We start from the raw sequence: 92,693 nt of genomic DNA, 5'->3' as shown, positions 1-92,693 counted from the left end.
GACACCGCCGCGTGCCACCCGGTGCACATGACGTCCGACAGCGCGAGCAGGCTCGGGATCAGGTCGTCGGGTGGCGACTCGGGGGTCGCGATCAGCGTGCCGTCGGCCATCGGGATGCGGATCTGCTCGGCCTGCGCGCCGTCGTAGTGCGATCCGTGCTGACAGTTGGCGGTGGCGCCCTTGCGGCACAGCGGGCAGGTGTTGTCGGAGGGATTGAATCCGCCGACCACGAAGTCGCCCGGTTTCACGGTGGTGACGCCATCGCCGATCGCGGTGACCACCCCGCAGAACTCGTGACCGATCGGCATGGGCTTGGGCACGGGTGTGATTCCGCGGTATCGCCACAGGTCGGACCCGCAGACGCAGGCCGCGACCGTGCGGACAACCGCATCCGACGGTTCGACGATGGTGGGGTCGGATCGTTCCTCGAAGCGGACGTCCCGTGGCGCATGCAATACGGCTCCGTACATGCTTTCCACTCAACTCCACTTCGCCCGCGCATGGGAGGCATTGCCGTTACCCCTAACGTGCGACCCGCCGCTTCCAGAGCACAGGAAGCGGCGGGAGCGACGCAGGTACAGGTCAGACGGGTGAGCCCGCCACCGCGCGGGAGTGGTCGATCTCCAGTGGGATGTTCTCCTCGGCTGCTTCGACGGCCGGCGGTTCCTGCCCGGGGCCGAAGTGCGCGAACTGCTCGATGTGCTGATCGAGCGTGAGTGGACTGGGGGTTCCGTAGGTGAAGTAGGTCTCCCAGGGGAGTTTCGCCCCACCAATGGCCAGGCCGGTGTCGATGTCGGCCATGTTCCAGGTCTTGGTCTGTGCATCCGGATCCATGTGCAGATAGCCCGCTTCGCCGAACAGTTCGACGCGGTTGCCGCCGGGCTCGAACACATAGAGGAACTGTCCTTGCGTGATGCCGTGCACGTCCGGTCCGGCCTCGATCTGAATGTCGTAGTCGCGGAACATCTCTGCCGCGTCGATGTTGTGCTGGCCGTTACCGTAGTAGAACGCGAGGTGGTGGAGTTTACCTGCGCCGCCGGTCATGTCGCGCATGCAGGCGATCTCGTGGCCCAACAGATTCGAACTCATCCATGCGCCGATTTCGACCTCACCATCTACGACGCGTTCGGTGGTACGGAATCCGAGGTGCCGCTCGAACTCGTTCTTCACCGCAGTCACGTCCGACGCCATCAGGTTCAGGTGGTCGATGCGCTTCACGGGAATGCCCTGCAACGGCTTCTTCGACGGACGCGAGAGAATCTTGCTCTGCAATTCCGTTGGGGCGACGTACTTCTCGGCCTCCCATAAGAGGGCAAAGTTGTGGCCGTCGGCGGTCTTGTAGGACAGGGTCTTGCCGTAGCCGAACTCGTCTTCGTGCCACTTGCTGTCGATGTTGCCGTCCTTGAGCGACGACGCCCGGCGCTCGAGAGCCTCCGGTGAGCTGGTGCGCATTGCTGCGTGACCCATGCCGGGCTGGTCGGACTCGGTGATCTTGAGGCTCCACTGATAGGGGTCCTCGTAACCACGGAGAAACACCGACTGACCTTCGCGCTTGGTCACGTACATCCCGAGAAAACGGGTGAAGAAGTCCTCGGTTTCCTGCGGCTTGGGGCTGAAGAGTTCGCAGCGCGCCAGGTGCGCGACATCGAAACGGGCGGGGTTCTCGCTCATCGGTTCTCCTGTGGTCAATCGTGCGGGCACCGCGTCTGCGGGGACCTTCCATCTACTGGATGCTCACAGCATGGCCGTGTTTGTGACCCCAGTCACCCACGTTCGGCATTGCCGAACAACCGCCGATTGTCGTCGCCGTTGATCCGGGTACGTCGTCGACCGGCCCGCTCGCCGGGACCAAGTACCTACCGTCGTCGGTATCGCACCGCGAGTAGAGGAGAACACCATGAGTCGGTTGACCGCCGCGATAGTCGGATCGGGCAACATCGGGACGGACCTGATGTACAAGCTGCTGCGTTCGGAGAACGTGGAACCCAAGTACATGATCGGCATCGACCCGAAGAGTGAAGGCATTGCCCGCGCCCGCGCGGAAGGACTGGAAACCTCCGCCGAGGGTGTCGATTGGCTCCTCGCACAGCCCGAGCGGCCCGACCTCATCTTCGAGGCCACCTCGGCCAAGATCCACGCTGCGGCGGCACCCCGCTACGCCGAGGCGGGCATCACGGCCATCGATCTGACCCCGTCGTCGGTCGGTCCCTACGTCGTGCCTGCGGTCAACCTGCACGAACATCTCAGGGCACCCAACGTCAACATGGTGAGTTGCGCCGGGCAGGCGACCATCCCGATCCTGTATGCGATCAACGAGGTGGCCGACGCCTCCTACGGCGAGATCGTCGCCGCGATCGCGTCGAAGAGCGCCGGCCCGGGCACCCGGCAGAACCTCAGTGAGTTCAGTGAGAAGACGGGCCGCGCGCTCGCGACGGTGGCCGGCGCCGACCGCGCCAAGGCCATCTCGGTGATCAATCCGGCCGAGCCGCCGATGAACATGCGCGACACCGTCTACGCCAAGGTGCGCAACCCCGACGCCGTCGCCATCGAGCGGGCCGTCATCGACATGGTCGCCGAAGTCCAGAAGTACGTGCCCGGATACACCCTCAAGCTCGTCGACGTCGACGGTGATCTCGTCACCGTCATGCTCGAAGTGGTTGGCGCAGGCGATTTCCTGCCCACCTACGCCGGCAACCTCGACATCATCACCGCAGCCGCCGTGCGCGTCGCCGACGTCATGGCCTCCGAGAACCTCGTGACAGGAGCAGCTCAATGAGCACCGACGGAACCGCAGCCGACCGCAAGGTCACCCTCGTCGACACCACCCTCCGCGATGGGATGTCGAGTGTGTCGCATCAGTTCACCACCGACAACGTCGCCGCCATCGCCGCCGGACTCGACCGGGCCGGAATCTCCACGATCGAGGTCGCGCACGGCATTGGGCTGGGGGCGTCGTCGATCCAGTACGGATTCGCCGCGGCCACCGACCCCGACTATGTGCGGGCCGCCGTCGGCGCGGTCGACAACGCCGACATCGCCGTGCTCTACGTCCCGGGCATCGCCACGTTGAACGAGTTGCAGGGAGCCATCGACGCCGGGATCAAGACCGTGCGCGTCGCCGTGCACTGCACCGAGGCCGATTGCGGTCAGCAGCCTGTCGAGTGGGCAAAAGACAAGGGCCTCAACGTCATGTGCTTCCTGATGATGAGCCACAAGCTCGAGGCAGAGCCACTGGCCGAACAGGCCGCCAAGCTCGACTCGTACGGCGCCGACGTCGTCTACGTGGTGGACTCCGCCGGCGCGATGGTGCCGCAGCAGGCCGGCGAGCGGGTGGCCGCGCTGCGCACGGCGATCTCGGCCGACATCGGCTTCCACGCCCACAACAACCTCGGAGTGGGAATTGCCAACGCGCTCACGGCCGCCGAGAACGGTGCCACCTACATCGACGGATCGCTGCGAGGGCTCGGCGCCAGCGCAGGCAACGCACAGACCGAGGTGCTTGCAGCCGCCTTCGAGCGCGCAGGCTGGGACACCGGCGTCGACCTCTTCCCGCTCATCGACACCGCCGAACATGTTGTCGCGCCGTTGATGAAGGAACCGCAGATCGTGGACGAGACCGCCCTGGTGCTCGGCTATGCGGGCGTCTACTCGACGTTCTTCCACCCCACCAAGCGTGCGGCAAAGAAGTTCGGCATCTCGACTCGGGAAATCCTTCTGGAACTCGGTCGTCGTGGTGTGATCGGAGGACAAGAGGACATGATCATCGACGTCGCGTCGGAGCTGGCGGGACGCACCTATGAGACCCCGGAGGTGGCCACGGTATGACCGCGATCAACGCCCCGATCGAGATACGCCATCTCATCGGCGACGAGTGGAAGACGGCGTCGGACGGATCCACCTTCGAGTCTCGTGATCCGCACGACGGGAGTCTGCTGGCCACCGTCGCCCGTGGCACCGCCGACGACGGCAGTGCGGCCATCTCGGTGGCTCGCAAGGCGTTCGACGACGGCCCGTGGCCGCAGATGTCACCGAAAGAACGCGCCAAGGTTCTCCACGCTGTCGCCGACGCCGTAGACGATCACCGAGAAGAACTTGCGCAGTTGGAAACCCGTGACGGCGGCAAGACCATCACGCAGTCGCTGCACGCGGAAATCCCGCGAGTGGCACACAACCTGCGGTTCTTCGCCGACTACGTGGCGATGGCGGCGAATGAGGCCTATCCCGACGGAGATCTGCTGTCGTACGTGCTGTATCCGCCGGCCGGTGTGGTGTCCGCGATCAGCCCGTGGAATGCGCCGCTGATGCTGGCGACCTGGAAAATCGCTCCCGCATTGGCTTTTGGCAACACCGTTGTCCTCAAGCCGGCGCCGCAGACTCCGTTGACCGCCAACCGATTCGCCGAGATCGCCTTGGAGGCCGGACTTCCGGCCGGTGTTCTCAACGTGGTGCACGGCTTCGGTGGCGAGGCGGTCGCCGGACCACTGACGTCCGATCCGCGAGTCGACCGGATAACCTTCACCGGCTCGAGCGCCACCGGCGTCAAGATCTTGCAGGCGGCTGCGCTCAATCACACGCCGGTGTCGGCGGAGATGGGTGGGAAGTCGGCGAACATCGTCTTCGCCGACGCGGATCTCGATGTGGCCGTGCCGATGTCGATTCGCGCCATCTTCGGCGGCAATGGTCAGGTCTGTCTGTCGGGGTCGCGTCTCCTGGTACAGAACTCGATCCGGGAAGAGTTCCTGGAGCGGTTCGCCGAGGAGGCCCGCACACTCACGGTCGGTGATCCGAAGGAAGCGTCGACGTTCATGGGGCCGTTGATCGAGCAGCGCCACCTCGAGAAGGTGGCGGGTTACGTCGAACTTGCGCAGGAGGAAGGCGGCAAGATCGTCACCGGCGGTGAACGTCTCACCGATGAGGCCCACGCCGGGGGATTCTATTTCCCGCCGACCGTCATCACGGGTTTGACCAACGAATCCCGCACCGCGCGTGAGGAGATCTTCGGTCCTGTCGAGACGGTGATCGGTTTCGACACCGAAGAGGAAGCTCTGCGGATCACCAACGATTCACCCTACGGGCTCGCCGGAATCCTGTTCACCCAGAACCTCGATCGTGCCCACCGTCTCGCTGCGCGATGGAAGGCCGGCACCGTGTGGATCAACACATTCTTCGAACGCGATCTGCGCCTCCCGTTCGGCGGGGAGGGCATCAGCGGCCTCGGCCGCGAGGGAGGTCAGTACTCACGTGAGTTCTTCACCGAACCGCGCGCTGTCACGATCCGGTTGCGCGGCTGAGCACCATGTCAGTCGACGAAACCTGCGTGGTGGTCGGTGCGACCGGCGCCATGGGGGCGATCTTCACCGAACGTCTGGCGGCGAAGGGCTACCAGGTAGTCGCGGTGGCGCGTTCGGCGGACGAGCTGGAGAAGCTTGCCGCAATCAGTGATCTGGTCGTCTGCTGCGCGGCGGACATCGCGAGTGACGAGTCTGTGGATCAGATCAAGGGATCCTTGGACGGACCGGTCCGCATGGCCGTGTTCGCGGCCGGCCTTCCGGTCAAGGGATCGGCCGACTCGATCGAGCCGTCGGCGCTGGCAACCGCGGCCAACATCAAGGTTGCGGGGCCGGTACGCCTCCTGCAGGGGGTCCGCGATCGCCTCGTCGAGGGGTCTCGCTTTGTGGCGATCGCCGGGTCACTGGGCTTGGAGCCGGGGCCGCTGGACGCCGGCCCGGGCACGGCGAACGCCGCTTTGCTCAACCTCATGCGACAGATCAGTGCGCTCTACGGACCGAAGGGCGTCACGACGCACACCATCGCTCCGGGTCCGATCGACACACCTCGCCTCCGACGCTTCATCGAGACGGAGTCCGCCGAGACCGGTCAGCCGATCGAGCAGATCTGGGATCGGTACCGGAACAAGACCACGCTCGGTCGATTGCCGACTCTCGACGAGATCGCCTGGCTTGTCGAGACACTGCTCGCCCCGCAAGCGTCCGTCCTGCACGGTTGTGTCCTGACCGCCGACGGTGGCGTGCGACGCGGAATCCAATGACATGTAGGAGTTTCCATGCCCGTAGCCCATTTTCACCTACCCACAGGACTTGCGACGGCGGAGCAGGAGCGGTCGTTGCTGATCGAGTCCAGCACGCTCTACTCGCAGATCCTTGACTCACCGATCGAGCGGGTCCGGACCTTCGTCGTGCACTACGAGCCGACGCAACTTGCCGTCGCGGGTGAGATCGTGGCCGAGGGTGGTTCTGCTGCACCGTATTTCACCGCGATCGTGCTCGCTGGGCGCCCAGCTGCACAGCGACAGGAACTAATGGCCGCCTTCACGACTCTGATCGTCGATGTCCTCGGCGTCGAGCGCGGACTCGTGCGTGGCCAGATCATTGAAGTGGCGCCGGAAAACTGGGGGATCGGCGGCAAGGCCGCCAGTGCCGTGCGTTCGAAAGAGGTCGCGGACCGCGCGAGAGTAGAGAGCGGAGACTGGCGGTAGGCGAGGATAAGTGTAGGAATTGGCCCGGCGATCACGGATCGCCGGGCCTTTTCGTGTGACTCACCGCTGCGGTGCGCATTGCGCCACGAATTGGTGCGCATGACGACATGGGCATGCATCCGGGCTTGCCATAGTGTTGTGGATCACACCACCAGAATGTTCTGAATCATTGTTCAGCACAGCCTATTTCACACACCCGGAAGGAACTGACATGAGCGATGTGCATGTCCGGTCAGATATCTCGATCGCAACCGTGAACGGCGTGGAGATCACAGCCGACCTCCATCGACCGTCGGCGGAGCTGCCGCCCGTCGTCGTCTACCTGCACGGGGGTGGGTGGCAGCTCGGCGACAAGGCGGACGGTGCCGACGATCGCCTCTCGCGGCTTGCGTCGTACGGCGTCGCAGTGCTGTCGGTGAACTATCGGCTCGGACAGCATGGAGCCTTCCCGAACCCGATCCATGATGTGAAGGGTGCTGTGCGCTGGTTGCGTGCCAACGGAGACAGCTTGCAGGTTGCCACCGAACGCGTCGGTGTGTGGGGCGCGTCCGCAGGTGCGTACCTCGCGACCATGGTCGGCCTGACCGCGGGAGACTCTGCGCTCGAGGGCGACGTGGGCGGGAACCTGCAGGAGTCCAGCCGCGTCGATGCGGTGGTGCACTGGTTCGGTCCGTCGGATCTTGCTGCAAACACGCATCGCAGTGCTGTGGAATCCTTTTTGCTGCCTCCGCCGTTCGAGGCGACCCTGATCGGAGATGCCGAAGTCGATACACCCACCGAGGTGTCCTGGCAGGCGAGCCCGCTCTCCCGGGTCGCGCCCTCGGCGCCGCCATTCCTCATCTCCCACGGTGACCGCGACAGGATCACTCCGCCGGCCCAGAGTCGACTGCTGCACGACTCGCTCGTCGGGGTCGGCGCGGAATCCACATTGGTGGTTCTCGGAGGCGCCGGCCACGAGGGAGCGGAGTTCGACTCGCCCGGCAACCTGGCGATCACCGCAGGATTCCTTTCGGCCCAACTCAATTCGTGACACGCGGCCGAACCCACAGCCCGTTTCGATAAAAGGAGAGCTTCCATGACACACGAATCAACCCTGACCCCAACCACTCCCGATCCGGTTGGTGTACCTGCGTTCGACGTCAACCTGCACGTAGACGAGATCCTGACCAACCCGTACCCGACCTATGCCGAATTGCGAGAGGCCGGTCCGGTCGTCTGGCTGCGCCACTACGGATACTACGCACTGCCGAGGTATACGGAAGTCGCCGAGACCCTGGCTGATTGGGAAACCTTTACCAGCGGTGAGGGAGTCGGTTTCAACGACATGTTCAACTCGATACGGGAAACAAGTCTCATGAACGAAGGAGACTTCCACGACCAGATCCGTCAGGTGGAGGGCTGTCCGATCAAGAAGGGGCCACTCGAGGAACTCAAGCCGCGGCTGGCCGCTTTCACTGACGACCTGATCGCCGAGCTGAGGAGCAAGGGCGAGGGAGCAACGCTGGACGGCGTGGCCGACATCGCAATGCGGATGCCGATCGACGTGGTCACCGATCTCGTCGGTATCGCGGAGGCTGGTCGCGCACAGTTCTTCGAATGGGGCAAAGCGGGTTTCGACAGCATCGGTCCGCTCGATGCGCCGCGAACGATGCCCGCACTGCAGACGATGGCGGGCTACATGCAGTACGCCGAAGAAGACTTTCCCGCCAACATTCGCGACGGTGGCTGGGCCGATCAATTGTTCAAGAACGGTGCCGAGGCCGGATGGGACGAGGCCCTCTGTCGCGGCGTCATGAACGATTACGTGTATCCGAGCATCGACAGCACGATCAGTGCCATCGGGATCGGCTTGTTGCTGTTCGCCCAGCATCCGGATCAATGGGATCTGCTGCGCGGTGACCGAAGGTTGCTGCAGAGTGCGATACCGGAGATCGTCCGGTTGGCCTCGCCGCTCCAATTCTTCACGCGTGTCGCCACCCGCGATGCTGACATCGCCGGCACCCGGATCCCCGAGGGCTCGCGGCTGATCGTGATGTATGGCTCCGCGAATCGCGACGAACGCCAGTTCCCCGATCCCGACGGCTTCGACATCACCAGGAACCCGGCGCAGCATCTGGGGTGGGGGCGCGGTAAGCACTCCTGTCTCGGCAAACCGTTGGCGCGGCTGGAGATGATCACGCTGTTCAACGCCTTGGCCGATCATGTCGAGCGCTTCGAGGCAGGCGCATACCGGTACGAGCCCAACAACATCATCCGCAGTCTCGGCGAACTTGAGCTGTCGATCAGGTGGGCCGACTGATGAAGATCTCTGTCGATTACGACATGTGCGACGGACACGGCGAGTGCGTCATCGCGGCTCCGGAGGTGTTCGATCTCAATGACGACGGTGACACCGTGCTTCTGCTGAACGACGATCCCGGTGAAGAACTGCGGCCGAAGGTGGCCGCCGCCGTGAAACTTTGCCCGGTGGCGGTGTTGCGGATCGAGGACCCCCGATGACGACCGTGGTCGTCGGTGCCGGGTTGGGCGGGCTTCGTGCTGGGCAGCGGATCCGTGAGCTGTCGGGCGATGAGGTGGTGATCGTGGGCGATGAGGCTTACCGGCCGTACAACCGACCGCCTGTCTCAAAGGAGCTTCTGGCCGGCACGATGTCGGCCGAGGAATGCATCTTCCCCGACGCCGACGACGGCTTTCGCTGGGAACTGGGCAATCCCGCGGTCGGTCTGGATCTCGAGCACAACGAGGTTGCGCTCCGACACGATTCGATCGCTTTCGACCGACTCGTCATTGCCACCGGACGTCGTGCGCGGTTGCCGTCCAACATTCCTGACCTGCAGGGTATCCACGTGCTTCGCGGCATCGATGACGCGCGGCGATTCGGCAAAGCGGTCTCGTCGACGTCCAACGTCGTGATCATGGGTGGCGGATTCATCGGGTGCGAGGTTGCCGCGGTGCTCCGTGCTGCCGGGGTCGGGTCGGTGACGATCGTGGAGATGTCCGAAACCGTAATGCCGGTGCTGGGACCGACGATCGGTGCATTCGCGCAGCGTGTCCATGGCCGGCACGGCGTAGACGTTCGCTGCCGCACCGGTGTCGTCGCGATTCATGGGGCCACCTGTGTCGAAGAGATCGAACTCTCCACTGGGGAACGGCTCGCGGCCGACGTGGTGCTGGTCGCGATCGGGTCGCAGCCCAACACGGAATGGCTCACCGGATCCGGTGTCGACCTCGACGGAGGGAATGTCGTGTGCGATGAGTTCTGTTTTGCCGCAAACCGTCCAGACGTTGTCGCAGTGGGAGATGTCGCGCAGTGGACGCACGTCGGTGTCGGCGGCGTGATCAGGGTGGAACACTGGTCGAATGCAGCGGACATGGGCCTGCATGCGGCGGAGAATCTAGTCAACCCGAGCAGCGCCAAGCCATACGCGCCGATCCCGACATTCTGGTCGGATCAGTATGACTTGCACATCAAAGCGGCAGGCTTCCTCGGTCGGGTGGTCGAATTCCAACCCGTCGAGACGGCGCCCGGAAAGTACAGCTGGGATGGTCTCGACAGCAGCGGTGATCTGATCGCGGGCGTCACAGTGAACGACAACAAGTCCTTCATCGGATATCGACGGCGAGTCGCCGCAGGCTTGACCGTCGAGGCATGATGTCCGAGCCGCCGACGGCCACGTTGATGTTCTCGCCGGCGCGAACCGCACGACGGAATCGGCCCGGGCTCATGCCGAAACGGGCCGAGAAGGCCCTGCTGAAGTGGGAACTCTCCCGGAATCCCACCGACTGACTCAGTTCCGCGACCGTGTGGCTGCCGGACAGGAGAAGGGTCCTGGCGCGCTCGAGACGTATCCATGTCAACCACTCCCGAGGCGCGGTCCCTGCTGTGGCGAAGATCTTCTGCAGGTATCTCACCGACATACCGAGGTCGGCCGCAGCCGAAGAGATGGTGAGGGTCTCGTCGCCGAGCCGTGCGCGGAACAAGGTCTGGGCGCGGAGCAGGTCGTCGCGGTGTGCCGCATCAGTCGCGGATTCGGTCGGCCGTCCGGCGGTGAGGGCTACGAGCATCATGTCGATTGCGGCGGCGGACAATGCGGTCGCGATGCCCGAGTCGACCGGCATGCGGTCCGAGGCAAGTTGTTGCACGAGCCGACTGACCACCGCGCCGGCGCCGGTGTCGGCACCCAAGCGGCGCATTATCAGCGAATCGAGGTCGTCTGCGTCGGCACTGGCGATCAACCGCTGTCGGGGTATCCGGACCACGGTCTGGGTGAAGGACTGCGGAAAGTCGAACCGGTAGGGCAGTGCGGAGTCGATCACGGTGAAATCGCCATGGTCGAGCACCACCGCCTCACCTTTCTGTTCGACGGTGCCCGGGCCCGCGGTGACCGCGCAGAGAAACAAGTCGTGCTCGACCGCTCCGCTGATCATCGCTGGTGTGCGTATTACGGAATGGCCATCTGCGTGGACATTTGTCATCTGCAGATCGCCGAAGTCGTAGGTGGACAACTCGGCGGTGAAGCGCGAGCCACGATCAGACCACTGGGGGTCCATCTCGCAATACACGGTCGCAAGTGTGTTCGTCCACCAGTCGCGACCGCCTGCGGACTCGGTGGTCTCATTGATGTGCCGCTCGGGCCGTCGGGAAATGGTCGCTGCCATTGAGAACACCTCCAAGATCAGTGTCCCACCTGCACCGAACAGGTGGTATCACCCCGTGATATCTCGTCCGAAGATCTGCCGCGCGAGCACCCAGCGCTGGATCTCGTTGGCGCCTTCGTAGATCTCGCCGATCTTCGCGTCCCGATAGATGGCTTCCACCGGGCTCGAGGAATCGTCGTCACCGAGCTCACGAGTGAATCCGAAGCCGCCGAACGCTTGAATGGCGTCGCGGGCCATCTGGACCGAGATCTCGGTGCCGCGGAGCTTTGCCATTGCCGCCTCGGGCTCCGGGAATGCGGTTCCCGAATCCAGACGCAGAGCCGCCTTGAGATACAGATCGCGTGCGATGGCGATCTCGGTGGCGCGATCGGCCATCAAGAACTGCCAGTGCTGTTTGGCAGCGAGGGGTTCGCCGAATGCGTGGCGACTCTTCAAATGCGCTGCGGTGTGATCGAAGGCCGCTTGGGCCATGCCGACTCCGGCAGCGGCGATTCCGATCCGACCATAGGTGAGTGTCTGTAGTGCCACCTTGAGGCCACCGCCTTCCTCGCCGAGAAGTGTGGCCGCCCCGAGCTCGACGTCGTCGAGAATAACGTCGGCGGTGATCTGCCCGTTGTTGCCGAGCTTGCGGTCCGGAACGCCGATGCGGACACCTGGTGTATCGGTCGGAACGATGAAGGTGCTCAGTCGATCTCCGGTCCGGGCCAGCACCACCACGAACGCCGCTACCGCGGAGTTGGTGATCCACCGTTTGCGGCCGTTCAGAATCCAGCCGTCGGCGCGACGCTCGGCAACCGTGGACACGGCGGACGGCGAGAGGTCGCTGGACGCGGCCGGCTCACTGGTCGCGAACGAACCGACGATGTCACCCTTCACCACCGGCGCGAGCCACCGCTGCCGCTGCTCGTCGGTGCCCTGGTTGACTGCGTTACCGGCCAGAATGCAGTGCACGTCGAAGATCGCGGCCACGCTGTTGGAATGGTAGGCGAGTTCCTCGACCGCAGTTGCTGTTGCGGTTGCCGGATGCCGCAGATCGTCACCACCAACATCTCCGGGGAACGGGATCCGGAACACGCCGTTGACGGCAAGTGCGTCGAATGCGTCACGCGGGAACCCGTCGATTCGTTCATCACCGTGCGAGATTCGCTGTGCCAGAGGGGAGATGAACTCGTGCGCCACAGTCCGCACGCGAGAACGGACGTCGCTGACCTCTGCTGGGGACAGGAGATCGTGATACATGGTGTCCGCCAACCGTGCCGGCGGTGCGGCGGGGTTGGCGGGTGGGGTGCTGATCGTCGACGTCATCTGGCGCTCCCAAAGCTTCTGTGCGGATGGATACCTCGGGTCTAGTCCCGATTCGAATTCGGCTCAACACCGAGTCGGTTATCTCGACTGCGCGTCGCTTCGCGGCGCAAGTTGTTCGGTTTTGTCAGGGCGACGGCGTGGTGCCCGCCTCCCGTTCGGCCACCGTCACGTCCCCGGCCGACCAGTGGGTCTTCGGCACCTCGCGCACACAGACCCGGATGTTCGCGACGGGCGCACCGATGGCGCGGTGGGTGGCCTCTGTCAATTCATGCATCAGCGCTCGGATCTCCTCCGGCGTGCGACCGTGCGCGATGGTGACTTCAATGAACGGCATGGATCATCCTCCTGCAACGGTGACGGAGCCAAGTGAGGTGAAGTGTGCGGCCACTCGACTCCCGGGTTCGACGGCTACGGCGTCGGTCATGCCGCCGGTCAACACCACCCAGCCCGGTTCCAGAGTTACTCCACGGGCACCGAAGGTGTTGGCGGCAAAGGCCAACGCCTCCGCGGGGTGACCGAGGACCGCAGATCCGGTTGCGCTGTCGACGATGTCGCCGTCCACCTCGAGCAGGCACGCTTCCAGCGAGAGATCGATCTCGGAGACGTTCCGCGTGATGGGTCCGGTGAGGTAGACGCCCGAGGAGTTGTTGTCGGCGACGGCGTCGGCCAGGGTGAACTTGAACCCTGAATACCGGCTGTCGATGATCTCGATCGCACCCATCACGTGGTCGACCGCCGCAAGGGCCTGTGCGGCAGTCACTCCCGGCCCGGACAACGGCCGGCCGAGGACGAACGCGATCTCCGGTTCGGCGCGCGGGTGGATGAGCCGCTCGCGCGGGACCGGCAGTCCCGCAGGAAGTGCCATGGCATCGGTCAGCCATGCGACCGATGGTTCGTCGACACCCATCTGCTTCTGTTTGGCCCGAGAGGTGAGTCCCAACTTGATGCCGGTCACCACCTCGCCGCGAGATCGACGGTCCGCCAGCGCGATGTCCTGCGCCGCGTAGGCGACGTCGAGGGTGAGGCCGGGCCACTCGTGTGCGATCGAGGTACGGGCGGTGCGGGAGCGTTCGGCGGTGAGGAGGGTGTCGGCGACCCGGGCGGCATTCCACTGCGCGTCGGTGTTGCTGTTGCTCATCGGTTTTCCCCTTCCATGACGGCGGTGACGGTGCCGAGGCCGGCGATGCTCGCGACAATGGTGTCCCCGGCCCCGATGGGCACCGCCTTGGTCATGGAACCGGGGAGCACCACATGCCCGGGTTCCAGCGTGACGCCCAGTGGCCCGACGGTGTTGGCCAGCCACACGAGCGCGTTGATCGGTGATCCGAGGACGGCGCCGCCTCCGCCGGTGGCGATGAGTTCGCCGTTGACGTGGAGGTTGCAGCCGGCCAACCGGAGGTCGACGTCGGAGAGCTTCGACGGTCGGCTTCCGAGAATGACGCCGCCGGATGACGCGTTGTCGGCGATGGTGTCGAAGATGCCGATCTTCCAGTCGCGGATACGGGAGTCGACGATCTCCAGTGCGGGGAGCACGAAGTCGACCGCGGCGACGGCCTCGGCGACGGTGACACCCGGCCCGGTCAGCGGCTTGCCCAGAACGAACGCAACCTCGGGCTCGATCCGCGGTTGAATGAACGTGCCCGCCGGGATCGGTGCGTGTTCGAGGTGGAACATGCTCGCGGTGAGATGACCGAAGTCGGGTTGGTCGACGCCCATCTGGCGCTGGATCGCCCGCGACGCGAGGCCCACCTTGTGGCCTTTGACGGTGTCCCCGTTCTTCTCCCAGTCCTGAACTTGCGCGAGCGCGATCTCGTAGGCCGCGGACAGTGGGGCGTCCGCGAAATGGGGCGTGAGGGGATCGATGGGTTCCATCGATCGGTATGCGCCGAGAAGGGATTCGGCGGCGACCTGGATGTCATCGGCCATGGGTGGCACGTGCTTTCTGCTCGGGCATCGCGGAACATGACTGCAATGCATTGCTTTCGGTGATGGGGGTGCGGCACGATGGGAAACCGTGCATGGTGAACGGAGTGCGGAACTCGGTTCGATTGCGCGCGCGGTCAGGGTGCTCGATGCCGTCGGCGCTGCCGAACTCGGCATGGGTGTTTCGGAGATCGCCCGCCAGACCGGGATCTCCAAATCGAGTGCCCAGCGGATCGCGGTCGAACTGGTGGAGAACGGGCTGCTCGAACGCGATGGGACGCGGTACCGGTTGGGGCTGCACCTCTTTGAACTCGGTCAGCGGGTTCCGCGGCGTCGAGATCTGCGCGATGCCGCGGCGCCGTTCATGCACGATCTGCGTGAGGCAACCGGTCACTCGGTGCATCTGGCGGTGCTCGACGGTACGTCGGTCGTCTACCTGGATGTGCTGCGCAGTCCCTCGGCCCCACCGCTGCCTACGCGCGCCGGTGGACGGTGGCCGGCGCACGGAACCGGTATCGGCAAGGCGATCCTGGCATTTTCGTCGGCCGACGTCGTCGACCGGGTTGTGGCAGGCGGCCTCCGGCGACTCAGCGAACGCACCATCACCAATCCTGGCCTGTTCGCTGCCGAACTCGCGCGCATCCGGGAACGCGGTGTCAGCTACGACCTCGAGGAGTCTCGCGCCGGAGTGGCCTGCGTGGCCAGCCCCGTCGTCGGCAGCGATGGCCAGGTGGTGGCCGGCATCTCGGTGTCGGGATGGCACAACCGCATCAACCTCGATCACTCGGCCGCTGCGGTACGTACTGCAGCTCTTGGTCTTTCGCGTCAGTTGTCGGGTCCCTGATCGTCGGGCCATGAGCATCACCCTGCGACGGCGTGCAGAGTCAGGTTGTCGAGTTCCGTGGGCAGAGGGGTCGGCATCGGCGTGCTCAGCGCGCGCGACACCTCGGCGGACGCGGCGATCACCGCGCGTCGGAACTCCTGTTGTGCCGGTATGAATCGGCTCGCGGGTGCGGTGATGGACATCGCAGCGACCACAACACCCATGTCGTCGCGAATCGGTGCCGCCACACAGTGGACCTCGGCGACGGCCTCCCCGTTGTCGAAGGCGCAGCCTTGGCGCAGTACCGATCTCAACTCGCGGCTCAGTTCGGCGGGATCGGTGATCGTCGACGGTGTGAGCCGCCGCAACGGCTGATGGGTCACGTTGCGTTCGATCTCACCTGGGTCACATTGTGCCAGTAACGCTTTGCCGACAGCGCTGCAGTGTGCGTCGAGGTGCGCGCCGATCCGCGCGCCGTTCACCGTGATCACGTGATTGCCGAGGACCTTGTCGACGTACATCACCCGATAGCGTTCCATGATCGCGAGGTGGGTGGTCTCGCCATACTTCTCGGACAACGATTGCAGGATCGGCGCTGCGCACGTCCGCACATCGACGGTGCCCTGGAGTGTTTGATTGAGTTCCACCACCCGCCACCCGATGCGGTAGCGTCCGCGCGCGCGGCACTGCAGGAGTCCTATGTCGACCAGTGAGGCGAGGAGCGCATGCGCGCTCGACCGGGGAACACCTATCGCGGAGGCCACCTCCGACACGCCCCACTCGGGGCGAGCCACGGTGAACAGATCCAGAACCGGACCGATCTTCTGAACCGTCTGCAGTGCTGCCATGATCAACCTTCCTTGATTCCGTGGAGCGTGAATCGGCTGCCACTATGTGCTTGTTCGGGGGTGCTGTCCACCAACTTGTGCCGCTCAGCGGCACATGAAGCGCAGGACGTGCAGCCAGTTCGTGACTGCACGCCCGCGGTCTATCGGGGCTTGTCAGAAGCCCCACGTACCCGTGTCGCCCTGGAGTTCGAGCGCTCGGAAACTGCCTGTGTAGAAGAGCAGTGGCCGCCCGTCGTCGTACCAGAGTTCCTCGACTCGACCGACGTGCAAAGTGTGGTCGCCGGCGACGTGCGAGTCGGTGACCGAACACGAGAGGTGAACGAGGGCACCGTCGAGCAGTGGGACGCCCTTGCGCCAGGTGAACCGAACGAGATCGGGCTCGTTCGCGGCTCCGGCGAAATGGAGCGACAACGGCTCTTGATCGTTCGCGAGGATGGACACGCCGTAGCGCCCGGTTTCGCTGATCTTGGCGTTCATCTTGGCTCGGTTCGCGATCGACACCAGAACCAAAGGCGGGTCCAGGGAGACCGACGTGAACGCGTTGGCCGTCATCCCGTGCACCGATCCCTCGTCCTCGCTCTCGGCTGTGGTCACGATGGTGACGCCACTGGCGAAGCGGCCCAACGCCTTACGCATGCGGAGGGGAGTGGGCTCCAGGTCGGTGCCCTCCTGCGGCTGAGTCACGGTACTCACCGCGCGGTCCGTAGGATCTGCAGGTCGTCGTTGTTGATCAGATCCGGCCGGGTCCAACCGTTGATGTCGTACTCGGACATGCACTGTTCGGCGAAGCCCTTGAGCGCGACATCCTGCCCTGTGCCCTGATAGGCGAACAAGGTCTGGAAGCGCACGGCCTCGTGGTCGCCGCCGTAGTTGCGTTCGTAGAGTTCGTGGCGGCCACCGAATTCGGAGCCGACGGCATCCCACAGCAACTTCAGGAGCTGCACGCGGTCGATGGCGGCGATGCCGTTGGACCCGCGCACGTACTGATTGAGGTAGGGCTCGATATCCGGGTTCTTCCAGTCGTCGGCGTGCGAGTTCAGGTAGATCAGGCCGCTGCCGAGGACCTGCTGGATGATCTCCTTGATGCGTGGGTAACCGACGCCCATGAATGTGCGGTAGGCGAGTCCGTAGTTGAGATTCGGCTGGACGGCCCCGTTGACCCACTCGTCGGGCGACTTGGCCATCGCGTCGGACAGGCCCCAGAACATGTCTCGCCAGTTGAGGATCTCGCCGATCTGCATCTGCACACCACGGAAGCCTGCCGAACCGGTCATCTCCACGCCCTTCATCACACAGCCGGCGATGAAGTCGAGCTTGACGGCGAGACGTGCACAACCATGGAACATGAAGCGGTTCAGGAAGCCTGATCGCATGACGAAGTTGTTGGTGGTCTCGGCATCGTAGGCGAAGACGTTCTCCCACGGAACGAGGACCTTGTCGAACACCATGATCGCGTCGTTCTCGTCAAAGCGGCTCGACAGCGGGTAGTCGAAGGGGGTGCCCATAACGGCGGCGTTCATCTCATAGGAGGTGCGGCACAACAGCTTCAGCCCGGGTGAATCCATCGGGACCGTGAAGATCAGGCCGAACTCCTTCTTGCGCAATGGGAGTCCGTAGTGCGCGATGAAGTTGGCGTTGGTGATCGCCGACCCGGTGGCCACCACCTTGGCGCCGGAGACGACGAGTCCGGCGTCGGTCTCGTCGACGACGTGCACGCAGACGTCTGCTGTCTCATCGGCGGGCTTGTCGCGGTCGATGGGCGGGTTGACGATCGCGTGATTCAGGTACAGCACCCGTTCCTGGGACTTCTTGTACCAGTTGAGGGCGTTCTGCTTGTACTCGCCGTAGAAGTCGGCGTTGGCCCCCAGGGTGCCCAGGAACGACGCCTTGTAGTCGGGTGAACGGCCGAGCCAGCCGTACACCTCCCGTTGCCATTCGACGATGGCGTTGCGGGCGGTGAGGAGGTCGTCGGCACTGTGTGCGGTCTTGAAGAACGGGTGGGTGAAGCCTCCGTTTCCGGTGTCGGTGGGCACGGAGAGTACGCCTTTGGCGTCCGGCTGGTGCAGGGCGTCGTACATCCGGGCCACCGAGCGCGCGGAATTCCGGAATGCCGGATGAGTCGTGACGTCGTCGACTCGTTCGCCGCGGAAGTAGATCTCGCGGCCGTCGCGCAGGGAGTCGAGATACTCGGCCCCGGTCATCGGCCGCACGTCGTTGGCGGTGCTTGTACTGGGCGCAATGGCGGTGATGGTCATGGCGTTCATCCTCCGGATCTACTGCCAAACTTGATGATTCGATTGGTGGTCGCCAGGGAGGGGGACTCCGGTATATCGTGACGAGGCCACGTCCCTGTGACGTAGAACACTAGAAGGGTCAGGTGTGGCAAGACATGTCCGAGAGCGAACAATCGGATGACTCTGCGCGACCGGAGTCCGATGACGTGGTCGCCCTGTGGACCTCCGAACTCGACGGCTCCGAGGGCCGCGACGAATGGCAGCACACGCTCGGTCACCTGTACGCAGAGATGGATGTCGACTGGCCGGACCGTCCTGGCGGGTTGGACGCCGAGTGGGGTGGTCGGCCGCTGGGGCGATTGCATTTCAGCAGCATCCGATGCGACGAGCAGACTGTCGTCCGCAGCCCGACAATGATCCAATCGGATTCGTGCACCGACTACCTGGTGTGTCTGGTGACCGACGGCCATGTCGAGGTGACTCAATCGGATCGAACGGCAGTCCTCGAGAGTGGCGCGTTCGCGATCCTGGATCTGGGTTCTCCCTTTGTCTTTCATTCCCCGGCCACCTTTCGGCAGGTTGTTGTCCGTGTTCCGCACGAAGCCATGGCGTCGCGACTGCCCGAGAACGCCGCACGGCTCTCGACCGGGCGATCCTTTGATCCCCATGCCGGGTCGGTGGGGGTCATCGGCCGGCTGATCGTCGACCTGGCGACCACCGAGATGTCGACGACGATCGCGGAGTCGTTCTCGTCGTCGGCGCTGGAGATGCTCTCTGCCGCAATCATCGAAGACACCCCTACCGCGACGCCGGGCGAGCTGCTCCGCCTGCAGGATCTGGCACACATCCGGCAGGTGATCGACGACAACCTTCACGATCCGGAGTTCACGCTGACCGACGTTGCACACGTCGCGGGGATGTCGTTGCGCAATGTGCAGAAGCTCGTGCGCACGACGGGGACGACGCCCGGAGCCCTGCTGTACGACGCCCGGGTGGAACGCGCAAAGATGTTGTTGCTCAACACTCAAGCTCCGCTGACCGACATCAGTCTCAGTGTGGGGTTCCGTGACGTCTCCCATTTCAGCCGAGTGTTCCGTAAGCAGGCCGGTAACTCGCCGGGGCGCTATCGAAACTCGGAATCGGCTATGGGCCAATGAGGTTCACGAGATCAGGAATCGCCGGAGAACAGCATGGTGGCACCACCTGTGGCGAAGTTGGCGACGTCGGCGGCCGCGGCCTGGCCGGCCGGTGAGCCGAGAGCCCGGAGCGCGTCGTCCTTGGAGTCGAAACGCAACTGCGCCAGCGCGTAGGCTGCCGGTGGGTTCTCATCCAGCGATTCGCATTTGTTCATCGTGAAAGCTCGAACGCCGGTGATCGCATCGACCAACGGAACGTGCTTGGTCGCGTAGTAGTCGTCGAACGCGGCGCTGTCATTCGGCTGGCTGTAGATGATGGTGACGTCATACATGGTAGTTCTCCATTCGTGAGTGTTGTTGTGATGATCAACTATTCGACTTCGGGCGTGGCTGCGGGGGTGAACTCCTCGCGGAAGATGAGACGAGGAGCCATCCGGCGCCGTTTCAGCGCCTTCACCGACGCCTCGATCATGGCGGGCGGCCCGCATAGGTAGGCGCTCATTCCCTTGCAGGACGAGAAGTCCTCGAGGACGACGTCGGTCACCAATCCGTTGGCGCCCGACCAGGTCTCCTCACTCAGGGCCGGCCGATAGTGCAGGTTGGCGTTGTCTTCTGACAATGCGGTGAAGTACTCGAAGTCGTAGAGGTCTTCGCGGCGACGCCCACCGTGGTAGAGATAGATCTCCGGCACGAGTTGGTGTGCAAGGCTGTGCTGCACAATTGATTTCAAGGGTGCCAACCCTGTTCCGCCGCCAATCAGGATCGCCGGCTGGGGTTGCTCGGCTACGAGATTGAATTGCCCCAGTGGTCCACGCAACGAGATCGGGTCGCCGACGGACAGTGACGAGAAGATCCAGCCATCGGTCGCCAGGCCGCCTGGGGTCAGCTTGACATGAAACTCGAGACGTCGTGATTCGCTCGGCGGATTGGCCATCGAATACTGTCGGCCGACGCCGGTGCCCGGCACGATCAGCTCGCTGTATTGCCCGGCGTTGAACGTCATCTCCGTGTCGAGTTCGACGACCAGGCGGCGGGTGTTGGCCGCGATGTCGTCGAGTTGAATGACCGTGCCGGTGTAGTCCCGCAGCGGGTGATGGGGCACCCCGTCGTCAACGGCACCGATTGGTTCGACCGTGACGTCGGTCCGCGGAGTTGCCATGCAGGCCAACGCCAGTCCGCTCGATCGGTCCTCGGCGGTCAAGGTGTAGTCGGGTGAACCGTGATGGTCGACCTCACCGCACAGAACCTTCAGTTTGCATGTACCGCAGGTGCCCTGAGTGCACGAGTGAGGAATCCAGGCGTTGGCGCGTAACGCGGCATCGAGGATCGGTTGATCCTGTGCCACCGAGAGATCGGTGTCGGTGCCGGCAATCCTGACCCGGTGTGTCTGATCCATGGGCCTCTCCGTGATGTCCGATTCCGGGATCGTCGCGGTCACCTCACACCTCCCAGGCGACGTGCAGTTCCTTGGGGCCCCGGAATCCCCAGCCCCAGAAGTCGACGTCATGGTTGGGGTCGAGTTCGATGTTGGGAATCGTCTCGAAGAGCTCCTCGAGGGCAATCCGCACCACCGCACTGGCGAAATACGTTCCGGCGCAGGCGTGATCACCGCCGCCGAAGGTCATGTTCGGGATGACCGCGCGATCGAGGTCATAGGATGTCGGTGCGTCGTAGGCATTCTCGTCGTTGTTGGCCGAGCCGTAGGACAGCATGACCAGCGAGCCCTCCGGCAGTGTGACGCCGCCGACAGTTACCTCACTGGTCGAGACCTTCACGGCCGCCGACCAGATCGGAGCGACCCAGCGCATCCCCTCGTTGACTGCACGCGGGATCAGTGTCGGGTCGTCGATGACCCGCTCCAGCTGTTCCGGACGACTGAACAGTCCGGCCAGCGTGGTGCCCATGGCGTGGCCCGGTTCCTGCATGGCGCCGAGGAGGAACACGTACAGATTCGGATAGACGACGTCGCGACTGCGGGTCTGGCCCTCGGGCATCCCGTCGTGCAGCCAGTGTGAGATGGCCGTGCGGTCGGGATGCTCGATCCAATGGTCGATCTTCGGGTCGACGTGCGCGATGATCTCGGCCTTCGCCTCGTCGCCGGGGATGAACCCGTCGGGATTGGCGAACTCACCGTCGGCCGTCATGTCGGCGTTGGTGAACGAGACGCTCAGTTTGTGGAACCATTCGCGCAACTTGTCGGTCGACACGTCGTCGAGGCCCAACAGATCGCCGAGTGCTCGCACACTGACGGGTTCGAAGTACTCGGCGACGATGTCCGCGGCGCCGTTGTCCTCGATGGTGGCGAGTCGCTCGCGGGCGAACGGTCGAACGAGTGGATCGATGTACTTGTCCACCTCGGAGGGTTGCAAGTGGGGTTCCACCATGTCGCGCAGGTCGCGGTGCTCTGGGCCGTTGGAGTTGAGGATGGCCCCGTGCCCGAAGGTGCGGCCGCCGGCCGGCGAGATCACTGCAGGCCAGTTGGCCGAATCCTTGGCGATCTCCATGCACAGTTCTCGGGTTGAGACGATGTGCAGGCCCAGCTGCGGAAAGTAGGCGACCGGCGCCTCCCTCCGGAGACGTTCGTACACCGAGTGAGGGTCGGCCTCGAGGTCGGCCATCGTCACTTCCGTGATCCAGCTGGGGGTGAGCGCCTGCGTCGTGGTCATGGGTTCCTCCGTCGGGATAGCGGGATGGAAGGGAGTGGTGGTGAGCGATTGTTCGGCTATGACGCCGCGGGCTGGCCATTCCCTGTGACTTGGAACACTATGAGTCCAGGAGGCGCGAAAGAATGACCGAGACTGCACGGATCCTTGATCCGGAGTGCACAGGGTCGGCCGGCACAGTTGCCCTCAGCACGCGCCGGCTCGCCTCGACCGAAGGGCGCGCGATCTGGGCCGAGACCTTGGATTCCACCTACTGCGAAATGGCGGTCGACTGGCCGTCCGCGCAGACGTCTTTCGCTGCCGACATCCGCGCGCGGCCGGTGGGTGACCTGTCGGTCAGTGTTGTCCGGGCGGACCCGCACACCGTCGTTCGGACACCCGCGATGATCGACTCCGACCCAGGCGACGACTACCTTCTGTGCCTGATCTCCAAGGGGACCGCCACAATCACGCAGGACGCCCGAACGGCCACGCTGGCCCATGGGTCCTTTGGGCTGGTCGATTCATCTCGGCCGTTCGTCGTCAGCGGGAAAACCGAGTTCGAGCAGGTGGTGATGCGCGCTTCCCGATCCCTACTTGCCTCACGAGTCGGTGCGAACATTGCCGACGGTCTGACGGCACGGGCTATTTCGGCGAATGACGGTGTCGGGCGGTTGGCGTCGAACTTCCTGGTGGACATCGCGACTCACGATGACGCGATAGGAGCCGCCTCCCTCGACGCGGTGTCCTCGGCAGTGCTCGACGTCGTATCGGCCGCCGTCAACCATCAGGCCGCCGGTTTGTCGCTCACCGAACGTGTTCACATCGATGACCTTCGGCGGGTCCAGGCGGTGATGATCCGGGACATGTCCGACCCGGAACGGACGATCGCCGATGCCGCTGCCGAACTCGGGATGTCGGTGCGCTACATACACAAACTGTTCAGCGCCTCGGGCTCGACACCGCGAGCATGGTTGTACGGCAAGAGGATTGACCGAGCGAAGAATCTACTGCTGCAAACCGATCTCGGAGCCGCGGAGATCGGCCTCCAACTCGGGTTCCGCGACGCCTCGCACTTCAGCCGCACATTCAGACGGCGATGCGGGCGCAGTCCGAGTCAGTTCCGTGCCTCCCGGTCCTGAGAAGGGCAGGCAGCGGCCACTCGCGACACTATTGGCACCCGGTGACAAAACCCGGAGGGTGGTGTGATCGAATGGCAGAGCCGACGTTGTGATGCCGATCACGGCTGAGGCGCTACGGATCAAGTCGTGACAGAAATCAGGTGAGACGAATGACTTCAGGATTCGACGGCAAGGTTGCCTTTGTCACGGGCGCGGCCCGTGGGCAGGGCCGCGCACATTGCGTGGCGCTGGCGCGGGCGGGCGCCGACATTGTCGCGCAAGACCTTGCCGGGCCGTTGCCCGGAGTGCCCTACGACTCACCGACCTCGGCCGACCTCGACGAGACGGTGAAGTTGGTCGAGGCCGAGGGCCGCAGGATCGTCGTCGAGCAGGGCGACGTGCGCGACCTGGATCATCTGTAGGGGCTGGCCCAGCGCGGCGTCGACGAACTGGGTCGGATCGATGTGGTCGTGGCCAACGCGGGTATCTGTATTCCGGCGCCGTGGAACGAGATCACGCCGGACATCCTGCGGGACACGTTGGACATCAACGTCGTCGGCGTCTGGAACACGGTGATGGCCACGGCGTCCCACATGGCCGCAGGCGGCGGTGGCTCGATCATCCTGATCAGCTCGTATGCCGGTAAGAAGGTGCAGCCGTTCATGGTTCCCTACACCACCTCCAAGCATGCGGTCACCGGTATGACCAGGGCGTTTGCTGCCGAACTCGGCCCACTGGGCATCCGCGTCAACAGCATTCACCCGGGCGGCGTGAATACACCGATGGGTTCGGGCGACATGCAGGTGCGGCTCGCGGCCGCCGGTGAAACCAACCCGCGGCTGAACAACATGGGCACCCCGTTCCTGGACACCTACGCCGCCGAACCCGAGCAGATCTCCGACGCGGTGCTGTTCCTCGCGTCCGCCGCGTCGTCATTCGTCACCGCGGAGCACCTCAGCGTCGACGGGGGAGCCCAGTACTTCTGATCCGAAGAGCCCGGTGACCGCCCCCGCTGACCTGGGAAAACGCGTCAGCGCCGTGCCCGCGAAATCTAGGGGAAGAACTTCTTCCCCGGGGTTCATAGTCATCCGCGAGAAATTTCTAGGGGACGACACCAAGGCCGGGGGAAGAAGTTTCTTCCCCCACTTTTTGTGCCGGATCAATGCGGCCGCGACACCCGCCCTCGACGGCGGCCCTCTGCCCGCTTCCACGATCGCCTTGACGACGTCGGCGGGTGGGTCGCCGATCCGAAGACGCCCCACCGGTGAGCGAGAGGTTGCATTTGTCAGTATGTCCGGACATACTAGTGGCAACGAGAGGAGTGCAGCCATGCCGCTGGTCCACATCCATGTGACCGAGGGTCGTCGTACCGATGCCGAGTTGAGAAGATTCGCCGACGTCGTGCAGGACGTGATGCTCGAGCACTTCGCCGCGCCCGATCGGGACCGCTATCAGGTCATCACGGAACACAAGCCGGGCCGCATCATCCTCGAAGACACCGGGCTGGGTTTCGACCGCACCGACGATGCGGTGGTCATCCAGATCTTCCAGCAGGGCCGGACGATGGAGCACAAGCGCGCCGCATTCAAGGCGCTCGCCGAGCGTCTGGAAGCCGAAACCGGTTTGCGTCCAGCCGACTTGGTGATCTCGGTGTCGGCGAACACGCGCGAGGACTGGTCCTTCGGTGAGGGCGTCGCACAGTTTGTCGACGGCGCTCTTGCGTGACGCTTCTGGCGCCGGGTGGACAATGAGACCGTGACCGTCGCCGTTCGCTCCCGTCAGGCCATGGCCATCTGGCTTGTCGGCCTGGCGATCTACTTCGTCGCGGTGCTGCACCGGTCGTCGTTGGCGGTCGCGGGGTTGCTTGCCGCGGAACGATTCGACATCTCCGCATCACAGCTGTCGACGTTCGTGGTCCTGCAATTGCTCGTCTACGCACTCATGCAGATCCCGGTCGGCATCATGGTCGATCGTTTCGGTCCGCGCCGCGTATTGCTCACGGGTACCGCCATTCTGACCGTCGCCCAGCTGAGCTTCGCCTTCGCCGACAGCTACACCGGGGCCCTACTGTCGCGCACCTTCGTCGGTATCGGCGACGCCATGACCTTCATCTGCGTCCTGCGCCTGGTGACCGCGTGGTTCCCGACCCGGCGCATCCCGCTGATGACCCAGTTGACCGGCGTGCTGGGGCAACTGGGTGCCGTCGCGGCCGCGGTACCGATGACGTGGGCGTTCTCGACGCTGGGCTGGACGCGCGCCTACGTGGTCATCGCATCGATCGGCGCGGTGCTGTTCGTCGTGGCGCTGTTCATGGTGCGAGACACCCCCGACGCGCGATCGGCGTCGCGGCCGTCGATGGGTCTGACGGAAATCTGGGATGGGCTCAAGGCGTCGTGGGAGCACCCGGGAACGCGCCTCGGGTTCTGGATGCATTTCTCGACCCAGTTCAGCGCGACGGTGCTCGGACTTCTCTGGGGTTACCCGTTTCTCGTCCAAGGGCAGGGCCAGAGCTCCGCGTCGGCCGGCGTGCTGCTGACCGTGATGGTGCTGTCGATCATGGCCTTCGGGCCGATCTTCGCGTGGCTGATCACGCGTTGGCCGTGGCACCGCTCGACCCTCGTGCTTCTGGTGGTTGCCTCGATCGCGTCGATGTGGGCGCTCGTGCTGGCCTGGCCGGGGTCGGCGCCGTTCGGGGTGCTCGTGGTGTTGGTGGTGGTCTGCGGCATGGGTGGACCCGCGTCGATGATCGGGTTCGACCTCGGCCGGACGTCGAATCCCGTTGTCCGCGTTGGCACCGCGACGGGCATCATCAACCAGGCCGGTTTCCTCGCCAGCCTGCTCACGGTGGCCATGATCGGGCTTGTGCTGGACTGGCGTACGCCCGACGGTGGATCGGGCTACTCGGCGGACGCGTTCACCTGGGCGATGTCGACACAGTTCGTGCTGTGGGGGTTCGGTGCGTTGCAGATCTGGCGCTATCGCCGAAAGGGGCGCAATCGGCTGCTCCGCGAAGACCCGGTGTTGTGGTCGCAGCAGTCGGGGCGGCCGGTGCCGGACCGGTGACGGCTCCGCGACAACGATCTCGAGGTATCAGGTCCGCTTGTTCTGGGTGCGGCTCGTCAGTTCGCCGCGGTCGGATGAACACTCACGACTAGTCGCTGCCGTCGTTCCTCTTGTTCCGATTCTGGACCCGAGTGCGGTAGGCCAGGATGACGCCGCCGACGACGATGGCAAGGAGAATGCCCACAACGACAAGCCATTCCGTGAGGCTGCTGTCACGACCACCGGAGTGGTGCGGCACGTAGACGGAGGCGAGGGCGATCACGTCTGGCATTCTCACACAGCCGTCAACGGTCGTGGTCCGGCGAACACGGCGTTCGTGGTGCCTTTGTCTGGCAGTGTGGATTGCGAGAGTCGACGGTGTGCCAGGTGAGAGGAAGTGGTGACAATGCCGGTCAACGCGCCGATCGTGGTGGCGGTGGACGGGTCGGAACAGGCAACGAATGCGGTGCGGTGGGGATCACGTGCCGCGGTGCGGGAGAACCGTCCGTTGCACATCGTGAGCGTTACCGCGCCGCCCGCCCCGGCGTTCACCCTTGCCGCGGTGTCCGCAGTCGAGGCCTCGGCGAGCGCCGGACGTGCCTTCGCCGAAGCGGCCGTCGAGCTGGCGAAAGGCCTGGCTGAGGACACTGCCGAAGGTGTCGCCGTGAGCGGCGAGGTCATCGAGGGCAGGCCGGGCCTTGCGCTCCGTGACATCTCCAGTCGCGCCCACATCCTGGTGGTCGGCCGCCGCGGTCTGGGCGGTGTCAGCGGGCTGCTCCTGGGTTCGGTCAGCACCCATGTGGCGTCCCATGCCGAGTGTCCGGTCGTGGTGGTGTCGGATCAGCTACCGTCGAGCGGGCCGGTGGTGGTGGGCGTCGACGGTTCGCCGACGTCGACCGACGCGATCGCGCAGGCATTCGCTCAGGCAGGATTCCTCGACACCTCGCTGGTCGCGGTGCACGCCTACGGCGGGTACTCGGGCGCGGCGTTCTTCGAGGCAAGCGAAGAGGTCAAGCGCGAGATGGACGACGAGGCCCGCGAGACTCTGGGCACGCAACTGGCGGGGTATGGCCAGGACTTTCCCGACGTCGACGTCGAGACCGTGGTCACCTCCGATGCCCCGTCGAACCGGATCACCGAACTGTCGAAGGACGCCCAGCTCGTGGTGGTCGGCAGCCGTGGTTACGGAGGCTTCCGCGGACTGATGCTGGGCTCGACCAGCCAAGCGGTGCTGCACGTCGCGCAGTGTCCGGTGATGGTCGTGCAGGCTGCGTAGCCGGCCCTCAGCTCTCGGCCAGCACTCCCGAAGCGATCCGGAATGCCGAATTGGCATCGGGCACACCGCAATAGATGGCGCTTTGCAGGATGACCTCCTTGATCTCGTCTGGGGTCAGTCCATTGCGCAGCGCAGCGCGCACGTGCATCGCGAACTCCTCATGGTGACCGCGGGCGATGAGCGCCGTGAGGGTGATCATCGACCGCGCTTTGCGATCCAGACCGGGACGCGTCCAGATCTCGCCCCACGCGTAGCGGGTGATGAGGTTCTGGAAGTCCTCGGTGAACTCCGTGGTGCCGGCCACGGCGCGGTCGACGTGGTTGTCGCCGAGCACTTCCCGGCGAACCGACATACCGGCGTCGTAGGTGGATTCGGTTGTGGTCACGACGACTCCTTCAGGTGGTGGCGGGCGCGTTCGAGGATGGTGTCGATCTGATGGTCGACGGCGCCGAGATAGGTCGACGCGGGGGTACGATCCGCGAGCTCGGCCATGGTGCACTGCTCGGCGAGAATTCCTTGTGCTGCTTCGAGATTGGATCGCGATCGGTCGGTGTCGACGCGCAGCCCGACGAGGAGGTCGATGGTCTGCCCGGCAGCGACGACTGTGCGTCGGGCCAGGGTGCGTAATGTGGACCACTCGACATGCCAGCCGCCGTCGGAGCGCTCATCGACGCTACTCGCCGACGCGGTGTGCAGCGTCGCGCCCAGGGCAGGCGCCGCGAGCGCCGCGCGGCGGATCAGTACGGAGAGCATGGGATTGGACTTGTGCGGCATGGTCGACGACCCGCCGCCGGCACCTTCCGTCAATTCGCCTATCTCGCCGCGACTCCCGGCAAGCACGTCGTTGGCGATGTGACCCCAGATGTCGGTGCATTCGACCAGGGCATCGCCGGCCCGGGTGATCGGCGCGCGCGTGGTGTGCCAGGGCAGTGCGCGCGCCAGACCGAGTCGATCGGCGAGGGCATCGGACAGTGCGACCGCCGCGTCGGGGGATCCGGTCAGCTCGGTGGTGGCGGCCAAGGTCCCTGCCGCGCCGCCCATCTGCACCGGAAGAGGCGGCAGAGAACCCAGTGTCGACGCCGCGTCGAGCACCCCCGACAACCACACCGCGAACTTCTTCCCGGCAGTACTCGGGAGTGCGGGCTGGGTGAGGGTGTGGGCGAGCATCGGCGCATCGCGATACTGCTCGACGAGCCCGACCAGGACGCGAATCTGTTCGTCGACGTCCCGGGAAACCCGGGCGACGGAATCCCGCAGACACAGCATCAGCGCGGTGTCGACGACGTCCTGGCTGGTGAGTCCGCGGTGAATCCATTGTGCGGCAGCACCTTGCGTGCGTTCCCTCAGCAGTGCGACGAGGCCGGTCACCGGATTCCCTTCGCGTTCGGCTCCTGCCGCGAGTCGCTCGGGATCCTCGGCTGTGACGAAGCCCGTCAGGTCGGTCGCAGCGTCATCGGGCGCGACACCGCCGTCGACCAGGCAGCCCAGCCACGCATCCTCCACGGTGACAAGAGCATCCACGAACGCCGCGTCGGACATGAGGCTGCCGGCACGATGGTCGCCGGGCCAGAACAGGTCGGTCATATTCCCGGGTAGGCGAGGAAGACGGTCTCGTCGTCGCCCTGGAGTCGGATGTCGAAGCGGAGGCCCTGCTCGTCGCGCTCGGCGATGAGAGTGTGGCGCCGATCGGCGGGGACGGATTGCAGCAGCCGGTCGGTCTCCAACGCGGGACCTGGAACGTAGGCGCGGGTGAACAGTCGGTTCAGCAACCCGCGGCCGAAGACCGTCACCATGATGAACGCCGCGTGGTCGGGCCGTACGGGGCCGGGTTCGACTGTGGTGAAGGAGAAGTCGCCCGCGTCGTCGGTTGGTCCGCGTCCCCAGCCGGTGAAGGTCCATCCGTCGCGCTTGAGCGATCCCGGTTCGCGGGAGATGGTCCCGTCGGCGTCGGCCTGCCAGATCTCCAGCATCACGTCGGGGACGGGTGTTCCGTCGCCGTCGGTGACGGTGCCGTGGAAGCGAATGGCGCCGGGCGAGCGTGGCGGCACCAGCTCGTCACCGCCGTCGAACGGTAGGGCGTAGCCGTAGAAGGGGCCGATCGTCTGGCCGGGGGTCGGGGTCAGCAGGGTGCTCATCGTTTCCTCACTCGTCCTCGAAGACGGTCCGGTTGGTACCGGAAAGGGCGATGTCCCAGCGGTATCCGGTGCTCCACTCGTGGGTGGCGACGTCGTGGTCGTAGGTCGCGACGAGGCGGTCGCGTGCCTTCTGGTCGGTGATCGACTGATAGATCGGGTCGAGTGCGAACAGCGGATCGCCCGGAAAGTACATCTGGGTGATCATCCGCTGCGTGAATTCCGTTCCGAACAACGAGAAGTGGATGTGCGCGGGCCGCCAGGCGTTGTTGTGATTCTTCCATGGGTAAGGCCCGGGCTTGATGGTCGTGAACTTGTACCAGCCGTCGTCGTCGGTGAGGCAGCGGCCGACACCGGTGAAGTTGGGATCGATGGGGGCGTGGTGCTGGTCGCGCTTGTGGACATACCGGCCGGCAGCGTTGGCCTGCCACACCTCGACGAGCTGGTTGCGCACCGGGCGGCCGTTGCCGTCGAGCACACGTCCGGTCACGATGAGTCGCTCGCCGATCGGATCGCCGTTGTGCTGGATCGTCAGGTCCGCCTCGAGCGGGTGCACGTCGCGGGCGCCGAACGCCGGGGTCCACAGTTCGACGTCCTCGGGATCGGCGTGGTGCAGATCCTTGGTGGGATGGCGCAGCAGGCTGCTGCGGTAGGGCGGATAGTCGAGCCGGGGCTGGGTCTCCTCGATCCCACCGTGCTGGTAGGCGGTCTCGATCGCGGCGATCTCCGCGTTGATCTGATTCTGGGTGGCCGACGCGCTGTCGGGATCGGTGTTGATGATCGTGGTCATGAGGGTGTCACTCCTGAGTGGCTGTGCGAGTGAATGTCAGTGATGGACAAGCTCTTTGGCGTTGTCCGACGAGGGGGTACGGCCGAGCTGTTCGGTGGGCACGTCCTTGGTCTCCCGGGCGGTCAGCGCGGCGCCGGCAGCGATCGCGCAGATCACGGCGGTGAAGATGCTGATGACGGTCCAGCCGCCTTCGCGAACACCGCCGAGGGCGGTCACGATCGTCGGCGCGAAACCGGCCATCAGGAAACCGAGCTGGGTGCCGATCGCCATACCGGAGAAGCGCACCTCGGTGGAGAACATCTCGCCGTAGAACGACGGCCACACGGCGTTCGCGGCGGCGTATCCGAAGGAGAAGGTCGCGATCGCCAGGGCGAAGGTTATGACGTGGTTGTCCTGGCTCATCGACAGCATGTAGAAGGGCATCAGGACGGCCGAGGCGACGGCGCCGTAGATGAAGACCGGCTTGCGTCCGATGCGGTCGGCGAGCTTGCCGAAAGCGGGCTGAGTGAACAGGGCGCCGATGTTGGCGACGACGATCAGCCACAGGGTGAGGTCGGCGTCGAGTCCGACCTTCTTGCCATAGGCGAGGGCCAGATTCGCGAAAACTGTTGAGACAGCGGCGATGAAGGCGCACAGGATGACGCGCAGGACGCTGCGCCACTGTTCACGCATCAGCGGGACGAGCGGCATCTTGGCGATGGTGCCGGCTTCCTTTGCCTCGGTGAACTGCGGGGTTTCGTGCAACTGGCGACGGATGAAGTAGGCGACCACGACGACCACGGCGGACAGCCAGAACGGGACACGCCAGCCCCAGGAGTACTTCGCGTCGTCGGGCAGGGCCATGAACGGGATGAGGATCAGCGAGGCGAGGATCAGGCCACCCTGGGTTCCGGTGAGGGTCCACGAGGTGAAGAACGCGCGCTGATGGTCGGGGGAGTGTTCCAGGGTCAGAGAACTGGCGCCGGCCTGCTCGCCTGCGGCGGAGAAGCCCTGCATCAGCCGACACAGGACCAGGAGTCCGGGTGCGAGCCATCCGATGGTGCCGAAGGTCGGCAGGCAGCCGATGATGAAGGTCGACAGACCCATCAGGACCAGGGTGAACATGAGGACGCGCTGCCGTCCGATGCGGTCACCGAAGTGGCCGAGCACTACCGCGCCGATCGGTCGGGCGATGTAGGCGAAGCCGAACGTCATGAACGACATGACCAGGGCGGCGTCGTTGTCCGACGGGAAGAAGACGTGCGGGAAGATGAGCGCCGCGGCGGAGCCGAAGAGGAAGAAGTCGTAGTACTCGACGGCGCTGCCCATGAAACTGGCCAGCGCGGCGCGCTTGGGAGTGCGCACAGGAATGTCTTCCGTGTGTGCGTGGTCGATGGTGGTCATGAGGTGAACTCCTCGGGGGTGATTCTGCTCTGGTTCAGGACGGGTTTGCGACGAGTTCGCGGAAGTGGCGGGACATGCGGGCGGCGTCCGGGGCTGTCCCGGTGATCAGGGCAAAGGCGTCGACGGCCTGGTGAACGGCCATATGGCCTCCGTCGAGAGTGCGGCAGCCGGCCCTACGGGCTGCCTGCAGAAGTGCGGTGTCGAGGGGTCGGTAGACGATGTCGGCGACCCACAGTCCGGGGTGCAGCAGCGCGGCGTCGAAGGCGATGCCGGGATGCTCGGCCATGCCGGTGGGGGTGGCGTGCACGACGCCGGTCGACTCGGGGAGGAGAACCGAGAGCTTGTCGAACGAGGATGCCTCGATGCGGGCGGTCGGGTAGCGCGTGCCCAGTTCGTGGGCCAGCTCGCTGGCGCGGTCGACGTTCATGTCGACGATGGTGAGGTGGGCGGCCCCGAGTCGGGCGAGGGCGTCGGCGACGGCGGTTCCGGCGCCGCCCGCGCCCACGAGGACAACGTCGGCGAGGTCGGCGCCGGGCAGCCCCTCGGTGAATCCGTGTGCGAATCCCGTTGTGTCGGTGTTGTATCCGATGGTGCCGTGGTCGGTGAAGCGGACCGTGTTGACCGCGCCGAGGGTGGCGGCGACCGGATCGATCTCGTCGAGGTGCTCCAGCACGAGCTGCTTGCAGGGATGCGTGACGTTCACGGCGTCGAACCCGAGCGTCCGTGCCCAGGCGAGGACCTCGCCGACCCGGGTGGGCTCGATCGCGAGGGTGTCGAGGTCGATGGTGCGGTAGACGTAGTCGAACCCCTTGGCCCGACCCTCGGCCATGTGCATCGCCGGGGTCAGCGAGGGTCCGACGCCGGTGCCGATGAGACCGACGAGGAAGCTTGGGCGGTGGTTCATGGTGACTCTCCGTAATGTACGAACTAGTACGTTCGCAATTGAGTAGAGCATTGTGACCCGGGTCGCGTCAAGACTTTGGTGTGATCGGTATCGCGTTTACCGCCGGCTGGGGTCCGCCTCCCGCCGGCTGAGGTGTGAGGAGCGCAAGCGACGAGCCTCGAAGCCCCTGGTGAGACGACATTGTTGTCTCACCGGCGCCCTTCGAGGCTCGCAGGCTCGCACCTCAGGGGGCGGTGGGGATCGCCTCGGGGAGCGGTGGGTTCACCGAGGGAGCGTAGTCGTACTCGGGTCAGTTCTTGCTGGTCAGCCAGCCGACCACGACGTCGCCGATCATGCGGCGCAGGTGGGCGCGCTGGGAGACTTCAGTGAGGTCGACGTCGAAGAGGTAGCCGAAGGTGTACTGGTTGGCGACCTGGAATACGCAGTACGAGCTGATCACGAGGTGGACGTCGAGGGCGGTCGCGTCGTCGCGGAACACGCCGGTCTTGCGGCCGTCGATCAGGATCTCGTCGAGCAGTGATGTCGCCGGCGCGGAGAGGCCGGGGAGGTCGGCGAGTTTGCGGATGAATTCGCCGCGATGGATGTTCTCGATCGACACCAGTCGGATGAACGCGTCGTGCGCGATGTGGTGGTCGAAGGTGACCTCGGCCAGGCGTCGGATCGCTTCGACGGGGTCGCGGTGGTCGACGGTGAGCTTCTGTTCGGCCGACCGGATACCGCGGTAGGCGTTCTCGAGAACGGCCAGGTAGAGGCCCTCTTTGCCGCCGAAATAGTAGTAGATCATCCGCTTGGTGGTGCGGGTGCGTTCGGCGATCTCGTCGACGCGGGCGCCGGAGTAGCCGGATTCGGCGAACACCTCGGTGGCAACGGTCAGCAGCTCCGCACGCGTCCGTTCGGCGTCGCGCTGGAGTTCGGCTTTCGGCTTGGCTGCCACGATCGGCAGCTTACCCAGCCCGGTGCGAAAACCTGCGCAACCCTTGTTCGGTAATGAACCAATTGGTACATTCGTGTGATGAAGACCTCGATCGCCACCGTTTCGATCTCCGGATCACTGGTCGAGAAGCTGCACGCGTGCGCGTCGGCCGGCTTCGACGGTGTGGAGATCTTCGAACCCGACCTGATCTCCAGCGACCACTCGCCCGAGGAGATCCGCGCGCTCGCGGCGCGCCTCGGACTCACCCTGTACCTCTACCAGCCGCTTCGTGACCTCGAAGGAGTCGACGACGACGTCTTCGCCGACAACCTCCGACGCGCCGAGGCGACCTTCGTGACGGCGCAGCGCCTCGGCATCGACACCATCCTGGTGTGCAGCAACGTCGCGACCGCGACCATCGACTCCGACGAGGTCTCCGCCTCCCAACTCCGACGCCTCGGCGACGTTGCCGCCGGATACGGCATCCGCATCGCATTCGAGGCGCTCGCGTGGGGCAGGTACATCGACGACTATCGCCGTAGTTGGCGGGTCGTCGAACTCGCCGATCACCGCAGCGTCGGACTCTGCCTCGACAGCTTCCATGTGCTGTCCCGCGGCCACGACCCCGCGGCGATCGCGACGATCCCCGGTGACAAGATCTTCTTCCTCCAGCTCGCCGACGCACCCGCGCTGTCGATGGATGTGCTCTCCTGGAGTCGCCATCATCGGCTGTTCCCGGGCGAGGGTGCGTTCGATCTCGCGCGCTTCGTCGGGCACGTGCTGACCGCCGGCTACGACGGTCCGCTCTCGCTGGAGGTCTTCAACGACACCTTCCGCCAGACCGATCCGGCGCGCACCGCGATCCACGCGCTGCGATCGCTGCTCTGGTTGCAGGACGAGCTGAATCTCCTCGACATCGCGGATACCAAGCCGCCCAGCGGGTTCGACTTCGTCGAGATCAAGGCCGAGGACACCAGCGAGGTGGAGGTGCTGCTCGGCCAACTCGGGTTCACCGCCCGCGGCCGACACCGTAGCAAGCCGGTCTCCCTGTGGACCGCCGGCGACGCGCGGGTGGTGCTCAACGAACAGCAGGCGCGCGACGAACAGCCGCATGTGGCGGCGATCGGACTTCAGGTGCCCGACGCCGAGGCGCTGTCGGAGCGTGCCGCCGGCCTGATGGCGCCGACTGCGTACCGGCGCACCTACGCCTCGGAGCAGAGTTTCGGCGCAACCCGGGCGCCCGACGGCACGGAGTTCTTCTGGGTCGACCAACCGCCGACAGGCGTGCCGTCCTGGGTCGACGAATTCCGCGACGGCCGCACCGAGATGCCCGGAGAGGTCACCTCCATCGACCACGTGAACCTCACCCAGACGTGGCAGACCGCGCAGGACACCACGCTGTTCCTGAGTAGCGTCTTCGGGCTGAGCGCCGACGCGCCCACCGAGGTGCCCGGACCCGCCGGTTTGGTGCGCAGTCAGGTGATGCGCACCCTCGACGGTGGGGTCCGGCTTCCGCTCAACGTCGCACCTCATGTGCTCGACGGCGCCGTGATGCCGCAGCACGTCGCGTTCGGGTGCCGTGACGTCGTCGGACTTGCTCGCGCCGCCCGGTCGGCCGGGTTGGAGTTCTTGCCGGTTCCCGACAACTACTACGACTACCTCCGTGGGCGATTCGGTCTCGAGGACGGCATCGTCGACGAACTGCAATCGCTGGATCTGCTCTACGATCGCGGACCGGGGCCGTGTGGTGGCCACTTCATCCACTTCTACACGCGCACAATCGGTTCCGTATTCTTCGAGTTCGTCCAGCGATTCGACCACTACGACGGCTACGGCGTCGACAACGCGCCGGTGCGTCTTGCGGCGCAGCAGGGCAGCCGGAACTGAGCCGATGTCCGTGGAAGGTGACCTGGGTCGGTAGTTCCCCTACTTTTTGTGCGGACCAGGACGGACGGCGACCCTCGTCCGAGTGCTCGTCGGCGTGTCGCGAACCCAGAAGCCGCGTGTCTGGTCAGAAACCCGATGCGCACCAGAGGTTTCCGACCGCAGATGCGGTTTCTGGCGACGAGTGCGGTGGAAAGCAATTTACCGCGCGTGACGTTGCACCGATCATGACCACAGCCGAGTTCGACCCCGCACTTGTCCGCATCGTCGCCGACCACCGCGAATCCATCTTGATCACGCTTCGACGCGACGGTCGTCCGCAGTCGTCGAACGTCATTCACTCCTGGGATGACGAGTCGGCGTCGGCGCTGGTGTCGGTGACCGCGACACGCGCAAAATCCCGCAACGTCGAACGCGATCCACGTGTCAGCCTGCACGTTCTCGGCGACGGATTCTTCGCCGGCTACGCGGTTGCCGAGGGACTCGGTGAACTCACGCCGGCTGCGGCCGACCCGCACGACGCCACGGTCGACGCCCTCGTAGACCTCTATCGATCGCTCAGCGGCGAGCATCCCGACTGGGACGACTACCGGCAGGCGATGGTCCGCGACCAGCGGCAATTGCTGCGGATCCGCGTCGAACGCATCTACGGAATGTCGCGCTGATCGAGCGTCAGGACCGGGACGGTTCCTGCGAGCGCGCGTCCCGGATCAGCCCGCGCAGTTCGTCGAGCTGTGCCTTTGCGCCCTGGTAGTAGGGCTTGGGCAGCGGCAGCGTGTCGGTGCGGGTCCACGGGTTGTGGTCTGGTGCGTAGCGCGCTGCCGGCCAGAACCCATCGTGCTCCGGCTCGGCATCCTCGGCGGTATGTACCTGGAGCAGACCGGTGAGAGCGCCGCACCGGTAGTCGATGCCGGTGATCTCGCCGAGCGGGAACTCGCCGACCTGAACGTCCGACGACGAGATGTTGCGGTCCTTCTTCAGTACGACGACACGGTCGTCGTACGCTGCCAACTGGCCGGACCGGCCACAGTTGAGCAGCAGCCACGGATGCTCGTCGCCCGGTGCGTGGGCTTCGATCGCGGTCCATTGGGCATCGGTGACCGGCTCGCCGAAGACGGCGACATGCTGCCGGTCGACGAGGCGCTGCGACTCGGCCTGTCGGGCGAGTTCTGCCGCGCGCCGTAGTCCGTCGATTCCGGCGGCTGCCGCGGGATCGATGCCGTTGTCGCGGAGGGTGTCGAGGAAATAGGCGAGGAACTTCGCCTCTGTCTTCTCGAACGTGCCGAACACCTCGGGACCGTGCGGCGTGTGGACCGTCAGGGTCGGCACCAGCCGATCGGAGGTGAGGTCGTACCCTTCGATCTCATCGGCGCACACTGACACGGCGATCACATCCTCGCCGGGTTCGGCGGCGGTGTTGAAGCCCAGGACACGCGCGTTGGTGATCGCGACACCCTCGGTCGTGGGCCGCAGGCGACGGGCCGAAGCCAGCGCGACGATGCGTTCGCCGTCGACGAGGTGGGGAGCCAGACGCTGTCGCCAGTGCGTGGCCCGTAGTGCGGGAATCTCGGTGCTCAATTTGGCCATGTTGTCCATTTTACGCGAGGCGACCGGACGACGCAGATCAGATGAATGCCCGATTATCCTCAAAGATGTTGAATTGCACCGTGTTTGGATGTCATCCGAAAGTCGGGACCTTGGTCCTCACCTGTGTGGCGAGGTGACGACGCAGTCGCGCGATCTGGCCTGGACTGTCGATTCCGACTGCACCGACAACTTCGGACCCGTCCCGGTACTCGAAGTACCCGTCGTCGACGGCGATCTCCTCGATCGAGTCCTCGGCCGTCGAACCGGTCCGTCCGACCATCTGGATGCGGTGGCCGTACCAGGTGGACCATGCGAACGGAACACCGGAGTAGATCTCCTGTGCCCCAGCGGCATTGGCCCCAGCGATGTAACCGGTGTCGACGGCGGTCGTCCAGTGTCCGGCGGGGTGGCCGGCCAGAGACGCGACGTCGCCCGCCGCGAAGACGCCCGATGCCGACGTGGACATGTCGCGGCCGCATCGCACGCCCCGCCCGGCCGGGTCCAGGTCGATCTCGGCGCCACCGAGCCAGTCGGTGGTGGGGGTGGACCCGACGGCGACGATGACGGCATCGGTCTCCAACCGTTCACCGGAGGTCAGCGAGACGGAACGAATGACGTTGTCCTGCATATCCATCTGCGTGATCTCGGTACCGAGAACCGTGCGGACACCGGCACTGCGGTGCAATTCGACGAGCGCAGCGGCCGCCAGTGGACCAGTGCACCGCGCGAGTGGGCGGTGCGAGGCATTCACGATCGTCACGTCCGTACCGCGGGACACCGCTGCCGAGGCGATCTCGGCGCCGATGAATCCCGCCCCGAACACCACCAACTGCCGAACGGAGTCCAGTGTGGTGCGCACTCGGATCGCGTCGTCGTAGGTGCGGAGGTGACGGGCATTGTCCAAGGTGCCGACGTCGAGTCCGGAGGTCGGATCGCGGAGTACTCGGGGAGTCGATCCGGTCGCGATGACGAGCGCGTCGTAGTCGACGTCTCCGTGGTCGGTTCGGAGGACTCTATCGCCGATGCCGATTCCGGTTGCCGCACAACCGGTCCGCAGATCGATGCCCAGGGCATCCCAGGTCTGCGTGCTGCGAAGTCGCTGCGGCTCGGGCAGGTCGTCGGAGTTCAGGACGGCCTTGGACAGCGGCGGACGGTCGTATGGTGCGTGGACCTCGTCGCCGATCATGACGATCTCGCCGGTCCATCCGTGTGCGCGTGCACCCTCCGCTGCGCGAACACCGGCCAGTGAAGCGCCGACGATGGCCAGTCGGCGCATCAGTCGACGATCCGCAGCGCCGACATCGGGCACGAGTCGACGGCGGCCCGGACGTAGTCGCGATCGCCGTCGGGGACCTCCGGCGTCACCAGGTCGACGAGACCGTCGTCGCCGATCTGGAAGTACTCGTGGGCCTGCGTTTCGCACATACCGATGCCCTCGCAGGCCGGTCGATCGACGTGGACGGTGCTCATGGTGCTCTCCTCCGAATTGGGCTGTGAACTGTGTGTGACTGTCATTCTGACTGGCCTGAGAGAGGGTTTCACTGGCCTTTCGCGCGAATCGGCCCGCTGGTTCTTGTGAAAAATCACAAGCTGTTGTGCAAGGCTTCCACCATGTCGGAACTGGGTGGATGGCTTGAAGAGTTCGAAGCGACGCAGCGTGACCCCGCAGCGGTCGAGGAGTGGGTCACCCGTACCGCCGACGTCATCTTCGCCGGCGTCGATCTTCCGGAAGACCTGCACGATGTGGTGCGTCAGGCCATTGCGGAGCACTGGTTGGCCTTCCTCGGCGGAATCACCGTCAGCGCGGCCGGAACCGATGATCTCGTGCCGGCCGCGCACACCCTGGCGGTGCGGGTCGCGCGAGGTCACCTCGGACTCCCGGTGTTGCTGAAGATCTACCAGGCCGCACAGGAGGCGGCGTGGGATTTCGCCGTCGAGGTGGTTCGCGGTGCCCCGGCGGAACTCGATCACGAAGCCCTACTGGTGTGGTTCTGGAGCAAGGCGACGAGGTGGTTCGGATCGTCGGTCGAGTTGTCGGTGGCGGTGTTCTCCGACGAGGTGGAGCGGATTCGACGTCGTGGCGACGCCCGCCGATATGAACTGGTCGCCGAAGTCCTGGCGGGCCGCAGCGTGGGACCCGCCGAACTCTCCGCGGAACTCGGGGGACACCCCGTCAACGGTGTCGCTCACGTGGCGGTCATCGCCCATGCGGTGGACGCCGACTCTATCGAGCGGCTCGAGCCGGCGGTGACCGCACTGGCAGCCGGACGGCGGGGCGCCCGCACGGTCGTCGTGCGTCCGGGCGGGCGGGAGCTGTGGGCCTGGTTCACGATCCGCGGTGACGCTCAACCACCGCTCGACGAGGGACTCATCGATCCGCGCGTCATGCGGGTCACCGTGGGGGGTCCGGCTCTGGGCTACGACGGATTCATCTGGGCGCACCGTGACGCCCGGACGGCCCAGCGCGTCGCACTTGCGCCGCACCGCGATGAGGGCGTCACCCGATACTCCGATGTTGCGGCGCTCACCATGTTGGCACTCGATCACCCTGCCGCCGAACGATTCTCGCGATCAGTCCTCGGCGAGCTCGCGGAATCCGGCAACGAACACCTGCATGAGACCATCAGGGAGGTGTTGACGTCGTCCAAGACCGCCGATCTCGTGGCGAAAGATCTTGGAGTGCACAAGAACACCGTGCGCTACCGGACTCAGCAAGCCGAACGCCTGCTCGGACGGCCACTGACCGAACGAGCAGGCGATCTTCTTCTCGCGCTGGACTACTTCGACGCCTTCCTCAGGTGAGCCTCCTCGTCCGCATACGTCATCGGGACGAAGTCGACCTTTTCCCGAACCCCGCAGTCCGGGCAGCACCAGTCGTCCGGGATGTCGCGCCACTCGGTCCCGGCTGCGAAGCCTTCGAGTTCGTTGCCGGACGCGACGTCGTACACATAGTCGCAGCCAGGGCAGCTGGCCGCGCGCACGCCGTCGTCGAACGTGTTGCGGGTCGAGTCGACGATGTCGAACACGGTTTCGGTTGTCGGGGTGGGGAATTGCCGGAGAAGACGGTCGAGCTTGCCCGGTGCGACATTCGCGAGCCGGACGTCGCCGTCGAAGTGCGCTGCGACGCGCTTGTCCATCACCCGTCGCCAGAGCGGCGGGAACAGTGCGAGCACGATCATCCCCGCATAGCCGGTCGGCAGCGTTGGCGACTCCTTGTAATCGCGCAACGTCTGATAGCGGCGCGTCGGGTTGGCGTGATGGTCACTGTGGCGTTGCAGGTGGTAGAGGAGCACGTTGGTGGCGATGTTGTTCGAGTTCCATGAGTGCATCGGCAACACACGCTCGTAGCGTCCACTGTCGGTGCGCTGCCGGAGCATTCCGTAGTGCTCGAGGTAGTTCACGATCTCCAGCAGCGAGAAGCCGGCCACTGCCTGCAAGAGGATGTAGGGAAGGATGCCGACGCCCAGCCAGGCGATCAGCGCACCCCAGAGCACCAGGGTCATCAACCACGCGTTGAGCACGTCGTTGCCGATGTGAAAAGGATGGGTTCCTTTGCGTCGGTACCGCTTTGCCTCGATCTCCCACGCGCTGCGCAGCGATCCGGTGACGGTACGGAGCCAGAAGCGGTACAGGTTCTCGCCGAGCCGCGACGACGCCGGATCCTCCGGGGTGGCCACCCGGACGTGGTGGCCACGATTGTGCTCGATGTAGAAGTGGCCGTAGAAGCTCTGGGCCAGAGCGATCTTCGACAACCAGCGCTCGTGGCTCTCCTTCTTGTGGCCGAGTTCGTGCGCGGTGTTGATACCGATACCGCCGATGAAGCCGAGAGTCATTGCCAGCCCGACCTTGTCGATGACGGGCCACCCCTGGGTGGCGATGAGGTACATCGACACGATGAAGCCGGCGTACTGGATCGGCAGGAACGCGAAGGTGATGTAGCGGTAGTACTTGTCGTTCTCGAGTTCCTCGATCACGTCATCGGGTGGGTTGGTGGGATCGAAGCCGGTGAGGAAGTCGATGGTCGGGACGATGACGAGCACCATGATCGGGCCGACCCAGAGGAACACGCTCCATCCGGTCAGTTCGTATCCCCCGATGGCCATGAACGCGAATGACGGCACGATCAGGCCGATGAGCCAGAGATAGCGCTTCCTGTCGCGCCATCGCGCGGTCGAAGTATCGGCTACGGTGCCGGTGGCCTCCAATGCCATGGTGGGTACCTCCTGAATCGGGCTGGAATCGAAGTGTGTTGTCAGAATGACCCCATCTGGAGCCCTCGACACCGTGGTCGTGCACCGAAAATCGATCGTGGATTGTGAATATTCACAATCGCCTCGAACTGGCGGGGCTGCGACGCATACGCTGGGCCGATGAGTGCGACCGTCGCGGAGTACACGACCATTTCCCATCCCGAACCCGACACGCGCGTCTGGCATGAGGTCCACGGAGAAGGGCCGCCGGTCGTCTTGCTGCACGGCGCGTTCTCCGGTGCGTCGTCGTGGGGAGCGCAGGTTCCCGCGCTGGTCGACGCGGGGTGGCAGGTGTTCTGTCCGGAGCGCCACGGCCACGGACACAGCCCCGACGTGACCGAAGAGTTCCACTATGCCGACATGGCCACCGAGACCATCGCCTATCTCGACGAGGTGGTCGGTGGTCCGGCGCAGATCGTTGGTTGGAGCGATGGGGCCGTGGTGGGAGCGCTCGTCGCCCTGGCGCGTCCCGACCTGGTGCGCGGCCTGGTGCTCGTCGGTCAGTACTACAACAGCGCGGGCCGTGCGCCTGGGGGAATCCTGGATGCCCTGCAATCCGGCGATCCCGATCTGCTGGCCTTCTTCAAGGCCGAGTACGCCGATGAATCACCCGACGGCGCAGACCATTTCGAGGTCGTTTTCGACAAGACCATGGCGATGATCACCGCCGAGCCGGAGATCGACCTCGGCGAGCTCTCGGCGATCGCCTGCCCGACGCTGGTGATGCAGGGCGACAAGGACGAGGTCACGCTCGATCACGGCCGGGAGGTCGCGGCGGCGATCCCCGACGCGCGGTTGTGCGTGATCCCCGGATCGCATCTCATCCCGATCGAGGCCGCACCCCAGGTCAATGCGGCAATCCTCGATTTTCTCGGCGACCCGGCTACTGCGCAGGGTTGACGGCGTAGCGTGGCGGAGGGGAAGTCAACGACGAACGGACCAGGAGACCGCGTGCCCGAAACCACCAGAACCATCGTCCTCACCGGTGCGAGCGACGGAATCGGGGCGGTCGCGGCGCGCAAGCTCGCCGGACCCGGAACCGACCTGATCCTCGTCGGTCGGTCCGCGAACAAGCTGGCGCCGATCGCATCGGAGACCGGCGCGCGATCGTTCACCGCGGACTTCTCCGAACTTGCGCAGGTGCGTGAGTTGGCCGACAGCATCGCGTCGGCCGTCGACTCGATCGACGTGCTGATGAACAACGCCGGCGGCACGTTCGACCCCAAGGACCGCACCGCCGACGGGCACGAGCCCAACTTCCAGATCGACCACCTGGCACCGTTTCTGCTGACGAACTTGCTCCGCGAGCGGCTGGCCGCTGCGGGGTCGTCGTTGGTGCTCAACACCTCCAGTGTCGGCAATCTCGCCGGCAGCATCGACCTCGACGACCTCGACTTCGAGAAGCGACGTGCCTTCGGGTTGCGTGCCTACGGCACGGCGAAGCTGATGAACATCCTGTTCACCCGTGGCATCGCCGAGCGGTGGTCCGACGACAAGATCTATTCGGCAGCAGTACATCCCGGCCCCGCAGCGACCAGCTTCGGCCGCGACTCGAAGTTCATCGGCCTCGCCTATCGTTCACCGCTGACGCGATTCGTGACGATCACTCCCGACCAGGGCGCGGCACCGCTGATCGAACTCGCACAGCGTGGCGCCGACCCGACGATCAACGGGGTGTACTTCAGTCGGCACAAGGCCAACGGGCTGCAGAATCCGCAGGCCCGCAACGAATCCCTGATCGATGGTCTGTGGCAGCGCTCTGCCGAGTTGGTGGGAGTCGCCTGAGGAGACCGTCACTGCCCGTCGCGTGGCGGAGTCGCGGTCGACGACAGAGCGGCCAGCGCCAGAGCGGCCACCAGCACGGCTCCCATGGCGGCGAACACGACGGCCGAACGGGTGGCCGCAATGAGTGCACCGCCCGCGAGCCCCGCCTGCTGCGCCGTCCCGAGCGCGGCGGCGCGGGCGACGGATCGTTCGGTTGCCGTCGCCAGCGTTGCGTGATTGGCGAGCGGGAAGACTACGCCGATGCCGAGACCAACCGGAATCGTGATGGCCAGCAACGTAATAGGCGTCAGTGTGACGACCGCGAACAGGACACAGCCCGCGGCAAGGAGTACGGTCCCCACCGCCAGTAGACGGCCGACTGCCCGAGCCGGGCTCACGGCGCCGACCACGGCCGCACCCAGTGCTGCCGCGCCGTTGAGCGGAAGGAAGCCGAGACCCGCGCTGGTCGGCGTCCAACCGAAATCCTGCTGCAGTACGAAACTCGCCGTGATCACCGTGGCCGCCAACACCGCATTGCCGCCGACGGTCGCGGAGAACGTCCAGGCGGTCAGCGGATCGACGTGGTCTCGATGAGGTTCCACATGTTGTTCGGGCTCGCTCCGAACCGTGCGTCGCGCGGCCATCACCCACCCGCCCGCGCAGACGAGTGCGGCGGCGGCGATGGCCCAATAGCACCAGCGCCACGAGTGGGTCGCCAACGGGGCGACCACGAGAAGCGCTGTGACAGAACCCGAGCCGGAGATCAGCGAGAAGACCGCGAACGCGCGAACTCTGCGCCGATACCCGCGTGTCACGAGGTGGAGCGACGCGAGTACGCCGGTGGTGACGACGGCACCCGCCACCCCCTGGGCTGCGCGGGAGGCGACGAGATCGGTGAGGGTTTGTGCGCGAGCGGCCGATCCCGCTGTGACTGCGAACGCGAGTGTCGCGGGTGCCACGACGATACGAGGGTCCGCCCACCGCAGCAACACACCGGCCAGTGGGAGCGTGCAGACGAACGCCGCGGCGAAGGGTGTCACGAGGACGTGCCGGGCTTCGCCGCCGAGCCCGAGCTCGTCGGCCACGGCGGGGCCGAGCAGCGACACGACGGTCTCGTCGACGATGATGACGAACTGGGTGAATGCCAGTACGAGCACCGCGACTCTCGGCGTTCGGTGTCCCGTCGATCCGCCGGACGTCGTCATGTCACCTCCTGGCATGCGGCCACAATGCCTTTCGCCGCGGACGATTCGTGTGCTTACTATGGCAGAGCCCGGCGGGGGACATGGGGCGCGTGCCGAACCGGAAGGCCGTCGTGAACTCTCGACATCGCTCAGGAAATCGTTTGATCACCGCACTCTGTGCGGCGCTGGTGGTCGTCGCCGGGTCGGTACTCGCTGACAGTGGCGCACAAGCCGGCGCAGACACCCTGCACGGCATCCGATATGCCCACGCCACCGCGGGTGTCCCTTACCGTGAGACACCGATCGGAGGCCGCATCGTTCTCGCGTCCGTGTGGTCGGCGTCGATGCAGACGCAGGTGCCCGTGCTGATCGGGCGTCCGGCCCGGCCCGGCCCGTCGACTCCGGTGATGTACCTGCTCAGCGGGTCGACGGGTGGCGAGGACAACGACGACTGGACGCATGCGACCGACGCCAACGCGTTCTACGCCGGTAAGAATGTCTGGACGCTCACCCCGGTGGGCGGTGCGGCGAGCTACTACGCGAACTGGCGGCATGTCGACCCGGCCGCGAACTTCCGCTTCGGTGTGCGCACGTCGCGTCCGCTGCGCTGGGAAACCTTTCTGACCGGCGAACTCCCGGCTGCCTTCGCGCGGGCACATGGCAACTCGGGACCCCGTGGCATCGCCGGGATCTCGATGTCGGGTCAGTCCGTCATCCGGCTCGCCGAGAATCACCCCGGCTTCTACCGCGCGGTGGGCGCCTACTCGGGGTGCGCGGAGACCGCGTCGCCGCAGGGGCAGCTGATCCTGCGCACCGTCGCCTTCGTGCCCGGTGGTGCCGACGCGAGCAATCTGTACGGCCCGCCGGGAGATCCCCAGTGGGTGGCACAGGACCCGGTGATCAACGCGTACAAGCTCGCCCGCCGCACTCCTGCGCTGTGGATCAGCGCCGCCACCGGGTTGCCCGGCGCGCACGACAACCTCGGTGACCGCACCATCGCCGGCAATGCCGGTCGACTCGCCGAACAGGTGACCATCGGCGGGCTCGACGAGGCGGCGGCGCGCTACTGCACCGTCAACTTGGCTCGACGACTGTCGGCCCTGCACATACCCGCCACCGTGCGACTGCCCGCCACCGGAACCCACTCGTGGGGCTACTGGCAGGATCAGATGCACCGGTCGTGGCCGATGTTTGCTCGGGCTTTTGGGCGCTGACCAGGTTTTTCAGCGGGGATTCAACTGGCGGCCGATACCGTCTGACATGGTGTGGGGCGATCAGAACGTACCGTGGGCCGTGGCTGGGACCGTCTGCCGATGACTCTCGCACGGCGGGCTCTGTGGCTGGCCCAGCTGTTGCGGCCCGACGTAGCTTACGTGATCGCGTTTGGCGTGACCATGGCTGGGCCCCTTGATGTTTCGCGCCTGATCGACGCGGCCGGCGATGTCCTCGACCACGTCGGCTGGCGCGACATCCACATCCCGGCAGCGTGTTCCCCGGCCGATCCCTCGTGCCTCGATCCGTTCCGACCGGGCCGGACGGGTTGTGCCGCGGTGGATCTCGTCGACCTGTCCGCGAATCCCGATCCGCGCCTGGACAGCGACCGGCGCGCGGCTGCCTTCATCTCGTCGCCCGCCGGATCCGATCTGGACGCCCCGCTGTGGCGCAGCGAATTGCACAGACTCGGACCGGACCGGCACCGGTGGATCGTGCGTGTGCACCACGTGCTGACCGACGGGGCCGGTGCGCTGCGGGTGATGCGGCACATCGGGGACGTCTACCGGGCGGGTGCGCTGCCGGCGGATCTCGTCGTCACGAGCGATGCCGACCTCGTGTCGGCCGAGCAGGCGTATCTCGACTCGCCGCGGCACCGGACCGACGCGGTGTACTGGGAAGAGATGCTCGACCGTCACGAGCCGTCCCTGATGACGGGTGGCTCGCCCGAACCGACCTCGGACATCACCCGGATCACGAGACCGCTGTGCGGAATTCGGCGCTCATCGTCCACAGAGGCGTTGAGCGCGATCGCCACATTCTGTGCTCGCATGCTCGACACCCCCGATGTGGGTTTGGCGTTACCCGTAGCGGCCCGTACGTCCAGGTTGCGGCGCGACGCGGTGCAGCCGCTGTCCAACGTGGTGCCGTTGACCCTCGAGGGTATCGGCGACGCCACCGCGGCGGGTGCCCTCGAGCAATTGGAGACCGCGGTCGTCGGTGCCCTGCGCCACCAGCTGTACCGCCGGGAGGAGATGCTGAACACGCGTGACGATCTCACCGATTTCGGAGCAGTCGTCAACCTGCTGCCCACCGTGTCGCTCCCGACCGTCGACGGAGTGCATTGGCATGTCGAAGTGCTTCGGACCGGACCGGTCACCGATCTGGCCGTGACGCTGCACCCCGACGACGACGACGGCCGCGGGGCGATCACCTGGGAGGCACCCGCGAGCAGTGTCCACACGGAAGAGCTGACGCGTTGGGCCACACGATTCCAGCGGTATCTCGACGCCACCCTCGACGAACTCGACAACGGGAAGCCCGTTCCCGACGGCGCGGTGTTCCTGTCCGGCGAAACAGAACGCTTCCGATGTCGATCCGGTCCACCGGCACCCCGATTCTCCACTACCGCAGCACTTCTGGATGACTACCGAGCCACCGATCCGGACGCCGAGGCAGTCATCGACGGAGAATTGTCGCTTTCCCGCGCCGAGTTGGTCCGGTGGGCCGATCGGGGCGCGCGCATGCTGACCGACGCCGGGGTGACTCCAGGCGACCCCGTCGCGGTCTGCATCGAACGGTCGGCGGCATCGGTCGTCGCGTTCTGGTCGGTGATGCGTGCGGGTGCCGTCTGGGTGCCGGTCGGCGACCAGTTCTCGCCGGAAGGGCGGACGGTCGAGATCATCGAGCGCACGAATGCCAAGGTGGGGCTCTGCGCGCCGGGCAAGCCGGGGCCGCCGGTCGTGCGGTGGGTCGAGACGGGGCCCACCGCTGCGGGGCGTCCAACCGATCTGCCCGGGCAGCAAGATGATTGGTGGCCACCCGGGTTGTCCCGCGGCCCCGATGACCGCGCGTACATCTTGTTCACCTCCGGTTCGACCGGTCACCCCAAAGGTGTCGACATGCCGCACCGGGGGATCCCGGCGCTCGTCGCCGAGATCCGCGAGTCCTACGCCCTCGACGCGGATGCCCGCATGCTGCACGCGTCGTCGCCGACCTTCGACACCGGGATCGTCGAGTTGCTCTCTGCCGTCGCCACCGGCGCGGCGCTCGTCGTCGCACCGGTGGCGGCGCACAGCGGAGATCGGCTTGCCGAGGTGATCGAGGCGCATCGCGTGACCCACATCATCGTGACCCCGTCGGTGCTCGACACCCTCCCGATCGACCTCGCGGACCGGTTGCGGCAGGTGGTGCTCGGTGGCGAGCCGGTCGGTCCGCGACTCGTCGCCCACTGGGGAAACCGCGTGCCATTGCGAACCGCGTACGGCCCCACCGAGACACGATGCAGCATCAACTTCTCCGGGCCGCTCCGCCCCGGACGCCCGCTGACCGTCGGTCCACCGATGATCGGTGTCACCGAGGCCATCCTCGATCGGCACGGTCGTGCCCAGCCGCCGGGCGCACTCGGCATCTTGTACTGTGCCGGGCCACAAGTCGCCGACGGCTATCTCGACGCACCCGACCTCACCGCCGAGGTCTTCGGCGACTGCACCTTCGCCGACGACGCGCGGATGTATCGCACCGGTGACCTCGCGACGTGGACCCCCGACGGTGAGGTGCGTATCCTCGGCAGGCGCGATCAGCAGGTCAAACTCCGCGGACTGCGCATCGAACTCGGCGAGGTCGATGCCGCACTCGGCGACGCTGCAGGAGTCCGGACGTCGGCGACACTGCTGCGCGAGACCTTCGGTGGGCGAACAGGACTCGTGTCCTTTGTTGTGCTCGATGAGGGTTCTGTGGCATCCGCTGCCGAATTGCGCAGACAGCTCGCGATCCGCCTGCCCACGTACATGATCCCGTCGGCGATCGTGTTTCTGGACGAGCTGCCGCGCACCGCCAACGACAAGCTGGACGTGCGTGCGCTCAAATCCCATGCCCTGCCGGGTCCGGGACAGGTGCGCGGGCCGACGGGACCCGCTGAGGCACTGGTGCTCCGAGTGCTCGGCGAGGTGCTGGGCAACGTGACCATCGATCCGGACGCGAGCTTCGTGGAAAACGGTGGAGATTCGCTCGCGGTCGTGCGCGCGGCACATCTGTTCGCCGCGGCCGGGCATCCGGAGATCGGACCTGGCGACGTGCTCGCCGCAACGTCGCCGGCCGACATCGCGGCTTCGATGACGATGAGCGACAACCTGGACATCCCGCCGGCGCTCCCAGCGACAGGCAACGATGACGCAGCACGCAGGCTCGCGCCCGCGGAGCTGACGGTTTCGCGCACGCCCGGCGATCCGGGAGCGCAACTGATGCGCTTCGCGTGGGTTCCCGAACCTGGTAGCGCCCCGTCGGTCGGGGATGTGCGCGCGATGGTCGGCACGCTCCTCGATCGGCACCCCGCCTTGCGATCCACCTATCCGGACGTACCGGGAGGGGCGATCCAGCTTGTGGGACAGGCTAGGCCGGAGGAATCGGTGATATCTGTCCACGCGATCGCTCCCGACCGCAACGCGCTGGGATCGCTCGCCGATCGGCTGGCGGCGCGCCTCGACGTGCGGAAGTCGCCGCCGGTCGGCGTTGCTGTTGTCACCGACGACGATACGGTCCGGGCGGTCGTCGTTGTCGTACACCACGTTGCGGTCGATGGTCATTCGCTCGCGATCCTCGCATCCGACGCGGCCGCGCTGTCGCGCGGCCAACCGCTGACCCCGGCGCCCACGCGATCACCGGGCGAGAGTCGCCACGATGCTCGAGACCACCGCTTCTGGATCGATCACCTGGGTCGCGAGCCGGACTCGTCGTGGACCCTGGCCGGAATCTCGCCCACGACCGTCGCACCGGGCCGTGCGGTGCGCCGCTCGGCGCTGGTCACCGCGCAGACGTTCCGTCGCTTCCAATCCCGCGCCGCGCGGCTGGGGATGACCCCGTTCGAGGCCTTCCGCACGGTCGTCGCGACGGCTCTCGCGGACACCACCGGCGACCGGCGGGTGATCTCGGCAACCCCGCACTCGATTCGACCCGCTGACGACGAGGGCGTCGTCGGCAACTACGTGCTCAGCGCGCTGCTACCGCTCGACGCGGACATCGCGCCCCGGCGGGCCGCGGAGATGGCGCGTGAGTATCGTGCCGCCGCGACCCTGCCGGCCGAAACCGTTCTCGATCTCATCGGCCACCCCGCCGTGGCCGAAAGCCTCTTTCCCGTACCGGTTCTCGTCGGCTGGTCCCCGCCGATTGCGGCCACCATGCCCGCGGGCAGGGCGTATGTGTTCGGGCCGTCGTACACCCGCTGGATGCTTCAGATCCAGGGCGAGCCGCATCCCACCGGGGAACTCGGCGTGCGGGTGACCGGATGCCGAGAAGTGTTCGGCGACGATAGAGCCGAGAGCCTCCTGCGGGCAGTGCTCGGCGGTCTGGAGGCGTCATGACAGCGACGACACACACACGGCCGAGTTCACTCGCCGTTGATGGGCGACCGGCCCAACCGATGGCTGCCGTCGCAGAAGGGTTGGATCGCCGACCGTCCGCAGCGGCACAAGGCGAAGGTCGAACGGTGGCGCGGTATCGGGTTCCCGTTGATGTCCACGATCTCGACGTCGCCGCGCACCACCAGGGGACCGCCGGGGGTCACGGTGATGTGCGCCGGGGTGCGTCGGCCTGTCGGTGGCGGGTGAGCGTCAGGCGTGTCCATTCCTCCATGGTGCTCGTCGGATGCCGCCGGCGCGACCACCCCGTCCGCGACGCGCCGGGGCGAGCGAGAGGATCGACGTGATGATGAGCCGCTCGGCAACGCATTCGGCTCGCTGCCCGATGCCCGAACCCTGTGGTGAGCTGAGTTCGATTGTGGTGGAACTGTTGTCCGGCGACCCGTGTGACCAGACACCGGGCCCGCCGGTCGAGCGGGTGGTCCCGAGGTCGGCGGGGGTCGACCTGCTCGACGACCTCGACATGCAGCGCGCCTGGTTTGTCCTGGCCGAACTCGACGGTCACGGCGTCTGTGGGGTTGACGACCGGTGGAACGAGCATCCTGCGGTCGCGACGCTGCGCCGATCGATGGGTGACGCGCTTGCCGAGGCAATTCGGGATCGCGTGGGGCCGGTCGCTGGGTGCTCGGCAGCCGGGTTGCCGGACCGGGTGCGAGCCGAACTCGACTCGCTCGACGCGCCTTCGCTCGCCGGTCACCTCGCCGTCGACGGGACCGTCGAACAGTATCGTGACTTCCTTCGGCATCGTTCGATCTATCACCTGCGCGAGGCCGATCCGCACACGACGGCGATTCCGCGGTTGACCGGTCGCGCCAAAGCCGGGCTCGTGGAGATCCAGAGCGACGAGTACGGCGCGGGCCGCGTCGAGCGGATGCACTCGACACTCTTCGCCGGCACCTTGCGGGCGCTCGGGCTGTCCGCCGACTACGCGGCATATGCCGCGGACCTGCCCGCGGTCACCTTGGCGTGGTCGAACGCGTTGACACTCTTCGCCTCCCGTCGGCAATGGCGGGCGGCGGTCGTCGGTCATCTCCTCGCGCTTGAGTGCACCTCGTCGATACCCAACAAGAAGTACTCACAGGGGCTGAGCCGACTCGGCTACGGCGACGGTGCGACCCGCTTCTTCGACGAGCACGTAGAGGCCGACGCCGTGCACGAGCAGATCGCGATGCACGACATGGCGGTTCCCCTCCTGGTCGAAGAACCGGACCTCTCCGTCGACCTGCTCATCGGATTTCGTGCGGCGCTGATGCTCGATGCCGATGTCGGACGGCATCTGCTTCGGTCCTGGGCGGTGTGACTCTGGCGCGCTCGGTGGTATCGGCGACCCCGGCCCGGACCAGAGGTGGGACCACCAGGACCGCTGCGGCTCCCAGCGCGACGGCCGCACCGACGTCGGTGAGCCAGTGGACTGCCATGTACAGGCGAGTGGCGGCGACCAACGCGGTCACCACCAGGGCGGCCGTGATGGTCAGGGCACGCGCGCGCCGCGACCTGGTGGTGAGGACGGCGATCACCAGCAGCAGCGCCGCGGTTCCCGCGACATGTCCCGAGGGATAGGAGCCGGTGGTCTCCACGGTCGAGATCTGCAGGACGGCCGGGGGGCGTGCACGCGCGACCGCGAGTTTCAACAGTTCGCACACCGCGCCGGCGGCACCAACCGTGCACAGGACGATCAGCGGGCGCTGCACCGAACGGTCGACGACGTAGGCGACACCCGCCGTGGCGAACGTCATCGCAGCGATCCATACGGGCCCGAACAGGGCGGTTGTGGTGACCACGACGGAATCGAGCGCGGCGTGGCGGTGCGCGACCATGGTGCGCAACGCAGATTCGTCGATCTGCCCGAGTGGGTTGTGGCCGGTGCCCAGGGCAAGCCCGAAGAGTGCGATCACCGCCAGCAGGGCGGCCGCCGTCGCATACGGAACGTGCTTCATGGCGACAGCGTGGACCGGTGCGGCTGTGGCAGGGCTGTGTCGAGCTGAATCCCCGCTGAAGAACACGTATGGGCGTCGACGCCGGGCGCCGTACATTCGTGGCATGGGCGATTCCCGCTGCCGGCATACGCGTCGGCGCCGGATGGGTGTCGGTTCGCCGCGCTGGCACGGCACGAGTGTGCGTACGCGGCTGACCATTGTGGGTGCGGGCCTGCTGACTGTTGCTCTGGCGATCGCCGGGGCGGTGGTGCTACTGGTCCTGTACCGCGCGTTGACCTCCTCGGCCGATGCGGCGACGTCCACGCGGGTCGCCGAGGTTGCCGAGGCGGTGTCGGCTGCGGCCGGCATCGAACCGGCCCTGATGTCACACACCGAGAGCATCGACGTAGTGCAGGTCATCGACTCGACCGGGGCCGTCGTCGCGGCGAGCTCGGGCGACCGCCATGAGGAGGCTCTCGTCGCGCCACTGACGGCGGGCGAGCGCCGCACCGAGGTCGACGCGGCGTTCCCGGGCAGCCCAACCGAGTATCGCGTCACCGTTCAAGGGGTCGCGACGCCCGACGGTAGGACTCTGACCATCGTGGCGGGTGCCGCCGAGGGGCCGATCCACGCGACGGTGTGGACGGTGTTCGCGGTGCTCAGCGTGGTGTTCCCGATCATCATGGTCGCGGCCGTGGTCGCCACCAACCAGTTGGTCGGCCGCACACTTCGCCCGGTGGAATCGATCCGTGCGGAGGTTGCCGACATCTCCCGCTCGGGCCAGGCACGCCGGGTCCACGTGCCCTCCACCGAGGACGAGATCGCCACCCTCGCGACGACGATGAACGAGATGCTCGACGCACTCGCCTTCGCGCGCGAACAGCAGCTGCGCTTCGTCGGTGACTCGTCGCACGAACTGCGCAGCCCCCTGGTGACGATCCTCGGCCTGCTCGAGCTGTCCCGCCGGACCGGTGAGCCGATCGACGCCAACACCGTGTCGACGTTGCTGCTACCGGAGGCGTTTCGCCTACGCGACCTCGTGGACGACATGTTGCTGCTCGCCCGGGCCGACGAGCACGGACTCACCCCGGACATCGAGGAGGTGGATCTGGACGACCTGGTCAACGACGAGGTCGCACGTCTCGACCTCACGACGGATCTCACGATCACCGCGACCATCGTGCCCGCGCGGCTGCTCGGTGATCGCAATCAGCTGGCGCGTGTGCTGCGCAATCTGTGCGACAACGCGGCCCGGCACGCGCGCACCAGCGTCGACCTCACGATGACGTCCGACCCGCAGGTGGCCACGGTCGCGGTGACCGACGACGGTCCCGGCATTCCCGATGCGGACCGGTCCCATGTCTTCGATCGTTTTGTCCGCCTTGATCCCACTCGCTCTCGATCCGCGGGGGGAACAGGAGAAGGAGGCACGGGAGCAGGGGGCACCGGACTCGGGTTGTCGATCGTGGATGAGATCGTCCGGGCCCACCGAGGCACCGTCACCGTGGCCGACTCCGACGGCGGTGGCGCCACGATGATGGTGTCGCTGCCGAAGCCACCCGCCGATCACGAATCCGCGTGAGTTGTGTCGTCGATCAGTCGGTAACCGGCGCCGCGGATGGTCTCGATCGTCTGGCAGCCGAACGGTGCGTCGATCCGTTTGCGCAGGTAGCCCACATAGACCTCGACGATGTTGTCGTCGCCTCGATAATGCGCGTCCCACACCTGTTCGAGGATCTCTGCCTTGCTCACCACAGCGCCTCGGTGTCGCATCAGGCACTCGAGAACGGCGAACTCGCGAGCGGTCAGCCGGATCAGTTCATCGGAGCGCCGGACTTCTCGTTTTGCCGGGTCCAGGGACAGGGTGCCGGCCCGTAGGATCGTCGGGCGTTGCGGAGCGCCGCGCCGAACGAGGGCCCGCAACCGTGCGGACAGCACGACGAAGGAGAACGGCTTCACCAGATAGTCGTCGGCACCGAGATCGAAGGCGTCGGCCTGGTCGTATTCGCCGTCCTTGGCGGTCAGCATGAGCACCGGGGTCCACACCTCTCGGCGGCGCAGCTCACGCACGGTCTCGTAGCCGTTGAGAACGGGCATCATGATGTCGCACACGATCGCGTCGTACCTTCTGATGCTGGCGCTTTCGAGGCCTTCGGCACCGTCGGCTGCGCTGTCGACGGTCCAGCCCTCCGCGGTGAGGGTTCGTCGCAGGGTTTCGGCGGCACGCGGATCGTCTTCGATCACCAACACGCGCATGAGTCAGCGGGCGGTATCCGTGGGAGGGCCCCACACCGCGCGTGCCCCGCTCTCGCCGATCAGTATCACCGTCACCACCGACCCGATGGCGACCACCACGATGGCGACGCCGAGGACGATGCCGATCCAGCGACCGCCATCCCCGGACAGGACGGGCGCCCTGCTCGCCGCCGCCGCCGCGATGCGCTCGTTGTGCAGCGCCCACCAGATGACGGTCAGCGCGAACAGCGGGCCCATCCAGTAGATCATCGTCTCGCCCAGTTCGGCGTGATGTTCGACGGCGTCGGAGTGTGGGATCTTCTTCTCCAGCGCCTCGCCCGCGGACGTCGTCAAGGGTATGGCGATGAGGGTCGCGAGTGCCATGAGCGGCACCAGGATTCCGAGTCGAGGCCGTGCCGCGGGCCAGACCACCACGGCAATCGCCATCAGCGCGGTCAGCGGGACGAGGACGACGACCACGTGCACGAGCAGGGGATGTACCGGCAAGCCGTTGATGGTGTCCACGACTGCGACGCTATCGGTTTCAAGCTGAAGCACTGCTGAGACGATCATGCCGACACCGAGATCGGTTCAGCCGCTGACGATGCCGGCGACCAGGTTGATGGTGGTGGCGAGGATGACCGCGCCGAAGACGTAGGAGATGAGGCAGTGCCGCAGCGCCATCGCCCGGATCGTCGGGTCGGAGACGCTGGTGTCGGAGACCTGGTAGGTCATGCCCAGGTTGTAGCTGAAGTAGAAGAAGTCGCGGAACGCTGGTGGCTCATCGGAATTGAAGTCGATGCCGCCCGAGGTCTCATGTCCGTAGTAGCGGTTGGCGTACCGGGCGGCATACATGAGGTGCAGGCTGGCCCATGCCATCAGGACTCCCCCGAAAGCGAGCGTTGCGGGCAGCCACTGTGCGTGGGTCCCGCCCTCCATCAACAATGCGACGATCCCGCCGACCGCTGCCACCGCCGCGACGGCGATGATGATCTCGTCGGCCAGTGGGCGAAAGTCTTCCCGCCGGGCCATTCGGCGGGTTTGTGTTGCGCTCATCGGCCAGAGCACACTCCACCCGAGTACGACGAACACCGCTCCGGTGGTGGCGATCGCCACCAGGAATCCGAACTTGACGTCGGCTCCGAGAAACCCGGTGGTGGTGCCGGCGAGGGTGCCGCCGACGAGAGCGATGAGCAGTCGCGGGTGAGAGGTCAGGATCCATGGCATGGGGACAGTGTGCGCCCCGAAATCGGTGTCGATCGACCGATGTAGTGGGCCGGGACCAAATCGGGGAGCCCCGACGTTGATGGTGATGACGCCGCAGCCGGCGGCGTTGACAGGAGGAATCGTGAGCTCCCACAACAGCAGGTCAACCGAGTATCGCAAGACCGCCGACGCCGTCGGGCGTCTCACCGGTGCGCAGTACCGGGTCACGCAACAGGACGGCACCGAACCAGCCTTCCGCAATGAGTACTGGGACAACCATGACGCCGGCATCTACGTCGACGTCGTGTCCGGACAGCCCCTGTTCTCGTCCACCGACAAGTACGACAGCGGAACCGGATGGCCCAGTTTCACCCGACCGATCGACGCGGACGCGGTCACCACCAAGTCCGATCGCACGCTCTGGATGCGTCGCACCGAGGTGCGTTCTTCCGGCGCCGACAGCCACCTCGGGCACGTCTTCGACGACGGGCCACGCGACGCGGGCGGGCAGCGCTACTGCATGAACTCGGCGGCACTTCGCTTCATCCCGGTCGACGAACTCGACGCCGAAGGATACGGCGACTTCCGTCAGCTTTTCGACACCACCGACACCGAGGAGAACTCATGACCGACACCGGACAGATCACCCGCCGCCCCGACACCGCGACCGCCGTCCTCGCGGGCGGCTGCTTCTGGGGCGTCGAGGACCTCATCCGACGTCAGCCCGGCGTGCTCGACACCCGCGTCGGGTACACGGGTGGACGCAACGACCACGCCACCTACCGCCACCATCCGGGGCACGCCGAGGCTGTCGAGATCGTCTTCGACCCGACGCAGACGTCGTATCGCGACATCCTCGCGTTCTTCTTCCAGATCCACGATCCGAGCACGCGGGATCGGCAGGGGAACGACGTCGGATCCAGCTATCGGTCGGCGATCTTCCCGCTGACCGACGAGCAGGAGAAGGTTGCGCGTGACACCATCGCCGACGTCGACGCGTCGGGCCTGTGGCCCGGTCCGGCGGTGACGACGATCGAGCCGGTCGGGCCGTTCTGGGAGGCCGAGCCGGAGCATCAGGACTACCTGGTGCGGTATCCGAACGGCTACACGTGCCACTTCCCGAGGGCCGGTTGGGTGTTGCCCAAGCGCAGTCCCTCCGCTCGCTGACTCGAAGAGTTCGGTGACCGCCCCGCTGACCTGCGGAAATGCTAGGACCCGGCCGCGACCGTCCCACTAAATCTAGGGGAGGAAGTTTCTTCCCCGATGTTCGGAGTCGTCCCCTAGATAATTTGCGGGGAGGACACCAAGGGTAGGGGAAGAGTTTCTTCCCCTACTTTTTGTGCGCCCGATGGGCCGGCGTCGCTCGACAGCACTGGCACGTCGGCCAGAGAACGGCGGCCGGTGATGACGCCTGAGGTTCTCACCGGTCGACCCGCAAGCGCCCGACCGCCGGCAGGAGCGATCGAGACCAGATCCGTTGTCCCAGATGACACCGCTGAGCCCCCAGATGCGGATATCTGCGTATCGATGCCCCACGGTGTCATCTGGGACAGCACATCCATCGCGGCGACCCTGCGCCGCGACCGATCAACACTTCCGGGCTCGACGGATCGCCGACGACCTCCGTACGCGGCGCGCAGGTTCGCACCTCGGTTCAGGGAGCGGAAGGGCGTAGGGCCATCTTCACGTCCCGGGCCGCGACCGTCGTCGAGAAGATCTGTGCGGCAAGGGCTATGGCGAGAACGGAAAAGGCGACGGTCCACGATCCGGTGAGGTCGTGCAGGCCGCCGACGGCGATCGGGCCGAATGCCGCCAAGATGTAGCCGAGGAACTGCGCCATCCCCGACACCTGACCGGTCTGCGCTGCGTTGTTGCTGCGCAACACCATGAACAGCAACGCAAGTCCGATCGACGACCCGGGTCCCGACATCACCAGGATGATCCAGAGCGCGGTCCAGGCGTCGGTGGTGAGCAGTCCCGCCATCCCCACGCCGCACGTGACGAGCACGGCGAAGGTCAGTGCGCGCTGATCGGCGAAGCGTCCGGCGATGATCGGGACGACGAGCGAACAGGTCAGCGCCACCACCTGCCCGAGTGCGAGGAGCCCGCCGGCGTCCGCGCGTGAATAGCCTTGGTCCATCAGGAAAGTCGGCAGCCACGCGGTGAACGTGTAGAAGATCAACGACTGCGCGCCCATGAAAACCGTGACCATCCAGGCGACCTTGTCGCGCCATACGCGACCGGTGCCCGCCGGCGTCTCGAGATGTATGCGGCTCATCTGAGGTACCCACACCGCAATCGCGATGAATGCCAGCACAACCCACGAGGTGATGGTGAGTCGCCAGTTTCCGTCGAACCCGTCGTAGATCGGCACGGTCAGTCCGGCAGCCAGCGCCGCTCCACCCGACAGCGTCATCGAGTACAGGCCGGTCATCAATCCGGAGCGGTGCGCGAAGTCACGCTTGATCAGCGCGGGCAGCACCACGTTGCACACACCGATGGCCGCCCCGATGAGGGCGGAGCCGACGAACAGTGCAGTCGTGTCGGGGACAAAACGCAGGAGCATGGCTGCGACGAGCAGTAGCAGCGAGCCGAAGATGGTGCGCTCGATACCGAATCGGGCTGCCAAACGCGGGGCGACGGGGGCGCTCAGACCGAAGAACAGCACGGGCAGTGTGGTGAGCAAACCCGCTGCGGCACTGCTGAAGTGCTGTTCGGCAGCAATGTCGTCGATCAGCGGCGCGACGGTGACCACGGCGGGACGGAGATTGGCCGCCACCAGCATGACGCCGACAGCCGTGATGACGGTGAGGAATCCGCGTGTCTGCCGATCGTCCGTGGCGGTGATCTGGGTGGTCATTCGATCGCCGCCAACGCGTCGTCGACATAGCGGAACACCGCTGCGCGGGCGGCATTCGCGTCACCGTCGGCGATCGCATCGAGAACGGCGGCGTGGCCTTCCGGATAGTCGTCGTGTGCCGACGTCGCTGCGGCCAGCGAAGGGTGGCTGCGTCGCATCGCTTCACCGATGCCGTCGTACAACTCGATCAGCAGCGCATTACCCGACGCAGCCACGATCGCGGTGTGGAACCGCAGGTCGGCGGCGACGTGGCGGTCGAGGTCGCCGTCATCCAGTGCCTGCTGCGCTCCGGTGAGATGGGCACGAATGGCGTCGACCTCGTCGGTGGTGGCACGAACAGCCGCGGCGGCTGCTGCTTCCGATTCGAGGGCGCGTCGTGTGGCGAGCAGGTCGGACAGTTCGACGGTCGGCGCGCATTGCTCGATGGCTGCGGTCAGTGGGTTGCGGCTGCGCACATAGGTGCCGTCGCCGCGTCGGGGAACCAGCAGCCCGGCGTGTTCGAGTGCTCGAACCGCCTCACGGATCGTGTTGCGTCCGACGCCGAAGTCGCGGACGAGATCGCCCTCCGGCGGTATCCGCGACCCGACCGCCCAGGCGCCGCTCCGGATGAGCTCGCGCATGCGGTCGTAGACCAGCGAACTCGTGCGCGGTGGCGGTGTGATCAGGGACATTGAAAGAGCCTAACATCCCATGTTTACGTCTCCGGTGTCTGAAGGCGGTGAAGCGCAGGCGATTAGTGCCGTAGATCTGTGCCACCCAGTGACTCCGATCTACGGCACACACCCGGTGCATGTCATCGACGCATGCATGCCGCATCCGTATCAATCCATGCGGAATTGGTGTTAGACGCGCATCGTCCCAGGACGTAGCGTCGGACGGGTAGACCGTATTCATCCTTCGACGATCCGGAAGCTCATGACCATCACCTCCACATCGCCCGGCATCGCCGACATGGCCGTGTACCCGGTCGCCGGACACGACAGCATGCTGCTCAACCTGAGCGGTGCGCACGCGCCGTTCTTCACGCGAAATCTCGTCGTGCTGACCGATTCCGACGGTCGGACCGGTGTCGGTGAGGTGCCCGGCGGCGAGGCGATTCGCACCACGCTGGAAGATGCGCGTTCGCTGATCGTGGGCCGTTCGGTCGGCACGTACCACGCCATCCTCGGCGACATTCGGAAGACGTTCGCGGGCCGCGATTCCGGCGGTCGAGGTGCGCAGACCTTCGACCTCCGCATCACCGTCCACGCGGTCACGGCCGTCGAATCCGCGCTTCTCGATCTGCTCGGTCAGTTCCTCGATGTCCCGGTGGCGGCGCTGCTGGGCGACGGGCAACAGCGGGATCGGGTCCAAGCGCTGGGATATCTGTTCTTCGTCGCGGATCGCACCAAGACCGACCTCGCCTACCGGTCCGCCGACGACGAGGCGACCGACGCCGACGACTGGATGCGCGTCCGGCACGAGGAGGCGTTGACACCCGAAGGCGTGGTCGCGCTGGCGGAGGCAGCCCAGAAGCGTTACGGATTCCAGGATTTCAAGCTCAAGGGCGGCGTGCTCGCGCCCGCGGAGGAGGCGGCCGCGGTACGCGCGCTCGCCGAACGGTTCCCGTCGGCGCGCGTCACGCTCGACCCCAACGGCGGCTGGTTGCTGAGCGAGGCGATCGAGATCGGCCGAGGGCTCAAAGACGTTCTGGCCTATGCCGAAGACCCGGTCGGACCCGAGGGCGCGTTCTCCGGCCGCGAGGTGATGGCCGAGTTCAAACGGGCCACCGGGCTGCCCACGGCGACCAACATGATCGCCACCGACTGGCGCGAAATGGGTCATGCCATCCGGGCCAACGCCGTCGACATCCCGCTCGCCGATCCGCACTTCTGGACGATGGCCGGCTCGGTGCGCGTCGCCCAGCTGTGTGACGCGTGGGGACTCACCTGGGGTTCGCATTCCAATAACCACTTCGACGTCTCGCTGGCCATGTTCACGCACGTTGCAGCGGCTGCACCCGGCGACGTGACCGCAATCGACACGCACTGGATTTGGCAGGACGGCCAGCGTCTGACGGTCGAGCCATACGAGATCGTCGACGGCTACCTGGCAGTGCCCGACAAGCCCGGGCTCGGCGTCGAACTCGACATGGAACGAGTGCACGAAGCGCACGAGCTGTACCAGCGTGAAGGCCTCGGAGCGCGTGACGACGCCGTGGGCATGCAGTTCCTCATCCCCGGGTGGACCTTCGACAGCAAGAAGCCCGCGCTCTACCGGAGTTGATCCGAGTTCGGTGGCCGACCCGGCTGACCCTGCGGAAGTCTGTACCTGGGAGGCCGGCCAAGTGCGCATTGCGCTTGGTCTGGCGCAGCGGTACAGATTCCCGACGCGGCTGCGTTAGTGTGATCCAACGGGCATCGTGACGTGCGGTGTCACGATGCCGGAAGTGGATCGATGTTCTCACTGTCGCGCCTGAGTTGCTTCATCGCCGTCGCCGAGGAACTGCACTTCGGCCGGGCCGCGGAGCGTCTGCACATGACCCAGCCGCCGCTGTCCCGACAGATCCAGCAACTCGAGCACGAGCTCGGTGTGCAGCTGATCGAACGCAGCAGCCGCGCGGTGTCGCTGACCGCGGCCGGGTCGGCGTTTCTCCCCGATGCCCGACGCATCGTCGCCCTCGCCGAGAGTGCGGCGCTCACCGTCCAGCGTGTTCCCGCCGGCGACCTGGGCACGGTGACGGTCGGATTCACCGGGGCGTCGGCCCGTGCCGTCCTCCCGCGGCTCATGCAGCGCGCTCGCGAAATGTTGCCCGATGTCCGGCTCGTGCTGCGAGAAATGGTCACCGCGGCCCAGATCGAGGGTCTCGCCGGGGGCGACCTCGACCTCGGCATCGTTCGACCCCCCGTGTCCCGGCCCGGCATCCTGACCCGACCGCTGCATCACGAACGACTGGTGGCCGCCGTCCCCGCCGACCACCCCCTCGCGAACGTCGAGCACCTGACCATCGAGGACTTCGACGCCCAGCCTGTCATCATGTATTCACCAACGGACGCAAGATATTTCAATGAACTGCTGATCAGCACTTTCACCGCGGTCGGGGCGTCGCCCCGCTACGTCCAGTTCGTCACGCAGGTCCACACGATGCTGGTGCTGGTGCATTCCGGCCTGGGACTGGCACTGGTTCCGGAGTCGGCGATGACCATGCATCCCGACGGCGTCGTGTTCAAAGAGGTCAGAGCCGTACGCGACCGTCCGGTTCAGATGAACGTGGCCTGGCGGGCCGACAACACCAATCCGGCGCTACATCGATTGATGAAAGATGTTCTGCCGGAGCGGGAGTGGATCTGACAGGGTAGTTCCTCAAACAGCTGCGCGCACCGGGGGTTTGACGGCGACGACGGGGCACTGGGCATCGAGCAGGACGCGCTGGACGACGCTGCCGGTCAACAGTTTTCCGACGGGGGAGCGGCGTCGCTGTCCGATCACGAGGAGTTCGACGTCGTCGTCGTAGGAGGCGTCGATGAGGGCGTCGGCGTGCGACAACCCGTTGTCCTTCTCGGCGACACGGTAGTTGACGTCGTCGGCGCCGGCCGTGCTGCGCGCGGTCTCCAGGTCGACCACGAAGTCGGTCGACGACGAGCTGTCGCCGTCGGCCACGACCACCACGTCGGTGTTGCGCATGCGGGCCTCGGCAAAGCCGAAGGGCAGTGCACCGCGACCCTCGGTGGTCGGCATGTAGCTGAGTACGACGCTCATCATGCGTCCTTTCGGGCAGTCGGACGACGCGGTTCGACGACGGGGGTCACGAGGTCGCCGATCTCCAGATAGGTGTCGAGATTCTGCAAGGTCAGGGCTTCCATCGCGGCGCGGGTCTCGACCGTCCCGCTTGCGAGGTGGGGCAGTAGCACCACGTTGTCCATGTTGATCAGGGCGGCCGGCACGTGTGGTTCCCGCGCGAAGACGTCGAGGCCCGCGCCGGCCAGCTGCCCGGACTGGAGAAGGTCGATGAGTGCGTCTTCGTCGACGACGCTCCCGCGTGCGACGTTGACGAGAAAACCGTTGGGGCCGAGTGCTTCCAGAACCTCACGACCGACCAGATGCCGAGTGCCGGACCCGCCGGCGGCGGCCACGATCAACACGTCCACGTCGCGGGCCAGGTCCATTGCCGAGCCGACGTAGCGGTACGGAGAACCGCTGACCTCGCGGCGGTTGTGGTAGGCAATGACGCAATCGAATGCGCTGAGCCGCTTGGCGATTGCCGAACCGATGCGACCCAGACCGATGATGCCGACGCGGGCGCCCGACACCTTGCGGGCCAACGGCACGTTGCCCTCCACCGGCCAGCGGCCCGCCCGGACATAGCGGTCGGCGGCGGTGAATCCGCGCATTGTGTCGAGGACCAGGCCCACGGCGGTGTCGGCGACGCAGTCGTTGAGGACGTCGGGGGTGTTGCTCACCCCGATTCCCAGCTCCGTGGCCCGGCCCACGTCGGTGGTGTCGTAGCCGACGCCGAAGTGGATGATCGCGCCCAGGTTGGGCAGTGCGGCCATCAACTCGGCGTCGACGCCGGTCCGGCCGGAGGTGACCACTGCGGTGATCTTGTCGGCGTGTGTGGCCAGGAACTGCGCCCGCATGGGCCCATCGGGCAGCAGATCCGCGTCGTAGTGCTCAGAGAGCGTCTCCTCCAATGAAGGCTTGAGCGGGCCGACCCGCAGCACGGTGCCGGAGTCCGACGAAAAGTGCTGTCGTGCAACGACTTCTTCGGATGTGTCCGTACTGGCGAGGCTGCTGCTCATCGGTCCTCCTCGACCGGTTGCGGACATATGGGTGTCCTGGGCTGATGAATCCACGGTAGGACTGCCTGGGAATACCTGTCCAACACGCAAATAACATGGATCGATGCCCAAACGGCATTGACTCGGCCGCGACGATTCAGCGACTCGATCGGCGTGTCGGGAAACCAACAGGTCAGGCCGGTTTTCGGGGTCCGAATCATGCTCTACGTCGAGTCCGCCGAACCGCCCGGTAACCCTCGAAATGGCCATGTGCAGGGGTTTTGTGCTGTTGACGGTTCCGTTCGACCGCTCTTAGCGTGTGTCTACCGTCACACAACGTGGCCTCAGCCCCCACGAATCACTCGACAGCTCTTCATCGGAGGTTCTCATGCAGATGGCGTCCAAGCGCTCCTCGCGACGCCAGGCCGGCGTGCTCGCCGCGGCAGCAGCCGTCGCGCTGTTGGCCGTCAGTGGCTGCAGCGTCGCCAACACGACCCAGAGCGAGAGCGCGAGCCCCAACACGCTGCGCATCGTGCTCCCGCAGGAGCCGCCGACGCTGGAGCCGTGCGACGCCTCGCTCACCGCGACCGGTGTGGTGGTGCGGTCCAACATCACCGAACCGCTGATCGAGCGCGATCCCAACAGCGGAACGCTGCTGCCGAAGCTGGCGAGTTCCTGGAAGCAGGTCGAACCCAATGTGTGGCGGTTCACCATGGTCGACGGGGTGAAGTTCAGCAACGGTGCTCCGTTCACCGCCGAGGACGCGGCGTTCTCGATCAAGCGGACGTTCAACGGTGCGATCGGCTGCGACGTCAATGGATATGTGTTCGACGACAGCAAGATCGAGGTCACCACCCCGGACGCCAAGACCGTCGAACTCCGCACAGAAGCGCCGGACCCCATTCTGCCGCTGCGCGTTTCGTTCATCGAGATGGTTCCGCGCACCACCGATGCCGGTGACAAGGTCCGCGAACCCGTCGGCACCGGGCCGTACATGGTGGACTTCTGGGATTCCGGCCAGCGAATCGTTTTGAAGGCCAATCCGAACTACCACGGACAGGCGCCGCAATACACGCGGGCCGTGTACCAGTGGCGTACCGAGGGCAGCGTGCGTGCCGCGATGGTCGCCAACGACGAGGCCGACATCGCGACCCAGTTGGGTCCCGAGGACGGCGCGGGCGACCTCGGTATCGCCTACACCAACAACGAGACCACCGCACTGCGCATGCAGGGCACCGACGCCCCGCTCAACGACTTCCGCGTCCGCGAGGCCATCGACCTCTCGATCAATCGCGCCGGGATCGTCAAGGCGCTGTTCCAGAATCTTGGTACGCCCGCCGCCCAACTCGTCGGCAAGGGCATCGTCGGTTACAACGACACGTTGACACCGACGCCATACGACCTCGACAGGGCGAAGAGTCTCATCGACGACGCGCGTGCCGCCGGCGTCCCCGTCGACCGGCAGATCCGTCTGATCGGGCGCACGGGTCAGTTCCCCAAGATCAACGAGACCATTGAGAACATTCAATACACCCTCTCCAAGATCGGGCTCGACGTGAAGATCGAGATGATGGACACCTCCGGTCAGATGCAGTACCAGACAAGGCCGTTCGTTGCCGGCTCAGGACCCGTCCTGCTCATGATCATGCACGGCAATCAGGCCGGTGACACACAGTTCACCCTCGATCAGTACATGCTGTCCGACGGGTATCAGAGCACCTTCGGCACCGCCGCCTACGACCGGGAGATCCGCGCTGCGGAGGCACTCACCGGCCCGCCCCGACAGGCCGCGCTGGCGCAGGTCCTCGCCAACGAACCGATCCAGATCCGCCAGTACGCCTACATCGCGCACATGCAAGCGGTCCTCGCCAAGTCGAAAAAGGTTTCCTACAAGCCGAATTCGGCGACCGGTGACGAGATGCGTCTGGCCGAGATGACCCACGCCGATTCCGACAACGACTGATCAGCGACAGTCACGAACAAGATAAGGCCCACGATGTTCACCTTCCTCCGACGCCGGATGTTCACCAGCCTCATCCCGCTGATCATCGTCCTGTTCGGCGTGTTCTTCATGGCGCGACTGACCGGCGATCCCACCAATCTCTACCTGCCGGTCTCCGCGACCGACGAGCAGCGCGCCGAGTTCGCGGCCGCCAATGGGCTCGACAAACCCATGTGGCAACAGATGGTCGACTACTTCTCCGGCGTCCTCCATCTCGACTTCGGCGAGTCCCTCAAGACCGGCCAGGATGCCGCGGCCATGGCGCTCAAGGCATTTCCGGCGACCCTGCAGCTGGCCTTCATGACGCTGGTGCTGTCGATCCTCGGTTCGGTCATCATCGGATGCTGGGCCGCCTACCGACCCAACTCGTTGGCCGACCGCTTCTCGAGTCTGCTGTCGATGACCGCGGCGAGCGTCCCCGATTTCTGGTTCGCGATCACCGGCATCTGGATCTTCGCGGTCGTGCTGGGATGGCTGCCGACGTCGGGCACCGGTGGGATGCTCGCCTGGGTACTGCCCATCGCGACCCTGATGATCCGGCCGCTCGGCGTGCTGACGCAGGTGGTGCGCGGGGCCATGGTGTCGGCGCTGTCGGCCCCCTACGTGAAGGTGGCGCGCAGTAAAGGCGCCGGCGACCTACGGGTCGTCACCCACCACGCCCTGCGCAACGCCGCCGCACCCGCGCTGACCGTCGCCGGCGACCTCGCCGTCGGACTGATCAACGGTGCCGTGGTGGTGGAAGCCATCTTCGGGTGGCCCGGCATCGGCAAGCTGATGATCGACTCCATCTTGCAGCGCGACTTCGCAGTCCTGCAGGCGGCCGTACTGCTCACTGCCGTCAGCATTTTCATCCTGAACATCGCCATCGACGCCGGGTTGGCGCTTCTCGACCCGCGTGTTCGTGACAAGGCCACGGTCTAAAGGTCTAGGAGGACCCAGATGTCGATCGTCACCGAACCCCTCGACCCGACCAGCCCTGTCGCGTCGACCGACCCGATGGGCGACTCGGTCGCCGCCAAGAAGGTGCCGTCGAGCAAGTTGCCGTTGTGGCGACTTCTCTTGCGGGACAAGCTCGCCACCGTGGCCGCGGTGATCCTCGGGATCGCCCTGTTCACGGCGATCTTCGGCCCATGGCTGGTGGGCGACGCCGCGACCGAGCAGAACCTCGACGAGTCGAATCTGCCGCCGTTCAACCTCGACACCGGCGCGATGAACTTCCTCGGCACCGACCCCCTCGGCCGCAGCATGTTCGCGCGGTTGGTGGTGGCCTGCCAGACCACGCTGATGGTGTCCGTTCCCGCGGTGGTGATCTCGTGCGTCATCGGCTCGGCGATCGGCATGTGGGCCGGCTATCACCGGGGCTGGCGGGAAACCTTCGCCATGCGCGTCGCAGACGTCATCATGAGCTTCCCGTCGTTGCTGCTGGCAGTGGTCATCCTCTACGTGTTCTCGCCGAGCGCGGCCAACATCGTTGCGGTCCTGGCCATCACCCGCATCCCGATCTACCTGCGCACCGCCCGCGCCGAATCCGCCGAACTGCAGAGCCGCGTCTTCGTCGACGCCGCACGAACATTCGGCGCCAGTAGTGGGCGCATCCTGCGCGGTCACGTGCTTCCCATCCTGCTGCCGACCTTGTTGACCGTGGCTACGCTCGACTTCTGCTACGTGATGCTCGCCGAATCGTCACTGTCGTTCCTGGGCATCGGCATCCAGCCGCCCGAGGTGAGCTGGGGTCTGATGGTGTCGCAGGGCCGGACGTACCTACAGACCGCGTGGTGGCTCTCGTTCTTCCCCGGTCTGGCCATCGTCGTCACGACGGTCTCGGCGACGATCCTCGCGGCATGGGCTCGCATTGCCACCGATCCCGGTCAGCGCTGGCGCCTGACCACCCCCAAAGCCCGTAAGCGCTTCTTCTCCTCACGAAAGGCCGTGCGATGAGTGCACCCACCCTTGACCGGAAATCGCGCACGGACGAACTTGTCGCCCTTGAGGTTTCCGACCTGACCGTCGATCTGCGCACGCCGACCGGGACCGTGCGGGCCGTCGACCACGTCTCTTTCCTGGCCCGACGCGGCGAGACCCTCGCTCTCCTCGGAGAATCGGGCTGCGGCAAGTCGATGACCGCGCAAGCGCTGGTCGGTCTGCTCGACCCCATCGCGGAGATCTCCGACGGCTCCATCAACCTCGACGACGTCGACCTGGTGACCGCGTCAGCCGGCAAACGCCGCGACATGGCCGGCACCGAACTGGCCATCGTCTTCCAGGACGCGCTCACGGCACTGAATCCCGTCTACACGGTGGGAACCCAACTGGCCGAACCGTTTCGCATCCACCGCAAGATGTGCCGCAAGCAGGCGCGCCATGAGGCCATCGAACTGATGCGCCACGTCGGGATTCCGGAACCGGAGACGCGCATCGACTCTTACCCCCATCAGTTCTCCGGCGGTATGCGGCAGCGGCTGCTGATCGCGATGGCGGTTGCCCTGAGCCCCAAGGTACTTCTCGCCGACGAGCCGACGACCGCGCTCGACGTCACCGTCCAGGCGCAGATCATGGCGCTGCTCGCGCGGCTGCGCACCGAACACGACATGGCGGTGGTACTCATCACCCACGACCTGGCCCTGGTGGCCGAACAGGCCGACCGGGTGGCGATCATGTACGCCGGCAACGTCGTCGAAACCGGCACGGTTGCCGAGGTGTTCGGCAATCCCAAGCATCCCTACACGAAGGGGCTGCTCGACTCGGTCCCGGTGAGCGCCGAGCGCGGTGCCGATCTCAAGTCCATCGGCGGGACACCACCGGACCTGCACTCGATCCCGACCGGCTGCGTCTACCAGGCGCGCTGCCCACTGGCACGCGGACGATGCGTCCAAGAACGACCGACTCTGCAATCGGTAGGTGAAGGCCGCAAAGCAGCCTGCCATTTCCCGGAGGAGACCAGCAATGCCTGAACAACAGTCTGAACGCGACCCAGCCCAGGTCCTCGAAGTCCGTGACGTCGGCAAGACATTCACGGTGTCGGGAAAGTCTGGGCGCAAGCAGCTCCGCGCGCTCGACGGCATCAACCTCGACCTGCGCAAGGGGGAGACCCTCGGTCTGGTCGGTGAATCCGGCTGCGGCAAGTCCACACTCGCACGCACTCTGATGATGCTCGAGCGGCCCGACGACGGTACCGTGCGCTGGGACGGCACCGATCCGTACCGGCTCAAGGGCAAGGACCTGGTTGCTCTACGACGCAAGGTGCAGATGGTCTTCCAAGACCCGTACGCATCACTGAACGCGCGCATGAACGCGGCCGAGATCATCTCCGAACCGTGGCGTACGCATCGAGATCTGTACCCGCGCAAGCGGGATCGCGCAGCCCGCGTTCGCGAGCTGCTGCATCTGGTCGGTCTGCGACCCAGCGACGAACACCGTAGCCCCCAGGAGTTCTCCGGCGGCCAGCGTCAGCGACTCGGGATTGCGCGCGCGCTCGCGCTCAACCCCGAGGTGATCATCTGCGACGAGCCGGTCTCGGCACTCGATCTGTCGGTACAGGCGCAGGTTCTCAACCTGCTCAACGACCTTCAACATGAACTCGACATCTCCTATATCTTCATCTCGCACGACCTGTCGGTGGTGCGGCACGTCGCCGACCGCGTCGCTGTGATGTACCTCGGTAGGATCGTCGAAACCGGCAGCACCGAATCGGTTTTCGATCATCCGGCGCACCCGTACACCGAAGCCCTGATGTCGGCGGCGCCGTCACTGGATGCGACGCACCGTCGCGAACGGATCCTGTTGTCGGGTGAGGTTCCGTCGCCGCTGAACCCGCCGTCGGGCTGCCGATTCCGGACCCGATGCGCGCATGCCACCGACATCTGCGCGACGCAGTTGCCGCCGATCGTGGACGATCTGGCCGACGCCGGCCACGTCGCCGAGTGCTATCACCCGCGTGGTCGCGTCGCCCTCGGGACGCCCGCGGTCGCATGACCGTGGCCATCCTGGCCGTGGTGACCGTGACGGTGTGCCTCGCCGCGTGTATGCAGGCGTCGATCGGCTTCGGCATGGGCATGCTCGCAGCGCCGGTGGTGGCCCTGGTGGCGCCAGAGTTGTTGCCGGGCACGCTCATCGCGTCGGCCACCGTGGTCACGCTGATGGTGGTGGTGAAAGAGCGGGAAGCGCTCGACCTGCGTGGCACGGGATGGGCGTTGGTCGGACGAATCCCGGGCACCATCGCCGGTGCACTGCTGCTGGTTTGGCTTCCCGAGCGCGGACTGGCGCTGATGCTTGCCGGTGTGGTGCTCGGCGGTGTGGTCCTTGCCGCGCTGGGCTGGCAACCGCGTCCGCGTCGGCGTGCGCTGGCCACCGCGGGGGCCGCGTCGGGCTTGCTCGGTACCGCCACCTCGATCGGCGGACCGCCGATGGCCTTGGTGATGTCGGGCTCCGAAGGTGCCCGCGTGCGCAGCAATATGAGCGCGTTCTTCCTGGTGGGCAGTCTCATGTCGCTGGGTGCCTTGGCGGCTGCGGGTCACCTCCATCGGGAGATCGCGGTGGCGTTTGTCGTACTCATTCCGGCAGTCGTGGTCGGCTACTTCGCATCCCGCTACGTGAATCGCCTGCTCGACGCCAAGCGGTTGCGCACCGTGTCCATCGTGGTGTCGACGATCGGTGCGTTGCTGCTCATCGGGCAGCAGATCCTATTCTTCAAGGAGTTGCCGTGAAGGTCGTCATTGGTGAACGAAACGTACTGCCACACAAGGAACTCTTTCTGTCTCTGCTCGACACGGCAGATCTAGAGTTCTCCTGGCACGAGAGTTTTGACGAGAGCCGTCTGGTCGACGACATCGGCGACGCAGATGTGTACATCGGCGGGCGGGTGACTCCGGCCATGGCGAGAGCCGGTACGGGACTGCGACTCGTGCATGCGGTCGGGGCGGGCACCGACAAGGTGAGTACCGCGGACTTGCCGGCCGGCACCATGGTGGCCAACACGTTTCATCACGAGGATGCGATCGCCGAGTACGTGGTCTCGTCCGCGGTGATGCTGCGACGCGGCCTCCTGCGCCAGGATGCAGAACTGCGCAGGAACAACTGGGCGACCTCGGTCTACCGCGACGGTCTGGCGCAGCCACACACGCTGCGCAACGCGATGATCGGTTATGTGGGCTTTGGTCACATCGGCCGGCGCAGCGCGGAGTTGTTCGCTGCCTTCGCTGCCCGTGGTTGTGCAGTCACCGGGTCCGGTCGTATCACCGAACCTGCTGGCCTGGAATGGTATTCGAACACCGACGAGCTCAAGCGGCTCATGCACGAGTCGGACGTGGTGGTGGTCTCGGCGCCGCTGAACGAACGCACCGAGGGCATGATCGGCGCCGAGGAACTGTCCTGTCTCGGGTCCGACGGGATTCTGATCAATGTCGGTCGCGGGCCCCTCATCGCTGAACGAGATCTGTACGAATCGTTGCGAGACAACGTCATCGGAGGCGCGGCGATCGACGTCTGGTATCGATACCCCGCCGGTGGCGATCGCGCCGAACCGTCGGACCTGCCCTTCGCGCAGCTGCCGAATCTGTTGATGACGCCGCACACTTCGGGAGTGAGTGCCGAGACGTTCGTCGGGCGGGTACACGATGTCGCCGACAACATCCGACGCCTCGTCGACGGCCGGCCGCTGGATCGAATTGTGTGGCCGCCGGCGGGTAGTAACCCTGCGACCTAGGTCGATACGGTGTAAGCATCGATGGGCACTGAATTTGACTTGGACATGAATGGATAACCGGACTTACCGTCAGAACATGGCACCGATCGCGGCGAGCGATCCCCACCGCGATCGGCGCCACTCCACCACCGCACAGTCGACGAATCGGCGAAGGAAGACACAGATGACGACCGCAGAACGGACCGGGACACTGACCGGGCAGATGATCATCGCCGGTGAGTACGTCACCGGAACCGGCCGGGCGATCCAGGCCGTGAATCCGGCAACCGACAAACTGCTGACGCCCGCGTACGGGCATGGCGATGCCGCCGACGTCGAACGCGCGACCGCGGCCGCGTGGCAGGCGTTCGGCCCGTACCGCAACACCACCTCGGCCGACCGTGCGCACTTCCTGGACACCATCGCCGACAACGTCGACGCGGCACGCGACGAGCTGGTCGAGCGGGCAACCGCCGAGACCGGACTCCCCGCCGCCCGGATCACCGGTGAGGTCGGCCGCACCAGCGGGCAGTTGCGGCTCTTCGCGAGCGTGCTGCGGGAGGGCAGCTGGCACGGCGCACGTATCGACCCGGCGCTGCCGGACCGGACGCCGTTGCCCCGTCCCGACATCCGCCAGCGCCGCATCCCCCTCGGGCCGGTGGCGGTGTTCGGCGCCAGCAACTTTCCCCTCGCGTTTTCCGTCGCCGGCGGCGACACGGCCTCGGCCCTGGCCGCCGGCTGCCCGGTCGTGGTGAAGGCCCATGACGCCCATCCGGGAACCTCGGAACTGGTGGGCCAGGCCATCACCGCCGCTATCGCGGCCACCGGCATGCCTGCGGGCACCTTCTCCCTCCTGTACGGCGCGGGTTCGGAACTCGGTGTCGCGCTGGTCACCGACCCGAACATCAAGGCCGTCGGCTTCACCGGATCTCGTTCGGGTGGTACAGCTCTCGTTCGTGCAGCGGCAGCCCGCCCCGAGCCGATCCCGGTCTACGCGGAGATGAGCTCGATCAATCCGGTGTATCCACTGGCGGGCGCACTCCGTGCGGATGCTGCGGGTCTCGGCAAGGCCTTCGTCGGTTCGCTGACGATGGGTTCGGGACAGTTCTGCACCAACCCCGGCCTGGTGATCGCGGTCGACGGCCCCGACCTGGACACCTTCATCGAATCCGCTGCCCAGGCCGTGGCCGCCTGTAGTCCGACCCCGATGCTGACGCCGAACATCGCGCGGTCGTACTCCGCCGGCGTCGACGAATTCGACAAGGCGGCAACGGTGGTGGCGCGAGGTGAACAGCCCGATGGCCCCAACGCATGCCGTGCGGCATTGTTCGCCACCGACGCCGACACCTTCCTCGCGTCATCCGAGTTGCAGGACGAGATCTTCGGAGCGTCGAGCCTGATCGTCAAATGCCGAGACCAGCAGCAGGTGCGCGAGGTCACCACCAAGCTGGAAGGCCAGCTGACGGCGACCGTCCATGCGGCCGACGGCGATCACGCCGCCGCCGCCGACCTCGTGAGCGATCTGGAACTCAAGGCCGGTCGAATCCTGTTCAACGGCTGGCCCACCGGCGTCGAGGTGGGGCACGCGATGGTGCACGGCGGGCCGTATCCGTCGACCTCCGACAGCCGGACCACCTCCGTCGGATCGCTGGCGATCGAACGATTCCTGCGACCCGTTGCCTATCAGGACGTCCCCGACGCCCTGCGGCCTGCCGCCATCGCCGACGGCAACCCCGAACACATCTGGCGCCGCATCGACGGCGAACTCACCCGCGACTGACCACACACAGAAATTCAAGGAGCTCACCATGCTTGACGGCGTACTGTTCTTCCCCGTCACACCCTTCGGCCCCGACGGCGAGGTCGACTACGACCGTCTCGTCGAGCACATCGACCGCGGTGTCGCAGCCGGCCCCGGCGGCGTCTTCGTCGCCTGCGGCACCGGCGAATTCCATGCGCTCGGCCTGCGCGAGTTCGGCGAGATCGTGCGCCGCACCGTCGAGACCGTCGGCGGTCGGGTGCCGGTGTTCGCCGGTGCCGGCGGTTCGCTGGTCCAGGCCAAGGAATTCGCGGCCAGTGCCAAGGCGAATGGTGCCGACGGAATCCTTTTGCTCCCACCGTATCTCGTCACCATGCCGCCGGCCGGACTCGTCGAGTACACGCGCGCCGTCGCATCGACCACCGACCTGCCGGTCATCGTCTACAACCGTGGCAACGCGGTCTTCGACGAAGCCGCCGCGATCAAGGTCGCCCAGCTGCCCACCGTCATCGGATTCAAGGACGGCACAGGCGATCTCGACAACGTGTCGCGGATCGTGATCGCCGTGAAGGCTGCCTTGGCAGATTCCGGCAAGGAGTTCCTGTTCTTCAACGGCCTGCCGACCGCCGAGATCACCCAGCAGGCCTACCGCGCCATCGGCGTGACCCTGTACTCGTCGGCGACCTTCGCCTTCGCGCCGGAACTGGCCCTCGCGTTCTACAACTCGCTGGAAACCGGCAACACCGAACTCACCGAGGCGTTGCTGCGGGACTTCTTCCACCCACTCGTGCGCCTGCGCAACAAGGTTCCCGGGTATGCGGTGTCGCTGGTGAAGGAGGGCGTGACCATGGAAGGTATCGACGCCGGACCAGTACGCGCACCTCTCGTCGGACTCACCGACGAGCATCGCGCGGAACTCGAACGAATCACCGCCGCTGGTCGTGCCGTCCTGGCCGGTTCGCTGGCCACCAGCGCGGCCGTCTGAGGCAGCCGGTCCCATGCAACCGACAGTCATCACCGGCGTCACCGTCACACCCGTGGCATTCGTCGACCCGCCATTGCTGAACACCGTTGGTGTGCACCAGCCGTATGCGTTGCGGGCGATCATCCGAATCGATACCGCCGGCGGTCTGCAGGGAGTCGGCGAGACGTATGCCGATACTGCGCACATCACCCGGATGGAAGCCGCCGCGGAAGCAATCATCGGGTTGGATGTGTTCTCCCTCAACCTGATACGCGCAACCATCGACGATCGGATCGGTCAGCTCTCGGTGACCGGCGGTGACGGCGTCGCCGGCATGATCACCACCGCCAGCACCACCGACCGGGTGTTCTCGCCCTTCGAGGTCGCGTGTCTCGACGTGCAGGGCAAGACCCTCGGACGACCCGTCAGCGACTTGCTCGGCGGCGCGGTGCGCGATCGGGTCCCGTTCAGCGCCTACCTGTTCTACAAATGGGCCGGTCATCCCGGCGGAGTCGACGACAGCTGGGGTGAGGCGATCGAGCCCGGTGGGCTGATCCGCCAAGCGCATCGCATGATCGACGAGTACGGCTTCACCGCAATCAAACTCAAGGGCGGCGTCTTCCCGCCGGATGAGGAAGTCGCGGCGATCAAGGCCTTGGCCGCCGAATTCCCTGATGTGCCACTGCGACTCGACCCCAATGCGGCCTGGACCGTCGACACGTCGATCAAGGTGGCCGCCGAACTCGACGGCGTGGTCGAGTATCTCGAAGACCCCACACCGGGACTCGATGGGATGGCCGAGGTGGCCGCCGAGGCCAAGATGCCGCTCGCGACCAACATGTGCGTCGTCGCCTTCGATCATCTCGAGCCGGCCATGCGCAAGAATTCGGTGTCGGTGGTGCTGTCCGATCATCACTATTGGGGTGGTCTGCAGCGATCGCGACTGCTCGCCGGAATCTGCGACACCTTCGGGATGGGCCTGTCGATGCACTCCAACTCCCATCTCGGCATCAGCCTGGCCGCGATGACCCATCTGGCCGCCGCCACACCGAATCTCACCTATGCGTGTGACACCCACTGGCCGTGGAAGACCGAGGATGTGGTGAAGCCGGGTGTGCTCGGTTTTGTCGACGGGGCGGTGCCGGTGCCGACCGGCCCTGGGCTCGGTGTCGAGGTCGACGAGGCCGCGCTGGAGCGGCTGCATCAGCAGTACCTGGATTGCGGTGTGCGCGATCGCGACGACACCGGTTACATGAAGTCGATCGACCCGAGTTTCGAGAACACCTGTCCGCGTTGGTGAGCGTTGGTATGGTTCGCCATGCCAGTTCGCCCGTCGCGCAGACTTCGCAGTGTCATCATCGTCCCGCTCATCATGACGATGTGCGCGATTCCCCTCGTGATCTCTCCGTCGGCGCACGGGGCACCGCCTCGTGCGCAGACGCAGGACACAGGTTTTGCGCAACCATTCGCCGGGCCGGAGCGCTACCTTCCCTACGCGCCGGCGAAGTTGACGTCGCCCGGTCAGCTGAACCGACCCGTGGGTCGTCAGGCCGCGGAACGGATCGCACGCGGCCTGGGATTGACGCCGGCCGACGCGTTGAGCGAGAAACAGTATCGCGATTTCGTCACGGGCAGCGGCGTGGGTGGGTCGAAGCAGTCTGCCAAGATCATCGATGCCTGTCTGGGTATCCTGACGAACACCAACGGGCGCCCCGGTTTCGGCGGTTCCATCCTGGGCAGCTACGGCCTCTACGTCACCAAGAGCGGCATGTTGCAGAGTCCGGCGAATGCCAGTGCTCCGACTCGCCAGGTGAACACGCTCATCGCGCCCGGCGGCTATGTCGGGAACTGGATGCGGGCGAATGGTGCGCGGCGCTCCCTGGAAGCGCTCTATCGGTCGGCCTACACGGCAGAACTACCGTTTGGGTTTTTCTCGCAGCAGATCTCGGGCGAGGCGCAGCTCGTCACCAACACCAAGAACGGTCGCACCGCGACGGTCGGTATGTCGATGGCGCCGCCACTGTGGCTGGTCAACTTCGTGTTGCTCTACATCGTGAAGCCCGACATCGCAGCGGCGATGCCCGCGTACTGGGCCCCGATCCCGCCGGCCGTGGCCCGAGCGATCAAGGCAAGCGCCACTGGGCAGGTCCCGTATGCGCAGTACGCGTCGTATTTCACGTAGACGTGTCGAGCAAGCGACTCAGGAGGGCCCGGAACGTGGCTGCGTCCTCGGCTCCGAGCGTCGCCTCCCACTCCCGCTCCACTTCCAATGCCGTTCGACGCATGGTGCGCAGAGCCAGCCATCCCCGGTCGGTGAGTTCGATGAGCTTTGCGCGCGCGTCGTCCGGGTCGGTGACCCGCCGAACGTAGCCGCCCTTCTCAAGTGCGGTGAGGGCTTGGGCGACGGCTTGCCGGCTGACACCGTTGATCTCGGCCAGATCCGATGCGTGACGCGGCGACTCCACCAGCGGAACCAGCGCGACCGCCTGCGCAGGGGTGACGCCGTCGAGTCCCGCTTCGGCGAATGCCGCCGCAACCCGTGGCCCGGCACGACGCGCCAGCGCCTGGACGAGCGCCGGTGTCGTACGCGGGGGCAACTGCATGCGATCAGTCTTTCAAATCGGGAAGAGGTCTCCGCCGCCTCCTAGATGCATCCGCGCCCTCCCGCTGGCTGAGCAGGGCCGTCCCGATGGCTGAGGTGCGAGCCTGCGAGCCTCGAAGCCTCTGGTGAGACGACATTGTTGTCTCACCAGCCCTTCGAGGCTCGTCGCTTTCGCTCCTCGCACCTCAGGGAGCGGTAGGGGCACCTCGGCTCAGGAGAGGCGTTGCATTTAGGCAAGTATCTTGTCAAAATGGTTCGTATGGTCCTCACCCGATCTCGCCATGCTTGCGCCGTGGTCTGCCTCGCCGTGCTTGCGGCACTCCTGATGGTTCCGTCGAACGCGGCTGCCGCCCCGACCGGCCGCTCGTCGCACCAGCTGAATCATGGTGGGCTCGAGCGTCAGTATCAGCTGTTCGTGCCCCGATCGCGCCCAGGTGCCGCACCGCTCGTCGTGGTGCTGCATGGCGGATACGGTTCGGCCCGCCAGGCGCAGCGGGCCTATGGGTGGGACTCACAGGCGCAGCGTCGGGGATTCGTGGTTGCCTATCCCGACGGATTCCGACGGTCGTGGAATGCCGGAACCTGTTGTGGTCCTGCGCAACAGCGCAACGTCGACGACGTGGGATTCATTCGTGCGGTCGTCGCGGACGTGTCCAAGAGGACCTCGATCGACCCGCGGCGCATCTACGTGACCGGCATGTCCAACGGTGCCATGATGACCTATCGCCTTGCGTGCCAGACCAATCTGTTTGCGGCCGTGGCTGTCGTGGCCGGCACCATCGTCAGCCGGTGCTCGTCACCCGCCCCGACATCCGTTCTGCACATCCATGGCGATGCCGACCCACGGGTCCCGTATCGCGGCGGACCGGGACTGCCCTTCGGAGGTGGCGGGGCTCGGGTGAACGGACTGTCCGTGGCTGCCGACAATGCGTTGTGGCGCAACGCCGATCGGTGCGCGCCCCCGAGGATCGGCAGGTCGGGACGTCTGACGATCTCGACGGCGCGATGCCGTGCCGGACGTACGGTCGAGCTCATCACCGTTGCCGGTGGTGGGCACGAATGGCCGGGTTCTCGATCGGCATCGCAGCCCGCTGCACTCGACGCCACCGCCGCGATCGCCGACTTCTTCGGGCTGGGCGTGCGCTGAATTCGGAGAACGTCGGTGAGTGTCGGCCTCGTGAGGGCAACAATTGACCACATGATCCGCATCGCCACCATCGGGACGTCGACCATCACCCGTACCTTCCTCGACGCTGCTGCGCAGGTGCCGGCAGTGCAGGTCGCGACCGCCTACTCGCGCAACTCCGAACACGCAGCGCAGTTCGCCGCCGAGACGGGGATTGCGCAGTCGAGTGCCGATCTCGACGGATTGCTCGCGTCGGCCGACGTCGACGCCGTGTACATCGCCTCTCCCAACGGCATTCATCACGACCAGGCGCTCCAGGCGATCGGTGCGGGCAAGCACGTCCTCGTCGAGAAGCCCGCATTTCCGACCGTCGCAGAGTTCGACGAGCTGGCGGCGGCGGCGTCGGCGGCAGACGTCATCGTGCTGGAGGCGATCCGCAATGTGTACGACCCGGCAATGGCTGCGCTGGCCGAACTGCTTCCCGAGATCGGCGTGTTGCGTCGAGCATCGTTTGCCTACTGCCAGCGGTCGGCGCGCTACGACAAAGTACTCGCCGGTGAGCGCGTCAACATCTTCGACCCCGCGCTGGCCGGCGGTGCGCTATACGACCTCGGGGTGTATCCGATCGCCGCGATGATCCACCTTTTCGGCGAACCCGACCGGGTGCTCGGTGCAGCGATCCCCATTCCCGGTGGTGCAGATGGAGCAGGGGCCGCGCTCGCAATCTACGACGGCTTCATTGTGGATCTGTCCTACTCGAAGATCACCGCGTCGAACCGCGTCAACGAGATTCAGGGAGAGCGCGGCACCATCACCTTCGACCACGTCGCCGAACCGCGAACAGCCACGGTGACCAGCCTCGACGGTGTGCAGCGCGACTACGAGCTCGACGTGCCGCACAACAACATGGAGCACGAGATACGACGATTCGCCGATCTGATCTCCGGCGCCGACACCCCGGAACGCGATCATGCCGGGACCAGGGCGACCCTTCGAGTGGTTGAGACGATTCATACCGATTCGTCTCGCTTCGGTCACGCCTGACAATTACCCTCGGTCCATGCATTGTGTGGTCGTGGGTGGAGGACTGGCGGGTCTGGCGTCGGCGGTGTGGCTCGCCGAAGCCGGTCATCGGGTGACGTTGCTGGAGCGTCGGGGATCGCTCGGTGGTCGAACCATCTCGATGCCGCTGGCCGCGGTCGACGACGTACCCGACAACGGGCAACACGTCTTCGCCAGCGGCTACGAGCACCTGATGCGGTATCTGGACAGTGTCGGCACCCGCAAGCATGTGGCGTTTCCGGGTCACATGACGATGCGGATGCCCGGCGGGGAAACCCGCACGTCGTCGTTCTCGGGAGTGTCCGGCCTGCGGACGGCGCTCGGTGACCTGCCGGGTGTGAAGGGGTTGGACAAACTGCGGACCGCGCGGGCGCAGGCGACACTGATCCGGCAGGCACTACGACAACCGGCGTGGCTCGACGACGTCACCGCCGACGAATGGTTCCGCCGCATCGGTATGCCCCAATCGGCACGCGACGCGCTGTGGGACGGCATCGTGATCGGACTGACCGGCGACAAGCCCGACATCTCCTCGGCCAAGGTGCCCGCAGGCCTGTTGGTGACCGGCATGCGACGGGCCCGTGCAACCAAGACGCCGATCTCGATCGGTTATCCCACAGTCGATCTCGACACCCTGTTCATCGATGGCGCGGAGAAGAAGTTTGCCGACGCGGGTGTCGACGTCCGACACCGGGCCGTCGTCTCGTCCGTCGATGTCGCCGACGGGGCCGTGACCGGTGTGACGCTGGTCGGCGGCGAACACATCGCTGCCGATGCCGTCGTCTGCGCGGTCCCGGTCTGGAACATCGCCGGTCTGCTGGACCAGGTGCCCGGTCACGAAAAGATCTATGCCGCAGCGCAAGCCCTGACTCCGGTGCCGATCGTGAGTGTCAATCTTTACCTCGACCGCTCGATCGGGATGTCGGACTGGGGCGAGATCCTCTACGGGGGAGAGGGTGTCCTGGAACAGGTTTGGGACCGCCAGCGGATGCATGGCCGCGACGCCACGGAGAACCACTTCTATTCGACGACGGTGTCGGCCGCCTACGAGCTGACACAGAAGTCCAATGTCGAGATCACCGACATCCAGATGGACATGCTGCGCAAATACTATCCGGGTGCCAAGGGCGCCAAGGTGATTCACAGCCATGTGGTGCGCATGCCGAAATCGACATTCGCGCAACGACCCGGCACCGCGGGCATTCGTCCCGACCAACGCACCGCGGTACGCGGTCTCGCTCTGGCCGGTGACTGGACCCGGACCGACTGGACCACGACCATGGAGGGCGCGTGCCAGAGCGCCGCCCGCGCGGTCGACGTGATCCTCGGGCGATAGGCGACCTATTGGGGTGGGGCCGCAGTCAGTCCGGATTCGGCGAGCACCTGGGAGAGCAGGCTCTGCAGGGCCCAGTCGAGTGCCCGGAGGGATCGTTGCGAGCCGTTCTCGTAGCCGACGAGCAGGTACATGGCGGCTCTCGAGTGCAGTTCGGCCTGCTCCCGATCGCCGGTGACGGCGGCCAGGGTGTCGGCGATGTAGCTGCGGCGTTCCTCGTCGACCTCGGCCTGGATCGCGCGCACCTCGGGGTCGCGGTCGGCCCAGACGCGGATGGCGGCCTCGGTGTCGTGGGGCAATCGCAACGCGATGCCGGTGAGGAAGGTGAGACGTTCCAGCGGGTCGGCGACGGAGGTCGCGTCGGCGATTAATCGTTGGCTCTTCTCGGCGCGCCAGTATCGGATCAGAGCCGCGGTGTACGTGCCCCAGCTGGGAAAAGCGTGATAGAACGACCCGGTCGTTGCGCCCACCGAACCGCAGACCGTCGCGAGCTTGAGCCCGGCATGCCCCTGTTCGGCGAGGATCAGCAGCCCGGCCTCGAGGTAGCGAACCTTGGCAGTGTGCGAGGGCGTCGTCCGCCGCCGTTCCGTCGATTCCACCCACTCAGTGTAGATGTGACCTGTTGCACAAAACAATAAGTTCACTTACGCTTTGTGGACGCGACGAAGGAGACCGCAGTGCGCATGGTGAATCCCCGCAAGAATCATCCGAATGCCGGGTTGAATCCCGAGACCGACTACACCGAGATCTATCGCAACCTGTCGACGCTCGAGTTCCCGTGGGACATCAACCAGGCACTCAGCTTTGCGCTCTTCCGGACCTACGCCGTACCGAGCATCGGCCGACTGCTCGACGAGACCGCCGCCTTCACCGAGTCCACCCAGAAGCGCTACGACGACACGAGCATCCTGCTCGAGGTGCCGCTGATCGAGGGATTCGACAGTGCGCGCGGAAAGAGCGCCATCCGTCGGATCAACCAGATGCACCACATGTACGACATCTCCAACGACGACTTCCGTTACGTCCTGTCCACATTCGTGGTCGTACCGCGCAGGTGGCTGGCCGATTTCGGTTGGCGCGACCTCACCGACGGCGAGATCTTGGCATCCGTGCGCTACTACCAGTCGCTGGGAAAGCACATGGGCATCAAGGACATCCCGACCACCTACGACGACTTCGCCGATTTCATGGACACCTACGAGGCGCAACACTTCGCCTTCGACGCCGGCGCGCGGCGGGTGGCGGATGCGACGATGGAGCTGATGGCGTCGTTCTATCCCGGCTTCGCCGCACGCGGCGTCGACGTGTTTAGCCGGTCGTTGATGGACGAACCCCTGATCGAGGCGTTCGGTTATCGGGATCCCGGCGAGATCGCACGGAAGGTGTCGCGTGGCGCACTGAAGGCCAGGGCGCGGCTGCTGTCGTTCCTGCCGTCCCGCCGCAAGCCGCAGTACGTGCACGACATGCCGCGAATCCGGAGCTACCCCAACGGTTTCCAGATCGACAAGATGGGCACCTTTGCGAAAGGCTGCCCCGTGCAGCACACCCCGTCGGAGACGGCCGTCGAATCTCAGGCCTCGGCTGCGACGCGCTGATCGCCTGCGAGGCGCACGGCTTGGGGGCCGGCTGTCGGACGTGCGGTCGGGATGCACAGGGTGATCGCGACACCGATGAACGCTGCCGCGGCGGCGATCACGAAGCACCAGTGGAAGGTTGACTGGTCGGGGAAGTCGCGGCCGAAGTACTCGGTCGTCGAACTCGCCAGGACGAGCGCCATCACCGCGGAGGCGACGGTGGTGCCGATGGACCGCATCAGGCCGTTGAGTCCGACCGCGGCACCGGCCTCGGTGATGGGCACCGAGCCCATGATGAGGGTCGGCATGGCCGCGTAACCGATACCCACGCCCGCGGAACCGATGATCGATGCCAGCGCGAGTTGCCAGGCCGAGTTCATCAGGAAGAAGGCGACAAGATAACCGGCGCCCAGCACGGTGGCGCCGATGGCCAGGGTGTACTTCGCGCCGATCTTGTTGATGAGCAACCCCGACACCGGGGCGAACAGCATCATCGTCAAGCCGCCGGGTGCCATCCACAGGCCTGCCGCGAAGACGGTCTGCCCGAGGCCGTACCCGGTGAACTCGGGTGTCTCCAGCAGGGCCGGGATCACGATGGCCTGCGCCATCATGCCGAAGCCGATGGCGATGGCGGCCAGGTTGGTGAGCAGCACCGCGGGCTTTGCGGTGGTCCGCAGGTCGACGAGGGGCTCGCGGTGCCGAACCTCGTAGAAACCCCACAGGACCAGGATCGCCAGGCCGCCGACGAGGAGACCGAGGGTGCTGCCCGAGGTCCACCCCCAGTCGTTGCCCTTGGAGATGGCGATGAGCGCACTCACCAGACCGAGACCGAGTCCGAGCGCACCGAGATAGTCGAATCGGCCACCCGCAGCGTCGGCGATATGGGGTACCACGAGGACGATCAGCACGGTGATCACCACGGCCAACGCGGTGGACACCCAGAACAGCATGTGCCAGTTCCACTCTTCGGTGATCCAGGCGGCCAGCGGCAGTCCGACACCGCCGCCTACGCCCAGCGTCGCGCTCATCGCGGCAACCGCCATCGACGTCAGACGAGGCGGGGTCACTTCACGCATCAGGCTGATGCCCACCGGGATCAGACCCATGGCAAGACCTTGGATCGCGCGACCGGCCACCAGCGGCACCACCGAATTGCTCAACGCGCAGACGAGCGATCCGACCGTCAGAAGGATTCCGCTGCCGATCATGATGCGCTGCTTGCCGAACATGTCGCCGAGGCGACCGGCGACCGGCATGGCGATCGCGGCGGCCAGCAGGGTGGCGGTGATGATCCACGACGCACTCGAGATCGAGGTACCCAGGAGCGTGGGGAGTTCGGGCTGGATCGGGATGATCAGCGTCTGCATCAGCGACGCGATCAGACCCGCGACGCACAGCACGACGACCGTGCCGATCGCGCCGGCCGGGGTCGTGTCCGCGTGGGGCACGCCGGCGTCGTCGACGACGGTGAGGTCGGGTTTGCTTGTCATACGGCACACTCCACTGGCATCATTTCCGGCGACGTATGCAGGCTACATATGTACCGTACATACAGCGAATCGGACATTCGCCGTGCGAAGGAGTTGGGTCGGGATGGCGGCTGAGAAGGACGCGTCGTTCTGGCCGGTGCTGGTCTACGGCCATCTGGCCGACGAGTTGCTCCGGTTGACTCGTCGCAAGGTCAACATCCATCCCGATTCGATCCTCGACAACTCGGCTTTCACGATCCTGTGGCTGCTGTCCGACGGACGCCCGCGCACCCTGCGTCAGCTGACCGTCGACCTCGACCTCGAACAGTCGACGGTGAACCGGCAGGTGAACGCTGCGATCAAACACGGCTACCTCGAACGGTTCGACGTCGAGGGTTCACCGAGCCGCAGGATTCGTCCGACCACTCGTGGGCACGAGGCCTTCATCCACGACGGCACACTGCGCGCGGGCCGACTCGAGCAGGTCTTCGCCGACCTGGCACCAGGGACACCCGAATCGCTGCTCCGCGAACTCCGCGCCTACAACGACGCCTACGACCGCGTCCTGCATCGCCAGGACCGCGACACCCGACTCGCCAAGTGACGAACCGGCAGCAAGTGAGGAATTGATGGGCACATATGCGGTGACCGGCGCGGCGTCGGGGATGGGTGCTGCGGTGGCGGCATCGTTGACCGAGGCCGGGCACACCGTTCTGGGCATCGATCGGCCCGGAACCGACGCGGACATCGCCGCCGATCTGTCGACGGCCGACGGTCGGGCGGCCGCGGCGTCGGCGGTTCTCGAACGCTGCTCGGGACGGCTCGACGGCGCGGTGCTCGCGGCCGGGCTGGGTCCGAAACGTGGTCAGGAACAGACGATCCTCGACGTGAATGTTCTCGGCGTCACCGAACTCCTGACGGCGTGGCGGCCGGCGCTCGCGTCCGCGTCGAATGCGAAAGTCGTTGTCTTCGGTTCTAATTCGACGACGTCGACGCCGCTGGTGCCCCATCGCGCGGTACGACGCCTGATCGCCGGTGACACCGAGGCCGCCGCGCGGCAGATTCGCCGGCGGGGTCAGGTGTCGGCGCCCGCGGCCTACGCGGCGTCGAAGGTGGCCGTCACGCAGTGGTGTCGGTTGCACGGAACGCGCCCGGACTGGGCCGGTGCGGGAATCCGGGTGAACGTCCTCGCACCGGGCCCGGTGATGACGCCGCTCCTGCAATCCCAACTGAACAGCGCGCAGGGCAAGAACGTGCGGTCGTTTCCGGTGCCGGTGCGGGAGTACGGAACACCCGAGCAGCTCGCGGCCTGGGTGATGCTGATGCTGTCCGACAGCGCCGATTTCATGTGCGGCAGCGTCATCACCGTCGACGGCGGGACCGAGGCGTTGCTCCGATCCCGCGACTGGCCCAAGCCGTTGCCATTGCGATCGATGCCGAAGTTGTTGTGGCGCATGTATCGAGCGCCCAAGGATGGCCAGGTCGCGCAGTACTGACCCCCGTTGACCGTGCGTCCCAAACCGTTGACCGTGCGTGCCGTGTGCACGATCAACGAAATTCGACGCACAGTCAACGAAGATTGCGGATAATTCACGCATGAAACTGCGACGAGGCGGCACGAATCTGCGAGGCAAGGTTGTCCTGATCACGGGCGCGGCACAGGGAATCGGTCGGGGAACCGCCAAAGCGCTTGCCGCCCAAGGTGCCAAGCTGATCCTGGTCGACGTCGACGCGCCCGCGCTCGACGACCTGGGGGCGGAGTTGGGCGACGCTGCGCTCACCGCGATCGCCGATGTGACCGACCTGTCGGCGGTCGAGGTGGCGACAGCGAAGGGGATCGAACGCTTCGGCGGGGTCGACGTGGTGGTCGCCAATGCGGGTATCGGCGGGTACGGCTCGGTTCAATGCATCGATCCGGCGACGTTCCGCAAGGTCATCGACATCAACATCACCGGCGTCTTTCACACGGTGCGTGCGGCTTTGCCCTCTGTCATCGACCGCAAGGGCTATATCCTGATCGTTTCGTCGTCGGCCGCCTACGGTGTGGTGCCCGGACTCGCCGCCTATCACGCGAGCAAGGCGGGTGTGGAACAGTTCGCCAACGCGTTGCGACTCGAATTGCTGCCGACGGGCGTCGACGTCGGGTCGGCTCACATGTCGTGGCTCGACACCCCGCTGGTGCGTGAATCACAAGCAGACATGCCCACTTTCGACGAGATGCGGGCGACGTTACCCGGTCCGATGAAGCACTCCATCGACGCGGATGTGTGCGTCAAAGCGTTCGTACGGGGAATCTCTCGTCGCAGTCGGCGGATCAATGTCCCTGGGTGGGTGGGTCTCCTGCGGTGGATCAAACCAGTGCTGACGTCACGGGTGGCCGAGAACGCCACCCGTGCGGCGTCCACCGAGATCCTGCCCCGGATGGACGCCGAGGTGGCGGCATTGGGGCGTTCGACGAGCGCGCGCAATCTGGAGTCGGGGAGCGTCCCCAGATCTTGACCGTTCACGCGCTCGTCGAACGCCCGAGTTTCACCACTGATCGAATCCGACGTTCACTGTCGGGTAGCGGCTGCTGATGCTGTTGTTCATCCAGTAGTTCTGGGCGCGCGGTCCCCAGATGCCGCTCATCGCGGTGTTGGTGTTGTGCTTCATGTTCTCGATCTCGTAGTTGGCGGTCGGGCCGAACAGGCCGATCCGGTACTGCGCGTCGACGGTCAGCGAGTTCGCGAACGGCGCGACCGCGGTGACGGTTTCGCTGGCCCCAGGGTAGAGGACGCGCTGCGGTGCGTTGACCCACTGACCGCCCTGACCGGCGGTCGCCCCGACCAGGTATTCGGGCTTGTTGGTGTGGTTGGTGATCGTCATCGCGACGGTCGGCTCGCCGGGCCGGGTGACGGGCATGGTGCCGGCGTGTGCGGCTCCGGCACAGGCGAATCCGATGCCGGCGGTCGCGGCCACGGCAGCGACTCCGGCAGTGATGCGGCGGGTCTTGGTGATCATGAGTGTGCTCCTTGGTGTGTGGGCCGGGTTGGTGGTCCCGGTGACACCCATGACTCTGCTCTGAGGAGTCCTCGTGCGGATTCCGCTCACCGGCTGATCGGTCGGTGGATTGCCGCCTCCACCAATCGGGGGACACGGTGGGTCAGAGGCCCGCGCGTTCGAGTGCCTCGTCGAACTCCTCGCCGGCCACCTTGGTGCCCTTGCCGTCGGCGATCGCCTTCTCGTAGACGGCGAGCAGTTCGGTGCCGTGCTTCTCGTACTCCTTGGCCCAGCGCTCGCCTTCGGATCGCCAGTAGCCGATGATGTCGTATTGGTCTCGGCTCCAACGGAGTTCGCCTCGAAGATGCTTGCGCACGGCACGCGACTGCGCCGCCTCGCCGGCGAACCAGCAGTACCCGCGGCCGGCCGGGAACGCACACTCCCGCACGGCGTCGGCGAGCCCACTCGGGCCGTGACCGTTGCCGCCGACGATGGTGATCAGACCGTCGTGCTCGGGAAGCAACTCGAGATCGACCGGGTCGACCACCTCGACGACGACGATGGTCTGCGCGGCGGGCCGTGACGATTCGGTGAGGATGGACGATTCGGTGAGGATGCGGGCGAGCGCGGGCAGTCCGGCCAGATCGGCGGCGTACACGTACCAGTCGGTGTCGGCCGGTGGGTGGTACCAACTGCGAGCGTGCGACATCGCGACCTCGTCGCCGGGACGCGCGCGTTGCGCGAACTCGGTGATCGGACCAGCGGCATGCACCACGACGTCGACGGTGACCGTCCTCGCGGCGCGGTCGACGGCGCGAATCGAGTAGTTCCGGCCTTCCGGGGTGTTCTCGGTGTCGTGGTAGGCCCAGACGCCGTTACGTTCGGTCATCGCGGGGACGGAGTGCTCGCCGGGCGACGGGACCCAGAGCCCGACCGCCTCGTCGGAGTTGCCGGGCAGCGCGAGGTGGTCGAGGTCGGCGACGTCGAAGAGGATTCGGAGGAACCGCGGCCCGAGTTCCGCCACGTCACGGACGACTGCCTTCGAGTAGCTCATGGGGCAACCGTAGACGTGACCTCGACACGACTCCTCGCCTGGCGGCTCGGTGTCGGCTCGATCAGCGAAGAGTGCCCGCCCGTGGACACATTTACTTGGATATGCAAGTATCTAGGTCGAATCGCAGGCTCAGAGAGGAGACGCCGTGACGTCCGTGCTCACCGAGAGGATCGGTTCGGCCGCCTACCTGGTGCTCAATCGGCCGAAGTCGATCAACGCACTCGACCACCAGATGGCGCTCGAGATGGCGCGACTGCTCGACGAGTGGGCGGCCGACGACTCGGTGGACGTGGTGGTGGTGTCCGGAGCGGGTGAGCGTGGACTGTGCGCGGGCGGCGACATTGTGGCGATCCACCGCGACGCGGCTGCTCTCAGCGGTGACCCGGCCGCGGGTGACGAACACGCCGAACAGTCGCCGTCGGCCAAGTTCTGGTTCGACGAGTATCGGCTCAATGCGGAGATCGCCCGCTTCCCGAAGCCTTACGTCGCCCTGATGGACGGCATCGTCATGGGTGGCGGCGTGGGTATCTCGGCGCACGGCAACACCCGCATCGTCACCGACCGCACCCGGCTGGCGATGCCCGAGGTCGGCATCGGGTTCGTGCCGGATGTCGGTGGTACGCATCTGCTTTCCCGCGTCCCTGACAACCTGGGCCGTTATGCGGGCCTGACCGCCAACCCGCTCAAGGGTGCCGACGCGATCGCACTCGGTCTCGCCGACCACTTCGTCCCCGCCGAGCATCTCGACGACTTCCGGACGGCGATCGGCACCGAGGGCCTGGCGGCTGCGCTCGATGCGTTCACCACCGCTGCGCCCCCCTCGCCGCTCACCGAGCAGGCCAATTGGATCTCGAAAGCCTTTGCCGCCGACACAGTCCCGGAAATCGTGGATGCACTCCGCGCGGTCGGAACCCCGGAGGCCGACAAGGTGGCCGACGCGATTGCGGCCAAGAGTCCGACCGCCACCGCGGTCACGCTGCGCTCGCTGCAGCAGGCCGCCGGCGACGACTCCCTCGAAGAGACCCTCAAGCGTGAGTATCGCGTGTCGCTGCGATGCCTGCTGCACCCCGACATGGCCGAGGGTATCCGCGCTCAGGTCATCGACAAAGATCGCAACCCTGCTTGGGCGCAGAATGTTTCGTCGGGCGATGTGGACAAGTTCTTCGAACCGTTGCCGCACGAACTGACCTTCGACAGCGAAATCACCGCCGAATCATAGGGAGAACCTCAGTGTCCGAGTTGCAGACCATCATCATCGAGCGTTCCGGCCGGGTCGGGATCATCACCCTCAACCGGCCCAAGGCGCTCAACGCGCTCAACACCGAACTGATGAACGAAGTCGTCGGTGCGGTCCAGGGTTTCGACGTCGACGAGGGCATCGGCGCGATCGTCATCACGGGTTCGGAGCGGGCCTTCGCGGCCGGAGCCGACATCAAGGAGATGTCGTCGAAGACCTACGCCGACGTGGTGAACGAGCGGTACTTCGGCAGTTGGGATGAGCTGTCGCGGACGCGGACCCCGATCATCGCCGCGGTCACCGGCTACGCGCTGGGTGGCGGGTGTGAGCTTGCGATGCTGTGTGACTTCATCATCGCCGGCGAGAACGCGGTGTTCGGGCAGCCCGAGATCAACCTGGGTGTCATTCCGGGAATCGGTGGCTCACAACGACTCACACGGGCCGTCGGTAAATCCAAGGCGATGGACATGGTGCTCACCGGGCGCCAGATGAAGGTCGACGAGGCCGAACGCGCCGGGCTGGTGTCGCGTGTGGTGCCGACCGAGGAGTGCCGCAGTACCGCCATCGAGGTCGCCGAGACGATCGCCGCCAAGTCGCTCATCGCGTCGGCGGCGGCCAAGGACGCCGTCAATCGCGCCTTCGAATCGGGCCTCGCCGAAGGGGTTCGCGCCGAACGGGCGTTGTTCTACTCGACCTTCGCCACCGACGACCAGACCGAAGGGATGGCGGCGTTCGTCGACAAGCGGGAGCCGAAGTTCACCCACCGTTGATCCAGATTGTGGAAGCGACCGGGCAGCGTCGTCGCACAGCCTGGATCTGTGGAAACGGAGCCAACCTACGCTGCCTGAGGTGCTCGAGGCGCCAGCCGAGAGCCTCGAAGGCCTGGTGACGTGACTCGTTGGCGCAATCACCGTGAGTGCACGGCATCGAGGGCACGGTGTCAGCATGTGGTCGACGAAAGTGCTTGTCTCACCAGGCCCTTCGAGGCTCCTCGCTAGCGCTCGTCGCACCTCAGGGAGCGGGTGGGACCGTTCGGGTCAGGTTCAGGGAGCGGGTGGGACCGTTCGGGTCAGGTTCAGGGAGCGGGTGGGACCGTTCGGGTCAGGTTCAGGGAGCGGGTGGGACCGTTCGAGTCAGGCTCAGGGAGCGGGTGGGACCGTTCGAGTCAGGTAGGGAGCGGGTGGTCGCGCCAGCCGGCCAGAATCCGGTGCACGCTCTGGGCGCCGTGCACCGGGTCGTCGGGCGCCGGAAGGTCGGCGGGATACAGCAGGAACGGGGTGCTCTGGGGACCGCCCATGCCGCCATGTGAACCAACCTGCTCTTCGAAGGCCGCGACCTCGTCGGTCTCGGGCCAGTAGGCACCGCCGACCATGACGTCCGCGACATTGTCGAAACCGTCGGTGCGACGGACCTTGTCGAGGGCATCGTCGCCGAAATGCTGCAGCGGGTCGACGCCGGTGACCACCCCGGAAGCGACGTCGACGCTACCGTCGGCGCCGAGCACCACCGAGGAGCCGTCGGGGCGGGCGACGAGGAGGAACCCGATGCCGGGGTGGGTTCGCAGCGCGTCGAGGAGTCCCGGGTATCGGTCCTCGATTGCATCGGTGTCGGCGCGGCCGTCGACGGCGGGGAAGCTGATCAGCCCCAGGTTCCCCGAGCCCAACACCACCGGCGTCCTCGCCTGCGCGGGTTCGGATTCCGCGGCGGCATTGACGCTCGCGGCCGCGTACAGGCCGCCCTCGGATTCGGCCTTCTTGCGCGGCTGCTCCACGGAGTGGCCGCACAGTCGACCGGTCAGTTGCGCGAGACTTTCGCCGTAGCGTTGCCGAAAGGTGGCGCCCTGACTCTGACCGTGGTCGGAGAGCACGACGACGCGATAGTCGCGGTCGGCCTGCGCTGCCGCGGCGAGCAGCAGGCGGATGGTCTCGTCGACTCGAGTCAGCACCGACAGCGTCTCGGGCCGGGAGATCCCCGAGTGGTGCGACACCTCGTCGTACCCGATGAGGTCGGCGTAGATGATGCTGCGGCCCTGGATCATGTCGCGGACGACGGCCGAGACGGTCATGTCGGTGGCCAGGACGGTGGTGAACGCCCGGACAAACGGGTAGACACCGCCCCGAGGGACGCGGGGCAGGATGTCGCGTCGGCGTTGATGCGCGGATTGTCGCAACTCGCGAGCGATCTCGGCGATCATCCCGAGCACGGTGCGCAGCGCATTGGACGGGTCAAGGAAGTACGACGTGTAGCCCGCGCCGCCGCCGAGTCGAGCGCCGCGCATACGGCTGACCACCAGCACGTTGTCGGCGGCTCCCCCGGTGAAGAGGTTGCCGCGGCTGGCGCCGTCCGTGGCGAGCAGTCCGGGGATCTCGGCGCGTTCTTCCTCACGCAGTTCGTTGTCACGGGGGTTGCTGAACACCGACGTGTGACCGGTCGACTTGTCGTACCAGCGGAACGCGGGGACGTTGTGGTTGCTGCCGTGCAGGATGCCGAGTTGGGTCGCGCCGGTCTGGCTGCTCCAGTCCGTGTGCCAAGGAATGAGCGTGTGCGACTCGCGGACCAATTTCGCCAGGGTGGGGGTCACCCCGTCGGCGATCGCGCGACGCAGCACACCGTGGCCGAGACCGTCGATCTGGATGCAGAGCAAACCGGGCGTCTCGTCGGCCGGCCGGGGTTCGCGCCGTAGGCGAAAACGTTGGCGCCGAACCAGCATCAGGCGGTAGGCGGTGTCGGACCGGGAGGCCACCGCACCGCCGATCAGCGAGCTGATCAAGGACAGCGGTAGCGCCATCAAGAAGGCGCTGAACGGATGGTCGATCTCGGCGACCGGCACCAGGTACAGCGCGAGGACCAGGATCAAGCCGCTGGTCACGAAGGTCATCAAGAACAGGAGGAGCGGGCCGCCCCACGACATCAGTCGCACCGCGATCGGCCACAGCGCGGTGTTGAGCACGCCGAACACCAGGGCCAGGATCATCGCCGCCGGCAGCGTTGCCAACGCCGTGACGCCGACGTCGGAGGACTGCAGGGTGATGCCGTCGAGGATCTTGTCGAGGGCGAGGATGGCCAGCGCAGAGGTGATCCACAGGATGAGGAATTCGACGAACCCTCGGAAGATTGTCGCGGTGGTGCGCATGGAATCCTTTCGCTCGTCTGGGAGACTACTGGGGTGAATTCCCCGCTGCCCCGCCTGCGCTGGCTGGGACACGCGACCGCGTTGATCGAGGACCGCGGTACCCGGGTGCTCACCGATCCGGTGCTGACCTCGCGCCTGGTCCATCTGAGGCGCCGCCGAGGCGAGAATCCGTCCGGGCCCGGCGTGTTCGACCCGGATGTGGTGGTGCTGTCGCACTTGCACGCCGACCACACGCACCTGCCGTCGTTGCGGCTTGTGCGCGAGCAGGTTCCGATCGTGGTGCCCCGCGGCGCTCCCGACGCCCTGACCTCACTGCGGCGGTTGGGCAACGAGCTGATCGAGGTGAGCCCCGGCGACGAGGTGCGGATCGGGCAGGTCACCATCCGCGCGGTTCCGGCCGATCACGACGGCCGACGCTGGCGGCGCGGCGACCACACCACACCGGCGCTCGGGTACGTGGTGACCGGGGATGCGACCACCTACTTCGCCGGCGACACCGACGTCTATGCCGACCTGCACGACTGGGTGCGTGATGTGGATCTGGCCCTGTTGCCGGTCGCCGGGTGGGGGCCGACCCTCGGTGAGGGGCACATGAATCCGGAACGGGCGACGGTGGCCGCCGAAGTGGTGCGCGCCCGACGGTCGGTGCCGATCCATTTCGGAACCCTGTGGCCGATCGGTCTGTCGCGGGTGCGGCCCGAGCGGTTCTCTTCGCCGGGCGCCCAGTTCGTGGAGCTTGCGCGTCGCAATGGCATAGAGGCCGTCGAACTCCAACCGGGGGAGCAACTCTCATGAGCCGGGTGGTGGTGGTCGGCACGTTGAACATGGACCTCGTGGTGCGGGTCGAGCGGTTACCGGATCTCGGCGAGACGGTTCTGGGTACGACACTGATCGAACGGCCCGGTGGCAAAGGGGCCAACCAGGCGATGGCCGCAGCGAGTCTGGTGCCGACGTCGTTGATCGGTGCGGTCGGGGACGACGACACCGGGCGCCGGATGCTCGATGCGGCGCGGGCCGGCGGTGTCGACGTTCGTCATGTGGTGACGGTCGACGAGGTCAGCGGCCGAGCGATCATCGAGGTCGATGCGGCGGCCGACAACCGCATCGTCGTGGTGTCCGGGGCGAATTCCCTGCTGACGCCCGAGGCGGTGCGGGCGGCCCTCGATGAGGCCGGACCGAGTATTGTTCTGACACAACTGGAGTCGCCGATGGCGGTGACTGACTCGATTGCGCAATGGGCTCACGATTGTGGATGCCGGTTTGTGCTGAACCCGAGTCCGGTTGCGGCGCTGCCGGAGTCCGTGCTCGCAGCCGCTGATCCTGTGGTGGTCAACGAGATCGAAGCCGCGTACTTCACCCAGTGTTCGGCGCAGCAGGTCTCGGCAGACCCGGAAGCGGTTGCGCGGGATCTGTGTTCGTTGTCGAAGTCCGTGGTGATCACCCTCGGCGCAGCCGGGGTGGTGGTGGCCGATTCCGTACGTACATCGACGGTCGAGGTGGATCGCGTCCCGGTCTCCGACACTACCGGCGCGGGAGACCATTTCGCGGGTGTGCTCGCCGCCGGGCTCGCCGTCGGAACGGGTCTGCACACGGCCGCCCGTGACGCCGCACACGCCGCGACGGCGTTCCTCGCCGGGCGCTCCACCGGCTGAGTCCCCACCGCTGGTTGACGACGCTCGCCGGCTGAGTTCCCCTCTGCTGGCTGAGATGTGAGGAGCGCTAGCGACGAGCCTCGAAGACATCCCAGGGGTCCAAGTTGTCAAGCGGCTTGGTCGTTGCGGTGTGCCCAGGCGGTGGTTTCGTCGTAGGGTTTCCCGGTTTT

Annotated in this window: 91 protein-coding genes and 1 pseudogene; 51 read left to right on the top strand and 41 right to left on the bottom strand. The window is 65.9% G+C overall.

Features of this window, described 5'->3' with window-relative positions; genetic code table 11:
- The coding region (locus tag ABZW74_RS02950; protein ID WP_355273710.1) for an alcohol dehydrogenase catalytic domain-containing protein at nucleotides 1-470 on the bottom strand (470 nt) is incomplete at its 3' end.
- Between the two features lie 112 nt (nucleotides 471-582).
- Nucleotides 583-1,671 carry a VOC family protein gene (locus ABZW74_RS02945; RefSeq protein ID WP_355273707.1) on the bottom strand — a complete coding sequence of 363 codons (1,089 nt, stop codon included), beginning with the start codon at nucleotides 1,669-1,671 and terminating at the stop codon, nucleotides 583-585.
- Nucleotides 1,672-1,897: 226 nt separating this feature from the next.
- Between ABZW74_RS02945 and ABZW74_RS02940 the strand changes: the two genes are divergently transcribed.
- From ABZW74_RS02940 to ABZW74_RS02900, 9 genes are all read left to right on the top strand, one after another.
- The gene (locus ABZW74_RS02940; RefSeq protein ID WP_240857757.1) at nucleotides 1,898-2,776 is read left to right on the top strand and encodes an acetaldehyde dehydrogenase (acetylating); all 879 of its coding nucleotides are present in this window, start codon (nucleotides 1,898-1,900) and stop codon (nucleotides 2,774-2,776) included.
- Nucleotides 2,773-3,825, top strand: coding sequence for a 4-hydroxy-2-oxovalerate aldolase (gene dmpG / locus ABZW74_RS02935; RefSeq protein WP_240857756.1), 1,053 nt, complete (start codon nucleotides 2,773-2,775; stop codon nucleotides 3,823-3,825). Before ABZW74_RS02940 ends, dmpG begins: the two co-directional genes overlap by 4 nt.
- Nucleotides 3,822-5,291 (top strand): aldehyde dehydrogenase, encoded by a 1,470-nt coding sequence (locus tag ABZW74_RS02930; protein WP_355273702.1) that lies wholly within the window; start codon nucleotides 3,822-3,824, stop codon nucleotides 5,289-5,291. Before dmpG ends, ABZW74_RS02930 begins: the two co-directional genes overlap by 4 nt.
- Before the next feature lie 5 nt (nucleotides 5,292-5,296).
- Complete coding sequence (locus ABZW74_RS02925; RefSeq protein WP_355273699.1) at nucleotides 5,297-6,049, top strand: SDR family oxidoreductase; 753 nt, start codon at nucleotides 5,297-5,299, stop codon at nucleotides 6,047-6,049.
- 15 nt (nucleotides 6,050-6,064) lie between these two features.
- The gene (locus tag ABZW74_RS02920; RefSeq protein ID WP_240857753.1) at nucleotides 6,065-6,496 is read left to right on the top strand and encodes a tautomerase family protein; all 432 of its coding nucleotides are present in this window, start codon (nucleotides 6,065-6,067) and stop codon (nucleotides 6,494-6,496) included.
- A 211-nt stretch (nucleotides 6,497-6,707) separates the two neighbouring features.
- A complete protein-coding gene (locus ABZW74_RS02915; protein ID WP_355273695.1) occupies nucleotides 6,708-7,526 on the top strand; it encodes an alpha/beta hydrolase in 819 nt (272 codons plus the stop codon).
- A gap of 45 nt (nucleotides 7,527-7,571) precedes the next feature.
- Nucleotides 7,572-8,795, top strand: coding sequence for a cytochrome P450 (locus ABZW74_RS02910; RefSeq protein ID WP_355273692.1), 1,224 nt, complete (start codon nucleotides 7,572-7,574; stop codon nucleotides 8,793-8,795).
- Entirely contained in the window at nucleotides 8,795-8,995 is a 201-nt protein-coding gene (locus tag ABZW74_RS02905; RefSeq protein ID WP_240857750.1) for a ferredoxin, read from the top strand. The genes ABZW74_RS02910 and ABZW74_RS02905 overlap by 1 nt, the downstream gene beginning before the upstream one ends.
- Entirely contained in the window at nucleotides 8,992-10,149 is a 1,158-nt protein-coding gene (locus tag ABZW74_RS02900; RefSeq protein ID WP_355273689.1) for an FAD-dependent oxidoreductase, read from the top strand. Before ABZW74_RS02905 ends, ABZW74_RS02900 begins: the two co-directional genes overlap by 4 nt.
- Here ABZW74_RS02900 and ABZW74_RS02895 read toward each other — a convergent pair.
- From ABZW74_RS02895 to ABZW74_RS02875, 5 genes are all read right to left on the bottom strand, one after another.
- Complete coding sequence (locus ABZW74_RS02895) at nucleotides 10,100-11,155, bottom strand: helix-turn-helix domain-containing protein (RefSeq protein ID WP_240857748.1); 1,056 nt, start codon at nucleotides 11,153-11,155, stop codon at nucleotides 10,100-10,102. The two genes, ABZW74_RS02900 and ABZW74_RS02895, sit on opposite strands and share 50 nt — an antisense overlap.
- 48 nt (nucleotides 11,156-11,203) lie before the next feature.
- Entirely contained in the window at nucleotides 11,204-12,460 is a 1,257-nt protein-coding gene (locus ABZW74_RS02890; protein ID WP_240857747.1) for an acyl-CoA dehydrogenase family protein, read from the bottom strand.
- Between the two features lie 124 nt (nucleotides 12,461-12,584).
- A complete protein-coding gene (locus ABZW74_RS02885) occupies nucleotides 12,585-12,794 on the bottom strand; it encodes a tautomerase family protein (RefSeq protein ID WP_355273686.1) in 210 nt (69 codons plus the stop codon).
- Between the two features lie 3 nt (nucleotides 12,795-12,797).
- Nucleotides 12,798-13,598, bottom strand: coding sequence for a fumarylacetoacetate hydrolase family protein (locus ABZW74_RS02880; protein ID WP_355273683.1), 801 nt, complete (start codon nucleotides 13,596-13,598; stop codon nucleotides 12,798-12,800).
- Nucleotides 13,595-14,386, bottom strand: a complete 792-nt coding sequence (locus ABZW74_RS02875) for a fumarylacetoacetate hydrolase family protein (RefSeq protein ID WP_355273680.1) — start codon at nucleotides 14,384-14,386, stop codon at nucleotides 13,595-13,597. The genes ABZW74_RS02880 and ABZW74_RS02875 overlap by 4 nt, the downstream gene beginning before the upstream one ends.
- An 88-nt stretch (nucleotides 14,387-14,474) precedes the next feature.
- On the opposite strand from ABZW74_RS02875, the gene ABZW74_RS02870 reads away from it, so the two are divergent.
- Nucleotides 14,475-15,227 (top strand): IclR family transcriptional regulator, encoded by a 753-nt coding sequence (locus ABZW74_RS02870; protein ID WP_355273677.1) that lies wholly within the window; start codon nucleotides 14,475-14,477, stop codon nucleotides 15,225-15,227.
- Between the two features lie 17 nt (nucleotides 15,228-15,244).
- On the opposite strand, the gene ABZW74_RS02865 is transcribed toward ABZW74_RS02870, so the two are convergent.
- The 3 genes from ABZW74_RS02865 to ABZW74_RS02855 all read right to left on the bottom strand — a co-directional run bounded on the left by ABZW74_RS02865 (nucleotide 15,245) and on the right by ABZW74_RS02855 (nucleotide 18,309).
- The gene (locus tag ABZW74_RS02865) at nucleotides 15,245-16,054 is read right to left on the bottom strand and encodes an IclR family transcriptional regulator (RefSeq protein ID WP_355273674.1); all 810 of its coding nucleotides are present in this window, start codon (nucleotides 16,052-16,054) and stop codon (nucleotides 15,245-15,247) included.
- A 153-nt stretch (nucleotides 16,055-16,207) separates the two neighbouring features.
- Nucleotides 16,208-16,690 (bottom strand): NADH-dependent flavin reductase, encoded by a 483-nt coding sequence (gene nphA / locus ABZW74_RS02860; protein ID WP_240857844.1) that lies wholly within the window; start codon nucleotides 16,688-16,690, stop codon nucleotides 16,208-16,210.
- 53 nt (nucleotides 16,691-16,743) lie between these two features.
- Nucleotides 16,744-18,309 carry a 4-hydroxyphenylacetate 3-hydroxylase N-terminal domain-containing protein gene (locus tag ABZW74_RS02855; protein WP_240857741.1) on the bottom strand — a complete coding sequence of 522 codons (1,566 nt, stop codon included), beginning with the start codon at nucleotides 18,307-18,309 and terminating at the stop codon, nucleotides 16,744-16,746.
- 134 nt (nucleotides 18,310-18,443) lie between these two features.
- On the opposite strand from ABZW74_RS02855, the gene ABZW74_RS02850 reads away from it, so the two are divergent.
- On the top strand, nucleotides 18,444-19,445 hold the full coding sequence (locus ABZW74_RS02850; protein WP_355273671.1) for an AraC family transcriptional regulator: 1,002 nt from the start codon (nucleotides 18,444-18,446) through the stop codon (nucleotides 19,443-19,445).
- An 11-nt stretch (nucleotides 19,446-19,456) separates the two neighbouring features.
- Here the strand turns inward: ABZW74_RS02850 and ABZW74_RS02845 are convergent, their stop codons facing one another.
- Genes ABZW74_RS02845 through ABZW74_RS02835 form a run of 3 tightly spaced genes read right to left on the bottom strand, consistent with a single transcriptional unit; the run spans nucleotide 19,457 to nucleotide 22,090 of the window.
- Nucleotides 19,457-19,756, bottom strand: coding sequence for an EthD family reductase (locus tag ABZW74_RS02845; protein WP_355273668.1), 300 nt, complete (start codon nucleotides 19,754-19,756; stop codon nucleotides 19,457-19,459).
- 38 nt (nucleotides 19,757-19,794) lie between these two features.
- Nucleotides 19,795-20,820, bottom strand: coding sequence for a 2Fe-2S iron-sulfur cluster-binding protein (locus ABZW74_RS02840; protein ID WP_355273665.1), 1,026 nt, complete (start codon nucleotides 20,818-20,820; stop codon nucleotides 19,795-19,797).
- A 43-nt stretch (nucleotides 20,821-20,863) separates the two neighbouring features.
- Nucleotides 20,864-22,090, bottom strand: coding sequence for a cytochrome P450 (locus ABZW74_RS02835; protein ID WP_355273663.1), 1,227 nt, complete (start codon nucleotides 22,088-22,090; stop codon nucleotides 20,864-20,866).
- Nucleotides 22,091-22,212: 122 nt separating this feature from the next.
- Between ABZW74_RS02835 and ABZW74_RS02830 the strand changes: the two genes are divergently transcribed.
- The 4 genes and pseudogenes from ABZW74_RS02830 (at nucleotide 22,213) to ABZW74_RS02815 (ending at nucleotide 26,250) form a co-directional block, all read left to right on the top strand.
- On the top strand, nucleotides 22,213-23,208 hold the full coding sequence (locus ABZW74_RS02830; protein WP_355273661.1) for a helix-turn-helix domain-containing protein: 996 nt from the start codon (nucleotides 22,213-22,215) through the stop codon (nucleotides 23,206-23,208).
- A gap of 149 nt (nucleotides 23,209-23,357) precedes the next feature.
- A pseudogene (locus ABZW74_RS02825) lies at nucleotides 23,358-24,173 on the top strand (mycofactocin-coupled SDR family oxidoreductase).
- A 343-nt stretch (nucleotides 24,174-24,516) separates the two neighbouring features.
- Nucleotides 24,517-24,912 (top strand): tautomerase family protein, encoded by a 396-nt coding sequence (locus ABZW74_RS02820; protein ID WP_240860886.1) that lies wholly within the window; start codon nucleotides 24,517-24,519, stop codon nucleotides 24,910-24,912.
- Between the two features lie 30 nt (nucleotides 24,913-24,942).
- The gene (locus tag ABZW74_RS02815) at nucleotides 24,943-26,250 is read left to right on the top strand and encodes an MFS transporter (RefSeq protein WP_240860887.1); all 1,308 of its coding nucleotides are present in this window, start codon (nucleotides 24,943-24,945) and stop codon (nucleotides 26,248-26,250) included.
- Nucleotides 26,251-26,338: 88 nt separating this feature from the next.
- On the opposite strand, the gene ABZW74_RS02810 is transcribed toward ABZW74_RS02815, so the two are convergent.
- Entirely contained in the window at nucleotides 26,339-26,512 is a 174-nt protein-coding gene (locus tag ABZW74_RS02810; protein WP_240860888.1) for a hypothetical protein, read from the bottom strand.
- A 123-nt stretch (nucleotides 26,513-26,635) separates the two neighbouring features.
- On the opposite strand from ABZW74_RS02810, the gene ABZW74_RS02805 reads away from it, so the two are divergent.
- The gene (locus ABZW74_RS02805) at nucleotides 26,636-27,505 is read left to right on the top strand and encodes a universal stress protein (RefSeq protein WP_355273716.1); all 870 of its coding nucleotides are present in this window, start codon (nucleotides 26,636-26,638) and stop codon (nucleotides 27,503-27,505) included.
- A gap of 7 nt (nucleotides 27,506-27,512) precedes the next feature.
- On the opposite strand, the gene pcaC is transcribed toward ABZW74_RS02805, so the two are convergent.
- The 7 genes from pcaC to ABZW74_RS02770 form a co-directional block, all read right to left on the bottom strand.
- Nucleotides 27,513-27,890: a 4-carboxymuconolactone decarboxylase gene (gene pcaC, locus ABZW74_RS02800; RefSeq protein WP_355273656.1), complete on the bottom strand. Its 378-nt coding sequence runs from the start codon at nucleotides 27,888-27,890 to the stop codon at nucleotides 27,513-27,515.
- Nucleotides 27,887-29,089, bottom strand: a complete 1,203-nt coding sequence (gene pcaB, locus ABZW74_RS02795) for a 3-carboxy-cis,cis-muconate cycloisomerase (protein WP_355273653.1) — start codon at nucleotides 29,087-29,089, stop codon at nucleotides 27,887-27,889. Before pcaB ends, pcaC begins: the two co-directional genes overlap by 4 nt.
- Complete coding sequence (pcaG, locus tag ABZW74_RS02790) at nucleotides 29,086-29,640, bottom strand: protocatechuate 3,4-dioxygenase subunit alpha (RefSeq protein ID WP_355273650.1); 555 nt, start codon at nucleotides 29,638-29,640, stop codon at nucleotides 29,086-29,088. Before pcaG ends, pcaB begins: the two co-directional genes overlap by 4 nt.
- A 7-nt stretch (nucleotides 29,641-29,647) precedes the next feature.
- Nucleotides 29,648-30,427: a protocatechuate 3,4-dioxygenase subunit beta gene (pcaH, locus tag ABZW74_RS02785; protein ID WP_240860892.1), complete on the bottom strand. Its 780-nt coding sequence runs from the start codon at nucleotides 30,425-30,427 to the stop codon at nucleotides 29,648-29,650.
- A 36-nt stretch (nucleotides 30,428-30,463) separates the two neighbouring features.
- Nucleotides 30,464-31,810, bottom strand: coding sequence for an MFS transporter (locus tag ABZW74_RS02780; RefSeq protein WP_355273647.1), 1,347 nt, complete (start codon nucleotides 31,808-31,810; stop codon nucleotides 30,464-30,466).
- Nucleotides 31,811-31,844: 34 nt separating this feature from the next.
- Nucleotides 31,845-32,714 carry a shikimate dehydrogenase gene (locus ABZW74_RS02775; protein WP_355273644.1) on the bottom strand — a complete coding sequence of 290 codons (870 nt, stop codon included), beginning with the start codon at nucleotides 32,712-32,714 and terminating at the stop codon, nucleotides 31,845-31,847.
- Between the two features lie 289 nt (nucleotides 32,715-33,003).
- On the bottom strand, nucleotides 33,004-33,648 hold the full coding sequence (locus ABZW74_RS02770; protein WP_240860898.1) for a TetR/AcrR family transcriptional regulator: 645 nt from the start codon (nucleotides 33,646-33,648) through the stop codon (nucleotides 33,004-33,006).
- 78 nt (nucleotides 33,649-33,726) lie between these two features.
- Here ABZW74_RS02770 and ABZW74_RS02765 point away from each other — a divergent pair, with 78 nt between their 5' ends.
- Nucleotides 33,727-35,514: a TIM barrel protein gene (locus tag ABZW74_RS02765; protein WP_355273641.1), complete on the top strand. Its 1,788-nt coding sequence runs from the start codon at nucleotides 33,727-33,729 to the stop codon at nucleotides 35,512-35,514.
- A gap of 224 nt (nucleotides 35,515-35,738) precedes the next feature.
- Complete coding sequence (locus ABZW74_RS02760; RefSeq protein ID WP_355273639.1) at nucleotides 35,739-36,176, top strand: PPOX class F420-dependent oxidoreductase; 438 nt, start codon at nucleotides 35,739-35,741, stop codon at nucleotides 36,174-36,176.
- A 7-nt stretch (nucleotides 36,177-36,183) separates the two neighbouring features.
- Here the strand turns inward: ABZW74_RS02760 and ABZW74_RS02755 are convergent, their stop codons facing one another.
- The 3 genes from ABZW74_RS02755 to ABZW74_RS02745 all read right to left on the bottom strand — a co-directional run bounded on the left by ABZW74_RS02755 (nucleotide 36,184) and on the right by ABZW74_RS02745 (nucleotide 38,568).
- Nucleotides 36,184-37,098, bottom strand: a complete 915-nt coding sequence (locus ABZW74_RS02755; protein WP_240860904.1) for a hypothetical protein — start codon at nucleotides 37,096-37,098, stop codon at nucleotides 36,184-36,186.
- Between the two features lie 91 nt (nucleotides 37,099-37,189).
- Nucleotides 37,190-38,374, bottom strand: a complete 1,185-nt coding sequence (locus ABZW74_RS02750; protein ID WP_240860906.1) for an FAD-dependent oxidoreductase — start codon at nucleotides 38,372-38,374, stop codon at nucleotides 37,190-37,192.
- Nucleotides 38,374-38,568 carry a ferredoxin gene (locus ABZW74_RS02745; protein ID WP_240860909.1) on the bottom strand — a complete coding sequence of 65 codons (195 nt, stop codon included), beginning with the start codon at nucleotides 38,566-38,568 and terminating at the stop codon, nucleotides 38,374-38,376. Before ABZW74_RS02745 ends, ABZW74_RS02750 begins: the two co-directional genes overlap by 1 nt.
- Nucleotides 38,569-38,709: 141 nt before the next feature.
- Here ABZW74_RS02745 and ABZW74_RS02740 point away from each other — a divergent pair, with 141 nt between their 5' ends.
- Nucleotides 38,710-39,900 carry a helix-turn-helix domain-containing protein gene (locus tag ABZW74_RS02740; protein ID WP_240860911.1) on the top strand — a complete coding sequence of 397 codons (1,191 nt, stop codon included), beginning with the start codon at nucleotides 38,710-38,712 and terminating at the stop codon, nucleotides 39,898-39,900.
- Here the strand turns inward: ABZW74_RS02740 and ABZW74_RS02735 are convergent.
- Nucleotides 39,876-41,309 carry a fatty acid desaturase gene (locus ABZW74_RS02735; RefSeq protein WP_355273634.1) on the bottom strand — a complete coding sequence of 478 codons (1,434 nt, stop codon included), beginning with the start codon at nucleotides 41,307-41,309 and terminating at the stop codon, nucleotides 39,876-39,878. The genes ABZW74_RS02740 and ABZW74_RS02735 overlap by 25 nt on opposite strands.
- A gap of 159 nt (nucleotides 41,310-41,468) precedes the next feature.
- Between ABZW74_RS02735 and ABZW74_RS02730 the strand changes: the two genes are divergently transcribed.
- Nucleotides 41,469-42,248: an alpha/beta hydrolase gene (locus tag ABZW74_RS02730; RefSeq protein WP_355273631.1), complete on the top strand. Its 780-nt coding sequence runs from the start codon at nucleotides 41,469-41,471 to the stop codon at nucleotides 42,246-42,248.
- A gap of 51 nt (nucleotides 42,249-42,299) precedes the next feature.
- A complete protein-coding gene (locus tag ABZW74_RS02725) occupies nucleotides 42,300-43,133 on the top strand; it encodes an SDR family NAD(P)-dependent oxidoreductase (RefSeq protein ID WP_355273629.1) in 834 nt (277 codons plus the stop codon).
- An 8-nt stretch (nucleotides 43,134-43,141) separates the two neighbouring features.
- On the opposite strand, the gene ABZW74_RS02720 is transcribed toward ABZW74_RS02725, so the two are convergent.
- The gene (locus ABZW74_RS02720) at nucleotides 43,142-44,317 is read right to left on the bottom strand and encodes an MFS transporter (protein WP_355273626.1); all 1,176 of its coding nucleotides are present in this window, start codon (nucleotides 44,315-44,317) and stop codon (nucleotides 43,142-43,144) included.
- Nucleotides 44,318-44,457: 140 nt separating this feature from the next.
- Between ABZW74_RS02720 and ABZW74_RS02715 the strand changes: the two genes are divergently transcribed.
- Together ABZW74_RS02715 and ABZW74_RS02710 are read left to right on the top strand one after the other, a co-directional pair.
- A complete protein-coding gene (locus ABZW74_RS02715; RefSeq protein ID WP_240860919.1) occupies nucleotides 44,458-45,510 on the top strand; it encodes an alpha/beta hydrolase family protein in 1,053 nt (350 codons plus the stop codon).
- Between the two features lie 99 nt (nucleotides 45,511-45,609).
- A complete protein-coding gene (locus ABZW74_RS02710; RefSeq protein WP_355273623.1) occupies nucleotides 45,610-49,866 on the top strand; it encodes an amino acid adenylation domain-containing protein in 4,257 nt (1,418 codons plus the stop codon).
- A gap of 26 nt (nucleotides 49,867-49,892) precedes the next feature.
- On the opposite strand, the gene ABZW74_RS02705 is transcribed toward ABZW74_RS02710, so the two are convergent.
- Nucleotides 49,893-50,129 carry a CDGSH iron-sulfur domain-containing protein gene (locus tag ABZW74_RS02705; RefSeq protein ID WP_240860922.1) on the bottom strand — a complete coding sequence of 79 codons (237 nt, stop codon included), beginning with the start codon at nucleotides 50,127-50,129 and terminating at the stop codon, nucleotides 49,893-49,895.
- An 80-nt stretch (nucleotides 50,130-50,209) separates the two neighbouring features.
- Between ABZW74_RS02705 and ABZW74_RS02700 the strand changes: the two genes are divergently transcribed.
- Entirely contained in the window at nucleotides 50,210-51,223 is a 1,014-nt protein-coding gene (locus ABZW74_RS02700; RefSeq protein WP_355273620.1) for an iron-containing redox enzyme family protein, read from the top strand.
- On the opposite strand, the gene ABZW74_RS02695 is transcribed toward ABZW74_RS02700, so the two are convergent.
- A complete protein-coding gene (locus ABZW74_RS02695) occupies nucleotides 51,150-51,860 on the bottom strand; it encodes a phosphatase PAP2 family protein (RefSeq protein WP_240860926.1) in 711 nt (236 codons plus the stop codon). The two genes, ABZW74_RS02700 and ABZW74_RS02695, sit on opposite strands and share 74 nt — an antisense overlap.
- 103 nt (nucleotides 51,861-51,963) lie before the next feature.
- Here ABZW74_RS02695 and ABZW74_RS02690 point away from each other — a divergent pair, with 103 nt between their 5' ends.
- Complete coding sequence (locus tag ABZW74_RS02690; RefSeq protein WP_355273617.1) at nucleotides 51,964-53,421, top strand: HAMP domain-containing sensor histidine kinase; 1,458 nt, start codon at nucleotides 51,964-51,966, stop codon at nucleotides 53,419-53,421.
- Here ABZW74_RS02690 and ABZW74_RS02685 read toward each other — a convergent pair.
- From ABZW74_RS02685 to ABZW74_RS02675, 3 genes are all read right to left on the bottom strand, one after another.
- Nucleotides 53,406-54,095, bottom strand: coding sequence for a response regulator transcription factor (locus tag ABZW74_RS02685; RefSeq protein WP_240860930.1), 690 nt, complete (start codon nucleotides 54,093-54,095; stop codon nucleotides 53,406-53,408). The two genes, ABZW74_RS02690 and ABZW74_RS02685, sit on opposite strands and share 16 nt — an antisense overlap.
- Before the next feature lie 3 nt (nucleotides 54,096-54,098).
- A complete protein-coding gene (locus ABZW74_RS02680; RefSeq protein WP_240860932.1) occupies nucleotides 54,099-54,599 on the bottom strand; it encodes a DUF2231 domain-containing protein in 501 nt (166 codons plus the stop codon).
- 66 nt (nucleotides 54,600-54,665) lie between these two features.
- Complete coding sequence (locus tag ABZW74_RS02675) at nucleotides 54,666-55,301, bottom strand: DUF1345 domain-containing protein (RefSeq protein WP_240860934.1); 636 nt, start codon at nucleotides 55,299-55,301, stop codon at nucleotides 54,666-54,668.
- Nucleotides 55,302-55,422: 121 nt separating this feature from the next.
- On the opposite strand from ABZW74_RS02675, the gene msrB reads away from it, so the two are divergent.
- On the top strand, nucleotides 55,423-55,908 hold the full coding sequence (msrB, locus tag ABZW74_RS02670; RefSeq protein WP_240860936.1) for a peptide-methionine (R)-S-oxide reductase MsrB: 486 nt from the start codon (nucleotides 55,423-55,425) through the stop codon (nucleotides 55,906-55,908).
- Complete coding sequence (msrA, locus tag ABZW74_RS02665) at nucleotides 55,905-56,447, top strand: peptide-methionine (S)-S-oxide reductase MsrA (RefSeq protein ID WP_355273611.1); 543 nt, start codon at nucleotides 55,905-55,907, stop codon at nucleotides 56,445-56,447. The genes msrB and msrA overlap by 4 nt, the downstream gene beginning before the upstream one ends.
- 487 nt (nucleotides 56,448-56,934) lie before the next feature.
- On the opposite strand, the gene ABZW74_RS02660 is transcribed toward msrA, so the two are convergent.
- Nucleotides 56,935-58,140, bottom strand: coding sequence for an MFS transporter (locus tag ABZW74_RS02660; protein ID WP_355273609.1), 1,206 nt, complete (start codon nucleotides 58,138-58,140; stop codon nucleotides 56,935-56,937).
- Complete coding sequence (locus ABZW74_RS02655) at nucleotides 58,137-58,811, bottom strand: FadR/GntR family transcriptional regulator (RefSeq protein WP_240860941.1); 675 nt, start codon at nucleotides 58,809-58,811, stop codon at nucleotides 58,137-58,139. Before ABZW74_RS02655 ends, ABZW74_RS02660 begins: the two co-directional genes overlap by 4 nt.
- A gap of 244 nt (nucleotides 58,812-59,055) precedes the next feature.
- On the opposite strand from ABZW74_RS02655, the gene ABZW74_RS02650 reads away from it, so the two are divergent.
- Both ABZW74_RS02650 and ABZW74_RS02645 read left to right on the top strand, forming a co-directional pair.
- The gene (locus ABZW74_RS02650; protein WP_355273607.1) at nucleotides 59,056-60,405 is read left to right on the top strand and encodes an enolase C-terminal domain-like protein; all 1,350 of its coding nucleotides are present in this window, start codon (nucleotides 59,056-59,058) and stop codon (nucleotides 60,403-60,405) included.
- A gap of 171 nt (nucleotides 60,406-60,576) precedes the next feature.
- Nucleotides 60,577-61,470 (top strand): LysR substrate-binding domain-containing protein, encoded by an 894-nt coding sequence (locus ABZW74_RS02645; RefSeq protein WP_355273605.1) that lies wholly within the window; start codon nucleotides 60,577-60,579, stop codon nucleotides 61,468-61,470.
- A gap of 12 nt (nucleotides 61,471-61,482) precedes the next feature.
- Here ABZW74_RS02645 and ABZW74_RS02640 read toward each other — a convergent pair whose 3' ends face one another.
- Nucleotides 61,483-61,878 carry a universal stress protein gene (locus ABZW74_RS02640; protein ID WP_355273603.1) on the bottom strand — a complete coding sequence of 132 codons (396 nt, stop codon included), beginning with the start codon at nucleotides 61,876-61,878 and terminating at the stop codon, nucleotides 61,483-61,485.
- Nucleotides 61,878-62,918: a 2-hydroxyacid dehydrogenase gene (locus ABZW74_RS02635; RefSeq protein WP_355273600.1), complete on the bottom strand. Its 1,041-nt coding sequence runs from the start codon at nucleotides 62,916-62,918 to the stop codon at nucleotides 61,878-61,880. Before ABZW74_RS02635 ends, ABZW74_RS02640 begins: the two co-directional genes overlap by 1 nt.
- A 367-nt stretch (nucleotides 62,919-63,285) precedes the next feature.
- Between ABZW74_RS02635 and ABZW74_RS02630 the strand changes: the two genes are divergently transcribed.
- The 11 genes from ABZW74_RS02630 to ABZW74_RS02580 all read left to right on the top strand — a co-directional run bounded on the left by ABZW74_RS02630 (nucleotide 63,286) and on the right by ABZW74_RS02580 (nucleotide 75,484).
- Nucleotides 63,286-64,860: an ABC transporter substrate-binding protein gene (locus ABZW74_RS02630; RefSeq protein ID WP_240860951.1), complete on the top strand. Its 1,575-nt coding sequence runs from the start codon at nucleotides 63,286-63,288 to the stop codon at nucleotides 64,858-64,860.
- Between the two features lie 33 nt (nucleotides 64,861-64,893).
- Nucleotides 64,894-65,820, top strand: a complete 927-nt coding sequence (locus ABZW74_RS02625; protein ID WP_240860953.1) for an ABC transporter permease — start codon at nucleotides 64,894-64,896, stop codon at nucleotides 65,818-65,820.
- 18 nt (nucleotides 65,821-65,838) lie between these two features.
- On the top strand, nucleotides 65,839-66,837 hold the full coding sequence (locus tag ABZW74_RS02620) for an ABC transporter permease (RefSeq protein ID WP_355273596.1): 999 nt from the start codon (nucleotides 65,839-65,841) through the stop codon (nucleotides 66,835-66,837).
- Nucleotides 66,834-67,850 (top strand): ABC transporter ATP-binding protein, encoded by a 1,017-nt coding sequence (locus tag ABZW74_RS02615; RefSeq protein ID WP_240860957.1) that lies wholly within the window; start codon nucleotides 66,834-66,836, stop codon nucleotides 67,848-67,850. The genes ABZW74_RS02620 and ABZW74_RS02615 overlap by 4 nt, the downstream gene beginning before the upstream one ends.
- On the top strand, nucleotides 67,843-68,871 hold the full coding sequence (locus tag ABZW74_RS02610; RefSeq protein WP_355273592.1) for an oligopeptide/dipeptide ABC transporter ATP-binding protein: 1,029 nt from the start codon (nucleotides 67,843-67,845) through the stop codon (nucleotides 68,869-68,871). Before ABZW74_RS02615 ends, ABZW74_RS02610 begins: the two co-directional genes overlap by 8 nt.
- Nucleotides 68,868-69,602 carry a sulfite exporter TauE/SafE family protein gene (locus ABZW74_RS02605; protein WP_240860961.1) on the top strand — a complete coding sequence of 245 codons (735 nt, stop codon included), beginning with the start codon at nucleotides 68,868-68,870 and terminating at the stop codon, nucleotides 69,600-69,602. The genes ABZW74_RS02610 and ABZW74_RS02605 overlap by 4 nt, the downstream gene beginning before the upstream one ends.
- Nucleotides 69,599-70,600 carry a 2-hydroxyacid dehydrogenase gene (locus tag ABZW74_RS02600; protein WP_240860963.1) on the top strand — a complete coding sequence of 334 codons (1,002 nt, stop codon included), beginning with the start codon at nucleotides 69,599-69,601 and terminating at the stop codon, nucleotides 70,598-70,600. The genes ABZW74_RS02605 and ABZW74_RS02600 overlap by 4 nt, the downstream gene beginning before the upstream one ends.
- A 163-nt stretch (nucleotides 70,601-70,763) precedes the next feature.
- Entirely contained in the window at nucleotides 70,764-72,359 is a 1,596-nt protein-coding gene (locus ABZW74_RS02595) for an aldehyde dehydrogenase (NADP(+)) (protein WP_355273589.1), read from the top strand.
- Nucleotides 72,360-72,387: 28 nt separating this feature from the next.
- Nucleotides 72,388-73,323: a 5-dehydro-4-deoxyglucarate dehydratase gene (locus ABZW74_RS02590; RefSeq protein ID WP_240860966.1), complete on the top strand. Its 936-nt coding sequence runs from the start codon at nucleotides 72,388-72,390 to the stop codon at nucleotides 73,321-73,323.
- A gap of 13 nt (nucleotides 73,324-73,336) precedes the next feature.
- On the top strand, nucleotides 73,337-74,602 hold the full coding sequence (locus tag ABZW74_RS02585) for a glucarate dehydratase family protein (RefSeq protein WP_355273586.1): 1,266 nt from the start codon (nucleotides 73,337-73,339) through the stop codon (nucleotides 74,600-74,602).
- Nucleotides 74,603-74,620: 18 nt separating this feature from the next.
- Entirely contained in the window at nucleotides 74,621-75,484 is an 864-nt protein-coding gene (locus tag ABZW74_RS02580; RefSeq protein WP_355273584.1) for a hypothetical protein, read from the top strand.
- Here ABZW74_RS02580 and ABZW74_RS02575 read toward each other — a convergent pair.
- Entirely contained in the window at nucleotides 75,477-75,905 is a 429-nt protein-coding gene (locus tag ABZW74_RS02575; protein WP_355273581.1) for a MarR family transcriptional regulator, read from the bottom strand. The genes ABZW74_RS02580 and ABZW74_RS02575 overlap by 8 nt on opposite strands.
- A gap of 249 nt (nucleotides 75,906-76,154) precedes the next feature.
- Here ABZW74_RS02575 and ABZW74_RS02570 point away from each other — a divergent pair, with 249 nt between their 5' ends.
- Genes ABZW74_RS02570 through ABZW74_RS02560 form a run of 3 tightly spaced genes read left to right on the top strand, consistent with a single transcriptional unit; the run spans nucleotide 76,155 to nucleotide 79,428 of the window.
- Nucleotides 76,155-77,051 (top strand): PHB depolymerase family esterase, encoded by an 897-nt coding sequence (locus tag ABZW74_RS02570; protein ID WP_240860975.1) that lies wholly within the window; start codon nucleotides 76,155-76,157, stop codon nucleotides 77,049-77,051.
- Between the two features lie 30 nt (nucleotides 77,052-77,081).
- A complete protein-coding gene (locus ABZW74_RS02565; RefSeq protein WP_355273577.1) occupies nucleotides 77,082-78,074 on the top strand; it encodes a Gfo/Idh/MocA family oxidoreductase in 993 nt (330 codons plus the stop codon).
- Nucleotides 78,075-78,090: 16 nt separating this feature from the next.
- Complete coding sequence (locus tag ABZW74_RS02560; protein WP_355273574.1) at nucleotides 78,091-79,428, top strand: FAD-dependent oxidoreductase; 1,338 nt, start codon at nucleotides 78,091-78,093, stop codon at nucleotides 79,426-79,428.
- A 5-nt stretch (nucleotides 79,429-79,433) separates the two neighbouring features.
- Here the strand turns inward: ABZW74_RS02560 and ABZW74_RS02555 are convergent, their stop codons facing one another.
- The gene (locus ABZW74_RS02555) at nucleotides 79,434-80,024 is read right to left on the bottom strand and encodes a TetR/AcrR family transcriptional regulator (RefSeq protein WP_240860981.1); all 591 of its coding nucleotides are present in this window, start codon (nucleotides 80,022-80,024) and stop codon (nucleotides 79,434-79,436) included.
- An 84-nt stretch (nucleotides 80,025-80,108) separates the two neighbouring features.
- Here ABZW74_RS02555 and ABZW74_RS02550 point away from each other — a divergent pair, with 84 nt between their 5' ends.
- Nucleotides 80,109-81,020, top strand: a complete 912-nt coding sequence (locus tag ABZW74_RS02550) for an oxygenase MpaB family protein (protein ID WP_355273713.1) — start codon at nucleotides 80,109-80,111, stop codon at nucleotides 81,018-81,020.
- Here the strand turns inward: ABZW74_RS02550 and ABZW74_RS02545 are convergent.
- Nucleotides 80,996-82,489 carry an MFS transporter gene (locus tag ABZW74_RS02545; protein WP_355273571.1) on the bottom strand — a complete coding sequence of 498 codons (1,494 nt, stop codon included), beginning with the start codon at nucleotides 82,487-82,489 and terminating at the stop codon, nucleotides 80,996-80,998. The two genes, ABZW74_RS02550 and ABZW74_RS02545, sit on opposite strands and share 25 nt — an antisense overlap.
- Nucleotides 82,490-82,592: 103 nt before the next feature.
- On the opposite strand from ABZW74_RS02545, the gene ABZW74_RS02540 reads away from it, so the two are divergent.
- The 3 genes from ABZW74_RS02540 (at nucleotide 82,593) to ABZW74_RS02530 (ending at nucleotide 84,967) form a co-directional block, all read left to right on the top strand.
- Nucleotides 82,593-83,072 (top strand): MarR family transcriptional regulator, encoded by a 480-nt coding sequence (locus tag ABZW74_RS02540; protein WP_355273568.1) that lies wholly within the window; start codon nucleotides 82,593-82,595, stop codon nucleotides 83,070-83,072.
- Nucleotides 83,073-83,097: 25 nt separating this feature from the next.
- Nucleotides 83,098-83,964 carry an SDR family oxidoreductase gene (locus ABZW74_RS02535; RefSeq protein ID WP_240860985.1) on the top strand — a complete coding sequence of 289 codons (867 nt, stop codon included), beginning with the start codon at nucleotides 83,098-83,100 and terminating at the stop codon, nucleotides 83,962-83,964.
- Nucleotides 83,965-84,064: 100 nt separating this feature from the next.
- Nucleotides 84,065-84,967, top strand: a complete 903-nt coding sequence (locus tag ABZW74_RS02530; protein ID WP_240860987.1) for an SDR family oxidoreductase — start codon at nucleotides 84,065-84,067, stop codon at nucleotides 84,965-84,967.
- Nucleotides 84,968-84,997: 30 nt separating this feature from the next.
- Here the strand turns inward: ABZW74_RS02530 and ABZW74_RS02525 are convergent, their stop codons facing one another.
- The gene (locus ABZW74_RS02525) at nucleotides 84,998-85,468 is read right to left on the bottom strand and encodes a hypothetical protein (protein ID WP_240860989.1); all 471 of its coding nucleotides are present in this window, start codon (nucleotides 85,466-85,468) and stop codon (nucleotides 84,998-85,000) included.
- Nucleotides 85,469-85,610: 142 nt separating this feature from the next.
- The gene (locus tag ABZW74_RS02520) at nucleotides 85,611-86,501 is read right to left on the bottom strand and encodes a siderophore-interacting protein (RefSeq protein WP_240860992.1); all 891 of its coding nucleotides are present in this window, start codon (nucleotides 86,499-86,501) and stop codon (nucleotides 85,611-85,613) included.
- Between the two features lie 145 nt (nucleotides 86,502-86,646).
- On the opposite strand from ABZW74_RS02520, the gene ABZW74_RS02515 reads away from it, so the two are divergent.
- The gene (locus ABZW74_RS02515; RefSeq protein ID WP_355273563.1) at nucleotides 86,647-87,720 is read left to right on the top strand and encodes a 3-hydroxyisobutyryl-CoA hydrolase; all 1,074 of its coding nucleotides are present in this window, start codon (nucleotides 86,647-86,649) and stop codon (nucleotides 87,718-87,720) included.
- Between the two features lie 11 nt (nucleotides 87,721-87,731).
- The gene (locus ABZW74_RS02510; RefSeq protein ID WP_240860996.1) at nucleotides 87,732-88,508 is read left to right on the top strand and encodes an enoyl-CoA hydratase; all 777 of its coding nucleotides are present in this window, start codon (nucleotides 87,732-87,734) and stop codon (nucleotides 88,506-88,508) included.
- 395 nt (nucleotides 88,509-88,903) lie between these two features.
- On the opposite strand, the gene ABZW74_RS02505 is transcribed toward ABZW74_RS02510, so the two are convergent.
- On the bottom strand, nucleotides 88,904-90,871 hold the full coding sequence (locus ABZW74_RS02505) for a phage holin family protein (RefSeq protein WP_240860997.1): 1,968 nt from the start codon (nucleotides 90,869-90,871) through the stop codon (nucleotides 88,904-88,906).
- A 33-nt stretch (nucleotides 90,872-90,904) separates the two neighbouring features.
- Here ABZW74_RS02505 and ABZW74_RS02500 point away from each other — a divergent pair, with 33 nt between their 5' ends.
- Together ABZW74_RS02500 and ABZW74_RS02495 are read left to right on the top strand one after the other, a co-directional pair.
- Nucleotides 90,905-91,666, top strand: a complete 762-nt coding sequence (locus tag ABZW74_RS02500; protein WP_240860999.1) for an MBL fold metallo-hydrolase — start codon at nucleotides 90,905-90,907, stop codon at nucleotides 91,664-91,666.
- On the top strand, nucleotides 91,663-92,523 hold the full coding sequence (locus ABZW74_RS02495) for a ribokinase (RefSeq protein ID WP_240861002.1): 861 nt from the start codon (nucleotides 91,663-91,665) through the stop codon (nucleotides 92,521-92,523). The genes ABZW74_RS02500 and ABZW74_RS02495 overlap by 4 nt, the downstream gene beginning before the upstream one ends.
- Nucleotides 92,524-92,693: the final 170 nt, after the last annotated feature.

Source organism: Gordonia sp. NPDC003585 (assembly GCF_040610755.1).
GTDB lineage: Bacteria > Actinomycetota > Actinomycetes > Mycobacteriales > Mycobacteriaceae > Gordonia.
This window is presented reverse-complemented; position numbering and strand designations above follow the sequence as displayed.

Excerpts from the sequence above, each read along its gene's own strand:
- ABZW74_RS02945 (WP_355273707.1), bottom strand. The coding sequence starts at position 1,671 with ATGAGCGAGAACCCCGCCCGTTTCGATGTCGCGCACCTGGCGCGCTGC.
- ABZW74_RS02940 (WP_240857757.1), top strand. The coding sequence starts at position 1,898 with ATGAGTCGGTTGACCGCCGCGATAGTCGGATCGGGCAACATCGGGACG.
- dmpG (WP_240857756.1), top strand. The coding sequence starts at position 2,773 with ATGAGCACCGACGGAACCGCAGCCGACCGCAAGGTCACCCTCGTCGAC.
- ABZW74_RS02930 (WP_355273702.1), top strand. The coding sequence starts at position 3,822 with ATGACCGCGATCAACGCCCCGATCGAGATACGCCATCTCATCGGCGAC.
- ABZW74_RS02925 (WP_355273699.1), top strand. The coding sequence starts at position 5,297 with ATGTCAGTCGACGAAACCTGCGTGGTGGTCGGTGCGACCGGCGCCATG.
- ABZW74_RS02920 (WP_240857753.1), top strand. The coding sequence starts at position 6,065 with ATGCCCGTAGCCCATTTTCACCTACCCACAGGACTTGCGACGGCGGAG.
- ABZW74_RS02915 (WP_355273695.1), top strand. The coding sequence starts at position 6,708 with ATGAGCGATGTGCATGTCCGGTCAGATATCTCGATCGCAACCGTGAAC.
- ABZW74_RS02910 (WP_355273692.1), top strand. The coding sequence starts at position 7,572 with ATGACACACGAATCAACCCTGACCCCAACCACTCCCGATCCGGTTGGT.
- ABZW74_RS02905 (WP_240857750.1), top strand. The coding sequence starts at position 8,795 with ATGAAGATCTCTGTCGATTACGACATGTGCGACGGACACGGCGAGTGC.
- ABZW74_RS02900 (WP_355273689.1), top strand. The coding sequence starts at position 8,992 with ATGACGACCGTGGTCGTCGGTGCCGGGTTGGGCGGGCTTCGTGCTGGG.
- ABZW74_RS02895 (WP_240857748.1), bottom strand. The coding sequence starts at position 11,155 with ATGGCAGCGACCATTTCCCGACGGCCCGAGCGGCACATCAATGAGACC.
- ABZW74_RS02890 (WP_240857747.1), bottom strand. The coding sequence starts at position 12,460 with ATGACGTCGACGATCAGCACCCCACCCGCCAACCCCGCCGCACCGCCG.
- ABZW74_RS02885 (WP_355273686.1), bottom strand. The coding sequence starts at position 12,794 with ATGCCGTTCATTGAAGTCACCATCGCGCACGGTCGCACGCCGGAGGAG.
- ABZW74_RS02880 (WP_355273683.1), bottom strand. The coding sequence starts at position 13,598 with ATGAGCAACAGCAACACCGACGCGCAGTGGAATGCCGCCCGGGTCGCC.
- ABZW74_RS02875 (WP_355273680.1), bottom strand. The coding sequence starts at position 14,386 with ATGGCCGATGACATCCAGGTCGCCGCCGAATCCCTTCTCGGCGCATAC.
- ABZW74_RS02865 (WP_355273674.1), bottom strand. The coding sequence starts at position 16,054 with ATGGCAGCACTGCAGACGGTTCAGAAGATCGGTCCGGTTCTGGATCTG.
- nphA (WP_240857844.1), bottom strand. The coding sequence starts at position 16,690 with ATGCGTAAGGCGTTGGGCCGCTTCGCCAGTGGCGTCACCATCGTGACC.
- ABZW74_RS02855 (WP_240857741.1), bottom strand. The coding sequence starts at position 18,309 with ATGACCATCACCGCCATTGCGCCCAGTACAAGCACCGCCAACGACGTG.
- ABZW74_RS02850 (WP_355273671.1), top strand. The coding sequence starts at position 18,444 with ATGTCCGAGAGCGAACAATCGGATGACTCTGCGCGACCGGAGTCCGAT.
- ABZW74_RS02845 (WP_355273668.1), bottom strand. The coding sequence starts at position 19,756 with ATGTATGACGTCACCATCATCTACAGCCAGCCGAATGACAGCGCCGCG.
- ABZW74_RS02840 (WP_355273665.1), bottom strand. The coding sequence starts at position 20,820 with ATGGATCAGACACACCGGGTCAGGATTGCCGGCACCGACACCGATCTC.
- ABZW74_RS02835 (WP_355273663.1), bottom strand. The coding sequence starts at position 22,090 with ATGACCACGACGCAGGCGCTCACCCCCAGCTGGATCACGGAAGTGACG.
- ABZW74_RS02830 (WP_355273661.1), top strand. The coding sequence starts at position 22,213 with ATGACCGAGACTGCACGGATCCTTGATCCGGAGTGCACAGGGTCGGCC.
- ABZW74_RS02820 (WP_240860886.1), top strand. The coding sequence starts at position 24,517 with ATGCCGCTGGTCCACATCCATGTGACCGAGGGTCGTCGTACCGATGCC.
- ABZW74_RS02805 (WP_355273716.1), top strand. The coding sequence starts at position 26,636 with ATGCCGGTCAACGCGCCGATCGTGGTGGCGGTGGACGGGTCGGAACAG.
- pcaB (WP_355273653.1), bottom strand. The coding sequence starts at position 29,089 with ATGACCGACCTGTTCTGGCCCGGCGACCATCGTGCCGGCAGCCTCATG.
- pcaG (WP_355273650.1), bottom strand. The coding sequence starts at position 29,640 with ATGAGCACCCTGCTGACCCCGACCCCCGGCCAGACGATCGGCCCCTTC.
- pcaH (WP_240860892.1), bottom strand. The coding sequence starts at position 30,427 with ATGACCACGATCATCAACACCGATCCCGACAGCGCGTCGGCCACCCAG.
- ABZW74_RS02780 (WP_355273647.1), bottom strand. The coding sequence starts at position 31,810 with ATGACCACCATCGACCACGCACACACGGAAGACATTCCTGTGCGCACT.
- ABZW74_RS02775 (WP_355273644.1), bottom strand. The coding sequence starts at position 32,714 with ATGAACCACCGCCCAAGCTTCCTCGTCGGTCTCATCGGCACCGGCGTC.
- ABZW74_RS02765 (WP_355273641.1), top strand. The coding sequence starts at position 33,727 with ATGAAGACCTCGATCGCCACCGTTTCGATCTCCGGATCACTGGTCGAG.
- ABZW74_RS02760 (WP_355273639.1), top strand. The coding sequence starts at position 35,739 with ATGACCACAGCCGAGTTCGACCCCGCACTTGTCCGCATCGTCGCCGAC.
- ABZW74_RS02755 (WP_240860904.1), bottom strand. The coding sequence starts at position 37,098 with ATGGCCAAATTGAGCACCGAGATTCCCGCACTACGGGCCACGCACTGG.
- ABZW74_RS02750 (WP_240860906.1), bottom strand. The coding sequence starts at position 38,374 with ATGCGCCGACTGGCCATCGTCGGCGCTTCACTGGCCGGTGTTCGCGCA.
- ABZW74_RS02745 (WP_240860909.1), bottom strand. The coding sequence starts at position 38,568 with ATGAGCACCGTCCACGTCGATCGACCGGCCTGCGAGGGCATCGGTATG.
- ABZW74_RS02740 (WP_240860911.1), top strand. The coding sequence starts at position 38,710 with ATGTCGGAACTGGGTGGATGGCTTGAAGAGTTCGAAGCGACGCAGCGT.
- ABZW74_RS02735 (WP_355273634.1), bottom strand. The coding sequence starts at position 41,309 with ATGGCATTGGAGGCCACCGGCACCGTAGCCGATACTTCGACCGCGCGA.
- ABZW74_RS02730 (WP_355273631.1), top strand. The coding sequence starts at position 41,469 with ATGAGTGCGACCGTCGCGGAGTACACGACCATTTCCCATCCCGAACCC.
- ABZW74_RS02720 (WP_355273626.1), bottom strand. The coding sequence starts at position 44,317 with ATGACGACGTCCGGCGGATCGACGGGACACCGAACGCCGAGAGTCGCG.
- ABZW74_RS02710 (WP_355273623.1), top strand. The coding sequence starts at position 45,610 with ATGACTCTCGCACGGCGGGCTCTGTGGCTGGCCCAGCTGTTGCGGCCC.
- ABZW74_RS02705 (WP_240860922.1), bottom strand. The coding sequence starts at position 50,129 with ATGGACACGCCTGACGCTCACCCGCCACCGACAGGCCGACGCACCCCG.
- ABZW74_RS02700 (WP_355273620.1), top strand. The coding sequence starts at position 50,210 with ATGATGAGCCGCTCGGCAACGCATTCGGCTCGCTGCCCGATGCCCGAA.
- ABZW74_RS02695 (WP_240860926.1), bottom strand. The coding sequence starts at position 51,860 with ATGAAGCACGTTCCGTATGCGACGGCGGCCGCCCTGCTGGCGGTGATC.
- ABZW74_RS02690 (WP_355273617.1), top strand. The coding sequence starts at position 51,964 with ATGGGCGATTCCCGCTGCCGGCATACGCGTCGGCGCCGGATGGGTGTC.
- ABZW74_RS02685 (WP_240860930.1), bottom strand. The coding sequence starts at position 54,095 with ATGCGCGTGTTGGTGATCGAAGACGATCCGCGTGCCGCCGAAACCCTG.
- ABZW74_RS02675 (WP_240860934.1), bottom strand. The coding sequence starts at position 55,301 with ATGCCATGGATCCTGACCTCTCACCCGCGACTGCTCATCGCTCTCGTC.
- msrA (WP_355273611.1), top strand. The coding sequence starts at position 55,905 with ATGACCGACACCGGACAGATCACCCGCCGCCCCGACACCGCGACCGCC.
- ABZW74_RS02660 (WP_355273609.1), bottom strand. The coding sequence starts at position 58,140 with ATGACCACCCAGATCACCGCCACGGACGATCGGCAGACACGCGGATTC.
- ABZW74_RS02655 (WP_240860941.1), bottom strand. The coding sequence starts at position 58,811 with ATGTCCCTGATCACACCGCCACCGCGCACGAGTTCGCTGGTCTACGAC.
- ABZW74_RS02650 (WP_355273607.1), top strand. The coding sequence starts at position 59,056 with ATGACCATCACCTCCACATCGCCCGGCATCGCCGACATGGCCGTGTAC.
- ABZW74_RS02645 (WP_355273605.1), top strand. The coding sequence starts at position 60,577 with ATGTTCTCACTGTCGCGCCTGAGTTGCTTCATCGCCGTCGCCGAGGAA.
- ABZW74_RS02640 (WP_355273603.1), bottom strand. The coding sequence starts at position 61,878 with ATGAGCGTCGTACTCAGCTACATGCCGACCACCGAGGGTCGCGGTGCA.
- ABZW74_RS02635 (WP_355273600.1), bottom strand. The coding sequence starts at position 62,918 with ATGAGCAGCAGCCTCGCCAGTACGGACACATCCGAAGAAGTCGTTGCA.
- ABZW74_RS02630 (WP_240860951.1), top strand. The coding sequence starts at position 63,286 with ATGCAGATGGCGTCCAAGCGCTCCTCGCGACGCCAGGCCGGCGTGCTC.
- ABZW74_RS02625 (WP_240860953.1), top strand. The coding sequence starts at position 64,894 with ATGTTCACCTTCCTCCGACGCCGGATGTTCACCAGCCTCATCCCGCTG.
- ABZW74_RS02620 (WP_355273596.1), top strand. The coding sequence starts at position 65,839 with ATGTCGATCGTCACCGAACCCCTCGACCCGACCAGCCCTGTCGCGTCG.
- ABZW74_RS02615 (WP_240860957.1), top strand. The coding sequence starts at position 66,834 with ATGAGTGCACCCACCCTTGACCGGAAATCGCGCACGGACGAACTTGTC.
- ABZW74_RS02610 (WP_355273592.1), top strand. The coding sequence starts at position 67,843 with ATGCCTGAACAACAGTCTGAACGCGACCCAGCCCAGGTCCTCGAAGTC.
- ABZW74_RS02605 (WP_240860961.1), top strand. The coding sequence starts at position 68,868 with ATGACCGTGGCCATCCTGGCCGTGGTGACCGTGACGGTGTGCCTCGCC.
- ABZW74_RS02595 (WP_355273589.1), top strand. The coding sequence starts at position 70,764 with ATGACGACCGCAGAACGGACCGGGACACTGACCGGGCAGATGATCATC.
- ABZW74_RS02590 (WP_240860966.1), top strand. The coding sequence starts at position 72,388 with ATGCTTGACGGCGTACTGTTCTTCCCCGTCACACCCTTCGGCCCCGAC.
- ABZW74_RS02585 (WP_355273586.1), top strand. The coding sequence starts at position 73,337 with ATGCAACCGACAGTCATCACCGGCGTCACCGTCACACCCGTGGCATTC.
- ABZW74_RS02580 (WP_355273584.1), top strand. The coding sequence starts at position 74,621 with ATGCCAGTTCGCCCGTCGCGCAGACTTCGCAGTGTCATCATCGTCCCG.
- ABZW74_RS02575 (WP_355273581.1), bottom strand. The coding sequence starts at position 75,905 with ATGCAGTTGCCCCCGCGTACGACACCGGCGCTCGTCCAGGCGCTGGCG.
- ABZW74_RS02570 (WP_240860975.1), top strand. The coding sequence starts at position 76,155 with ATGGTTCGTATGGTCCTCACCCGATCTCGCCATGCTTGCGCCGTGGTC.
- ABZW74_RS02560 (WP_355273574.1), top strand. The coding sequence starts at position 78,091 with ATGCATTGTGTGGTCGTGGGTGGAGGACTGGCGGGTCTGGCGTCGGCG.
- ABZW74_RS02550 (WP_355273713.1), top strand. The coding sequence starts at position 80,109 with ATGGTGAATCCCCGCAAGAATCATCCGAATGCCGGGTTGAATCCCGAG.
- ABZW74_RS02545 (WP_355273571.1), bottom strand. The coding sequence starts at position 82,489 with ATGACAAGCAAACCCGACCTCACCGTCGTCGACGACGCCGGCGTGCCC.
- ABZW74_RS02540 (WP_355273568.1), top strand. The coding sequence starts at position 82,593 with ATGGCGGCTGAGAAGGACGCGTCGTTCTGGCCGGTGCTGGTCTACGGC.
- ABZW74_RS02535 (WP_240860985.1), top strand. The coding sequence starts at position 83,098 with ATGGGCACATATGCGGTGACCGGCGCGGCGTCGGGGATGGGTGCTGCG.
- ABZW74_RS02530 (WP_240860987.1), top strand. The coding sequence starts at position 84,065 with ATGAAACTGCGACGAGGCGGCACGAATCTGCGAGGCAAGGTTGTCCTG.
- ABZW74_RS02525 (WP_240860989.1), bottom strand. The coding sequence starts at position 85,468 with ATGATCACCAAGACCCGCCGCATCACTGCCGGAGTCGCTGCCGTGGCC.
- ABZW74_RS02520 (WP_240860992.1), bottom strand. The coding sequence starts at position 86,501 with ATGAGCTACTCGAAGGCAGTCGTCCGTGACGTGGCGGAACTCGGGCCG.
- ABZW74_RS02505 (WP_240860997.1), bottom strand. The coding sequence starts at position 90,871 with ATGCGCACCACCGCGACAATCTTCCGAGGGTTCGTCGAATTCCTCATC.
- ABZW74_RS02495 (WP_240861002.1), top strand. The coding sequence starts at position 91,663 with ATGAGCCGGGTGGTGGTGGTCGGCACGTTGAACATGGACCTCGTGGTG.